Source organism: Pseudomonas gebzensis, from assembly GCF_034427815.1.
GTDB lineage: Bacteria > Pseudomonadota > Gammaproteobacteria > Pseudomonadales > Pseudomonadaceae > Aquipseudomonas.
The window spans coordinates 56,610-168,272 of record NZ_JAXQNS010000006.1 but is presented as its reverse complement, the minus strand read 5'-3'; the positions used below and the strand labels follow the sequence as shown (position 1 = coordinate 168,272).

At 64.6% G+C, this 111,663-nt stretch carries 104 protein-coding genes, 1 pseudogene and 2 riboswitches (2 of these 107 running past the window's edge); of the genes and pseudogenes, 52 read left to right on the top strand and 53 right to left on the bottom strand.

Annotated features, from left to right (window positions below):
- From SJI00_RS13445 to mrdA, 3 genes are all read right to left on the bottom strand, one after another.
- On the bottom strand, positions 1-83 hold the 5' end (the start) of the coding sequence (locus tag SJI00_RS13445; protein ID WP_322462205.1) for an HWE histidine kinase domain-containing protein. The gene continues 1,051 nt to the left of window position 1, outside the view; only the first 83 of its 1,134 coding nucleotides appear in the window; its start codon is at positions 81-83; its stop codon lies off the left edge, out of view.
- 123 nt (positions 84-206) lie between these two features.
- Positions 207-1,220 carry an XdhC family protein gene (locus SJI00_RS13440; RefSeq protein WP_322462204.1) on the bottom strand — a complete coding sequence of 338 codons (1,014 nt, stop codon included), beginning with the start codon at positions 1,218-1,220 and terminating at the stop codon, positions 207-209.
- Positions 1,221-1,476: 256 nt separating this feature from the next.
- Complete coding sequence (mrdA, locus tag SJI00_RS13435; protein ID WP_322462365.1) at positions 1,477-3,369, bottom strand: penicillin-binding protein 2; 1,893 nt, start codon at positions 3,367-3,369, stop codon at positions 1,477-1,479.
- Positions 3,370-3,642: 273 nt separating this feature from the next.
- Between mrdA and SJI00_RS13430 the strand changes: the two genes are divergently transcribed.
- Entirely contained in the window at positions 3,643-4,128 is a 486-nt protein-coding gene (locus SJI00_RS13430) for a cysteine hydrolase family protein (RefSeq protein WP_322462203.1), read from the top strand.
- Positions 4,129-4,206: 78 nt separating this feature from the next.
- Here the strand turns inward: SJI00_RS13430 and SJI00_RS13425 are convergent, their stop codons facing one another.
- Positions 4,207-5,631 (bottom strand): aminotransferase-like domain-containing protein, encoded by a 1,425-nt coding sequence (locus tag SJI00_RS13425; RefSeq protein WP_322462202.1) that lies wholly within the window; start codon positions 5,629-5,631, stop codon positions 4,207-4,209.
- A gap of 508 nt (positions 5,632-6,139) precedes the next feature.
- On the opposite strand from SJI00_RS13425, the gene SJI00_RS13420 reads away from it, so the two are divergent.
- Together SJI00_RS13420 and arfB are read left to right on the top strand one after the other, a co-directional pair.
- A complete protein-coding gene (locus SJI00_RS13420; RefSeq protein ID WP_322462201.1) occupies positions 6,140-7,552 on the top strand; it encodes an amino acid permease in 1,413 nt (470 codons plus the stop codon).
- Between the two features lie 105 nt (positions 7,553-7,657).
- Positions 7,658-8,071 (top strand): alternative ribosome rescue aminoacyl-tRNA hydrolase ArfB, encoded by a 414-nt coding sequence (gene arfB, locus SJI00_RS13415; protein WP_322462200.1) that lies wholly within the window; start codon positions 7,658-7,660, stop codon positions 8,069-8,071.
- 89 nt (positions 8,072-8,160) lie between these two features.
- Here arfB and pncB read toward each other — a convergent pair whose 3' ends face one another.
- A complete protein-coding gene (gene pncB, locus SJI00_RS13410; RefSeq protein WP_322462199.1) occupies positions 8,161-9,360 on the bottom strand; it encodes a nicotinate phosphoribosyltransferase in 1,200 nt (399 codons plus the stop codon).
- Positions 9,357-10,007, bottom strand: a complete 651-nt coding sequence (locus tag SJI00_RS13405) for a nicotinamidase (RefSeq protein WP_322462198.1) — start codon at positions 10,005-10,007, stop codon at positions 9,357-9,359. Before SJI00_RS13405 ends, pncB begins: the two co-directional genes overlap by 4 nt.
- Before the next feature lie 145 nt (positions 10,008-10,152).
- Between SJI00_RS13405 and SJI00_RS13400 the strand changes: the two genes are divergently transcribed.
- From SJI00_RS13400 to SJI00_RS13375, 6 genes are all read left to right on the top strand, one after another.
- Positions 10,153-10,863 (top strand): NUDIX hydrolase, encoded by a 711-nt coding sequence (locus SJI00_RS13400; protein WP_322462197.1) that lies wholly within the window; start codon positions 10,153-10,155, stop codon positions 10,861-10,863.
- Between the two features lie 139 nt (positions 10,864-11,002).
- Complete coding sequence (locus SJI00_RS13395) at positions 11,003-11,404, top strand: hypothetical protein (protein ID WP_322462196.1); 402 nt, start codon at positions 11,003-11,005, stop codon at positions 11,402-11,404.
- Between the two features lie 121 nt (positions 11,405-11,525).
- Complete coding sequence (locus SJI00_RS13390) at positions 11,526-11,747, top strand: MbtH family protein (RefSeq protein WP_322462195.1); 222 nt, start codon at positions 11,526-11,528, stop codon at positions 11,745-11,747.
- Positions 11,748-11,750: 3 nt separating this feature from the next.
- Positions 11,751-12,470 carry a thioesterase II family protein gene (locus tag SJI00_RS13385; RefSeq protein ID WP_322462194.1) on the top strand — a complete coding sequence of 240 codons (720 nt, stop codon included), beginning with the start codon at positions 11,751-11,753 and terminating at the stop codon, positions 12,468-12,470.
- Between the two features lie 58 nt (positions 12,471-12,528).
- Positions 12,529-13,080: a hydrolase gene (locus SJI00_RS13380; protein WP_322462193.1), complete on the top strand. Its 552-nt coding sequence runs from the start codon at positions 12,529-12,531 to the stop codon at positions 13,078-13,080.
- Between the two features lie 125 nt (positions 13,081-13,205).
- Entirely contained in the window at positions 13,206-14,291 is a 1,086-nt protein-coding gene (locus SJI00_RS13375; protein WP_416221039.1) for a DUF1615 domain-containing protein, read from the top strand.
- A 285-nt stretch (positions 14,292-14,576) separates the two neighbouring features.
- Here the strand turns inward: SJI00_RS13375 and SJI00_RS13370 are convergent, their stop codons facing one another.
- Both SJI00_RS13370 and SJI00_RS13365 read right to left on the bottom strand, forming a co-directional pair.
- Positions 14,577-14,936, bottom strand: a complete 360-nt coding sequence (locus tag SJI00_RS13370) for a hypothetical protein (RefSeq protein ID WP_322462192.1) — start codon at positions 14,934-14,936, stop codon at positions 14,577-14,579.
- Positions 14,937-15,041: 105 nt separating this feature from the next.
- Positions 15,042-16,361: an MFS transporter gene (locus tag SJI00_RS13365; protein WP_322462191.1), complete on the bottom strand. Its 1,320-nt coding sequence runs from the start codon at positions 16,359-16,361 to the stop codon at positions 15,042-15,044.
- 457 nt (positions 16,362-16,818) lie between these two features.
- Here SJI00_RS13365 and SJI00_RS13360 point away from each other — a divergent pair, with 457 nt between their 5' ends.
- Positions 16,819-17,016, top strand: a complete 198-nt coding sequence (locus SJI00_RS13360; RefSeq protein WP_416221038.1) for a hypothetical protein — start codon at positions 16,819-16,821, stop codon at positions 17,014-17,016.
- A 295-nt stretch (positions 17,017-17,311) separates the two neighbouring features.
- On the opposite strand, the gene SJI00_RS13355 is transcribed toward SJI00_RS13360, so the two are convergent.
- From SJI00_RS13355 to SJI00_RS13295, 13 genes are all read right to left on the bottom strand, one after another.
- The gene (locus SJI00_RS13355) at positions 17,312-18,643 is read right to left on the bottom strand and encodes a DUF7256 domain-containing protein (RefSeq protein WP_322462190.1); all 1,332 of its coding nucleotides are present in this window, start codon (positions 18,641-18,643) and stop codon (positions 17,312-17,314) included.
- Between the two features lie 157 nt (positions 18,644-18,800).
- Positions 18,801-19,367, bottom strand: a complete 567-nt coding sequence (locus SJI00_RS13350; protein WP_322462189.1) for a GNAT family N-acetyltransferase — start codon at positions 19,365-19,367, stop codon at positions 18,801-18,803.
- A gap of 149 nt (positions 19,368-19,516) precedes the next feature.
- Positions 19,517-19,855, bottom strand: coding sequence for a carboxymuconolactone decarboxylase family protein (locus SJI00_RS13345; RefSeq protein WP_322462188.1), 339 nt, complete (start codon positions 19,853-19,855; stop codon positions 19,517-19,519).
- A gap of 112 nt (positions 19,856-19,967) precedes the next feature.
- Complete coding sequence (gene lpxO, locus SJI00_RS13340) at positions 19,968-20,867, bottom strand: lipid A hydroxylase LpxO (RefSeq protein ID WP_322462187.1); 900 nt, start codon at positions 20,865-20,867, stop codon at positions 19,968-19,970.
- A gap of 457 nt (positions 20,868-21,324) precedes the next feature.
- Positions 21,325-22,257: a metal ABC transporter solute-binding protein, Zn/Mn family gene (locus SJI00_RS13335; protein WP_322462186.1), complete on the bottom strand. Its 933-nt coding sequence runs from the start codon at positions 22,255-22,257 to the stop codon at positions 21,325-21,327.
- A 70-nt stretch (positions 22,258-22,327) separates the two neighbouring features.
- Positions 22,328-23,227 carry a metal ABC transporter permease gene (locus tag SJI00_RS13330; RefSeq protein ID WP_322462185.1) on the bottom strand — a complete coding sequence of 300 codons (900 nt, stop codon included), beginning with the start codon at positions 23,225-23,227 and terminating at the stop codon, positions 22,328-22,330.
- A complete protein-coding gene (locus tag SJI00_RS13325) occupies positions 23,227-23,973 on the bottom strand; it encodes a metal ABC transporter ATP-binding protein (RefSeq protein WP_322462184.1) in 747 nt (248 codons plus the stop codon). Before SJI00_RS13325 ends, SJI00_RS13330 begins: the two co-directional genes overlap by 1 nt.
- Positions 23,970-24,887 carry a metal ABC transporter substrate-binding protein gene (locus SJI00_RS13320; RefSeq protein WP_416221035.1) on the bottom strand — a complete coding sequence of 306 codons (918 nt, stop codon included), beginning with the start codon at positions 24,885-24,887 and terminating at the stop codon, positions 23,970-23,972. Before SJI00_RS13320 ends, SJI00_RS13325 begins: the two co-directional genes overlap by 4 nt.
- Positions 24,888-24,903: 16 nt before the next feature.
- Positions 24,904-25,473, bottom strand: a complete 570-nt coding sequence (locus SJI00_RS13315) for a DUF6162 family protein (RefSeq protein ID WP_322462183.1) — start codon at positions 25,471-25,473, stop codon at positions 24,904-24,906.
- Positions 25,470-25,790, bottom strand: a complete 321-nt coding sequence (locus tag SJI00_RS13310) for a hypothetical protein (protein ID WP_322462182.1) — start codon at positions 25,788-25,790, stop codon at positions 25,470-25,472. The genes SJI00_RS13315 and SJI00_RS13310 overlap by 4 nt, the downstream gene beginning before the upstream one ends.
- A complete protein-coding gene (locus SJI00_RS13305) occupies positions 25,787-26,326 on the bottom strand; it encodes a PA2404 family protein (protein ID WP_322462181.1) in 540 nt (179 codons plus the stop codon). The genes SJI00_RS13310 and SJI00_RS13305 overlap by 4 nt, the downstream gene beginning before the upstream one ends.
- Complete coding sequence (locus tag SJI00_RS13300) at positions 26,323-27,525, bottom strand: PepSY-associated TM helix domain-containing protein (protein WP_322462180.1); 1,203 nt, start codon at positions 27,523-27,525, stop codon at positions 26,323-26,325. The genes SJI00_RS13305 and SJI00_RS13300 overlap by 4 nt, the downstream gene beginning before the upstream one ends.
- A 187-nt stretch (positions 27,526-27,712) precedes the next feature.
- The gene (locus SJI00_RS13295) at positions 27,713-29,047 is read right to left on the bottom strand and encodes a lysine N(6)-hydroxylase/L-ornithine N(5)-oxygenase family protein (protein WP_322462179.1); all 1,335 of its coding nucleotides are present in this window, start codon (positions 29,045-29,047) and stop codon (positions 27,713-27,715) included.
- A 213-nt stretch (positions 29,048-29,260) separates the two neighbouring features.
- Between SJI00_RS13295 and SJI00_RS13290 the strand changes: the two genes are divergently transcribed.
- From SJI00_RS13290 to SJI00_RS13270, 5 genes are all read left to right on the top strand, one after another.
- Positions 29,261-29,683: a hypothetical protein gene (locus SJI00_RS13290; RefSeq protein WP_322462178.1), complete on the top strand. Its 423-nt coding sequence runs from the start codon at positions 29,261-29,263 to the stop codon at positions 29,681-29,683.
- 288 nt (positions 29,684-29,971) lie between these two features.
- A complete protein-coding gene (locus SJI00_RS13285; protein WP_322462177.1) occupies positions 29,972-30,445 on the top strand; it encodes a MarR family winged helix-turn-helix transcriptional regulator in 474 nt (157 codons plus the stop codon).
- 28 nt (positions 30,446-30,473) lie between these two features.
- Positions 30,474-31,721 (top strand): HlyD family secretion protein, encoded by a 1,248-nt coding sequence (locus SJI00_RS13280; protein ID WP_322462176.1) that lies wholly within the window; start codon positions 30,474-30,476, stop codon positions 31,719-31,721.
- The gene (locus SJI00_RS13275) at positions 31,718-33,253 is read left to right on the top strand and encodes a DHA2 family efflux MFS transporter permease subunit (RefSeq protein WP_322462175.1); all 1,536 of its coding nucleotides are present in this window, start codon (positions 31,718-31,720) and stop codon (positions 33,251-33,253) included. The genes SJI00_RS13280 and SJI00_RS13275 overlap by 4 nt, the downstream gene beginning before the upstream one ends.
- 66 nt (positions 33,254-33,319) lie before the next feature.
- A complete protein-coding gene (locus SJI00_RS13270; protein WP_322462174.1) occupies positions 33,320-33,655 on the top strand; it encodes an SDR family NAD(P)-dependent oxidoreductase in 336 nt (111 codons plus the stop codon).
- 136 nt (positions 33,656-33,791) lie between these two features.
- On the opposite strand, the gene mapR is transcribed toward SJI00_RS13270, so the two are convergent.
- Entirely contained in the window at positions 33,792-35,201 is a 1,410-nt protein-coding gene (mapR, locus tag SJI00_RS13265) for a GntR family transcriptional regulator MpaR (RefSeq protein ID WP_322462173.1), read from the bottom strand.
- Between the two features lie 128 nt (positions 35,202-35,329).
- The gene (locus SJI00_RS13260; protein ID WP_322462172.1) at positions 35,330-35,569 is read right to left on the bottom strand and encodes a DUF3203 family protein; all 240 of its coding nucleotides are present in this window, start codon (positions 35,567-35,569) and stop codon (positions 35,330-35,332) included.
- A 141-nt stretch (positions 35,570-35,710) separates the two neighbouring features.
- On the opposite strand from SJI00_RS13260, the gene SJI00_RS13255 reads away from it, so the two are divergent.
- Complete coding sequence (locus SJI00_RS13255; RefSeq protein WP_322462171.1) at positions 35,711-36,238, top strand: MgtC/SapB family protein; 528 nt, start codon at positions 35,711-35,713, stop codon at positions 36,236-36,238.
- A gap of 571 nt (positions 36,239-36,809) precedes the next feature.
- On the opposite strand, the gene SJI00_RS13250 is transcribed toward SJI00_RS13255, so the two are convergent.
- Together SJI00_RS13250 and SJI00_RS13245 are read right to left on the bottom strand one after the other, a co-directional pair.
- Entirely contained in the window at positions 36,810-37,709 is a 900-nt protein-coding gene (locus tag SJI00_RS13250; RefSeq protein WP_322462170.1) for a hydroxymethylglutaryl-CoA lyase, read from the bottom strand.
- 31 nt (positions 37,710-37,740) lie between these two features.
- Positions 37,741-38,136, bottom strand: a complete 396-nt coding sequence (locus SJI00_RS13245) for a MerR family transcriptional regulator (RefSeq protein ID WP_322462169.1) — start codon at positions 38,134-38,136, stop codon at positions 37,741-37,743.
- 181 nt (positions 38,137-38,317) lie between these two features.
- On the opposite strand from SJI00_RS13245, the gene SJI00_RS13240 reads away from it, so the two are divergent.
- Complete coding sequence (locus tag SJI00_RS13240) at positions 38,318-40,489, top strand: response regulator (RefSeq protein ID WP_322462168.1); 2,172 nt, start codon at positions 38,318-38,320, stop codon at positions 40,487-40,489.
- Positions 40,490-40,499: 10 nt separating this feature from the next.
- Here SJI00_RS13240 and SJI00_RS13235 read toward each other — a convergent pair whose 3' ends face one another.
- Positions 40,500-41,162, bottom strand: coding sequence for an HAD family hydrolase (locus SJI00_RS13235; RefSeq protein WP_322462167.1), 663 nt, complete (start codon positions 41,160-41,162; stop codon positions 40,500-40,502).
- 92 nt (positions 41,163-41,254) lie between these two features.
- Between SJI00_RS13235 and lexA the strand changes: the two genes are divergently transcribed.
- From lexA to SJI00_RS13215, 4 genes are read left to right on the top strand one after another with little or no spacing between them, the layout of a single operon-like run.
- Positions 41,255-41,872, top strand: a complete 618-nt coding sequence (gene lexA, locus SJI00_RS13230) for a transcriptional repressor LexA (RefSeq protein WP_322462166.1) — start codon at positions 41,255-41,257, stop codon at positions 41,870-41,872.
- A complete protein-coding gene (gene imuA, locus SJI00_RS13225) occupies positions 41,872-42,492 on the top strand; it encodes a translesion DNA synthesis-associated protein ImuA (protein ID WP_322462165.1) in 621 nt (206 codons plus the stop codon). The genes lexA and imuA overlap by 1 nt, the downstream gene beginning before the upstream one ends.
- Positions 42,493-42,498: 6 nt before the next feature.
- Positions 42,499-43,917 (top strand): Y-family DNA polymerase, encoded by a 1,419-nt coding sequence (locus tag SJI00_RS13220; RefSeq protein WP_322462164.1) that lies wholly within the window; start codon positions 42,499-42,501, stop codon positions 43,915-43,917.
- Entirely contained in the window at positions 43,914-46,994 is a 3,081-nt protein-coding gene (locus SJI00_RS13215; RefSeq protein ID WP_322462163.1) for an error-prone DNA polymerase, read from the top strand. The genes SJI00_RS13220 and SJI00_RS13215 overlap by 4 nt, the downstream gene beginning before the upstream one ends.
- Before the next feature lie 138 nt (positions 46,995-47,132).
- On the opposite strand, the gene SJI00_RS13210 is transcribed toward SJI00_RS13215, so the two are convergent.
- Both SJI00_RS13210 and SJI00_RS13205 read right to left on the bottom strand, forming a co-directional pair.
- Positions 47,133-47,954 (bottom strand): aldo/keto reductase, encoded by an 822-nt coding sequence (locus SJI00_RS13210; protein ID WP_322462162.1) that lies wholly within the window; start codon positions 47,952-47,954, stop codon positions 47,133-47,135.
- Positions 47,942-48,847: a LysR family transcriptional regulator gene (locus SJI00_RS13205; RefSeq protein ID WP_322462161.1), complete on the bottom strand. Its 906-nt coding sequence runs from the start codon at positions 48,845-48,847 to the stop codon at positions 47,942-47,944. The genes SJI00_RS13210 and SJI00_RS13205 overlap by 13 nt, the downstream gene beginning before the upstream one ends.
- 115 nt (positions 48,848-48,962) lie before the next feature.
- Between SJI00_RS13205 and SJI00_RS13200 the strand changes: the two genes are divergently transcribed.
- Both SJI00_RS13200 and SJI00_RS13195 read left to right on the top strand, forming a co-directional pair.
- Positions 48,963-49,661 (top strand): CoA transferase subunit A, encoded by a 699-nt coding sequence (locus tag SJI00_RS13200; protein WP_322462160.1) that lies wholly within the window; start codon positions 48,963-48,965, stop codon positions 49,659-49,661.
- Positions 49,662-49,694: 33 nt separating this feature from the next.
- Positions 49,695-50,351, top strand: a complete 657-nt coding sequence (locus SJI00_RS13195) for a CoA transferase subunit B (protein ID WP_322462159.1) — start codon at positions 49,695-49,697, stop codon at positions 50,349-50,351.
- Positions 50,352-50,409: 58 nt separating this feature from the next.
- Here SJI00_RS13195 and pbpG read toward each other — a convergent pair whose 3' ends face one another.
- A complete protein-coding gene (pbpG, locus tag SJI00_RS13190) occupies positions 50,410-51,336 on the bottom strand; it encodes a D-alanyl-D-alanine endopeptidase (protein ID WP_322462158.1) in 927 nt (308 codons plus the stop codon).
- A 235-nt stretch (positions 51,337-51,571) separates the two neighbouring features.
- Complete coding sequence (locus SJI00_RS13185) at positions 51,572-51,925, bottom strand: hypothetical protein (protein WP_322462157.1); 354 nt, start codon at positions 51,923-51,925, stop codon at positions 51,572-51,574.
- Between the two features lie 227 nt (positions 51,926-52,152).
- Here SJI00_RS13185 and SJI00_RS13180 point away from each other — a divergent pair, with 227 nt between their 5' ends.
- Complete coding sequence (locus tag SJI00_RS13180) at positions 52,153-52,974, top strand: shikimate 5-dehydrogenase (protein ID WP_322462156.1); 822 nt, start codon at positions 52,153-52,155, stop codon at positions 52,972-52,974.
- Between the two features lie 478 nt (positions 52,975-53,452).
- On the opposite strand, the gene gloA is transcribed toward SJI00_RS13180, so the two are convergent.
- Both gloA and SJI00_RS13170 read right to left on the bottom strand, forming a co-directional pair.
- Positions 53,453-53,974: a lactoylglutathione lyase gene (gloA, locus tag SJI00_RS13175; RefSeq protein ID WP_322462155.1), complete on the bottom strand. Its 522-nt coding sequence runs from the start codon at positions 53,972-53,974 to the stop codon at positions 53,453-53,455.
- A gap of 224 nt (positions 53,975-54,198) precedes the next feature.
- Positions 54,199-54,561 carry a histone-like nucleoid-structuring protein, MvaT/MvaU family gene (locus tag SJI00_RS13170; protein WP_322462154.1) on the bottom strand — a complete coding sequence of 121 codons (363 nt, stop codon included), beginning with the start codon at positions 54,559-54,561 and terminating at the stop codon, positions 54,199-54,201.
- A 274-nt stretch (positions 54,562-54,835) separates the two neighbouring features.
- Here SJI00_RS13170 and cobF point away from each other — a divergent pair, with 274 nt between their 5' ends.
- Positions 54,836-55,588, top strand: a complete 753-nt coding sequence (gene cobF, locus SJI00_RS13165) for a precorrin-6A synthase (deacetylating) (protein WP_322462153.1) — start codon at positions 54,836-54,838, stop codon at positions 55,586-55,588.
- Positions 55,589-55,594: 6 nt separating this feature from the next.
- Here cobF and SJI00_RS13160 read toward each other — a convergent pair whose 3' ends face one another.
- Entirely contained in the window at positions 55,595-55,945 is a 351-nt protein-coding gene (locus SJI00_RS13160; protein ID WP_322462152.1) for a response regulator, read from the bottom strand.
- A gap of 251 nt (positions 55,946-56,196) precedes the next feature.
- On the opposite strand from SJI00_RS13160, the gene SJI00_RS13155 reads away from it, so the two are divergent.
- From SJI00_RS13155 to SJI00_RS13130, 6 genes are all read left to right on the top strand, one after another.
- Positions 56,197-59,670, top strand: a complete 3,474-nt coding sequence (locus tag SJI00_RS13155; protein ID WP_322462151.1) for a response regulator — start codon at positions 56,197-56,199, stop codon at positions 59,668-59,670.
- Positions 59,667-60,488, top strand: coding sequence for a CheR family methyltransferase (locus tag SJI00_RS13150; protein WP_322462150.1), 822 nt, complete (start codon positions 59,667-59,669; stop codon positions 60,486-60,488). Before SJI00_RS13155 ends, SJI00_RS13150 begins: the two co-directional genes overlap by 4 nt.
- A complete protein-coding gene (locus SJI00_RS13145; RefSeq protein WP_322462149.1) occupies positions 60,485-61,060 on the top strand; it encodes a chemotaxis protein CheB in 576 nt (191 codons plus the stop codon). Before SJI00_RS13150 ends, SJI00_RS13145 begins: the two co-directional genes overlap by 4 nt.
- The gene (locus tag SJI00_RS13140) at positions 61,054-62,280 is read left to right on the top strand and encodes a hybrid sensor histidine kinase/response regulator (protein WP_322462148.1); all 1,227 of its coding nucleotides are present in this window, start codon (positions 61,054-61,056) and stop codon (positions 62,278-62,280) included. The genes SJI00_RS13145 and SJI00_RS13140 overlap by 7 nt, the downstream gene beginning before the upstream one ends.
- A 44-nt stretch (positions 62,281-62,324) precedes the next feature.
- Entirely contained in the window at positions 62,325-62,702 is a 378-nt protein-coding gene (locus tag SJI00_RS13135) for a response regulator (RefSeq protein ID WP_322462147.1), read from the top strand.
- 378 nt (positions 62,703-63,080) lie between these two features.
- A complete protein-coding gene (locus tag SJI00_RS13130) occupies positions 63,081-64,649 on the top strand; it encodes a TerC family protein (protein WP_322462146.1) in 1,569 nt (522 codons plus the stop codon).
- Here SJI00_RS13130 and rarD read toward each other — a convergent pair.
- Complete coding sequence (rarD, locus tag SJI00_RS13125; RefSeq protein WP_322462145.1) at positions 64,615-65,499, bottom strand: EamA family transporter RarD; 885 nt, start codon at positions 65,497-65,499, stop codon at positions 64,615-64,617. The genes SJI00_RS13130 and rarD overlap by 35 nt on opposite strands.
- A 30-nt stretch (positions 65,500-65,529) precedes the next feature.
- A complete protein-coding gene (locus SJI00_RS13120; protein ID WP_322462144.1) occupies positions 65,530-67,116 on the bottom strand; it encodes an EAL domain-containing protein in 1,587 nt (528 codons plus the stop codon).
- Between the two features lie 144 nt (positions 67,117-67,260).
- Here SJI00_RS13120 and SJI00_RS13115 point away from each other — a divergent pair, with 144 nt between their 5' ends.
- Positions 67,261-67,395 (top strand): hypothetical protein, encoded by a 135-nt coding sequence (locus SJI00_RS13115; RefSeq protein ID WP_322462143.1) that lies wholly within the window; start codon positions 67,261-67,263, stop codon positions 67,393-67,395.
- Positions 67,396-67,422: 27 nt separating this feature from the next.
- Positions 67,423-68,499, top strand: a complete 1,077-nt coding sequence (gene hppD / locus SJI00_RS13110) for a 4-hydroxyphenylpyruvate dioxygenase (RefSeq protein ID WP_322462142.1) — start codon at positions 67,423-67,425, stop codon at positions 68,497-68,499.
- A gap of 18 nt (positions 68,500-68,517) precedes the next feature.
- On the opposite strand, the gene SJI00_RS13105 is transcribed toward hppD, so the two are convergent.
- Entirely contained in the window at positions 68,518-69,321 is an 804-nt protein-coding gene (locus SJI00_RS13105; protein ID WP_322462141.1) for a CSS-motif domain-containing protein, read from the bottom strand.
- A 215-nt stretch (positions 69,322-69,536) separates the two neighbouring features.
- On the opposite strand from SJI00_RS13105, the gene SJI00_RS13100 reads away from it, so the two are divergent.
- The gene (locus SJI00_RS13100; RefSeq protein WP_322462140.1) at positions 69,537-69,998 is read left to right on the top strand and encodes a nucleoside deaminase; all 462 of its coding nucleotides are present in this window, start codon (positions 69,537-69,539) and stop codon (positions 69,996-69,998) included.
- Between the two features lie 24 nt (positions 69,999-70,022).
- Here SJI00_RS13100 and SJI00_RS13095 read toward each other — a convergent pair whose 3' ends face one another.
- The 3 genes from SJI00_RS13095 to alkB form a co-directional block, all read right to left on the bottom strand.
- Positions 70,023-71,639: an ATP-binding protein gene (locus tag SJI00_RS13095; RefSeq protein WP_322462139.1), complete on the bottom strand. Its 1,617-nt coding sequence runs from the start codon at positions 71,637-71,639 to the stop codon at positions 70,023-70,025.
- Positions 71,640-71,740: 101 nt separating this feature from the next.
- On the bottom strand, positions 71,741-72,796 hold the full coding sequence (locus SJI00_RS13090; RefSeq protein WP_322462138.1) for a tetratricopeptide repeat protein: 1,056 nt from the start codon (positions 72,794-72,796) through the stop codon (positions 71,741-71,743).
- Positions 72,797-73,044: 248 nt separating this feature from the next.
- Entirely contained in the window at positions 73,045-73,689 is a 645-nt protein-coding gene (alkB, locus tag SJI00_RS13085) for a DNA oxidative demethylase AlkB (protein WP_322462137.1), read from the bottom strand.
- Positions 73,690-74,092: 403 nt separating this feature from the next.
- On the opposite strand from alkB, the gene SJI00_RS13080 reads away from it, so the two are divergent.
- From SJI00_RS13080 to SJI00_RS13055, 6 genes are all read left to right on the top strand, one after another.
- Positions 74,093-75,367 (top strand): aromatic amino acid transport family protein, encoded by a 1,275-nt coding sequence (locus SJI00_RS13080; protein ID WP_322462136.1) that lies wholly within the window; start codon positions 74,093-74,095, stop codon positions 75,365-75,367.
- 157 nt (positions 75,368-75,524) lie between these two features.
- Positions 75,525-76,025: a thiol peroxidase gene (gene tpx, locus SJI00_RS13075; protein ID WP_322462135.1), complete on the top strand. Its 501-nt coding sequence runs from the start codon at positions 75,525-75,527 to the stop codon at positions 76,023-76,025.
- Between the two features lie 214 nt (positions 76,026-76,239).
- Positions 76,240-77,496, top strand: a complete 1,257-nt coding sequence (locus SJI00_RS13070) for an MdtA/MuxA family multidrug efflux RND transporter periplasmic adaptor subunit (RefSeq protein WP_322462134.1) — start codon at positions 76,240-76,242, stop codon at positions 77,494-77,496.
- Positions 77,493-80,591, top strand: coding sequence for an MdtB/MuxB family multidrug efflux RND transporter permease subunit (locus SJI00_RS13065; RefSeq protein WP_322462133.1), 3,099 nt, complete (start codon positions 77,493-77,495; stop codon positions 80,589-80,591). Before SJI00_RS13070 ends, SJI00_RS13065 begins: the two co-directional genes overlap by 4 nt.
- A complete protein-coding gene (locus SJI00_RS13060) occupies positions 80,588-83,695 on the top strand; it encodes an efflux RND transporter permease subunit (RefSeq protein WP_322462132.1) in 3,108 nt (1,035 codons plus the stop codon). The genes SJI00_RS13065 and SJI00_RS13060 overlap by 4 nt, the downstream gene beginning before the upstream one ends.
- Positions 83,692-85,194, top strand: a complete 1,503-nt coding sequence (locus SJI00_RS13055; RefSeq protein ID WP_322462131.1) for an efflux transporter outer membrane subunit — start codon at positions 83,692-83,694, stop codon at positions 85,192-85,194. The genes SJI00_RS13060 and SJI00_RS13055 overlap by 4 nt, the downstream gene beginning before the upstream one ends.
- A 69-nt stretch (positions 85,195-85,263) precedes the next feature.
- Here SJI00_RS13055 and SJI00_RS13050 read toward each other — a convergent pair whose 3' ends face one another.
- Both SJI00_RS13050 and SJI00_RS13045 read right to left on the bottom strand, forming a co-directional pair.
- The gene (locus tag SJI00_RS13050; RefSeq protein WP_322462130.1) at positions 85,264-85,524 is read right to left on the bottom strand and encodes a DUF1652 domain-containing protein; all 261 of its coding nucleotides are present in this window, start codon (positions 85,522-85,524) and stop codon (positions 85,264-85,266) included.
- 235 nt (positions 85,525-85,759) lie between these two features.
- On the bottom strand, positions 85,760-86,407 hold the full coding sequence (locus SJI00_RS13045; protein ID WP_322462129.1) for a DUF1345 domain-containing protein: 648 nt from the start codon (positions 86,405-86,407) through the stop codon (positions 85,760-85,762).
- Between the two features lie 246 nt (positions 86,408-86,653).
- Between SJI00_RS13045 and SJI00_RS13040 the strand changes: the two genes are divergently transcribed.
- The gene (locus SJI00_RS13040) at positions 86,654-87,568 is read left to right on the top strand and encodes a site-specific integrase (RefSeq protein ID WP_322462128.1); all 915 of its coding nucleotides are present in this window, start codon (positions 86,654-86,656) and stop codon (positions 87,566-87,568) included.
- 16 nt (positions 87,569-87,584) lie between these two features.
- Here the strand turns inward: SJI00_RS13040 and SJI00_RS13035 are convergent, their stop codons facing one another.
- The 3 genes from SJI00_RS13035 to SJI00_RS13025 all read right to left on the bottom strand — a co-directional run bounded on the left by SJI00_RS13035 (position 87,585) and on the right by SJI00_RS13025 (position 90,057).
- On the bottom strand, positions 87,585-87,911 hold the full coding sequence (locus SJI00_RS13035) for a hypothetical protein (protein WP_322462127.1): 327 nt from the start codon (positions 87,909-87,911) through the stop codon (positions 87,585-87,587).
- Between the two features lie 138 nt (positions 87,912-88,049).
- Positions 88,050-89,402: a GntP family permease gene (locus SJI00_RS13030; protein WP_312933405.1), complete on the bottom strand. Its 1,353-nt coding sequence runs from the start codon at positions 89,400-89,402 to the stop codon at positions 88,050-88,052.
- A gap of 115 nt (positions 89,403-89,517) precedes the next feature.
- Positions 89,518-90,057 (bottom strand): gluconokinase, encoded by a 540-nt coding sequence (locus tag SJI00_RS13025; protein ID WP_322462126.1) that lies wholly within the window; start codon positions 90,055-90,057, stop codon positions 89,518-89,520.
- Positions 90,058-90,264: 207 nt separating this feature from the next.
- On the opposite strand from SJI00_RS13025, the gene gntR reads away from it, so the two are divergent.
- From gntR to SJI00_RS22585, 3 genes and pseudogenes are all read left to right on the top strand, one after another.
- The gene (gene gntR, locus SJI00_RS13020; RefSeq protein ID WP_322462125.1) at positions 90,265-91,284 is read left to right on the top strand and encodes an HTH-type transcriptional regulator GntR; all 1,020 of its coding nucleotides are present in this window, start codon (positions 90,265-90,267) and stop codon (positions 91,282-91,284) included.
- Positions 91,285-91,334: 50 nt separating this feature from the next.
- Positions 91,335-92,153, top strand: a pseudogene (locus SJI00_RS22590) (PAS domain-containing protein); the annotation flags it as partial.
- Positions 92,154-92,195: 42 nt separating this feature from the next.
- Positions 92,196-92,690, top strand: coding sequence for a methyl-accepting chemotaxis protein (locus tag SJI00_RS22585; protein ID WP_416221037.1), 495 nt, complete (start codon positions 92,196-92,198; stop codon positions 92,688-92,690).
- Here SJI00_RS22585 and SJI00_RS13010 read toward each other — a convergent pair.
- The 6 genes from SJI00_RS13010 to SJI00_RS12985 form a co-directional block, all read right to left on the bottom strand.
- Complete coding sequence (locus SJI00_RS13010; protein WP_416221034.1) at positions 92,665-95,931, bottom strand: transporter substrate-binding domain-containing protein; 3,267 nt, start codon at positions 95,929-95,931, stop codon at positions 92,665-92,667. The genes SJI00_RS22585 and SJI00_RS13010 overlap by 26 nt on opposite strands.
- A 16-nt stretch (positions 95,932-95,947) precedes the next feature.
- Positions 95,948-96,562, bottom strand: coding sequence for a response regulator transcription factor (locus SJI00_RS13005; RefSeq protein WP_322462123.1), 615 nt, complete (start codon positions 96,560-96,562; stop codon positions 95,948-95,950).
- A 235-nt stretch (positions 96,563-96,797) separates the two neighbouring features.
- Positions 96,798-97,544 (bottom strand): precorrin-4 C(11)-methyltransferase, encoded by a 747-nt coding sequence (gene cobM / locus SJI00_RS13000; protein WP_322462122.1) that lies wholly within the window; start codon positions 97,542-97,544, stop codon positions 96,798-96,800.
- 32 nt (positions 97,545-97,576) lie between these two features.
- Positions 97,577-97,996 (bottom strand): cobalamin biosynthesis protein, encoded by a 420-nt coding sequence (locus SJI00_RS12995; RefSeq protein WP_322462121.1) that lies wholly within the window; start codon positions 97,994-97,996, stop codon positions 97,577-97,579.
- Complete coding sequence (locus SJI00_RS12990; RefSeq protein ID WP_322462120.1) at positions 97,980-98,663, bottom strand: CbtA family protein; 684 nt, start codon at positions 98,661-98,663, stop codon at positions 97,980-97,982. The genes SJI00_RS12995 and SJI00_RS12990 overlap by 17 nt, the downstream gene beginning before the upstream one ends.
- A 23-nt stretch (positions 98,664-98,686) precedes the next feature.
- On the bottom strand, positions 98,687-98,872 hold the full coding sequence (locus SJI00_RS12985; RefSeq protein WP_322462119.1) for a CbtB domain-containing protein: 186 nt from the start codon (positions 98,870-98,872) through the stop codon (positions 98,687-98,689).
- Between the two features lie 94 nt (positions 98,873-98,966).
- Positions 98,967-99,203, bottom strand: a riboswitch (cobalamin riboswitch).
- 238 nt (positions 99,204-99,441) lie between these two features.
- Positions 99,442-99,624: riboswitch (cobalamin riboswitch) on the top strand.
- Positions 99,625-99,723: 99 nt separating this feature from the next.
- Between SJI00_RS12985 and cobW the strand changes: the two genes are divergently transcribed.
- The 7 genes from cobW (at position 99,724) to ilvA (ending at position 109,158) form a co-directional block, all read left to right on the top strand.
- Positions 99,724-100,794: a cobalamin biosynthesis protein CobW gene (gene cobW / locus SJI00_RS12980; RefSeq protein WP_322462118.1), complete on the top strand. Its 1,071-nt coding sequence runs from the start codon at positions 99,724-99,726 to the stop codon at positions 100,792-100,794.
- Positions 100,795-100,797: 3 nt separating this feature from the next.
- Positions 100,798-104,559 carry a cobaltochelatase subunit CobN gene (gene cobN / locus SJI00_RS12975; protein ID WP_322462117.1) on the top strand — a complete coding sequence of 1,254 codons (3,762 nt, stop codon included), beginning with the start codon at positions 100,798-100,800 and terminating at the stop codon, positions 104,557-104,559.
- A gap of 1 nt (position 104,560) precedes the next feature.
- Positions 104,561-104,728 (top strand): hypothetical protein, encoded by a 168-nt coding sequence (locus SJI00_RS12970; RefSeq protein WP_322462116.1) that lies wholly within the window; start codon positions 104,561-104,563, stop codon positions 104,726-104,728.
- A gap of 1 nt (position 104,729) precedes the next feature.
- Positions 104,730-105,731, top strand: a complete 1,002-nt coding sequence (locus tag SJI00_RS12965) for a magnesium chelatase ATPase subunit I (protein ID WP_322462115.1) — start codon at positions 104,730-104,732, stop codon at positions 105,729-105,731.
- A 62-nt stretch (positions 105,732-105,793) separates the two neighbouring features.
- The gene (locus SJI00_RS12960; protein ID WP_416221033.1) at positions 105,794-106,399 is read left to right on the top strand and encodes a vWA domain-containing protein; all 606 of its coding nucleotides are present in this window, start codon (positions 105,794-105,796) and stop codon (positions 106,397-106,399) included.
- A gap of 583 nt (positions 106,400-106,982) precedes the next feature.
- Positions 106,983-107,414, top strand: coding sequence for a PACE efflux transporter (locus SJI00_RS12955; RefSeq protein ID WP_322462114.1), 432 nt, complete (start codon positions 106,983-106,985; stop codon positions 107,412-107,414).
- Between the two features lie 181 nt (positions 107,415-107,595).
- Positions 107,596-109,158 carry a threonine ammonia-lyase, biosynthetic gene (gene ilvA, locus SJI00_RS12950; protein ID WP_322462113.1) on the top strand — a complete coding sequence of 521 codons (1,563 nt, stop codon included), beginning with the start codon at positions 107,596-107,598 and terminating at the stop codon, positions 109,156-109,158.
- A 162-nt stretch (positions 109,159-109,320) separates the two neighbouring features.
- Here the strand turns inward: ilvA and SJI00_RS12945 are convergent, their stop codons facing one another.
- Positions 109,321-109,830, bottom strand: coding sequence for a GNAT family N-acetyltransferase (locus tag SJI00_RS12945; protein ID WP_416221032.1), 510 nt, complete (start codon positions 109,828-109,830; stop codon positions 109,321-109,323).
- A gap of 273 nt (positions 109,831-110,103) precedes the next feature.
- Here SJI00_RS12945 and SJI00_RS12940 point away from each other — a divergent pair, with 273 nt between their 5' ends.
- Positions 110,104-110,553: an HhH-GDP family DNA glycosylase gene (locus tag SJI00_RS12940; RefSeq protein WP_322462112.1), complete on the top strand. Its 450-nt coding sequence runs from the start codon at positions 110,104-110,106 to the stop codon at positions 110,551-110,553.
- 72 nt (positions 110,554-110,625) lie between these two features.
- Here the strand turns inward: SJI00_RS12940 and SJI00_RS12935 are convergent, their stop codons facing one another.
- Positions 110,626-111,129, bottom strand: a complete 504-nt coding sequence (locus tag SJI00_RS12935; protein ID WP_322462111.1) for a CinA family protein — start codon at positions 111,127-111,129, stop codon at positions 110,626-110,628.
- 307 nt (positions 111,130-111,436) lie between these two features.
- A protein-coding gene (locus SJI00_RS12930) for an SDR family oxidoreductase (RefSeq protein ID WP_322462110.1) crosses the window boundary here: on the bottom strand, positions 111,437-111,663 show its 3' portion. Its footprint extends 631 nt past the window's final position; only the last 227 of its 858 coding nucleotides appear in the window; the start codon falls outside the window, past its right edge; its stop codon occupies positions 111,437-111,439.

The window sequence follows — 111,663 nt, the reverse complement described above, 5'->3', positions numbered from 1 at the left end:
TGCGCAAGCAGCGCGTGCACAGGCGCCCCCGTTGCCATCATTTCCAGCGCTTTATCGCGAAAATGACTGAGGAATACACGCATCGAGGAGGTCTCTGACGATCTAGGTGCGGATTATCGCACCCTAAATAAGACTGTTCCACTTGCCATCACGCCAACTAACGAATTTTTCCAACGACTGAATCCGTCCACTGGCCATGGTGCCGTTCAGGCCGCGCATTCAGCAATTTGCTTGCCCACCGCCACGCGCACCGCCCCCGGCAGGGCCACGCCGTTTTTCTCGGCCAGCAGCTCGGCCATGACGCTGACCGCGATTTCCGCCGGGGTCTTGCTGCCGATGTGCAGGCCGATGGGGCCGTGCAGACGCTGCAATGAGGCCTCGGTCTGGGCGAAATGCTCGATCAGCCGCTCGCGGCGGCTTTGCGAGTTGCGCCGCGAACCAATGGCGCCGATATAAAACGCCGGGCCCTGTAAGGCTTCGAGCAGGGCGAGGTCGTCCAGCCGTGGGTCATGGCTGAGGGCCACCACGGCGCTGCGCTGGTCCGGAGCGAACGCGCGCACCACGTCATCGGGCATGCCGTCCAGGTGCTCGACGCCGGCCACCGACCAGCTGCTGCGGTACTCGCTGCGCGGGTCGCAGATCGATACCTTGAAGCCGTTGAACAACGCCATCACGGCCAAGTATTCGGCCAGGGCACCGGCGCCAATGAGCAGCAGCCGATAGCCCGGCCCCAAGGTGGTGTGCATGACCTGGCCTTGCAGCCCGGCAGCGGCGGGCTGATCGGTCACGTTCAGTTGTACGGCACCGGTGTCGAGGTCCAGGCGCCGCTGCACCAGGTGGCCGGCGTCCAGTTCCGTGAGCAGCAGGCGCAGCGCCTCCAGCGCGGGGCGAAACTCTAGGACCAGCTCCAGCGTGCCGCCGCAAGGCAGGCCGAAACGGTGCGCTTCATCGGCGCTGACGCCATAGCGCACGACCTCGCTGACCCCCTCGGGCATGCCCGGGCCGCCGTGAGCCTGGGTGTAACGCTGAATCAGGTCGTCCTCGATGCAGCCGCCCGAGACGCTGCCAACCACCCGGCCATCGCCACGCAGGGCCATCATCGAACCCACTGGCCGTGGTGATGAGCCCCAGGTCCCCGCCACAGTGGCCAGCAATACCCGCTCGCCACTGGCCAGCCAGTCACAGGCAGTGCGCAGAACCAGCAGATCGATGCTTTCCATAAAATCCTTCACGCAGTGAACGCCAGAGCGCGGGCGACAGTGCCCTATGGCGGTTCGACCGCACGGGCGTGCCGGCGATTCCTTTTTATTGTGCGGGCGGCAGCGGGGGCGGTTGTGAAGCGCCTTGAGTCCCAAAGGGCGACACCGTGGCTTGAGCGGGCCGGCCTGGGCCTTGCGTGGAGCGGGGCGGTCCTTGACCGCAGCGCAGGAGCAGATCGCGTGGCTCACAGCCTGTTCGCACGCGAGCCGCCAGCCTTCAGGCGTGCGGTGCGTGGCCTGGCGGTGCTGCACTGGCATCCGGTGCTTTCAGATGCCCCTGTTCATCCAGCAACCAGGCGTCCATCACCTCACGCACTACCGGCCCGGCGACGCGGCCGCCGGCCTCACCGTTCTCGATCATCACTGCGACCACGATGCGCGGCGCCTCAGCCGGGGCGAAGCCGACGAACAGGGCATTGTCACGGTGGCGTTCGAGGGTCTTGTTACGGTTGTAGCGCTCCCCTTGGCGAATCGCTACTACCTGCGCAGTGCCGCTCTTGCCGGCGATGCGGTACTGCGCCCCGGCGGCCGCAGCGCGTGCGATGCCGCGCGGGTCGTGCATCACCCGCTGCATGCCCTGGTTGACCTGCTCCCAGGCGTTGCGGTCGTGCAGCACGATGTCGGGCATAGGGTTGGGGTCGACCGGGGCCTGGCCGCCCACGCTCATGGCCAGGTGCGGCCGGTGCCATGCGCCCTTGCTGGCCAGCAGGCTGGTGGCCTGGGCCAGTTGCAGCGGGGTGACTTGCATGTAGCCCTGGCCGATTCCGAGGATCAGCGTTTCACCCGGGAACCACGGTTGGCGGCGGGTAGCGCGCTTCCATTGGGCCGAGGGCATCAAGCCTGCGGCCTCCTCGAACAGGTCGAGCGAGACCTTCTGGCCCAGGCCGAAGTCGGCCAGGTAATCATGCAGGCGCTCGATGCCGAGCTTGTGTGCCAGGTCATAGAAGTAGGTGTCGTTGGACCGCATGATGGCGGCAGACAAGTCCACCCAGCCGTCGCCGCTGCGGTTCCAGTTGCGGTACTTGTGGTCGTAGTTGGGCAACTCGTAATAGCCGGGGTCGAACACCCGGCTCGAGGGGGTGATCACACCACTGTCGAGGCCGGCGATGGCCACTTCGGGCTTGATCGTCGAGCCCGGCGCATACAGGCCGCGCAGCACGCGGTTGAACAGCGGCCGGTCGATGGAATCGCGCAGGGCGGCGTACTGCTTGAAGCTGATGCCCTTGACGAACAGGTTGGGGTCAAAGCTCGGGTTGCTGACCATGGCCAGAATGTCGCCGGTGCCCGGGTCAAGCGCCACCAGTGCGCCACGGCGCTCACCCAGGGCCTTCTCGGCGGCCTGCTGCAGGTGTGCGTCCAGGCTCAGCACGATGTCTTCGCCCGGGGTCGGGTCGCGGTGGTCGAGCACCCGCATGACCCGACCCTGGGCGTTGGTTTCGACTTCCTCGTAGCCGACGTGCCCATGCAAACGGTCTTCATAGAACCGTTCGATGCCGGTCTTGCCGATCGACTGGGTGCCGCGGTATTCGGTGGCGTCGAGCGTCTTGGCTTCACGCTCGTTGATGCGTCCCACATAGCCCACCGAGTGGGCGAAATGCTCGGCCAGCGGGTATTCGCGGATGAACTGCGGCTCCACCTCCAGCCCTGGCAGGCGGAACTGATTCACCGCCAGATGAGCGATCTGTTCTTCGCTCAAGCCGACCATCAAGGTCACCGGCTCGAAGGGTTTGCGGCCGCGGCGCAGGTCCTTGTCGAACTCCTGGCGCTGGTCCGTATCGAGCCCCAGCACCTGGGTCAGCTCATCGAGTACCTGGGCCACATTGCCGGCGCGCTCGCGGGTCATGGTCAGGTTGAAACTGGGGCGGTTGGCGGCCAGCACGACACCGTTGCGGTCGTAGATCAGCCCGCGTTCGGGGGCGATCGGCAGCATGTGCACGCGATTGTTTTCCGACACAGCGCTTTGCTGATCGTGCTGTACCACCTGCAACACGTAAAGCCGGCCCACCAGCGCGGCCACCAGTACCAAGGTAATGCCGGCGCAGACCAGCAGGCGACGATTGACCAGCGATTTTTCGCGCGCTTGGTCCTTGAGGGGAATGGGCTGGGGCATGGCGGGCTCTGGCTGAACGGGCTCGGTGTGGCGGGGTAGCGCCAGCGAGGCGAGCGTGCGGATGCTACGCAAGCGCGGCAAGCGGCTCAAGGCACGGACCGGATGCGCGCTGGGTACATCGCTATCGGCCCCGGCCGCTGGGCACCGTGGGCGCATGAACAATGTTTCATGGGTCAGCGAGGAGGCTGGCGTGCAGGCGTCGGCGCGGGGTGCGGGGAGGGGCCGCGCTGTTTATACTGCGCGCTTTTTTGCCGTTGCCCGAGGAGGGCGTCGATGCGCCAGGTGCTGCTGATCAATCAGGTCCAATCCACCTTCGAGCCGCCAGAATGGCTGGTGGACGGCGTGCGGGCCCTGTCGGCGCAGATCCTCACCTTCGGTGCGCTGACCCTGCACGATGAAGCGCACACCCCGTTTCAACAGCAAGCCGGCTGGCACCCGGCGGCCAGCGACCATTGCATGCACGAAGCGGATCGGGTGTTCGTCAAGCATGGCTACGGGCTGGGCCGTGAAGCGCTCGACCACCTGCGCGAGCTGAACCCGGGGCGCGTGCTGGTGTGTGGCGTTGGCGCGGACAGTGGCCTGTTGGCAGTGGGCTTTTCCCTGTTCGATGCCGGACTGACTCCGACCCTGGTGACCGACCTGACCATCGGCTCATGGCTGGACCGCTCGGGGCAGACGGGGATGGCATTGTGGGCCGAGCATCTGCAAAGGGTCACCACGCGCGACGAGGTGCTGGCCTCGCTGCAGGCGGCGGGTTAGCGATCGATGGCGTGGGCGCGGACCCTTGCAGGCAAATAGGCTGAGGTTTGAAACGCCCCCGCCAACACGGCCTCGACGCTACGCCCCCACCACTCGCACATGCTTGGCCAGCAGCCGCTCGAACAGTGCCCACAGTTCAGGCGCGGTGCTGAACGCGACGTTGAAGCGCATCCAGCCGGTGGCTTGGGCATCTACCATGAACAGCTGCCCTGGGCCGAGCATCATGCCGTGGCTCAGGGCTTCATCGAGCAGCACGGCGCTGTCGGGCAGGGCAGGGTGGCGGGTCCAGATGTACATCCCTTCGTGCGATTCCACGAACAGCTCGAAACCCAGGCGTTGCAAGTGCGCGCCCACCTCTTGATGCGCTTGGGCCAGACGCTGGCGCAGGCGTTTGAGGTGCTTGCGCCAACGCCCGTCGATGACGGCTGAGTACACCACCCGCTCCATCACCTGCGAAGTGGTCAGGCCCGAGCGCATCTTCAACGTCAGCAACTGCTGGATCAGGTCCGGATTGGCCAGCAGGTAGCCGACCCGCACGTTGGGCGAGATGCTTTTCGAGTAGCTGCCCACATACACCACCTGCTGCAGGTGATCGAGGCTGGTCAGGCACGGCTGCGGCTCGGCGATCATGTCGGCGTACAGGTTGTTCTCGATCAGGCGGAAACCGTGCTGGCTGGCCAGCTGCAGCAGCCGGTGCAGCTGCGCCAGCGGCGTGCGCGAGCAGGTGGGGCTGTGCAGATGCGGCTGGGTGAAGAAGGCCGTGGGCCGGTGCACGGTCAGCAGGCGCTCAAGGTGGTCGAGGTCATAACCGTTGGGCGTGCGCGGTACGCCCACCAGGGTCGCGCCTTGAAAGCGCAGAATGCTCATCAGGTTGGGGTAGCCGGGATCATCCACCAGCACCACGTCGCCCGGGCGCACCAGGGTCCGCACGGCCAGGTCCAGCGCCTGGCTGGCGCCGTGGGTGAGCATCAGCTGCGCAGGATTGGCGACGATCGACAGCTCTTGTTGCAGGTTCTGCGCGGTCAGCGTACGCAGCTCGGGCAAGCCCAGCGGATCGCCATAACCCGACAGCTCCAGCGGGCTGCCGGCCACCTGGCGCAGGCCGCGGCGCAGGCCGTCTTCGTACATCCAGTCATTGGGCAGCCAGCCGCAGCCGGGTTTGAACGGCAGTTGCCGGGTTTCGAAGATCTGCTGCAGGTACCACTCGGCATTGAACGAGGGCGGCGCGCTGTCGCGGCCGCGCACGGTGTCTTCCAGGCGTTCGGTGGTTGCACGGCTGACGAAGAAGCCAGCGTTGCCCCGGCTGGTCAGCACACCTTGGGCGACCAGTCGGTCATAGGCCTCGACCACGGTGAAGGTGCTGACCGAATAGGTGGCAGCAAACGCTCGGATCGAAGGCACCTTGGCGCCGGGTTTCAGGGTGTGCGAGTCGATCAGCTCACGTAGCCCGTCGATGATCTGGTTCACCAGCGGGGTCGGGGAGTCTGGGCGTAGTTCAAGCATGTCGGGGCCTTGGAGGCGCGCGGAAGACCGGGCGAGGAGCGGTGTACTGCATGGACGGCCTGTACAGTGCAGTGCAGATTTCACTGCGCTGTGCATGGCTCTCTGAGTCAGACATTTTTACATTAGGTATCAGATATCGCCACACAAAGCGCCGAGGATTGCTTTTGGACTACAGACAGCCCGCGCTGAATGTCGACCGGGCAGGCGCTGAAACGTGGCGATGTGCAGGTCGGGTGCACCACCGGACCTGCGAATGTTTCAACACAGGATCAACGGGTGACGGCTGCAACGCCGCTGCCTGTGAAGGCCGAACGTGCTGCAGTCTAGCCGGCGTTCGGCCTTTTTACGTGTTCAGTTGGTCGGCTGGCTGACGCCTTCGACCCGCAAGCAGGCCGCCAGGGAGGGTGCGAGGTTCTGCGTGCAGTGGCACGGCTGTACAGGTGAGGCCGGTTCCCATCGGGGCCTCACTCAATTCCTTGGATAAGAAGAAACACGGGGTACACCACTGATGGACGCAACATCCACCTCCACCACTTCCGCCCGCGCGGAGCCTGAAAGCCAGCTCAACGCTGCGCTCAAGCCGCGTCACCTGACAATGATGTCGATCGCCGGTGTCATCGGCGGCGCACTGTTCGTCGGCTCCGGCAGCGTGATCCACAGCGCCGGCCCGGCCTCGGTACTGGCCTATCTTGCCGGCGGCATCCTGGTGGTGCTGATCATGCGCATGCTGGGCGAAATGGCCACCTCATCGCCCGACACCGGCTCGTTCTCGACCTACGCGGACCGCGCCATTGGCCGTTGGGCCGGCTTCACCATCGGCTGGTTGTACTGGTGGTACTGGGTGATTCTCATGGCCTGGGAAGCCTATGTCGCCGGCAAAATTCTGCACGGCTTCTTCCCCAGCGTCAGCGTCAACGTATTCGTGCTGGTCACCACGCTGTCGCTGATCACCGTGAACTTCTTCAACGTCAAGCACTACGGGGAATTCGAGTTCTGGTTCGCCTTGATCAAGGTGATCGCCATCGTCTGCTTCCTGATCGTGTGCGGCGCTGCGGTCATGAACATCTGGCAGTTCGGTGAAGTGCGCGGCATGACCCACCTGACCGCCGAAGGCTTCATGCCCAACGGCATCACCACGGTCGTGGGCGCCTTGCTCGGGGTGATGTTCGCCTTCCTCGGTGCAGAAATCGTCACCATTGCCGCCTCCGAAGCCAAGGACCCGGCCGGGCAGATCGTCAAGGCCACCAACTCGGTGGTGTGGCGCGTGTGCCTGTTCTACGTGGGTTCGATCTTCCTGATCGTCTGCCTGGTGCCGTGGAACGATCCGCACCTGGGTGAATCGGGCTATGGCGCCTACCGCCGCACCCTGGAGCTGCTGGGCGTACCCTATGCCGAGCTGCTGATGAACTTCGTGGTGCTGACCTCGGTGAGCAGCTGCCTGATTTCCGGGCATTACACCGCCTCGCGCATGCTCTTCTCCCTGGCCAAGCGCGGCGATGCGCCGCGGCTGTTCAAGATCACCCGCACCGGTACCGGCGTGCCGATGTTCGCCATCATCGGTTCGTGCGCCGTGGCGGTGGTCTGCGCGCTGATCAACTTCAGCGAAACCCTGCGCCCGAAAGACGTGCTCGACCTGCTGATGAACACCACGGGCATGATCGCGTTGCTGGTGTACCTGGTGATCGCCTTCTCGCAACTGCGCATGCGGCGCAAGCTGCTGGCCGAGGGGCGTGAGATCCGCCTGAAGATGTGGCTGTTCCCATGGCTGACCTACCTGGTCATCGCCTTCATCGTTGCCGCGTTGGTGACCATGGCGTTCATGGAGGACTACCAGACGATCGTGGTGTCGACCGGGCTGGCGGCGCTGATCGTGGTGATCATGGGTGTGATCCACCAGAAGCGATGCGCCAAGCGGGTTTAACCTTGGTTGCATGAAAAGACCGCGGTCGCTCTGAGAGCCACCGCGGTTTTTTTCATCAGGCCGCGGCAAGGCTGTGATAATGCCGGCACTCATCAGGATCTCCCCATGCTTAGCATTTCCAACAACGTGCATCTGCCGGATGCCGACATCGAACTCACCTACATCCGCGCACAAGGTGCGGGTGGGCAGAACGTCAACAAGGTGTCCAGTGCCGTGCACCTGCGCTTCGACATCCGCGCCTCGTCGCTACCCGACTTCTACAAGGAGCGGCTGCTGGCGCTGCGTGACAGTCGCATCACCGGCGACGGCGTGTTGATCATCAAGGCTCAGCAGTACCGCACCCAGGAGCAGAACCGCACTGACGCGCTGGCGCGGCTTGCCGAGTTGATTCTTGCTGCGGGCAAGATCGAGAAGAAACGCCGGCCTACCAAGCCGACCCTCGGCTCGAAGACCCGCCGCCTTGACGGGAAGGCCAAGAGGGGCACCATCAAGGCCGGGCGGGGGAAGGTGGATTTCTAATGCGGGCGGTGGAGCGTTGCGGGCACGTCTGGAATGGCCAGCCGTATAGGTCTGCTGCTAGTTGCAACGGATGACTGTCTGATCTTCGTTCACACCACGTTGAACACATGCCGCAAATAACTCACAAAGTTCTCATCCCGACACTGCGTCTTCCCTGGGCTGTCCGAAATCTTCGCCACCGGCGCCCCATTGCAGGCGGTCATCTTGATCACCATGTTCATCGGCTGCACGCCGGGGATGTCGCAGGTGAGTTGAGTGCCGATGCCAAAGCTGACGTTGATGCGGCCGTGCAGGGCGCGGTAGAGCTGCAGGGATTTGGCGAAGTCCAGGCCGTCGGAGAAGATCAGCGTCTTGCTCGCCGGGTCGATGCCTAAGCGTTGGTAGTGGGCGATGGCTTTTTCGGCCCAGACCAGCGGATCACCGGAGTCGTGGCGCAAGCCGTCGAAGAGCTTGGCGAAGTACAGGTCGAAGTCGCCCATGAAGGCGTCCATGGTGATGCAGTCGGTCAGGGCGATGCCGAGCAGGCCGCGGTATTCGCGGACCCAGCACTCCAGCGCGGCGGCCTGGCTGTCGACCAGGCGTGGGCCCAGTTGCTGGTGGGCCATGAACCACTCGTGGGCCATGGTGCCGATGGGCTTGAGTTCAAGCTCGCGGGCCAGGTGCACGTTGCTGGTGCCGACGAAGCGGCCAGGAAAATCGCGCTTGAGGATGTGTACGACCTCTTCCTGCACAGGGTAGGAAAAACGCCGGCGGGTGCCGAAGTCGGCCAGTTGCAGGCCGGCCAGTTCCGCGTCGCTGGCCTGCTGGCGCAGCCAGTCGAGCTTTTCGTACAGCCGCTCGCCGACCTGCTCCAGGCGCACCTCGCGGTAGCGCTGACGGTTGCGCACCTCGGAGACGATTGCCAGCAGCGGGATCTCGTAGAGGATCACGTGCAACCACGGCCCGCGAATGCGGATGGCCAGTTGGCCGCTGTCATCCAGGCCGACATGCACATAGCGCAGGTTGAAGCGGAACAAGCTGAGGAAGCGAATGAAGTCTGGCTTGATGAACGGAATCTTTTCCAGGTAGGCGAGCTGGTCCTGGGTCACCGACAGCTCGGCCAGTTGCTCGATCTGATGACGGATCTCGGCCAGGTAGGGCGAGAGATCCTCGTTGTTGCGGCAGCGAAACTCCCACTCCACCTCGGTGTTGGGGTAGTTGTGCAGCACCGCCTGCATCATGGTGATCTTGTAGAAGTCGGTGTCCAGCAGGTTCTGGACGATACGGTCGCCGAAGATGTGCTCGCTCATTGCTGGGTCTCCCGCAGATCGGTAAGGGCTTGGTCAAGGCTGGCCTGGTCGGCGCACAACTGGATGCCGCTGCCGGCCATGGTGGTGCAGGCGTGCTCGCTGCCCTCGCTGCTCAGGCCACGGCAGGCCGGCAGGTACAGCAGCACCTCGAAGCCTGCGCTGCGCAGCTGCCGGGCGGTGGTGGCGACGCAGTAGTCCAACGCCAGGCCGCCCACGATGACGGTCTGCACGCCGTGCACCTTGAGAAACTCGATCACGCCAGTGGAGCGCCGTTCGGCCAGGTCGTGGTAGCAGGCGCCATAGGGATGCAGGTCGGGCTCCACGCCCTTCCAGACGAAATAGTCGTAGTCGATCGGCGCCGGCAGGCCGGGCAGCAGCTCGAAACCGGGGGTGCCCGGCACGCAGTGGCTGACCCACGTGAGGTCGGCGTTCGCCAGGTCCAGCGGCTGGAGCATGAGCGCGCGGTCTGCCACGGCCCAGACGGCATTGCGCGGATGGGCGTCCTTGCTGCCCAGGCGCAGGCTGGCGCGGCGGGCCATGGCGTTCAGGGCCGGGACGATCTCGTGGCCACCGGGGACAGGCAGCTCATCCGGCGCATGGCAGGTAAAGCCATTCTGCGCATCGACATCGAAACTGGCGATCTTCATGGTGCTGACTCCTGTGCGGGAATGGCTACATAATCCATCTGGTGCATTAAGTGTGTCAAGTACGGATTCAATATAGCCATGAGGGTTGCGGTTGATTGCATTCGTAGTGGAATATGTCGCCAGCAATTTTCAATGGAGTAGATCAGTGAGCAGTGCCGAAGTTCTGGCCAGCGTCGACATCATCGCCCTGCGCATGGCGCCCGACACCGCGAGCCTGGAGGTGTTGTTGCTGCGTCGCGAGCGTGCGCCGCACCAGGGCGATTGGGCGCTGCCCGGGGTGATCGTCAATGGCCGTACCGCCGACAACAGCCTCACGGCTGCCGCCGAGCGGGCGCTGCAGGAAAAGGCTCGGGTCACGCCGCGCTACCTGGAGCAGGTGGGCACCGAGGGCAACGCCTTTCGCGACCCGCGCGGCTGGTCCTTGAGCACCTACTACCTGGCGTTGCTCGCCCCCGATAACGCCCCGCAGGCAGACGACCTGGCCTTCTTCGACCTGAACAGCGTGCTGCAGCGCAAGGTGCTGCTGCCGTTCGACCACACCTTGCTGGTAAGCCTGGCCCGCGAGCGGCTGGCGGCCAAGACCGTGTACAGCAACCTGCCGCTGTACCTGCTGCCCGAGCGCTTCACGGTGCTCGATGCCCTGCAGGCCACCCAGGCCTGCCTGGGCGCGCCGGTGAACAACACCTCGCTGCGCAAGCGCCTGGAGCGGATGAAGGCAGTGGACTGGGTGCGCGACACCGGGGAGCGCCATCAGCCCAGGCTCGGGCGGCCGCAGCAGCTCTACCTGCATACGCCTCAGGCGCCAGGGTTGTTTACCTTCGAGCGCAGCCTGTTGCCCGAAGGGCTGGGCGGGTGAGGGTGGGCGCGGGGTGGGGTCGGTGGTCCACCCGTTATGCGCCGTCTGCGCGGGCCCAGCACAGGCGCCTGTCGGGCAGGGCAATCGGCCCATCCACGTGAGTCCATCAAAGACGGGCACTTGAAGCTATGCTGATGCCATGACCAGCCCCCCTTCGTTGCGCCAACCCTGCCCACCCGGCGCCTGCGATTGCGGGCGCGAGCAACTGGCCAACTGCCCGCCCCCGGCCCAGCGCATCCTGATGCTGACGCGCCAGGAAGAGCAAAAGCTCCTTCAGCGGCTGGAAAACCTCAAGGACCTGGCCGACCTCTACCACCTGCAACAGCGCCTGCTCGACAACCTCGGCATCCGCCTGAACATCAGCCCCAGCCACAACGAGGTCCGCACCCGGCTCGGCATCGTCATCGAGCTGGATGCGCAGCCCGGACTGTGCCGCAAGACTCGTCGGGAAATCCCCGCCGCCATCCGCCGCGGCCTGGAGCGCAACCCTGAGGTGCTGTACCGCTTGCTGGATGCGCACGACCTGCTGGGCGGCGCCTGAGGGCGTTGTCCCTCGCAGCGGCTTGCCCAGCACCCCGCTGACTAATTTTGCCGAAGGCTCTTACGTTCTTTGAGGACCTGCCCTGCGCTTGCGCAGTGGCTCACCCTCAAGGAGACAGGCAATGACTTCCGTATTCGACCGCGACGACATCGTGTTCCAGGTAGTGGTCAACCACGAAGAGCAATACTCCATCTGGCCCGACTACAAAGCGATCCCTGCCGGTTGGCGCACCGTGGGCAAGAGCGGCTTCAAGAAGGAGTGCCTGGCCTATATCGACGAGGTGTGGACCGACATGCGCCCACTGAGCCTGCGCCAGAAGATGGCCGAAACCGCGGCGCAGTAAGCTGTGACAGCCCTGAATCTGCTGTGCTTGCCGTACTCCGGTGCGAGCGCGATGGTCTATGCGCGCTGGCGGCGCAAGCTGCCGGCCTGGCTGCAGGTGCGGCCGGTGGAGCTGCCAGGGCGTGGCGCGCGCTACGGCGAAGCGCTGCACACCGATTTGCAGGCCCTGGCCCGGCAGCTGGCCAGTGAGCAACGTCTGGCGGCCAGCGGGCCCTATGCGCTGCTGGGCCACAGCCTGGGCGCCTTGCTGGCGTTCGAGCTGGCCCATGAGCTGCAAGCCCTCGGTTGTCCGGCGCCGGTCGCGCTGTTCGCCTGCGGTACTGCGGCGCCCACGCGCCGTGAAGACTACGGCGACAAGCACTGGCGCGACCCCAAAAGCGATGCCGAGCTGATCGATGAGCTGCGCGAGCTGCAGGGCACCCCCGAAGAAGTGCTGGCCAATCAGGAGCTGATGAGCCTGACCTTGCCGATCCTGCGCGCCGATTTCCTCCTGTGCGGCCACTACACCTACCGTCAACGCCCGCCGCTGCGCTGCCCCGTGTATGTGCTAGCCGGCGAGGCGGATCGTGCCAATGAGGAACAATTGCTCGCCTGGGGCACGGAAAGCCTGGGGCCGTTTGACCTGCAGATGTTTGCCGGTGGGCATTTCTTCATCCATGAGCAAGAAGACCCTGTACTGGACGCGCTGACTCGCCGGCTCGCGCCGCATCGACTTTCGGCCTGATTGACGTAGTCCTTTACCTAGGGGAGGCTAGGTCGATCTCCAGGTTAAGGACGCCCACATGCTCATCGATCCACGCCAGACCACACTGCTGGTGGTCGACATCCAGGAAAAGCTCATCGATGCCATGACCGAGCCGGCGGGTACGCGTGCCCGCGCGCGCTGGTTGCTGGGCGTGTGTGCGGCGTTGGAGGTCCCCACTGTGATCTCCGAGCAATACCCCAAGGGCCTCGGCCACACCTTGGCTGAACTGCTGGCGGTAGCACCGGCAGCCGAGGTGGTAGAGAAACAGCACTTTTCCTGTGTTGCGGCGGGCTGCCTGCCGGCCACGGCACTGGCGCGCGAGCAGTTCATCGTGTGCGGCATGGAAACCCACGTGTGTGTGCTGCAGACCGTGCTCGGCCTGCGCGCGCTGGGCAAGCAGGTGTTTGTGGTCGAAGACGTCTGTGACAGCCGCAGCGCGGCGAACAAGGCCGCAGGGCTGGCGCGCATGCGCGATGCCGGCGCGCAGATCGTGACCCGCGAGATGGTGCTGTTCGAGCTGCTGGGCAGCGCCAGCCACCCGCAGTTTCGGCACTTGAGCAAGACCTACCTGGTGGGGGACCAGCCCTGAACGGCGCGGGTGGGGCAAGCGCGGCGGGTCATGCGGTTCGGGGCCTGTCGATAACCACTGGCCATGCTGCAGGCAGGCTCGCCCTCAAGGCGGATCTACCGGGCGTGCCGAACGCCTTGAGCGGTCTGTGGCGCCGCCGCTACGCCACGGGCCTGTTGCTTGTGGCCCTGCTGCAAGGCTGCGCAGGTCACAAGACCCCGGCCGAACCTGAAGCCGACCCTGCTGCCGTACGCGCACAGCTGCTACGCCTGCTGCCGGCCCAGGTCAAGGACCGCCAGGGCTGGGCCGAAGACATCCAGACCGCCTTCAGCGCCCAGCGCCTGCGCGCCGATCGAAGCAACCTGTGCGCCGTGCTGGCGATCACCGAGCAGGAATCCACCTTCACGGCCGATCCGCAGGTGCCTGGGCTGGGCCGCATCGCCCGCGAGGAAATCGACCGCCGCGCTGGCCGCTTGCACATCCCGCGCGTGCTGGTCGATCGCGCGTTGAACAGCACCTCGGCCAATGGCAAGACCTACCAGCAACGCCTGCTGGCCGTGCGCAGCGAGCGCGAGCTGAGCGAGCTGTATGACGCTGTGATCGCCGGCCTGCCGCTGGGCCGCACGCTGTTCGCCGGGCTCAATCCCGTGCACACCGGCGGGCCGATGCAGGTCAGCATCGATTTCGCCCACAAGCACGCGCAGCACTACCCCTACACCTACAGCGGCACCCTGCGCGATGAAGTCTTCACCCGCCGTGGCGGTCTGTACTTCGGCATCGCGCACCTGCTGGACTACCCGACGCACTACTCGACGCCGCTGTACCGTTTCGCCGATTTCAACGCTGGTCGCTACGCCAGTCGCAATGCCGCCTTCCAAGCCGCCCTGAGCCGTGTCACCGGTGCCAGGCTGGCGCTCGACGGTGACCTGATCAACCCCGGCGCGCTGCTGCCCGGCAAGACCGAACAGGCCGCGCGCACCCTGGGCGGCAAGCTTGGTCTGCGCAACCCGCAGATTCGGCGTCAGCTGGAACAGGAAGATCAGCTGGCCTTCGAGGAAACGGCGATCTACAGCGGCGTCTTCGGCCTGGCTGACGCCAATGCCGGCAAACCGCTGCCGCGCGCGGTGCTGCCGGGGATCGTGCTGGAAAGTCCGAAGATCACCCGCACGCTGACCACCGCATGGTTTGCAGAGCGTGTGCAGGGCCGTTATCAGCGCTGCATGCAGCGTTAAGTGGCCTGGGCAACCCAAGCGTCTTGAGGTTTCGAGGAATCAACAGCACAGGAAAAGCGCGACCGCTGAGAAGCGTCGCGCAGTGGCTTTGCTGAGCGTCAGCGGCCGAGCACGGCAAACGGCTGTTTTGGTGGCCTGTGAGCGATCGCGTTGCTGAGGAGCGGCCATGGGATCGGGTGCGCATCCACCGGGGAGGGCCTTGAGGCGAGTCGGATAAGTGCGGCGGGGGAGCGCGCGGCCTGGCAACGACGTGACCCGCTTACACGGGTCACCACCGATCACGCCTTACTGCTTGGGCGCGGTGTTGTCAGTACCGGGCACGGAATTGGTGCTGCCATCATTGTTTTTCGGCTTCGGCATGCCGGTGGCCGAGTCGGAATTGGTGCCAGAACCTGTACCCGAGTGGTTTTTCATGCCGCTGGCGTTGGAATTGACGCTGCTGCCATCCCCTGCAGTGGTGCCAGGGGTGGTGCTGCCGGGTGTGCTCATGCCGCTGCTGGTGTCAGCCCCAGTACCGTGAGTGGTCGAGGTGCCGGTGTGCGGCTTGCTGGCGTCATGGTTCATGTCAGTCGCAGCGAAGCTGGCCGTGGAGGCCAGGCCGAAGCTCAGGGCGAGGGCAATGGAAAGCGGGCGAATGCTGATCATGTGAATCTCCTGATGGCAAGGGATCTTACATGCTGTTCGGCTGCGCCAACCGGGGTGGGGTGCCCGGCCGGCGACAGACGGTCGCCGGCGCGAGGTTACTGGATGTTACGTCGCCGCCGGCTTATCGGCCTCCTGCGCCGCATCAGCGGGATCGGCATGGGAGTGCGTATCCGCCATGGTCGGGTGCTCGTGCGCTGCGTGAATCAACGCCTCGGTCACACGCAGCTCGGCACCGGTCGGCGAGAAGGTGGCCGAGGGTGCAAACGGCGCCGGGTGCTCGGGCGCCGGGCGCTTGCCGCGGCGCCACAGGAAGAAGCTCACCATGCCCAGGTTGACCACGGCAAAGGCCCAGAACAGCCCGGCTTCGCCGTAAGCGGTCATGGCCGGCGAGATCATCAGCGGCGCAATCGCCGAGCCTAGCGAGTTGATCAGCAACATGCCCTGGATCATCGGCACGATGGCATCGGCCGGTGCCCGGTCGGCAGCGTGGCTCACGGCCACCGGGTAGATCGCAAAGACCCCACCGCCGAGCAGAAACAGCAGCGCCGGCAGCAGTTCCGAACTGGACGGCAGCAGCAGAATACCCACCGACAGCAGCACACAGAGCGTGCCGAGCACGATCAGCACATCCTGGCGGTCGGTGCGGTCCGACCAGCGCCCGACCGGATACTGCAGCAGCATGGCGCCGAGAATCACCCAGGCCATCATGCTGCCCACCTCGCCGGTGTCCAGGCCGATGCGCTGCAGGTACAGCGGCAGCAGCGAATACACCGCCGCAATCGCCACACCCGAGCCGAAGCAGCCGACCAGACCACTGGGCGTCACGCTGAGCAACTGGCGCGGCTTGAGCGGTTCGACCTGATCGAGCAAGGGCGACACGCGCGGCAGCACGCCAATGGGCAGAATCGACAACGACGCCAGCATGCCCGCGACCATGAACGGCGCAGTAGCGCCCCAGCCCGCCAGCTCGCCGAGAAAGGCCTGGCCGAGCACGCCGGCGCCATACAACGCGATCATGTACAGCGCCAGCAAGCGCCCGCGGATCTTCGCGTCACCGGCCAGCAGCATCCAGCTTTCGATCACCAGGAACACGCCCACGGTGGCCCAGCCGTTGATCAGGCGCAGCACCATCCAGCCCCAGGTGTCGACGAACAGGCCTTGCAGCAGGATGGTCGCGGCGATCAACGAGGCGAAGCAGGTGTAGGCACGGATGTGGCCGATGCGCAGGATCAACCGGTCGTTGAACAATGCGCCGAGGGTGAGGCCGAGGAAATAGGCCGAGGCGACGACCCCGATCATCGTCGCTGACTCGCCCGCTTCGCCCAGGCGCAAGGTGGTCAGGGAAGACAGGAAACCGTTGCCTAACGCAACGATGAACAACCCGAGCAATGGCGCCAGCGCCATGCCCAGCAAACGCACGGACATACGTACCTCAAACAGGAAAGATCGATGAGTGCCTCGTTCGCGATGCAGCACGGCGCTGCCCCGAAAGGGCCAGCGTTGCAACGAAGTGCCAGGGAAAGTCTGCGACCAGGCATGACGCGACCGCAGGCCCACGGGGGCAGCGGACGGGTTCGGTGGCTCCTGGTCCGGAGGCGGCGCAGGAGGACGGGGTCATGGCGACGGGTTGCCAGTGTTCATGGCGACTGGACGAAAAGGCCGAGCGGATTCTACGGGCGCAGGCGGCATTGAGCAGAAGATTCTGCTGCGACAGGATGACGCACGCAGGCGACCGGCTGCGCTGTCCGATCGGTCAGGCGTCGACTAGCGTGTGTGGTGTAGCAACAAGGACCACGTTCTCACTCGATGGAGGTTCACCCTGAAGTACCTGTTGCCCACTGCTGCGCTGGCACTGGCAGCCGTTCTGTGCTCGCCGGTGTCCATGGCCGAAGGCGATGTCGCGGACGGCGTGCGTCACGATGTGCGTGAAGTCGACAAGGGCGTCGACCACGATGCCAAGGAAATCGACAAAGGGGTCAAGCACGATGACCAGGAAATCGACAAGGGTGCCCAGCATCTGGACAAAGAGCGGCACAAGGCCGACAAGCCTGTCGACAAGGCTATGAAGAAAGACCTGTGAACAGACCCGACGACCACGGCTTAGGCTCTGTCGGAAACGTCTTGGGCGAAGGTTGGGCAAGGCCGATGGCGGCCCCGCACAAACCGCCGAGGAACGGCCGGGGTCGCGCTCGGCTTTACTGGAGTCAATGAGCATTACGGTGGGGACGCCTAGTCGGGGACGCCTGGTCAGGGCCGGCCCCGCGGGCTGTTTTTAACGCAGCATCACCGAGTCTCAAGGCTTTTCAGACAGAGCCTCGGTCCGGGCAAGCGTTTGACCGGGACCCAGGTTGACGTCCTGCGGGCAGCCTTGCCGCTCAACCGCACGCCCAGTCCACCTGCATCGACGCCAGGTCGAACTGAGCCGTGCCGCCGCCGAAGTTGAAACCGCCGAAATCCTCCTCACAGCCCAGGTAGCGCGGCCCGAAATCAGGGTAGCCCTGCTCGGGCATCATCGTGCCGCCCAGGTGGTTGCGGCCGAAGAAACGCTCCAGGTCCAAGCCCTCAGCCTGCTCGCTGAAGGCCGGCACATAGCCGCTGTCCACGCATTCGTGTTCCCACTCGCGCGGCGGCTTGCCGACATTCGGGTCGCCCTCGCGCACCTGGGCACGGATGGGCAGCGCCGTTTCCAGCCCGGCATCGGCGAGCAGCGCGACCGGTGGCTGGCCGGGCTCGCGCACGCGCATGTCGTAGAAATAGGTCGGGTACGGTTGCGTCAGCCACGCCGGTTCCGGCCCCAGCAGGCTGCTGGCCGGCAAGCGTGGTGGCGCGCAGAGCGCGCCATCGAACTCGGCCTGGGTCAGCCACAGGACCGCGTAGCGGGTGCCGAGGATGTCTTGCATGTCGAAGCGGCCAGGGTGGCGGTCACGGGCGTGTTGCCACAGGACCCGCAAGGCAGGGTCGCCAGGTGGCGTTTCGCTCAAGGGGGCGGTGAAGAACGCCTCAACGGCGTCGCAACTGGGCAACTCTTCGAACTGGTCGTCGACGAACACGCTCAGCGCCACCAAGGCTTCACCCTGGGTGCGGTACTGCGGCGGAACGTGCAGGGTGAATGCGTGGCGCAACGGGTGGCCAAGGCTCTCGCTCATGGGCCATTGGCTGGCGCGCAGGCCGGGCGGCAGGCCCAGGCTCCAGCCGCCGGCCCATTCAGTGCCGCGCTGGGCGTTGGGCTGCATGCGCTGCGCATCACGCAACAGGTCGTAGGCGACGGTCAGGCTCGGGTCGGCCAGCAGCTTGGGCGGGGCGGGGTACACGGCGTTGGGCAGGCTGATCTGCAGGGCCTGGATCAGGTCATCACGAAAGGTCACCCGCAGCTCATGGCCCTCATCGGTGACCATCTGGCATTGGCGTTCCTCGGGGCGGTGCTCATCGCTGGGTGGCAGTGGCTCAAGCCGCGGCTGCGCGGCGATCGCCGCCGTGTAGGGCATCGACAGGTGCAGCCTTTCGATCGTCTGCTCGCAGGCGAACGGGCTGAAAAAGCGCACCGAGCCCACCGTCCCGCCACGCTCCAGGCGGATGCGTACGCCTTGTTTGTAGGTGTCAGGCAGGTAGCCATCGGCATCCGCCTGGGCAGCGAGCGTGCGCAGTGAACCGGGCAGCCCGTCGATGGGCAATGATGGGCGCAGGGTGGCAAGGGTCGAGGGCTTCACGAGGGCTCCATGGCTGGCGAGGAAACGCTGCACAGCGTAGCGCAACAGGCGCGGTACGGGGCTGATCAGTGCTTGAGGGTGGCCGCCCGCGCGGCGAAAACACGCGAGTGACGACGCGTTTTCGAGCGTCGGCGCCACCCTGCGCGGGTGGCCGCGGTCAGCGCCCCCGGCGGCGTGATACCTGGGCTTCGATGTTCTTGCGACCGATGAGCAGGGGCGGGGTCTGCGTGACCGGCTCGTCGGCCAGCCACTTGTACATCACCAGGCAATCGACCAGCCCCAGGCGGGCATGCCGATAGGCCTTGGGCAGCCGCCCGACCGTCTCGAAGCCCAAGGCGTGCCACAAGGCCACCGCCACTTCATTGGTCGCCACCACCGAATTGAACTGCAGCGCCAGCAGGCCGCTCTGGCGAGCGAGTTTCTGCGAGTGCTCGCACATCGCCCGCGCCACGCCACGCCCGCGCGCTGCCTCACACACCATGTAGCCACAGTTGCCGACGTGCGAACCGGGTCCGACGGCGTTGGCCTTGAGGTAGTATGAGCCGAGCAATTGCCCATCGTCCTCGGCGACCAGTGTGTGCATCGGCAGCTCCAGCCACAGGTGGCGCGCCTGCTCGAAGCTCAGTTCGGGGTCGTAGGCGTAGGTTTCGCGGGCCTGGGCCACGGCCTGGAAGGTGGGCCAGAAACGCGTGAAGTCGTCCGGCGTCATGGGGCGAATGTGCATGAGCAACCTTTCCTGTGCGATCGAGCCGCGCAGTGTGTGATGACCCAGGCCGCGGTGCAAGCCTGGTGGCGTCGAGCGCGGTCGCTCGTGACATCAGGGTTCATGCAGCGCTGGCTCGGCCGCCGGGCGCGGCAGGGTCTCTGGCCGGTTCAGGCTTCGCCCAGCGCATCGAGTGCCCTGGCTGAATACACCAGCGCAGCACCGGCGTTCATGGCCACCGCCACGCCGAGCGCCTCGGCGATTTCTTCGCGGCGAGCGCCGTGTTCCAGGGCTGCCTTGGCATGCACGCTGATGCAGCCGTCGCAGCGGGTGGTGACCGCCACGGCGAGGGAAATCAGTTCACGGGTCTTGGCGTCCAGGTGTTGCGTCTTGGCCCCCGCGCCGCTGGCGGTCAGGTAGCCCGCAACCGTGTCGGGAGACAGCTCGTGGAGCTCGCCAATGCCCGCCATCAGTTGTGTGCGGTAGCCATCCCAGTCGAGCATGCTCATGGTCTTCACCTCAGTCGGTTCTGTGCAGGAACCGTGAGGCTAACCGAGCGGGGTACGGCGCGCGGCGGGCCTTGAGGCGTAAACGCTTGCTACTTTCGGCCTGCTACCGGCCTCAGAGGTAGATGAAGAGCAACACCAGCGCCGCGACCACTAACCACTTTTCCAGGTAGTAACGGGTGCGGTTGCGCTTTTTCAGCGCCTTGCCGCGCTCGCGAATCCGGTAGATGCGGGTGAACAGGCGATTGATGGCGCCGGTCTTGTCATTGGCATCATTCGGCGCGGCGGCCGCCGCCATGACATTGCGGCTGAACCAGCGGTTGAACGCTGTGGCCCAGCGGTACTTGAGCGGGCGTTCGACGTCACAGAACAGAATGATGCGGTTGTGCTCGGTGGTGTTGGCGGCGTAGTGGATGTAGGTCTCGTCGAACATCACCGCCTCGCCATCGCGCCACGCATATTTTTCGCCATCGACGTTGATGTAGCAGCCGTCGTCGTTAGGGGTATCCAGGCCCAGATGGTAGCGGTAGGAGCCGGCGTACGGGTCGCGGTGGCGAACCAGCTTGGCGCCCGGCGGCAGCGTGGCGAACATGGCCGCCTTGACCGTGCCGATGCCTTGCAGCAGCTCGGTGGTGCGCGGGCACAGGCTTACCGCCGACGGGTGGCTTTCGCCGTACCACTTGAGGTAGAAGCGCTTCCAGCCAGTCTTGAAGAACGAGTTGAAGCCTACGTCATCGTAGTTTTCGGACTTCTTGATCTCACCGCCGTGCAGCAGTTGCAGGGCTTCTTCGCGGATTTCCTGCCAATGGGCCTGCAGCGGAGCGAGCTCGGGGAAGGCCTCGACCGGCAGGTAGGGTTTGGCGGGGTGGCGCGAGAACAGGTAGAGAAAGCTGTTGATCGGCGCCAGGAAGCTGGAGTGATCGCCCAGTTGTCGCGTCAGCTTGTGACGCACGCGGCCGCGCAAGTGCACGTAGCTGATGGACAGGACGAAGATCAGGACAAGGGCGATTTTCATGGACGGTACTTATCGACAGATGTGGCCAGAATGATGGCGCAAGCCCATCAGCATACCAACGGGGATTGAACTTTGTACATTCTGTTACATCAGGTCGCACGGTAATCGGCCCATCGGCCAGGGCCTGTTGGCCTGCCGGGCTCAGGTGCCACGCGCCTGGATGCGCCGCGTTCTTGCGCCGAAAACGGCTGTCGGAACGTAGGGTCGCTGGGTCGCAGCAAACGGGCGCTCACCCGGCCCCGACAACAGTTTGAGTTGCGGAGCCTGGCAAGCTTGATCCTTGTTGAAGCGGCTTCAGCCGCGATGGGCGGCGCAGCCGACCCAAAGCTGCAACCTCCCTATACCGGCTTTTTCGCGACGCCTGAATCGGACCGGCTCTGTCGGCCGTCGCGGCAGTGGCCGCTCTCACAGGGCCCGGCCAAACCACCCATTCAACGTAGGTCCATCGAGGCGACGGCTAGCCGCGCAGTGCCTTCACTACCTGTTCGACACTGGCTTTGAGCCCCGCCACGGTGTCATCAGCATCGCTGTCGACCACCACCAGCTGCGCGCCGCCTGCCTTGATCGCCTCAAACAGGGCCGCATCAGGCTGGCGATGGTGCAGCACCAGCGCCACGTCCTGGGCCTTGAGCGTGTCGGTCAGTGCCTTGAGTGCACTGGGCTCCCAGCGGTCGTCTTGGGGCAGGGGTTGCTCGACCACGTCCAGGTTCAGGCCACTGACCAGGTAACTCAGGCGTTCTGACAGGTTGACCACGGTGAGGTTGTCCACCTCGGCCAGTTGCGTCTGGCTGCTCGAGAGCAGTTCCAGCATCTGCCGCTTGATACCGGCCAGGTTGCTTTGAATGCGCGCCTTGTCGGCCGGCGCCAGGCGTTCGAGGTCATTGGCCAGCACATCGGCCATGCGCCCCAGGTTGGTCGGGCTCAGCCAGGGGTACGCTGCGAAGGCGTTATCGCCCTGCACCGCAATGCCCGGCAGGGCGCCGTCCACGGGCCGTGCGGCGTCGATCTCGACAATGCGGATGTTGCTGCGCCGGGCCATGGGATACAGCGGGTCGTCGCGCCAGATCGAGCGCAGGCCGATCACCGCGTCTGCCTTGCGCGCGGCCTTGTCCAGGCTGGCGCCACCACGGCCACTGAAGAACGACGGCTGACGGCTGGCCGGCAAGTTGGCAGGGGCGGCGCGGTTGAGCTGCACCGAGGTGCCGTCGAGCAAGGCGGCGGCCAGACTGTGGGTGACCGGCACGGTGGTGAGCACGGTCACCGCGGCTGCTGCCTGCTTGCCTGCTGCCTGCGTGACCGTAGGCGCGCTGGAGGCTGGCGCGGCCAGCGCGAGGGCCGGCAGGCCAGCCAGGGCCAAGGCCAGAGAGAGCTGCTTGAGCGAGAACGTCATGCCGGGCTTCCTTGCAGAAAGAGGGCGAGGGTACAGGCCAGGGTGACGGCCCGGTGCTGGAGGCAGAGGGTCATGCCGGATTTCCTTGCAGGCGTGGAACGAGGGCGCGGGCGAGGGCGGCGAAGGCGAAACACAGGCCGGCCATGAGGATGATCGCGGCACCTGACGGAATGGGCAGGTCGTACACGATCGGCAGCAAAATGCCGGTCAGCGTACTGAAGGTGGCAATCAGCACCGCGATGAAGAAAAAGCCCTTCAGCGACTGGCTGACCAGGCGCGCAGCGGCTGCCGGTATCACCAGCAACGCACCCACCAGAATCGCGCCGATGACCTTTACCGCAGCCACGGTGACCAGGGTCACCAGCACCACGAACAGGTAGTCGAGGGTCTTCACCGCCACACCGCGTACGGCCGCCAGCTGCGGGTTGAAGCTGGCCAGCATGATGCGGTTGTACAGCGGCACCGCCAGGCCCACCACCAGCAGCGCGACAATGCCCAGCACCAGCAGGTCTTGGCCGCTGACGGTGAGCACCGAGCCGAACAGTACGTTTTCCAGGATGTGCACGTTGATCTTGCCGGCCAGCATCAGCAGCAGGCTCGCGCCGAGTGCCAGCGACACAGAGAGGAACACGCCGATCAGCGTATCCGGCGACAGCCCGGTGCGGTTGCGCAGGAAATTCAACAGGATACCGAACAGCAGGCAGTAGCCGAACAGGCTGCCGTAAGGCCCGGTATAGGGCTCGCCGAGCAGGATGCCGATGGCCACGCCGGTCAGTGCCGCGTGGCCGACCGCCTCGGAAAAGAACGCAAAGCGCTTGACCACCACCAGGGTGCCCAGCCCACCCAGCACCGGGCCGATCATCAGGCCCGCGAGCAAGGCGTTGATGACGAAACCATAGGCCAGCGCTTCGGGCAGGTAGCCGGCGTTGGCCCAGTCCTGCACCAGTTGTCGGAACACTTCAAAGCTCATCAGGCCTGCTCCTCGCGGCGCGGGTGGACGGAGAACAGGCTGAGCAGCCGCTCCGGGGTCAGCGCCTCTGCGGGCGCGGCGTCGAACAGTACCTGGCGGCTCAGCCCGGTGACGCGGTCGGCCAGGCGCAGCACCGCCTGCAAGTCGTGCTCGATCCACAGCACTGTGGTCCCGGCGGCGCGCCAGGCGTGCAGCAGGTGTTCGAATACCTGGATGCCCGCTTCATCGAGCGCTGACATCGGCTCGTCCAGCACCAGCAACTGAGGCGCTGGAATCAGCCCCTGCGCAAGCAAGACCCGCTGACGCTCACCACCCGACAACGCACCCATGCGGCGAGCGCGTTTATCCAGCATGCCGACCCGTGCCAAGGCCTGGTCGATGTCCGGACGCACGCGCCGCGACAGCCCGAGAAACGCCGGGCGGCGCTGGCACATGGCGGCCATGAAGTCATCCACGGTCATCGGCAGACCACGGTCGAACTCCAGCGCCTGCGGCACATAGCCGATCACTTCAGCCGGGCTCGGCCAGTGCAGGGTCAGCCGGCCCAGGTGCGGCATCTGCCCCAGCAAGGTCTTGATCAGCGAGCTTTTGCCGCCGCCGTTGGGCCCGACGATGGCGTGAATGCTGCCGGCCGCCACCGTGAAGCTGACCTGTTCGAGGATGCGCGTGCGGCCCAGGGTCAGGTCGATGCCGGCAAACTCGATGCGCGGGCCACCCGGCGCGGCGAGCTTGGCCGCGGCCGTCATGTACGGTTCTCCTCGATGGCGCGGACCACCGTGTCGAGGTTCTGCTTCATCTCGATTTCGTACTTGTCTTTGGTGTATTCGCCGTAGGAAATGTGCGTCAGCGGGTACAGGCGCACGCCCGATTCACGCTGGATGGTTTCCACGTAGGCCGAGGGGAAATCCATTTCCGAGAAGATCACCTTCACGTCCAGCGCCTTGAGCTGGTCGATGGTCTTCTTCAACTGCGCTGGGCTCGGCTCGATGCCGTGAGCCGGTTCCACGACCGCCGTGACTTCCAGGCCGAAGTCGCGCACCAGGTAGTCGTAGGCGGCGTGGATAGTGGCCACGCGGAAGGTGGCGTTGGGCGCCTCGGTGACCTTGGCCAGGGCCGCGGCGCGCAGGCTGCGCAAACGCTTGGCGTAGGCACGGGCGTTCTGTGTGTAGAACGTTGCGTTATCGGGGTCGAGCTTGCCCAGGTCGCGGGCGATGTTGTTGACCTGGGCGATGGTGGTGCTGATCGACAGGAAGGTGTGCGGGTTGACCACCTTGCCGGCGCCACGCGCGGCGATGCCGGTGGCGGCCAGCAACGGCACGTTGCGGTTGGCCTCGATGGTGGCGATGTCGGGCTTTTCGCTGGCGGCGATCATGCGGTCGGCAAAGTCATCGTGGCCCACGCCATTGAGCACGATCACGTCCAGGGTGCCGATCCGTTTGATGTCTTCGGCACGTGGTTCGTAGGCATGCGGGTTGAAACCGGCTGGAATCAGCGGCACCACCTCGGCCCGGTCACCGACGATATTGCTCACGTAGCTGTAGTAGGGATGCAGGGTGATGCCGATGCGCAGGGGTTTACCGGCATCGGCCAGGGCCAGGGCGGGCAGGGCGCAGGCGATCAGCAGGGCAAGGGCGCGGCGCGCCAGAGTGGAGCGAAGCATGGGTAAAGTCCTTGATTCAGTGACGGTGCTGGCGGGTAACCCCAGCGTCGAAATGGCTGACGACCTGTTGCCAGCCGGCGCCGATCAGCGCGCTGGGCGTGCGCTGCACCGGCGGGTTGCCGTCGCCTGTGCGTTGCAGCCAGACCACCGGCTCTGCGCCGTCGTCGGCCGGCAGCAGCACCAGCAGGCTACCGGCCACCTCAGGCGCCTGGCTCTGACCCAGGTAGGCATCCTCGGCCAGGCGCTGCCAGTGGTGGCTGCCGCGGCTCTGGCTGCTGGCATCGACCACGAACGGCGGCAGGCCGTCTTCGGCCAGCCGCTCGACCGTCGGGCTGCTGCCGATGTCTTCGCGCAGCAGGCGGATCTCGTCGACGGCCACCCGCAGGTCGGTATAAAGGCCTTGCTCGGCGGGGGTCAGGTCACGGCGGGCGTCGATTTCATGGGCGGCGATGCTGGCTTCGTCTTCCCGCTCGCCGCGTACGCCCACCACCGTTGCAGCCAGCAACACGATCACCAGCGCGGTCAGCAGCACATAGAGGGTTTCATGCCCGGCACCGGCCGGGCGTACCACCTGGGCGCGGCTCATGGCGCAGCGATATCGGCGTGGTCGACTTCCACCACGTGGCCGGGACCGGCGTCGAACAACACGTAGAACTCACCGTCCGGGCGCTTGAAGGTCAGCGTCGAATCATCGCCCAGCTTGCCGCCGACCAGCACCTGCTCGTCGTAGCCGATCACATCGAGGGTCACCCCCGCGGCGCCGCTGCCATCGGAGAAGCCGCCCTTGCAGGTGATCTCGCCGGTGGCTTTTTCGTCGCATTCGCACATCGGGTTGTGCGCCAGGGCAGGGCCGGCGCACAGGGCCAGCACGGGCAGGGCGAGCCTGCGCATCAGGTGTTTCATGGTTTGCCTCCTTGTTTGGCGAGCCAGGCTGCAGTCGCGGGCGACGCCTCGGCGAGGGGAACGGACGCCTGATACATCTGGCCATCCCACCCTTCGAGGGTGATCCAGATGTGCGCGTCGGGTTGGGTGCGCTGTGGAATGGGCAGCGAGGTGAGCATGCGATACGGCGAGCCGAAGCCGATGCTGCCGGCCGCCCGCAGGCTGCGCGGCTTGCCGATGCGCAGGTAGATGGCCTTGACGCCTTCTTGGCACTCGGCGCACAGGGCCAGGTTGAAGATCTTGAAATAGCCCGCCGGGCCGTCCTGTTCGGGGGCGGCGTCGCGCATCTCGGCCAGGCTCACGCTCCAGCGGCCAACCGGGATGTCGGCCTGAAGATGCTCGCCGAGGCCGCCTTCACCGCGGAACAGGCGCATGTCGGCGAAATACTTGGGCATGAACGCCAGCGGAATGAGGATCAGCAGAATGTTCAGGTGGAAGCGCCATTTCAGCCACCAGTGCTTGAAGCCGCGTGGCGGCAGGGTCTGAGCCTGGTTCATGAGTGCACCTGCGTGGTTTCTTTCGCGCGGCGTGGCGCTCGCAGCCGTGCCGGACGCTCGCTGCGCTTGAGCGCCGCGGCAGTGGCCTGGGCGGTGCGCTTGGTCCAGATCAGCAGGCCGCTGAGCACCATCAGGGTCAGCACCAGGCCGAAGAAGAACCACACCAGCTTGATCGCCAGGCCGCCGAAGTCACCGGTGTGCAACGGGCGCATCGACTCGATGACGAATTCCAGTGCGCTGCGGTCGGCCAGCAGGAACTGGCTGTCCACCGCGCGGGTATAGGGGTTGACCGACGCTGTCTGGAACATCAGCGGGTACCAGCCGCGTCCGCCCATGCCGAAGTGGCTGTAGGCCGTGGCGGGCAAGGTAATGAAACTGATGTCCAGGCCAGGGATGCTGGTTTCGGCAATGCGCGCGGCTTCATCCAGGCCGATGCGCGGGGCGGGGCTGCCATCGGGCATCTGCGGCACCTGCTCACGGGCAATCACCGGCACGATGGGCTCGCTCGAGGTGGTGATGTGGTTGTCGCCCAGGATCGCCTGGATCAGGAACCAGGTACCGGTGATGGAAATCACCGCGATGAACCAGATCGACCAGACCCCGGCCAGGCGGTGCACGTCGCCCCAGAAAATCCGCGAACCATGGCCGGTGCGCACCGGTTTGAAGAAACCACGCCAGAACTTCTTGTAGACCACCAGCCCGGTCACCAGCGATGCCAGCATCGGCAGGCCGAGCAGCGAAACCAGGTACCAGCCCCAGCTGTAGCCGTTGGTGAAAGGCACCAGCCACCAGCCGTGCAGGGCGCGGGTGAAGGCTTCGAAGTTGAAATCCGGGGTCTTGCCCTGAATGGCTCCCGTGTACGGATTGACGTACAACGTGGCCCGTGAGCCGTCGGGGCGGGTCACCCCCAGGTTGAGGGCGAAGTGCGAGCCGTCGGGCTGGCGGATCGAGTCAACGGCCGTGTCCGGTTCAGCGCGTTTCACGGCATTGAGCACTTGCTGGAAATTCAGGCGCTGAGCGTCTGCCGTGGGCTTGCTGGCACGCACATCCGGGTTTGCCAGCCAGACGATTTCCTGGCTGACCACGGCGAGCATGCCCGTGAAGCAGACGATCAGTACAAAGAACCAGATCGGCAGTGCGAGCCAGCTGTGAACCAGGAACCACAGCCTGGATTTGGATTTTTTCGGGGATTGAGCCATCAGTCGATCTTCTAGAAGGGGGTCGAGCAAACGCTCGACTTTATAGGGGCTGCACTAGTAAGGACGAATGAGAATCGAAATACTGCGTGTTTAATTGAAAGCAAATGTTTCGGCGCCAGTGCAAACGGCCCGCGCGATGATCGCGCAGGCCGATGGCTGAGGCGTTGACCTGGGTGCGCTGGTTAATTCATGCGCTGTCGCGGAGCATCGCCGGCGCGGGGCGGCCGTGCTGGCGTGCGATGTCCTGAAACAGGGCTTCACCGATTTCGGCAGCCCGCGCCGGCAGCACCGACAGCAGGGTGTCGCTCAGGCCATGGCTGCTCTCGCAGAAGCCTTGCAGGTACACCGAGGCATGCAGGTCGGGGCCGGTGAGCAGACGGTAGTTGCGATCGACGCTGTAGTCCTTGAGGTAGCCGGCCAATGGCGCCAACAGTTCACGGTGCGAGCTGCGCGCATAGCCGGTGGCCAGGATCACGGCGTCGTAGCGGTGGGTCTGCTGGCCGCCGGTGGCCAGGTCGGCGATGGTCAGCTCGATACCCTCGGCACTGGCGCTGACCGCTTCGATCTGCCGCCGGCAGAGCACGTTGTGGCGGAACTGATGGGCGACTTTCTGCCGGTAGAGGATGCCGTAGATGCGTTCGAGCAGGTTCAGGTCGACCACCGAGTAGTTGGTGTTGTGGAACTGGTCGATCAGCTTGCTGCGTTCGGCGGCCGGCTGGTTGAACACAAGGTCCGTGTAGTCGGGGGCGAATATCTCGTTGACGAACGGGCTGTCGTCGGCCGGTTTGAGGCTGGCGGCGCGCAGGATCATGTCGACCTTGACCGACGGGTAGCTGTCGTTCAGGTCGATGAAGGCTTCAGCCGCGCTCTGCCCCGAACCGATCACCGCAATGCGCATGGGCTTGCCCTGGGCGCAGGGCAGGTTGGCCACGCTGCTCAGGTACTGGGAATGGTGGAACACGCGCGGATCATCCTTGAAGCCGCGGAAGATCTCCGGGACCTTCGGTGTGCCGCCGGTGCCGACCACCACGCTGCGGGCGCGGCGCACCTTTTCCCGGCCCTGGGCATCCTGGGACACCACCCGCAGGTGCTCGACGCGGCCCGCGTGCAGCTCAGGCTCGATGCGCAGCACCTGCTCGCCGTACTGCGCCTGGGTGGCGAAGTGCTCGGCGGCCCAGCGCAGGTAGTCGTTGTACTCCAGTCGGCACGGATAGAAGGTGCCCAGGTTGATGAAGTCGGCCAGGCGCTGTTTCTGGTGCAGGTAGTTGACGAAACTGTAGGGGCTGGTGGGGTTGCGCAGCGAGACCAGGTCTTTGAGGAAGGAGATCTGCAGCTCGCTCTGGCTGGCAAGCGTCTCGCCATGCCAGCGGTAGTCGCTCTGCTTGTCGATGAACAGCGCATCGAGGGCGTGACCGTGGGTCTGGGCGAGTTCTTCCAGGGCAATGGCCAAGGCCAGGTTGGAAGGGCCGAAACCGACGCCGATCAGATCTTTGGGTGTGTCCGAGGTTGAGGTCTGGCTCATGGCGGTGTCCGTAGAAGTCGAGAGAGGCATGCCTGCCGTGTGGTGCAGCGCCTGCGCAGGTACTTCAAGGGAACGAGCTGCTGTGGGGGGAATTTAGCGCCGCCATCGACAGGTCGAGCAGGGCGCCCAGGCCGTTCAGGCCGCTCAAGATCCTGCGCGGCTAGCCGATAGAACGGTCATCCCTTGTTACGCCCTACCGGAGGTGACCCTGTGGTGAGCTTTTCCACTATCGTCGTTCCCGCTGCGACCAGCGCTGTCGCGACGCCCACCAGCACCAGCGAGAGCGTGCAGCCCTCGACACCGCGCCTCGATGGCAAGGCCTTCAACCAGGGCCTGCAGGCGCAAGGCGGGGTGTCTTCTGGCGCCAGCAGCGCAGACAGCGATTCAGAAGCGGTCAAGCAGCTGAAAGAACTGATCAAGGATCTGCAGAAACGCCTGGCTGAAGAGCAGCGCCAGCTGTCGCAGATCATGTCCCAGCGCATGAGCGAGCAGGCCAAGGCCGCTGCCATCGCAGGCAAGCAGACCAGTATCAGCTCGCTCAGCGCCGCGTTGATGACTGCTACCAGCCAACTGCTCGAGGCGCTCACCGCCTCTGGCGGCGCCAGCGCGGGAAGCATGGTCAGCACCGAGGCCTGAGGTGTCCCAGCACTGAGAGCCGACCCGGCGTGCAACGCCCGCGGCATCCATGCGCTGGCGCCGCAGATCGGCAGCAACCCTGCATGCCTCTGTATTCAGGCCTCGGAGAGCAACCGGGTGCTGGCCTGGCAAGCGCTCGAAATCGCGGTGCCGGGCTTTCTTGTGCTCGCGGCTGCGCCGCGGACCCGTTGAGACGCTGCGGCGATTTACTTAGCAGCCTAATAAATATTTTGACATTCACTGCCTAAGCAGTAACATTTGCACACACTTACCCCGGCGTCGTGTGCCATGCCGCATTTCACTCCCGACAATTTCTCGCACTGCGCCATCGGCATGCTTCTCGGCCGGGCCGCGCTCCTCAAAGACCGCATCCTCGACTCGCACCTGGAAAGCGAAGGCGTCACTGCCGCGCAGTTCAAGGTGCTGATCATCGCCACGCAGTATCAGGTCGATACCCCGGCCGAGCTGTGCCGCTGCCTGGGCCTGGACAGTGGTTCGATGACGCGCATGCTCGACCGCCTCGAACAGAAGGCGCTGATCCAGCGCCAGCGCTGCCCGCAAGACCGCCGCCAGGTGCGCCTGACGCTGACAGCCGATGGCCAGCGCCTGGCCGACCGCCTGCCCGAGGTAGGCGCCAAGGCCATGAACGAACTGGTCGGCGTGCTCCAGGCCGATGAGCTCAAGACCCTCGAAGGCTTGCTGGCCAAGGTCCTGCTCAACGCCGGTGATCCGATGACCGTTCGCCGCTTCGGCGAACGTTGAACCCCTACGAATTTCTCAAGGTAACGCCATGGCCACTTCCCCTGACGCCCAAGCTCCCGATGCTAAAGCCGCCGATGCCAACCCTGGCACTGGCGCGCAAGGCAGCGAGACCGCCGAGCAGCCTGTCAAGTCGCGCAAGCGCAAGCTCTGGCTGCTCGGTCTGTTGTTGCTGGTGATCCTCGGCGCCGCCGCTGGCTGGGCCTGGTATACCCTGATAGGGCGCTGGGAAGAGAACACCGACGACGCCTACGTGAACGGCAATGTGGTGGAAATCACCCCCCTGGTGACCGGCACCGTCACCAGCATCGGTGCGGACGACGGCGACCTGGTCCACGCCGGTCAGGTGCTGCTGCGCTTTGACCCTTCGGACACCGAGGTGGCCTTGCAGTCCAGCCGTGCCAAGCTGGCCCGCACCGTGCGCGAAGTGCGCGGGTTGTACAGCAATGTCGATGCCCTCAAGGCGCAGGTGCAGTCGCGCCAGGCCGCGCTGAAAACCGCACGCGACAACTTCAACCGGCGCAAGGCCCTGGCCCAGGGCGGGGCGATTTCCGCTGAAGAGCTGTCCCACGCCCAAGATGACGTGACCACCGCACAAAGCGCCGTCGACAGCGCCCGCCAGCAACTCAACACCAGCACCGCTCTGGTCGACGACACCCAAGTGGCCTCTCACCCGGACGTCATGGCCGCCGCCGCCGAGCTGCGCCAGGCCTACCTCGACAACGCCCGCACCACCCTCGTAGCGCCGGTGACCGGCTACGTGGCCAAGCGCACCGTACAGCTGGGCCAGCGGCTGCAACCGGGCGCCGCAACCATGGCGGTGATCCCCTTGGACGAGGTGTGGATCGACGCCAACTTCAAGGAAACCCAGCTGCGCAAGATGCGCATCGGCCAGCCGGTGCACGTCACCGCTGACCTGTACGGGGATGACATCGAGTACCGCGGCACCGTGCAGAGCCTTGGCGCCGGCACCGGCAGTGCGTTTGCGCTGCTGCCTGCGCAGAACGCCACCGGCAACTGGATCAAGATCGTCCAGCGCGTGCCGGTGCGCATCCAGCTCGACCGCGAGCAGTTGCAGCGCCATCCGCTGCGCATCGGTTTGTCGACCGTGGTCGAAGTCGACCTGCACGATCAGGATGGCCCGGTGCTGGCGCAACAGCCGCCGCAGCAGGCGACCTATTCCACCCAGGTGTATGACCAGCAGCTGGGCGAGGCGGACGCGCTGATCAGCCGCCTGATTCGCGACAACAGCGCCGCCGGCAAGACGGCCGCGCCATGAGCCAGGCGGGTGCTGCGCAGTTCACCCCGCCGAGCCTGCTGCTGACCACCATCGGCCTGTCGCTGGCGACGTTCATGCAGGTGCTAGACACCACGATTGCCAACGTGGCCTTGCCGACCATCTCCGGTAACCTGGGGGTGAGTTACGAGCAGGGTACCTGGGTCATCACCTCGTTCGCCGTGAGCAATGCCATCGCCTTGCCACTGACCGGCTGGCTGAGCCGGCGCTTCGGTGAGGTGAAGCTGTTCATCTGGGCCACCTTACTGTTCGTGATGGCCTCGTTCCTCTGCGGGATCGCTCAGTCGATGCCCGAGCTGGTCGGCTTTCGTGTGTTGCAGGGGGTGGTCGCAGGCCCCCTCTACCCGATGACCCAGACGCTGTTGATTGCGGTGTATCCCCCGGCCAAACGGGGGATGGCCCTGGCCTTGCTGGCCATGGTCACGGTGGTGGCGCCGATTGCCGGGCCGATCCTCGGCGGTTGGATCACCGACAGCTACAGCTGGCCGTGGATCTTCTTCATCAACATTCCCATCGGCCTGTTTGCCGCCGCCGTGGTGCGCCAGCAGATGCGCGCGAGACCGGTGCACACCCGTCGCCAGCCGATGGACTACATCGGCCTGTTGACCCTGATCGTCGGCGTCGGGGCCTTGCAGGTGGTGCTCGACAAGGGCAATGACCTGGACTGGTTCGAGTCGCCGTTCATCATCGGCGGTAGCCTGATTTCGGTGATTTTCCTGGCGATCTTCATCATCTGGGAGCTGACCGATCGCCATCCGGTGGTCAACCTGCGGCTGTTTGCATACCGCAACTTCCGCGTCGGCACGATTGTGCTGGTCGGGGGCTACGCCGGTTTCTTCGGCATCAACCTGATCCTGCCGCAATGGTTGCAGACGCAGATGGGCTACACGCCCACCTGGGCAGGCCTGGCCGTGGCGCCCATTGGTTTGCTGCCGGTGATCATGTCGCCGTTCGTGGGCAAGTACGCCCATCGCTTCGACCTGCGGGTACTGGCCGGGCTGGCGTTTCTGGCCATTGGCGCCAGTTGCTACATGCGCGCGGGCTTCACCAGCCAGGTGGACTTCCAGCACATCGCCCTGGTGCAGTTGTTCATGGGCATCGGCGTGGCGCTGTTCTTCATGCCGACCTTGAGCATCCTGCTGTCGGACCTGCCGCCGCACCAGATTGCCGATGGCTCGGGGCTGGCCACCTTCCTGCGCACCCTGGGCGGCAGCTTTGCCGCGTCGCTGACGACGTGGATCTGGATTCGCCGTGCCGACCAGCACCACGCCTACCTGACCGAGCACATCAGCCAGTACGACCCGGTCACCCGCCACACGATCGAGCAGATGGGCGGCGCCAGCCAGCAGACCTACGCGCAGCTGGAACAGATCGTCAACGCCCAGGCCTACATGATGTCGACGGTGGACTACTTCATGCTGATGACCTGGATCTTCGCTGGCCTGATCGTGCTGGTGTGGTTCGCCAAGCCGCCGTTCACCGCCAAGGCTGCGGCGAGCTCGGGCGGGCACTGATCGCTCGGCAGCGTGGGGTGGTTTGATCTACCGCAGGGGTCTTCCCCTCAGGCAAAGAAGCCGCCCATGCAGCCGGTCATGATCGTCACGGGTGCCACACGGGGCATCGGCGCTGCGCGCGCACGCTCGGCCGCCCGCGCAGGCTACCGGGTGTGCTTGAACTACCACCGCGATGAAGCGGCCGCCGCGCAGGTGCTGGCCGAGGTGCAGGGGCTGGGCGCCGAGGCGGTGGCGATTCGAGCCGCAGTCCAGGTTGGGCTCGAGCCGCAGCAATTTGCAGGAGCGAGCTTGCTCGCTGCGCCCCGCTTTGTGGGCATGAGTCGCGAACCGCGGCAGCGCCGTCTTGATAAAAGCGACGCCTATCCAACGATCCACATCAGACACCCCAGAACGGCCGAATGATCAGCCCCAAGGTTTCCATAGCTCGTTCAGAACTGTCATGCCAGGGCCTGCCGTCGTTCAGGCAGGTGCAGTTGCCAAAGCGCCGCGCCGTCTCAATAAACGCGACGCCTATTGAGCTGCCCGGCTAAAACACCCTTCAAAACGAGCGGATGATCCGCCCCAAGGTTTCCATGGCGCGCTCTGAACTGTCAGTCCAGGGGCTGCCGTAGTTCAGGCGGATGCAATTGCCGAAGCGCCGCGTCGGCGAAAAGATCGGCCCTGGCGCAATGCTGATGCCCTGCGCCAGCGCCATGTGAAACAGCTTCAGCGCGTCGATCTGTTCGGGCAGTTCAAGCCACAGGAAATAGCCCCCGCTCGGCTGGCTGACCCGGGTTTGTGCCGGGAAATACTTGGCGATGGCCGCGAGCATGTTGGCCTGCTGGCCCTCCAGGGCGTAACGCAGCTTGCGCAGGTGACGGTCGTAGCCGCCATGCTGCAGGTAGTCGGCAATCGCCGCCTGCGCCGGCATCGAGGCGCAGAGCGAGGTCATCAGCTTGAGCCGCTCGATCTTCTGCGCAAAGCGCCCGGCCGCTACCCAGCCGATGCGGTAGCCCGGCGCCAGGCTCTTGGCAAACGAACTGCAGTGCATCACCAGGCCCTCGGTATCGAAGGCCTTGGCCGGTTTTGGTGCCTGCTGGGCGTAATACAGCTCGGCGTACACATCGTCTTCGATCAGCGGCACCTGGTGCACACGCAGCAGCTCCACCAGCGCCTGCTTCTTGGCCTCCGGCATGCTGGCGCCGACCGGGTTCTGGAAATTGCTCATGCACCACACCACCTTGACCGGGTGCTTGGCCAGGGTCTGCGCCAGCACCTCAAGGTCCATGCCTTCGCGCGGGTGGACCGGAATTTCCACCGCCTTGAGCTTGAGCCGCTCCAGCACTTGCAGGCAGGCATAGAACGCCGGCGCTTCGATGGCCACCAAGTCACCGGGCTCGGTCACCGCCTGCAGGCACAGGTTCAGCGCTTCCAGGGCACCGTTGGTGATCAGCAGTTCCTCCATCGGCAACATCAACCCGGTGACCATGTAGCGCAGGGCAATTTGCCGGCGCAATTGCGGGTTGCCGGGCGACAAGTCGGTGACCGCGACCCGCGGGTCCATGCTGCGCGCCGCGCTGGCGAGCGAACGGGCCAGGCGTTGCAACGGAAACAGCATCGGGCTGGGGAAGGCCGAGCCGAACGGCACGGTGGCAGGGTCTTTGATCGAGTCGAGAATGGAAAACACCAGGCCGCTGACGTCGACCTCGGTGGACTCGCTGACCGGGGCGAGGGCCTGCGGCTCGACAAACGCGCGTGGCGCATGGCTGTTGACGAAATAGCCCGATCGCGCACGCGCGCGAATCAGACCGCGGCGCTCGAGCAGGTAGTACGCCTGGAACACCGTGGAGGGGCTGACCCCGTGGGTTTGGCTGGCATAGCGCACCGAGGGAATCCGCTCGCCAGGGCCCAGCACCCCGCTGCGGATCAGTTCGGCAATGTCGTCGGCGAAGCGTTCATAGCGTTTCATAGCGGCTCGGCAGGCGGATCAAGGTGGCAAGGCGGTTGACTCAACCGCCTGCCACTATGGCCGGCACGCTGTTTTCAGTACAGCCTCAGTCAGCCTGAAAAAAACCATACCAGTGAGGCTGGGCGTGCTCAGATCACTGAGCCTGGCACGCTGGCCTTGAGGTGTCTGCGGCTATCCTGGGCACCGGCCACGGTCAATGCATCGGCTTCGGCTTCGGTGATGGGCACGCGTTTGCCCTGGAGCACGGCCATCGACATGCGCAAGGTGTCGTCGGTGATGATCTCGATGTCCGAGCCCTGGGCTTGGAGGGTGTCGTTGGCGCCCAGCAGGGTGCAACGGTGGGTGGTTTCGTCGATCTGGACAGGCATGGCGAGTTCCTCTCGGTGAATGACTCAAGGCTGTGACTGCGCCTGTGGCCAGGTTGCTCACCCGGATGGGCGAACGGTCCCGGGGCACTCCAGGTTTCGGCCACGGTCCACCGTTGACTGAAGGCAAGGGAGCGGACATCGATGGACGATTGGTTAGCCAACGTATGGGAGGCGGTTGCGGCCGAATTTGCCGACGTCACCGACGAGCAAGAGGTGGCGCGCATTCTGGTGCGTTTGCTGATGGCAGCGATTCTGGGGGCAGTGCTGGGGTTCGAGCGCGAGCACCGTGGCAAGTCAGCCGGGGTGCGCACGCACATGCTGGTGTCGATGGGAGCGGCGCTGTTCGTGCTGGCGCCGAGCATGGCTGGAGCTGACGAACAGGCCATGAGCCGGGTGATCCAGGGCATCGTTGCGGGCATCGGTTTTCTGGGCGCCGGCACCATCCTGAAAGGCAATGGCAGCGACCCGAGCCACGTGAAAGGGCTGACCACGGCAGCGGGCCTGTGGATGACGGCGGCAATCGGCACGGCGGCGGGCATGGGACGTGAGGCAACGGCCTTGATCAGTACCGTGCTGGCCTTGCTGGTGCTGGGCAGCATGCCGGCGCTGGTCGAACGTATCGAGGGTGAGCACGAGGACAAGAAAAAGGAGGAGGGCACCAAGCGCTGAGGCGGGAGCACCATTGGCGATACCCCAGACAGCACTAAGGGGAGCCGAAGCTCCCCTTGAGGTGTGTTGCGTGCTCTTTTCTTATTGTTCGTGACGGGCCGATTGTTGTTTTTGTTGGCCTGTCCGGGTGGTGCGGTGGCCCCTAACCGGGGCTCAAGAGCAAACGTATTTTTTTGAGCGCTGATCGATGTTCATCATTGCTGATCCAGCCTGACCGTCGCTACCTGAGGGTAGTTTTGTTGTTCTGTGCCAGGTGCGGGGCACTGACCCCGGAAAACCCATCGACTCCAAAAAGATCTGCTTGCTACGCTTCTGCCGTGTTGTTCTTGTTATGTCAGAACCGTTGTCTGTTGTTTTTATTGGGTGGTGCGCTTTGTTGTTCTTGTTGTACGAAAGATATAGCAGGTGCCGTGCCAACTTTTCAAAAACCCCGTAATCCGGGGGGTTGGGCCATCTGCTGACGGTTCCATCGCCGGGAATATCTGTCGAATTGTTTCCGTGTTACCCGATTTTTCGCTGTAAATGGGGCCGCGGTAACACTTCGCCTGTGGCAATGTGTCACCTCAGCCGCTTAGCCCGCCATGCGCGCCCGTGCCACCCGCGAGCCGCTCGCACGCCCCAAAACAGTGCTGATGCGCTGGCCTGCGGCGATCAATCGGTCCAGGTCGATGCCCGTCTCGATGCCCAGCCCCTGCATCAGATACACCACATCCTCTGTGGCGATGTTACCGGTCGCGCCCTTGGCGTAGGGGCAGCCGCCGAGCCCAGCCACGGAGCTGTCGAACACGCTGATCCCTTCAAGGAGGCTGGCGTACACGTTGGCCAGCGCCTGGCCGTAGGTGTCGTGGAAATGGCCGGCCAGTTGCGCGCGCGGCACCTCATTGCCGACCACCTCGAACAGCCGCCGCGTGTCGCCTGCGGTGCCGGTGCCCAGCGTGTCACCCAACGAGACTTCATAGCAGCCCAGCTCGAACAGGGCGCGGGCCACAGGCGCGACCTGTTCGGCGCGCACCGTGCCCTCATACGGGCAACCCAGCACACACGAAACATAGCCACGTACCCGCACATCATGCTGGCGGGCCAGCGCCATGAGCGGCTCGAAGCGCTTGAGGCTGTCGCTGATCGAGCAGTTGATGTTGCGCTGCGAGAACGCTTCGGAGGCCGCGGCGAAGACCGCCACTTCCTTCACTCCGGCCGCCAGGGCGTCTTCCAGGCCTCGCAGATTGGGCGCCAGGGCTGCGTAGGTGACGCCAGCGCGGGGGGTGATGCCGGCGAAGACTTCAGCCGAGCCGGCCATCTGTGGCACCCACTTGGGCGAGACGAAGCTGCCCACTTCGATATACCCAAGCCCGGCGGCGCTGAGGTCGTCGACCAGCCGCACCTTGTCGGCCACGCTGATCGGCTGGGCTTCGTTCTGCAGGCCATCGCGTGGGCCGACATCGACCAGGCGTACGTGGGAGGGCAAGGACATGTGGGATTTCCTGTGCGTAAGAGGGTGAGCGTCAGAGGGGGCGGTGTTCGCGGGTGCAAGCCAGGGCCTGTTCGCAGCGTTCCTGAGCGGTGTCCAGTTCCAGATGCATCTGCTCGATGTCGAGCATCTGCTGCTCCAGTTGGGCGCGGCGCTCGGCTATCTTGGCCAACATGCTGTTCAACTGCCGCGCGTTGCCGCCGCTGGGGTCGTACAGGCTGATCAGCTCGCGGCACTCGGCCAGGGAAAAGCCGATACGTTTGCCGCGCAGGATCAGCTTCAATGTCACTTTGTCGCGGGCTGAATAGATGCGTTCCAGGCCGCGGCGCTGGGGGGTCAACAGGCCTTGTTCTTCATAGAAGCGAATGGCCCGGGTGGTGATGTCCAGCTCGCGGGACAAATCGGAGATGCTGTAGGTCTGGCTGCTCATAGTGGGCTCTGCGGCAATGTGGCACTAGGCTATAACCCACTTTACGTAAACGTCAAGGTGCCCGACTGCGTGCGCCCGCCGAACACATTCATCCGAGTGGCAGGGAACGTCTGCGCCAGATTGATCTCATAGGTTTCAGACTCGGGCACCTGGCCCCGCTCATGAAGATGGCCTGTATGAGATGAACCTTTACCTGGACGGCGACGCAGAGCGCCGGAATGCCATGCCACCGGGCTTCTTGCAAGAAGGCGGAACGGTGGCGACCTTGCTGCAGACCCTTGACCCGTGCAACTCGCCCCTCGGCGCGCCGGACACCTGGCCGCTGAGCCTGCAGACGCTGATGGCGACCATTCTTCCGGCCAAGGCGCAGATCGTGCTGTTCTGGGGGCCTGACTACGTGGCGCTCTACAACGACGCCTATGCGCCCACCATCGGTGCCAAGCACCCCAGGGCACTGGGCCGACCGGCGCAGGAGAACTGGAGCGAGATGTGGGATGACCTCGAACCCTTGCTGCGTGGCGTGCGCGAGACCGGCGAGACGTTCTCGGCCACCGATCGGCCTTTCTATATAGAACGTCGCGGGCTGGGGGAAACGGCCTGGTTCGATGTGTCGTATTCGCCGGTGCGTGAAGTCGACGGCAGCGTCGGCGGCATTCTGTGCATCGTCACCGAGACCACCGAGCGCGTGCAGTTCGAGCGGCGCCAGGCGTTTCTGCTGGAGCTGGGCCGGATCCTCCCCGACATCAAGGATGCCGCGCAGATCGAAGCCTTCGTGACCCGTCGCCTGGGCGAGCAGTTAGGCGCCTCGCGGGTATTCTTTGCCCATGATGCCGGCGACGAGCAGCATTTTTCCATCGAGCATCAGTGGCTCAACGGCGCCCCGGCGCTGGTCCGCGAGCATGCCTACGCCACCTACGGCGAGCACCTGCAGACCACGCTGGCCGAGGGCCAGAGCATTGCCGGCGATTTTGCCGCAGGCGACTGTCGCGAGCTCTGCGCCAGCCTGTTGATGCCGGTACGCACCGGCACTCACCTGGATGCCACCCTGGCGGTGCATTTCCAGACTCGGCATGTGTTCATCGAGGCCGAACGCCTGCTGATCGATGAAACCGCCAAGCTGGCCTGGGCGGCCATCCTTCGTGCCCGCGCTGAAGCCAGTCTGGTGGCGCTGAACATCAGCCTCGAAGAGCGCGTGGCGACCATGCTGGCCCAGCGCGAGACGTCCATGCTGCAGTTGCATGAAGCGCGCAAGATGGAAATGATCGGCCAGCTCACCGGCGGCATCGCCCACGATTTCAACAACATGCTGACGCCCATCATCGCTTCGCTGGAGCTGATCCAGCGTCGTTTGCCTGAGCCGCGTTCCCAGCGTCTGATCGACAGCGCGCTACTGGCAGCCGATCGCGCCCGAACGGTGGTCGGGCGATTGCTCACCTTCGCCCGGCGGCAGACCCTCAAGCCGCAAGTGGTAGCGCTGGCCGGTTTGATCGAGGACATGCGCGAACTGATCGCCCGCTCACTGGGGCCGACCATTGCGGTGCACGTGGAGGTCGATGCCGACCTGCCGGGCGTGGTGATCGACCCCGGGCAACTGGAACTGGCCCTGCTCAACCTGGTGGTCAACGCCCGCGATGCCATGTCCCAGGGTGGGCGCCTGGCGATCCGCGCAGGGCTGGTGGACGACAGCACGGCCCGGCCCACGGGCATCGTGGCCGGGCAGGTGATCTGGCTACAGGTCTGCGACAACGGCTGCGGCATGTCAGACGAGGTGCTGGCGCGCTGCTTCGAACCGTTCTATTCGACCAAGAATGTCGGCCAGGGCATCGGTCTTGGCCTGCCGATGGTGCAGGGCCTTGCGCTGCAATCGGGCGGCGGCTTTACCCTGTGCTCGCAGGAGCGCAACGGCACCCAGGCCACCTTGTGGTTGCCCGCCAGCGAAACGCCGGTTGAAGGGCGCGAAACAGACCATCAGGAACCGTTGACGAACCCTTGCGGCGGCCATGTTCTGGTGGTCGATGATGAAGAGATCGTGCGCCAGGCCACCGCCTTGCAACTGCGCGACCTCGGCTATCAGGTGACCGAGGCGCAGAGCGCGGCGCAGGCCATGGAATTGCTTGCCGCAGGCCTGGTGCCCGACATGCTGCTGACCGATCAGGTCATGCCTGACATGACCGGCGCCGAGTTCGCCCAGCATGCCCGCGCGCGCCTGCCACAGTTGCCGGTGTTGATCATCACCGGCTATGCCAACCTCTCGCCCAGCGAGCTGAACGGCTTTGAAGTGCTGCGCAAGCCGTTTCGCCGCGCCGAGCTGGCTCGGGGCCTGGCGCGGCTGATCGAGCGCAAGACCAGCTGACTGCGCCTGCTCAGGGCTGGCGGTGAGCCTCGATCAAGGCCCACAGGCGTGGGTCGTTGAAATCGTCGATCACCAATTGCGCGCCGGCCGCCAGCAGGCGCTCGGGCGATTGCGTCGTGCTCAGGGCCACCGTGTAGATACCCGCCGCGCTGGCCGCGGTCACGCCCGGAACCGAATCCTCGAACGCCAGAGCTTGGCCAGCCGCAGCGCCCAAGCGCTCAAGGCCGGTGAGGTAGGGCAGTGGATCGGGCTTTGGCCGCTGTAGCTCGTCTGCGACCAGCACATGCGCGAACGCCTGCTCCAAGCCCAAGGCCCGCAGCATGTGTTCGGCATTCAGGCGCGGGGCATTGGTGACCACGCACAGGCCCATCTCGACCCGGCGTGCGTGCTCCAGCAGGCGCAGTAGGCCGGGCAGGGGTTTGAGCGTGGGCGAGCGGTCTCGGAACAGCGCTTCTTTTCGCTCGGCCATGGCCTGACGGTCAGCGAGCGAGAGCTCGGGAAACAACTGGGCAAACAGATGTGCATTGGCCTGGCCGCTGATTGTTTCCTCGAACGCTTCCTGGCTCAAGGCGCGCCCGTCGTATTCGTGAAGCAGGTCGCGGAAGGCTTGCAGGTGCAAGGTATCGGTGTCGGTGAGGGTTCCATCGAGGTCGAACAGCAGCGCGGTAAGCATGGGCGATCCAGATCATTTGCAGCGAAGAGAAACGAATGATACCCATCTGAGCGACAAAGGGGGCTGTTCAGATTTTACGGAAAAGAGTACAAATGTGCTCCATGGATACCTTGACCCCCAAGCGCCGCGCCATTCTCGATTTCATCCGCGAGCGCATTCTCGAACACGGCCAGCCGCCCAGCCTGGCCGACATCGCCACGCGCTTCGGCTTTGCCTCGCGCAGTGTGGCCCGCAAGCACATCACAGCCCTGTGCCAGGCCGGTTACATAGACGTCACGCCCAATCAGGCGCGCAGCATTCGCCTGGCCGATGCACCACGTCGGCCGGAGCTGCTCGAGTTACCGGTGTTGGGCCGGGTGGCCGCCGGTGCACCCATCGGCCCGGATATCGACATCCACGAACGCCTGCTGATCGACCCGAGCCTGTTCCGCCGGACCCCGGATTACCTGCTGAAGGTGCGCGGAGACTCGATGATCGGTGACGGGATCCTTGACGGTGACCTGGTCGGCATCCGCCAGCAGGGCGAGGCCCACGAGGGCCAGGTAGTGGTCGCGCGTCTGGACGGCGAAGTGACCATCAAGCGTCTGCAACGCCTGCCCGGCGGTTACCGGCTGATGCCGCGCAACCCCGCCTACGCGCCGATCGACGTCGGGCCCGAGCACGACCTGGTGATCGAAGGGGTGTTCTGCGGCCTGGTGAGGCGCGATTGATGAGCGCGGTGGTCGACCTCGAGCGTCTGCTCGAACAACGCCAGGTCTGGCGTGGCCGGCAACCGCAGGTACGCACCGCCGGGCAACAGCCTACCGGCCACCCGGCGCTGGATGAGCGCTTGCCCGAAGGGGGCTGGCCGGCCGCCGCACTCAGTGAGCTGTTGCTCGCCAGCCCCGGTTGCGGGGAATTGCAGCTGCTCTGGCCATCCCTGGCGCGCCTGACCCGCGAGCAGGGGCGGGTGGTGCTGGTGGCGCCCCCGTTCATTCCCTATGCCCCTGCCTGGCTCGCGGCGGGTGTCGACCTGCGCTGGTTGGCCCAGGTCGATGCCGAGCCCGATGAGGTGCTTTGGGCGGCCGAACAATGTCTGCGCTCGGGCAGTTGTGCGGCGGTGCTGTGCTGGCCGCAGCGCGCCGACGATCGCGCCTTGCGCCGCTTGCACGTGGCGGCCGAAACCGGCCAGGCCCTGGCGATCGCCTGTCGCGGGCAACAGGCCGCGCTGAATGCCTCGCCCGCGGCGCTGCGCATCGCCATCGACACGCGCCCGGCTCAGTGGCGAGTGCTCAAGTGCCGGGGTGGGCAGGCACCGGCCAGGCCCATTGCCTGCACCGGTCGGGGTTGATGGCGCATGCTCTGGGCCTGCATCGTCCTGCCGCAATTGGCACTGGACACCGTTCTGCGCGACCGCGATGACGCGCACGCCCCCCTGGTGCTGATCACCGGCCCGCTGCAGCGCCGCGTGTTGCAGGCGGTCAATCCGGCCGCGGCCCGCCTGGGCCTGCGGGCCGGGCAGAGCCTGACCGCCGCGCGTGCCCTGGCCGAAGGCTTCACCTGCGTCGAGGCCGACCCTGCGCGCATCGAGCAGGTCCAGCAACTGCTCGCCGCCTGGGCCTACGGCTACAGCGCTCAGGTGAGCCTGCACTATCCGCGCGCGTTACTGCTGGAAGTGGGCTCGAGCCTGCAGTTGTTCGGACCTTGGTCGGTGTTGCAGGCGCGCATGCGCGAGCAACTGGATGCCATGGGCTTGAGGCAGCGTATCGTCCTGGCCAGCAGCCCTGCCGCGGCGCGGATGCTGGCCAATGTCCATGATGGCCTGGCGCTGACCTGCCAGGAGCACACTCGCGCGGCCCTTGCGCTGCTGCCCATCGACCGCATCGGCTTGCCCCAAGACGCCGTACAGGCCTTCAGCCGCATGGGCCTGCGTCGCCTCGACCAGGTCCTGGCGCTGCCTCGATCTGCGCTGGCGCGCCGCTTCGCAGCCAGCGTGCAGCTGCATCTGGATCAATTACTCGGGTTACGCAGTGTGCCGCTGGCGTTCTATCAGCCGCCGGAGCGCTTCGAATCGCGCCTGGAACTGAATTTCGACGTCGAGTCGCATCAGGCGCTGCTGTTCCCCGTGCGCCGCTTGATCAACGACCTGGCGGTATTCCTGGCTGCGCGTGACAGTGGCGTGCAGCGCCTGGACCTGCATCTGGAGCATGCAGACGGTGCAAGCACACTGCTCAAGGTCGGGCTGCTCAGCGCCGAGCGAGAGGCCGCGCTGCTGTTCGAGCTGACCCGTGGGCGCCTGGAAGCGCTGCAGCTGCCTGCGCCGGTGCGCACCCTGCGCCTGCGGGTGGATGACCTGCCGGCCTTCGTGCCGACCCACCACAGCCTGTTCGATGCACGCCCGGCGCAGAGCCACTCCTGGGATCAGTTGCGCGAGCGCTTGCGGGCGCGGCTGGGCGATGCGGCGGTCAAGGGCCTCAGCGCCCAGGCCGACCACCGCCCGGAACAGGCCTGGCGTGCGCTGGCCAGCCCCGTTGGCGGGCCTGTGGCGGGCGCCGTGGCGATGCGCCCCGGCTGGCTGTTGGCCGAACCCCAGGCATTACCGCCCAGCACTTTCACCTTGCTCGGCCAGGCTGAACGCATCGAGTCTGGCTGGTGGGACGGCGGCGACGTGCGCCGCGATTATTTTCGCATTGAAACCCGCGACGGCTTGCGCGGCTGGGCCTACCAGGACCTCGGCCAGCCGGGGCCGGTGTGGCTGCAAGGCTGGTTCGCATGAGCCACTTCGAGTACGCCGAGCTGCATTGCCTGTCCAATTTCAGCTTCCAGCGCGGTGCCTCCAGTGCCGACGAGCTGATGCGCCGTGCGCGGCAACAGGGGTATCGCGCGCTGGCCATCACCGATGAGTGCACCCTGGCCGGCATCGTGCGCGCCTGGCAGGCGGCGAAAAACCATGAGGTCGCACTGATCGTCGGCAGCGAAGTGCGAGTGCACGGCGGCCCCAAGCTGGTGCTACTGGTCGAGAACCTGCAGGGCTACCAGAACCTCTGCGCACTGATCACCCTGGCCCGGCGCCGGGCGGGCAAAGGCCACTACCGTGTGCTGGCCGAAGACCTGCCGGCGCATGTGCAAGGGCTGATCGCGCTGTGGCTGCCGGAGCCTGTGCCAGAGCCCGCCACGGGCCATGCCCTGCGGGCCTTGTTCGGCAGCCAGCTATGGCTCGGCGTGCACCTGCACCGCGGCAGCGACGACGCCGGGCGCACCGCCCAGTTGCGCCGCCTCGCCCAGGAGGTCGGCATCCCGGCGTTGGCCTGTGGCGATGTGCACATGCATGTGCGGGGCCGGCGTGCCTTGCAAGATTGCCTCACCGCCATCGGCCAGCGCTGTACCGTGGCCGAGGCCGGGGCGTCCCTGTTCGCCAACGGTGAGCGGCACTTGCGCAGCCAGGCGCAACTGAGCGAGCTGTACCCCGCACAGTGGCTGCGCGAAACCGTGGCGGTCGCCGAGCGCTGCCGCTTCGACCTGAGCGAGCTGAGTTACCAGTACCCGCGCGAGCTGGTGCCCGCAGGCCAGACCCCGGCCAGCTGGCTGCGCAGCCTGTGCGAGGCGCGCCTGCCCCGGCGCTGGCCGCAGGGGCCCAGCCAGGCTGTGCTTGAGGCGCTGCAGCGGGAGCTGGCGCTGATCGAAGAGCTGGGCTACGACAGCTATTTTCTCACCGTGCACGACATCGTCGCCTTTGCCCGCAGCCAGCACATCCTTTGCCAGGGGCGCGGCTCTGCGGCCAACTCGGTGGTGTGTTTCGTGCTCGGCATCACCGAACTCGATCCCATGCAGCACCGCTTGCTGTTCGAGCGGTTTCTGTCGCGCGAGCGTAACGAGCCGCCCGACATCGACGTGGATTTCGAGCACCACCGCCGCGAAGAGGTCATTCAGTACGTGTTCCGCCGCTATGGCCGCCAGCGCGCGGCGCTCACGGCGGTGGTCAGCACCTACCATGCCGCCGGCGCGGTGCGCGATGTCGCCCGGGTGCTGGGCTTGCCGGGCGAGCAGATCGACGCGCTGGCCAAATGCTGTGGCCGCTGGAGTGACCGCATTCCCGATGCTCAGCGTCTGGCCGAAGCGGGTTTCCAGGCAGACAGCCCCTGGCTGCGGCGCATTCTGGTACTGGCTGGCGAACTGATCGGCTTCCCTCGCCACCTGTCGCAGCACCCCGGAGGTTTCGTCATCAGCGAGCAGCCGTTGCATCAGCTCGTGCCGGTGGAAAATGCCGCAATGGCCGAGCGCACGGTCATCCAGTGGGACAAGGACGACCTCGACATGGTCGGCCTGCTCAAGGTCGATATTCTTGCCCTGGGCATGCTCAGCGCCTTGCGCCGCTGTTTCGACCTGCTGCACCTGCACCGTGGTCGGCACCTGACCCTGGCAACCATTCCGCCGGAAGACCCGGCCACCTACGCCATGATCAGCCGCGCCGAAACCATGGGCGTGTTCCAGATCGAATCACGTGCGCAGATGGCCATGCTGCCGCGGCTCAAACCCAGCACCTTCTATGACCTGGTGATCGAGGTCGCCATCGTCCGTCCCGGACCGATCCAGGGCGACATGGTGCATCCGTTTCTGCGCAGGCGCATGGGCGAAGAGCCCATCAGCTACCCATCGCCGGCGCTCAAGGAGGTGTTCGCCCGCACCTTGGGCGTGCCGTTGTTTCAGGAGCAGGTCATGGAGCTGGCCATGGTCGCCGCCGACTACACCCCCGGTGAAGCTGACCAGCTGCGCCGCAGCATGGCCGCCTGGAAGCGCCATGGCGGGCTGGAGCCACACCGCCAGCGGCTGCTGCAGGGCATGCTGCGCAACGGCTATGAAGCGGCCTTTGCCGAGCGCGTGTTCGAGCAGATCAAGGGCTTTGGCAGTTATGGCTTCCCAGAGTCGCACGCGGCCAGTTTCGCGTTGCTCTGCTATGCCAGCAGTTGGCTGAAATGCCACGAGCCGGCGATTTTCACCTGCGCGCTCATCAACAGCTGGCCAATGGGCTTCTACAGCCCCGACCAGCTGCTACAGGAAGCGCGGCGCCAAGGCATCGAAGTGCGCCCTGTGGACGTGCAGCACAGCCAGTGGGATTGCACGCTGGAACCGCTGCACGGGCAGGCGCTGGCCATTCGCCTGGGGTTACGGCAGATCCGCGGCTTCGTCGAGGCCGATGCCCAGCGCCTGGTGCAGGCGCGCCTGCAACGGCCCTGGCGGGATGTCGCAGACCTGTGCCTGCGCAGTGGTCTGGACGCCCGCGCGCGTGCTCAGCTGGCCGATGCCGGCGCATTGCAGGCGTTGGTCAGTCATCGGCATCAGGCGCGTTGGGCAGTGGCGGCGGTGCAGGCCCAGTTGCCGTTGTTCGCAGACGTGGAGCCGCAGACGGAGGTACCGGTCGAGTTGCCGGCGCCCACCGTGGACGAGGATGTGGCGGCAGACTACCAGTCGCTGGGCACGACGCTGGGTCCACACCCACTGGCGCTGCTCAGACCCCGCCTGCGTGCCCTGGGCTGTCGCAGCGCCGCCGAGCTCGGCAGCCTGGCGCACGGCGACACCTTGGCCATGGCCGGCATCGTGGTCGGCCGGCAACGCCCACAGACTGCCAGTGGGGTGACGTTCGTTACCCTGGAAGACGAGTTCGGCCTGGTCAATGTCGTGGTCTGGAAGGCGCTGGCCGAACGTCAGCGCCAAGCCCTGGTGGGCTCACGTTTGCTCAAGGTGAGCGGGCGCTTGGAGCAGCAGGGCGAGGTCAGGCATCTGATTGCCAAGCGTCTGGATGACATCAGCCCGATGCTGCATGGGCTGGAGGTGCGCAGTCGCGACTTCCATTAGGGCGCCGGTGGAGGTCTGCCGGGGCGTTGGCTGCAAGGCCTCTGACACACGGTGTGCAATCTCTGGATCAGGGCGGTGTTGCCGCCCTGAGCGAGTGGATGAGGGGTGGGGCTTAGCTATACCGCCGGCCCCGCAGCCTCAGACCATCGCCAATCTGTGCTTGTGCGTCGGTGGCGCAAAAGCCTCGTCGATGGCTTGCAGGTCCTGGTCGGTCAAGCGCAAGGCGCCAGCCGCTGCGTTGAGCTGCACATGCTCGGGCTTCACGGCCTTGGGAATCGCGATCACGCCGCCGCCATGGGTCACCCAGGCCAGGCTGACCTGGGCCGGTGTCGCCCCATGCTGTTCAGCGATGTCGGCCAAAACCCCGTGATCGAGAAAACGCCCGCCTTGCGCCAGCGGGCAGTAGGCCATGACCGGCATGCCTTTGGCCCGACTCCACGGCAACAGGTCGAATTCGATACCGCGCTGGTCAGGATTGTACAGCACCTGGTTGGCTGCACAGGCCGAGGAGGGCAGGCCTTGAATGTCGGCCAAGTCGAAATTGGACACCCCCCAGGCGCCGATCTTGCCTTGTTCACGCAGGCGCTCGAAGGCCTCGAGGGTCTCCTCCAACGGGTGCTGGCCCTGCCAGTGCAGCAGGTACAGGTCGAGATGATCGGTGCCCAGCCGCTTGAGGCTGCGTTCGCACGCCTCAGGCACGCCACGCCGGCTGGCGTTGTGCGGGTAGACCTTGCTGACCAGGCAGACCTTGTCGCGGCGCCCGGCGATGGCCTTGCCCACCACCTGCTCGGCGCCGCCTTCGGCATACATTTCAGCGGTGTCGATCAGGGTCAAGCCAAGGTCGATACCTTGTTGCAAGGCCGCGACTTCCGCCGCCTGCTGATCGCTGCGTTCCCCCATGTACCACGTTCCTTGGCCAATGACTGGAACCTCGCAACCTGCCAATTTCATGTAGTGCATGTCACCTCCGGGATCTGTGTATGGGCCAGCACGACATCGAGCAACGCCTGGGCAGCGGTAGAAAGTTTCTGGTCACGCAGCGCAATGACGCCGATGCGCCGCTCTACGCAGGGCTCGACCAATGTCACGCAGCGTGCGCCCAGCTCCTGCATCTGCTGGATGCACAGCGCCGGCACCGCGCTCACGCCAAGGCCACTGGCGACCATGCGCCCGATCGTCGACAACTGGTGGCTTTCGAACGCAACCGCCAGTGGGCCGGCCGCCACCGGGGCGTGCTCTTCGAGCAGCAGACGCACGGCAGAGGGGCGCTGCAAGGCGATGAAATCTTCACCGAGCAGGTCGCTCCAGGCCACCTGCGAGCGCGTTGCCAGGTGCGAATCGGCCGGTACCACGGCCACGAATCGGTCCAGGTAGAGCGGATGGAAATGCAAACCTTCACCACTGTCAGGTTCAAAGCCGATGCCCAATTCGACGCGCCGATGGCGTACCAGTTCCAGGACTTGCTCGTTGATCACGTCATGCACGGTGACATTGACCTTCGGGTAACGCTGACGAAACACCTTCAACGCCGGCGGCAGCAGGTTGCCTGCAAACGACGGCATGGCCGCCACCGACACCCGCCCCAACTGCAAGGTGAAGCGCTGCCGCAGCTGTTGTTCGGTGTCATCCCACTCGGCCAGCAGCCGCCGCGCCAGCGGCAGTAGCACCTCGCCCTCGGCGGTCAGGCTGACGCTCCGCGTGGTGCGGGTGAACAGTGCGCCACCGAGGTTTTCCTCCAGCGCCTTGATGGTCAGGCTCAGGGCTGGCTGTGAAATATGCAGGTGCTCCCCGGCCTGGGCGAAGCTCTGGAACTTGGCCACGCTGGCGAAGGCGCGGAGCTGCTTGACGTTCACGGTAGGACCCTCATTTGCAAAGGTTATCAATTAATCACGAAAACAAAATTAACAAATCAGTCGCCAAGCGTGAACATGCCAGTACTCCCCATTTCCTACAAGGCGACAGAGCACCATGGCCGGACTCGACAAGCGCGTCACCAGCTACGAACAAGCCCTCGACGGGCTCACCGATGACATGACCGTACTGGCCGGCGGCTTTGGCTTGTGCGGCATCCCGGAAAACCTCATTGCCGAGGTCAAGCGCCGCGGCGTGAAAGGCCTGACGGTGGTGTCCAACAACTGCGGCGTCGACGGTTTTGGCTTGGGCGTGCTGCTTGAGAATCGCCAGATCCGCAAGATGATCGCGTCCTATGTGGGTGAAAACGCCGAGTTCGAACGGCAATTGCTCAGTGGCGAGCTGGAAGTGGTGCTGACGCCCCAGGGCACCCTGGCGGAAAAGATGCGTGCGGGCGGTGCTGGCATTCCGGCGTTCTACACCGCCACCGGCTACGGCACGCCCGTTGCCGAAGGCAAGGAAGTGCGCGAGTTCAATGGCCGCGCTTACATCCTCGAAGAAGCCATTACCGGTGATTTCGCCATCGTCAAAGGTTGGAAGGCCGACCATTACGGCAATGTCGTCTATCGCAACACCGCGCAGAATTTCAATCCGTTGGCCGCTACGGCCGGCCGCATCACGGTGGTGGAGGTCGAGGAGTTGGTCGAGCCCGGCGTGCTGTTGCCCAGCGAGATACATACCCCTGGCATCTTCGTCGACCGGGTGATCGTCGGCCAGTTCGAGAAACGCATCGAAAAACGTACCGTCAAGGCCTGAGCCCTGGCCTCATTCCAACAAGAGAACCTGACCATGGCCCTGACCCGCGAACAAATGGCGCAACGCGTCGCCCGTGAACTCAAAGACGGTTACTACGTGAACCTCGGCATCGGCATCCCGACCCTGGTGGCCAACTACGTACCGGCCGACATGGACGTGATGCTGCAATCGGAAAACGGCCTGCTCGGCATGGGCGAGTTCCCCACCGAAAGCCAACTCGACGCGGACATGATCAATGCCGGCAAACAGACCGTGACCGCCCGGCGCGGCGCCTCGATCTTCGATTCGGCGCAGTCGTTCGCAATGATCCGTGGCGGCCACGTCGACCTCACCGTGCTCGGCGCCTTTGAGGTCGATGTGCAGGGCAACATCGCCTCGTGGATGATTCCAGGCAAGCTGGTCAAGGGCATGGGTGGCGCCATGGACCTGGTGGCCGGCGCGGAAAACATCATCGTCACCATGACCCACGCCTCCAAGGACGGTGAATCCAAACTGCTCGACCGCTGCAGCCTGCCGTTGACCGGCGCCGGCTGCATTCGCAAGGTGCTGACCGACCTCGCCTATCTGGAAATCGAGAACGGCGCGTTCATCTTGCGGGAGACCGCGCCGGGGGTCACCGTGCAGGAGGTGGTCGAGAAGACCGCTGGCAAGCTGATCGTGGCCGATGACGTGAAGGAAATGACGTTCTGACGTCAGGCCTCATTCCGTGGCGTGCACTGCGAAAAGGCACGCCTGAATCACTCCAGACCTACTCTGCCGCCAATCGCGTGCGCGGATGGCGCTCGGCCTTGTACTGCATTGCCACCGCCGGGGCCGGTTTGGTGGCCCCGGTTTCCAGCCATTGACGCATGCGGCTGGCATCGGCGAAATGGGTGTACTTGCCAAACGCGTCAAGGATCACCATGGCTACAGGACGGTTATCCATCTTGGTCAGCAGCACCAGGCAGTGCCCGGCTTCGTTGGTGAAGCCGGTCTTGGTCAGGTTGATGTCCCAGTTGCTCTTGTTGACCAGGTGGTCGGTGTTGCGAAAGCCCAGGGTGTAGTTGGGCTTGCGGAAGGCCACGGTCTTTTCCCGGGTGGTCGACAGTTGGCTGAGCATCGGATAGCTGCGCGAAGCGATCAGCAGCTTGGCCAGGTCGCGAGCGGTAGACACATTCTGCGTCGACAACCCGGTGGGCTCGACGTAACGCGTATGGCTCATCCCCAGGCTGCGGGCCTTGGCGTTCATGGCCTTGATAAAGGCGCCGTAACCGCCGGGATAGTGATTGGCCAGGCTGGTGGCGGCGCGGTTTTCCGACGACATCAGGGTGATCAGCAGGGTTTCGCGGCGGTTCAGCTCGCTACCCAGGCGCACGCGCGAATAGATGCCCTTCATGTCAGGATTGTTGGCGATGGTCATGGTGAGCATTTCATCCATCGGCAACTTGGCGTCCAGCACCACCATGGCGGTCATCAGCTTGGTCACCGAGGCGATGGGCAGCACGCGCTCGGCGTGGCTGGAATACAACTCCTGCCGGGTGTTGAGGTCAATCAACAAGGCGCTGCCGGAGGCCAGATGCAGTTTGGCCGGGTCACGCTGTGTCTGGGCCGGGGTTTGCGCGGCCACCGGAGTGGGGAGCATTGCAGCGCCTGTGAGCAACAACAGCAGGCTGAGAATGGACAGGGAAGATTTCACGTCGAGACTCACTAAGTGTGGGTATGTCATTGGCTGTAAAGGGCTTTTGCCCCTCAAAAACCGGCGCATTGTGGAGTATGGGCCAAGCGCTGTCGATTGCTTGTTCAGGCGGCTGAACGGTATGAAAAAAACTTCATCGACCGCGCGCGTGACGCCCCACTGAGAATGAAAAAAACCCGCCAGAGCGGCGGGCAAGGGGACACGGCACAACACACGACAACGATGTCTGGACAGGCTACCAGCGCGGCGGCGGGCCATAGTAATAACCCGGCGGCGGGCCGTAGTAACGCCGGTACTGCGGCGGCGGTGGCGGCGGCACCGGCACGTAGCGTTCTACCACGTAGGGTTGTTCGTAATAGACCGGCTGAGGGGGCGCCTGGACGTAGACCGGTGGCGGGGCGTAGTAGGTCGGTTCGCGCTCCACGTACACCGGGCGCTTATGGCCGCCCGACACGGCCGCACCCACCACTGCACCCACCACCGCCGCGCCCAGTACCGGCCCTGCGCCACGCCAGCCATGGGCGGCGGCCGGGCCACTCACGGCCAGGGCACCGATCAGCAACGCGATCACGGGCATGTGACGCTTCATACAAACTCCTCCCAAGACACCCCACGTTTGGGGCGTATCACTATGACCGTCGTTTCTCCAAGTTGCGCAGGGTGACTGGGTAAAGGTTATGTAAGGTCGGACAAACGGCTCAGGCTAGTAGGAATCTTAGGTGAATCGCTTCTGCATCCGCCCTCAGGTTTGTAGGATACGTTCTGCAGCCTGATGCAGGCACCTGGCGATGCCAGCTACCCTTCCAAGGAAATACCATGACCCTCACACCCAGCGCAGACACCGTCTTGTGCATCTCCCTGGCCGGACGCCCAGGCACCTTCGGCGTGCGCTTTCATAATCATCTCTATCAACAGCTGGGCCTGAACTACTACTACAAGGCCATGACCACACACGACCTGCCCGCCGCCGTAGCGGGCATCCGCGCCCTGGGTATCCGGGGTTGCGGCGTGTCGATGCCGTTCAAGGAAGCGTGCATGGCCTTGGTCGACGAGATAGACCCTTCGGCGGCGGCCATCGACTCCATCAACACCGTGGTGAACGACGCCGGCCACCTCAAGGCCTATAACACCGATTACCTGGCCGTACGCCAGCTGCTCGAAGGCCGTCAGGTCGATCCGAGTACCGCTTTCGCCCTGCGTGGCAGCGGCGGGATGGCCAAGGCGGTAGCCTGTGCCCTGCGCGACAGCGGCTTTACCGACGGCACGCTGGTGGCGCGCAACGAACAAGCGGGCCGCGAGCTGGCCGATGCCTGCGGCTACCGCTGGGTGCGTGAGCTGGGCGAGCTCAGCCCGCCGATGCTCATCAATGTGACGCCGATCGGCATGGCCGCAGGCCCTGAGGCCGAGCACTTGGCATTTACCGAAGCTGCGATTGCAGCCGCGCACTGGGTGTTCGATGTGGTGGCGATGCCTGAGCGCACGCCGTTGATCAAGCAGGCCGAGGCTGCTGGCAAGTCGGTGATCACCGGGTTGGAGGTCATTGCCTTGCAGGCGCTTGAGCAGTTCGTGCTGTACACCGGCGTACGCCCGAGCGATGCCCAGGTACAGCAAGCTATCGCTTTTGCTCGTCAGGCTTGAGTAGCAGCGAGCTGGCTTGGAGAGACCCCAACGCTGACCTGAGCAGCTGATACGGCGCGGGGCCTGGGCATTTTTCGCGAGCACGCTCGCGCCTGCAAACTGCCGCAGCTCCAGCGCGGGCACTCGCTCAAAGGTGCCCGCGCCGCGCGTTGACAGCACCAGGGCTGTGCCTCGAGCTGCTGGCCCAACAGCCAACGCCCGCGCGCTGCGCATGCTGCAGCCATGAACTTCAGGTCCCGGGGCAGGCACAACCGTCGACTCACAGGCCCCGTGGGGGTCACTGATCAGGCCGCCGGTGGCGTAGGGCAGGGCAGAATCGGGATGCGCCATCGCCCTGGCGGTGAGGGTGCTTGCGGTGCTGGCAGCGGAGGATTTGCAGGGTGCCTCCCTCGCTGGGGTCAGGAAGGTGATACCTGCGGGACACCACAGCGAGGCTGGAGGCGGGGGCGCCCGACGAACGTGTGGCGCCCTGAGGAGGTTACATCGGTGCAGGCTGGATGATTTCAACCCAGTAGCCATCGGGGTCCTTGATGAAAGCCAGGTGCTTCATGCGGCCATCGGTCAGGCGTTTCTGGAAGGGCACGTTCAGGGCCTCGAAGCGGGCGCAGGCCGTGGTCACGTCGGGCACGGAGATGCAGATGTGGCCAAAACCACGCGGGTCGCTGTTGCCATCGTGATAGGCGAAGTCAGCGTCGTTCTCGGTGCCGTGGTTGTGGGTCAGTTCCAGCACACCCGGGATCGACTTCATCCACTGATGACGCGCATCGTCGTCGGCGGGAATGCTGTTTTTGTCGGCCAGGGCCAGGAAGTACAGACTGAAACCTGCTTCTTGGAAGTCGCGTTTGTCGACCAGGGTGAAGCCCAACACCCGGGTGTAGAAGTCCAACGACTTCTCGATGTCTTTGACCCGCAACATGGTGTGGTTGAACACGAAGTTGCGAGTGGCGGCGTCGGGTTGCGCGGTGATGCCGGGCAAGGTGTGCAGATCGTTCAGGCTCATGGGGTCTCCAGAAAACAAGGCCGGGCCTGTGGCGCCAGCGAAACAGACAGATCAGCATGATACGGAAGAAATGCGATCATACAAATGAAAGCGCCCCGCACGAGGTGCGGGGCGCTGGAATTAGAGGCCCGCATGTGCGGGCGCGTGATGGGGTCGCTAGTCCTTTAGCTGGATTGATGATGCTCGCGGCGCTGTGAAAAATCTGTGAAGCGTTTGTTGATGTTTCATGAGCGCAGCCAAGTTTCTACCGTATCGCCGCCATATTGCTCTTTCCAGGCCTTCAGGCCGCGGTGATTGCCGCCTTTGGTCTCGATCATTTCACCGTTGTGCGGGTTCTCGTAGACTTTCATCACGCGGGGACGGCGGTGCTGCTTGGCGGCCGCTGCAGGCGCCTTGCCAGTGACTTTGGGATCGAGGATGGCGATGATTTCACGCAGCCCTTTGTCATAGCCCTTCATCAGGTCGAGCAGTTTCTTCTCGAATTCGATTTCGCGCTTGAGGCCGGAGTCTTGTTTCATGGATTCGAGTTGCGCAAGTTGTTCTTTCAAGGCTTTTTCCGCGGCGCGGAACTCGGCGAGTCTGGACATTGGCATCACTCCTGTAAAACAGCCGTGGCCGGGCGCACGAACATGACTTTGGCTACTGCCGCCTGCCACATGAAGGTGGGTGAAACTGTTCGTTGAAGGGCAGTGTAGTTGCCGGTATCTAAGGGGTAAACCTAAACTTTCCAGAAAAATGGTGTAACTAGTTGTTCGATCACACCCAATATTTTGTACAACAGATTTTGTGTGTGCGGGAAATTAAACAGCGCTATGCCTGGTGATGCGCGTGCACCTTTTGATTGAAGATGGAGAACATTCGATGAAACAGCTGTTACTGATCGGCATCGGTCCCGGCGACCCGCAACAGATCACCTTGCAGGCCGTGGATGCACTTCGCCGGGGCCAGGTGTTCTTTCTGCTGAACAAAGGCGCGCCCACACGTGAACTGCTCGATGCCCGTCTTCAGTTGTTGCAGCGCCATGTGCCAGAGGGCGGTTATCGCGTGGTGGAAGTTACCGACGCGGCGCGCGACGGCCAGGCGCGCGACTATGTTGGCGCAGTCCAGGCCTGGCACCTACAGCGCGCCGCGTTGTACCAGCGTCTGCTCGAAGAACAACTGCAGGATGGGGAAACAGGCGCGTTTCTGTTATGGGGCGACCCCGGTTTGTATGACAGCACATTGCGCATGCTGGCACTTGTACGCGAACGCGGCATGGATATAACGGTAGAAGTCATTCCCGGTATCAGCAGCGTGCAGGCGCTGGCCGCGCGCCATGCGATTGCGCTCAACCGCATTGGCGAACCGCTGACGGTACTGCCCGGGCGGCAACTGGCCAGGCACGGCCACATCGATAATGTCGTCGTGATGCTCGATGGGCAGTGCACGTTCACTCAGGTCGACGCCGAGGCGCTGTTCATCTATTGGGGGGCTTACCTGGGTACGCCCGATGAGCTGCTGATCGCCGGGCCGCTGAGTGAAGTGAGAGACAGGATAGTGCAAGTACGCGAAGCGGCTCGCATCCGCAAAGGCTGGATCATGGACACGTACTTACTACGAAGGATGCCGTGCTGAGCGTATTCAGTGCTTGCCCAGGATCGCTTCGACCTTGAGCCGCAGTTGGTCAATGCTGAACGGTTTGCCAATCATGTGCATGCCTGCTGGCACGTTGAGGCTTTCTGCATAGCCACTGGCAAAGAGCACCGGCAGGAGCGGGCGTATTTCCCGTGCCAGTTGCGCAAGCTCCTGGCCACTGAGGTCGGGCAAGCCAATATCGGTCATGAGCAGATCCAGGGGCTGGTTCGCATCCTTGAGGATGCTCAGCGCTTGGGCAGCGTCCGCCGCTTCAAGCACTGTGTAGTCCAGTTCTTCAAGCACTTCGACCGTCAGCATCCGGACAATGTCGTCGTCTTCGACAACCAGTAAAGGCATGGATAGATCCTGTTCAATAGGTGTGTCTACTCAGTGCCTGGCAACGGGTAGAAGTTCCGCAGAATACCAGTGTCGTGCACGGGTATGGAACGATTGGCACCTCGCGGTCATCCAACACTGGCTAAAGGCCTGCCTGCGACGGCAAAGCCCGGTAGACTGATGCCCTTTTCCAGAGTGGCGCAGCACGCCAGCACAGGCCAGGCCGTTTTCCTGCACCGTTCAACAGACCTCATTCGCTCGGGCGTTACCTGATGATTCAAGCAGCTTCGATGGACCAACGCAGTTTTCGCAAACTGCTCAGCCGCAACGTTGGCTTGCCCCTGGGCGTGGGCCTGCTGGGGGCCGTGGCCTTCGTGGCGATCGTCAGCTACCTGCTGGCGGCCATGAGGTGGGTGGAACACACCGACCGCGTGATCGGCAACGCCAATGAGACCGTCAAGTTGTCGATCGACATGGAAACCGGCATGCGCGGCTTCCTTATTACGGGCGACGAACGTTTCCTTGACCCCTACGAGGTGGCCAAGCCGCAGATCTTCGGCAGCCTCAATGCGCTGCGGGAAATGGTCAGCGACAACCCGCAGCAGGTCGATCGCATCGAGCGCTTGAAATCGCTTCAGAGCGCGTGGAACGACTTTGGCGCCGAAATCATCAATCAGCGTCGCACCAACGGTAATTTCCGCGAGTCGATCGGCAGTGGTCGGGGCAAGCGGATCACCGATGAAATGCGCAAAGAGTTTGCTACCTTCATCGGTCAGGAACAGCAGTTGCGCATGACCCGTACCGATACGGTAAGCACGACCACCACCCTGGCCATCAGCGGCTTCGTCTTGTTCATCGTTGCGCTGACCGCGTTGCTGGCCTACCTGGGGCGCCGCGACCTCCTGGCCCTGTCCGCCAGCTACGATGAAAACCTCTGGGCCCAGCAACGCGCGGCCGAACGCCTGGAGCACCAGGCCTGGCTGCGCAGCGGCCAGACCCAGCTATCGGGCGAAGTGCTGGGTCAACTGACCTTGCCGCTACTGGGCAACAGCATCCTGCGATTCTTTGCCAGCTACCTGGGCAGTGTGGTTGGAGCTGTCTACGCGCGTGATGAACACGGCCAACTGATCCGCGTGGCCAGCTACGGGCTGGACGCCGAGCAACAGGCGCGTGAGCAGCGGCTGTCTGTCCATGACGGTCTGCTCGCCCAGGCGGTCAAACAGTCGCGCCTGGTGCGTCTGGACGACCTGCCCGACGGCTTCCACCGTTTGAGCTCCGGCCTTGGCAGCGGCTTGCCGCGCAGCGCCATGCTGGTGCCCGCCAGCCATGACGGCGAGGTCAATGGGGTGATCGAACTGGGCTTTCTGCGCCCGCTGCAACCTCGCGATGAAGAGTTGCTCGAACTGCTGGCCGGCAGCCTCGGTACCTCCATCGAAAGCGCGCGCTACCGCCAGCGTCTGCAGGAAGTGCTGGCCGAAACCCAGCAGCTCAACGAGGAGCTGCAGGTCCAGCAGGAAGAATTGAAAACCGCCAACGAAGAGCTCGAAGAGCAATCGCGGGTGCTCAAGGAGTCCCAGGCGCACCTGGAGACCCAGCAGGCCGAACTCGAGCAGACCAACGAGCAGTTGGCCGAGCGTACCGACGCGCTCGATCGCAAGAACAGCGAGCTCAACATGGCGCAGAAGGAGCTGCAGGCGCGCGCCGATGACCTGCAGCGCTCCAGCCAGTACAAGTCCGAATTCCTCGCCAACATGTCCCATGAGTTGCGTACGCCGCTCAACAGTTCGCTGATCCTGGCCAAGCTGCTGGGTGAGAACGCCGGCGGCAATCTCACCGCCGAACAGGTCAAGTTCGCCGACTCCATCTATTCCGCCGGCAACGACCTGCTCAACCTGATCAACGACATCCTCGACATCGCCAAGGTCGAAGCCGGCAAGCTGGAAATGCGCCCCGAAAACACGCCTATAGAGCGTCTGGTCGATGGCCTGCGCGGGATGTTCCAGCCCTTGGCGGCCGACAAGGGCCTGACCCTTGAGGTGCAGATCCAGGGGCAGGTGCCGGCCAGCCTCTACACCGACCGCCAGCGCCTGGAACAGATCCTCAAGAACCTGCTGTCCAACGCCATCAAGTTCACCGAGCAGGGCAAGGTCAGCCTGACCATCAGCCATGCGCCGGAACACGGCATCGTCTTCGCCGTGCAGGACAGCGGCATCGGCATCGCCGCCGACCAGCAGCAGGCGATCTTTGGTGCGTTCCACCAGGTCGATGGCACCAGCAACCGTCGCTACGGCGGCACCGGCCTGGGCCTGTCGATTTCGCGCGACCTCGCGCAGCTGCTCGGCGGGCAGATCACCGTGCGCAGCCAGCCGGGGCAGGGCAGCCTGTTCAGCCTGGCGCTGCCAGAACGCTACGAGGCCGAAGAGCTGCCTGAGCAGGCTCCAAACCTGCGACCCATGCTCGAGCGCATGCAGGCGGCGCCTGTACCGGTGGTCAGTGTGCCAGCCGCCAGGCCGGCTCAGCCCGCGGCGTTTGTCGACGACCGTGACCTGGCCCCGTTCAGCAATCGCTGCATCCTGGTCATCGAAGACGAGCCGAACTTTGCGCGCATCCTGTATGACCTCGCCCGTGAGCTGGGCTACAACTGCCTGCACGCCCAAGGCGCCGATGAGGGCTTCGAGCTGGCTTCGCGTTACTTGCCCGATGCGGTGCTGCTGGACATGCGCCTTCCCGATCATTCCGGGCTGACCGTGCTGCAACGTTTGAAGGAGCAGGCCGAGACCCGGCACATCCCTGTGCACGTGATTTCGGTCGAAGACCGAGTCGAGGCTGCCCTGCACATGGGCGCCATCGGTTACGCGGTCAAGCCCGCCACCCGCGACGAGCTCAAGGAGGTGTTCGGTCGCCTCGAAGCCAAGCTGACGCAAAAGCTCAAACGCATCCTGCTGGTAGAGGACGACGACCTGCAGCGCGAGAGCATCGCCCGGCTGATCGGCGACGACGACATCGAGATCACCGACGTGGCCACGGCCCACGAGGCCTTGGACCTGCTGCGCGAGAACATCTATGACTGCATGATCATCGACCTCAAGCTGCCTGACATGCTCGGCAACGAGCTGCTCAAGCGCATGACCGCCGAAGACATCCGCGCCTTCCCGCCGGTGATCGTCTACACCGGGCGCAACCTGACCCGCGAAGAAGAAGCCGAGCTGCTCAAGTATTCCCGCTCGATCATCATCAAGGGTGCGCGCTCGCCCGAGCGCCTGCTCGACGAGGTGACGCTGTTCCTGCACCAGGTCGAATCGCAGCTGTCCCACGAGCGTCAGCGCATGCTCAAGACTGCACGCAGCCGCGACAAGGTGTTCGAGGGGCGGCGCATCCTGCTGGTCGATGACGATGTGCGCAACATCTTCGCCCTCACCAGTGCGCTGGAGCACAAGGGGGCCGTGGTGGTGATCGGCCGCAACGGGCGCGAAGCCATCGAGCGTCTGGAACAGCACGATGACATCGACCTGGTGCTGATGGATGTGATGATGCCGGAAATGGACGGCTACGAGGCCACCCGCCTGATCCGCCAGCAGCCGCGCTGGCGCAAACTGCCGATCATCTCGGTCACGGCCAAGGCGATGAAGGACGATCAGCAGCGGTGTCTGCAGGCCGGCGCCAACGATTACCTGGCCAAGCCCATCGACCTCGATCGACTGTTCTCGCTGATTCGCGTGTGGCTGCCGCAACTGGAGCGAATTTGACTATCGACCGCGATACCGAGATCGAAATCAGGCTGCTCATCGAGGCGATCTACCTCAAGTACAGCTATGACTTTCGCGACTACTCCGGCGCTTCGATCAAGCGTCGGATCCTTCACGCTGTGAACCAGTTCGAGTGCCGCACGGTGTCGGCCTTGCAGGAACGCGTGCTGCACGACCCGAGCATGTTCATGGAGCTGCTGCAATACCTGACGATTCCGGTCAGCGAGATGTTTCGCGACCCCAGCCATTTCCTGGCCTTGCGCAAGGAGGTGGTGCCGCTGTTGCGCACCTGGCCTTCGATCAAGGTCTGGATTGCCGGCTGCAGCACGGGGGAGGAGGTCTACTCCATGGCCATCCTGTTGCGCGAAGAGGGCCTGCTCGAGCGCAGCATCCTCTATGCCACCGACATCAATCCGTACTCGCTCGAGCGGGCCAAGCAGGGCATCTACTCGCTGCAGAACATCGAAACCTACGCGCGCAACTACCGCGAGGCAGGCGGGCGACGGGACTTCTCCGAGTACTACACCGCCGCCTACGGCAACGCCATCATGGACAGCAGCCTGCGCGACAACGTGACCTTTGCCGACCACAGCCTGGCCACCGACAGCGTGTTCTCCGAAACCCAGCTGGTGTCGTGCCGCAACGTGATGATCTATTTCAACAAGGCCCTGCAAGACCGGGCGTTCGGCTTGTTTCACGAGTCGTTGTGCCACCGGGGTTTCCTGGTGCTGGGCAGCAAGGAATCGGTCGACTTTTCGGCCTATGCCGATCGTTTCAAGGCGCTGGTGCGCCCTGAGCGGATCTTTCGCAAATCATGACCACGCCGCATGCCATCGTCATCGGTGCCTCGGCCGGCGGAGTCGCAGCGTTGTTCGAGGTGCTCGGGCAACTGCCGATGGCCTTCAACCTGCCGATCCTGTGTGTGCTGCACCTGCCGCAGGACCGACCCAGCCACCTGGCGACCGTCTTGCAACAGCGCCTGGGGCGGCCGGTGCATGAAGCGCGTGACAAGGAACGTATCATGCTAGGAATGATCTACGTCGCAGGCCCGGGGTATCACCTGTCGGTGGAGCGCGATTTGAGCCTGTCGCTGAGTCAGGAAGAGCCGGTGCATTTTTCCCGGCCGGCCATCGACTTTCTTTTCGAGTCTGCCGCCGATGCCTATGGCGCGAACGTGATGGGGATCGTTCTGACCGGCGCCAACCAGGATGGCGCCAAGGGCCTTGCCAGCATCAAACAACAGGGCGGCCGGACCGTGGTCCAGGACCCCCATGAAGCACAGGTCGGGCTGATGCCGCAGGCGGCATTGGCGTTGCATGCCCCTGACCACATTCTTTCTTTAAGCGGTATCGGGCAGTTGCTCGCCACCTTGGAACCCCGCGCATGTTAAGCCACCTCACCGCGAAACTGCTGATCGTCGACGACCTGCCGGAAAACCTGCTGGCCCTCCAGGCCCTGATCCAGGGCGAGGACCGGGAGGTGCACCAGGCGTTGTCGGCCGACCAGGCGCTGTCGTTGCTGCTCGAACATGACTTCGCCCTGGCCATCCTCGATGTGCAGATGCCCGGCATGAATGGCTTCGAGCTGGCCGAACTGATGCGCGGCATGGAAAAGACCAAGCACATTCCGATCGTGTTCGTCAGCGCTGCAGGGCGCGAGATGGACTACGCCTTCAAGGGCTATGAAAGCGGCGCCGTCGATTTTCTGCACAAGCCGCTCGACACCCTGGCGGTGAAGAGCAAGGTAACGGTGTTCGTTGACCTGTTTCGCCAGCGCCAGGTGCTCGATCGTCAGCTAGAGGCACTGGAGCGCGGTCGTCAGGAGCAGGCGTTGTTGCTGGCCAAGCTGCAGTCGACCCAGGCCGACCTGGAGCATGCGGTGCGCATGCGCGATGACTTCATGTCGATCGTCTCGCACGAGGTGCGTACGCCGCTCAATGGCCTGATTCTGGAGACCCAGCTGCGCAAGATGAACCTGGCCCGCGACAACATGGCCGCGTTCACCCCCGACAAGCTGCACTTGATGGTCGAACGCGACGAACGGCAGATCAACAGCCTGATCCGACTGGTCGAAGACATGCTGGACGTGTCGCGGATCCGCACGGGCAAATTGTCGATTCGGCCCAAGGCGTTTGACTTGTGTGCGCTGCTGCACAACCTGGTCGAACGGTTCAGTGCCCAGGCCGAATCGCTGGAGACGCAGATCGAGCTCAGCGCCAGTTGTCCGATGCTGGGCGAGTGGGATGAGTTCCGGATCGAGCAGGTGCTGGCCAATCTGCTGTCCAATGCGCTGCGTTATGGCGACCGCAAGACGGTGCGAGTACGGATGCACCAGGACGGCAACGCGGCCTGCGTGCAGGTGCAGGACCAGGGCATCGGCATCAGTCAGTTGAACCAGAAGCGCATTTTCCAGCAGTTCGAGCGGGTCTCGGCGCAGCATGCGCGCAGCGGTTTGGGCCTGGGGCTGTATATCTCCGAGCAGATCGTACTGGCCCATGGCGGGCGGATCGAGGTCGACAGCGAAGAAGGCCAGGGCTCGACATTCAGCGTTTATCTGCCGCTTTGCGCGGCACCGGCACAAAGCGATCAGGCGCAGGCAACCTCTGCGTGAGCCTGGGGTCATAGAGGCAGCTTGTTGAATTTGAAGGCGTTGCCATGAGTGAAGATGCACAAGATGTCGTGCTGATCGTCGAAGACGAGGAAGCCATACGGATCATTTTGCAGGACTACCTGTCCGGCGAGGGTTACCACGTGCTGGTGGCTGAAGACGGCGCGCAGGCTTTCGCGATTCTGGCCAGCAAACCGCACCTGGACCTGATCGTCACCGACTATCGGCTGCCGGGGGGGATTTCCGGGGTGCAGATTGCCGAGCCTGCCGTGAAACTGCGGCCAGACCTGAAGGTGATCTTCATCAGCGGCTACCCGGCAGAAATCCGTGAGTCCGACAGCCCGATCGCGCACAAGGCGCCGATCCTGGCCAAGCCGTTCGATCTGGTCACTTTGCACGAGCAGATCCAGAACCAGCTCAGATAACCCCTGCGCTTGCTGCGCAGCATGCTTTGGCTATGCCTCGACGTGTCGGGGCGGGGGTAGCGCGCTGCGGCTACCGCAAGCGGCGCTCGCCTTTGCACGTCGCACAGGCGAGGCATGGCTGGCGCTGTCGAGGCGTGAAAACGTGGCGCGACTGTCCCCAGGTCGGCTTCGCAACCTTCGAAGCTGTGAACCGCCTGCTGGCCACTACAGTTTTTGTAATAATTTCTCGCTGTGAGATTTGTCGAACTGGGTTGTAGGATTATTTTCCGTATTTTCCAGCAAGGTCCCTATGAGCGCTTTCTCCGAGCCTCCCTGTCTGTGGTCGCTTCGACCGTCCCCCCTGTCTCTCTTCCTTGACTCTGCCGCGAGTATCCGTTGATGGAATGGCTAGCTGACCCCACGGCCTGGCTAGGCCTGCTCACACTCATCGTGCTCGAACTGGTACTGGGTATCGACAACCTGGTATTCATCGCCATCCTCGCCGACAAGCTACCGCCGCATCAGCGCGACCGTGCGCGAATCATCGGCCTGAGCCTGGCGCTGATCATGCGCCTGGGCCTGCTGGCGAGCATTTCCTGGATGGTCACCCTCACCGAGCCGCTGTTCGAGGTGTTCGGCAAGAGCTTCTCGGGGCGCGACCTGATCATGCTGTTCGGCGGTGTGTTCCTGTTGTTCAAGGCGACCATGGAACTGCATGAGCGCTTGGAAGGGCACGAGCCGCAGAGCCAGGGCACGCTGCGTTATGCGGCATTCTGGCCAATCGTGGCGCAGATCGTGGTGCTCGATGCGGTGTTCTCGCTCGATGCGGTGATCACGGCCGTGGGCATGGTCGAGCACCTGTCGGTGATGATGATCGCAGTGATTTTCTCCATCGGCATCATGATCGTGGCCAGCAAGCCGCTGACCCGCTTCGTCAACGCCCACCCTACGGTGATCATGCTGTGCCTGGGCTTTTTGATGATGATCGGCTTCAGCCTGACCGCCGAAGGCTTGGGCTTCCACATCCCCAAAGGCTATCTGTATGCGGCCATTGGCTTTTCGTTGCTGATCGAGCTGTTCAATCAGTTGGCCCGTGCGCGCCGCAAGCGCAGCGTGCAGAGCCATCGCCCACTGCGCGAGCGTACGGCCCATGCCGTGCTGCGCCTGCTGGGCGGTCGCCGGGTAAACAGTGACGAGGTCGGTGACGAGATCGCCGACATGGTCGAGGGCGGCGACAGCGAAGTGCTGTTCGATCGCCGCGAGCGGGTGATGATCAGCGGCGTGCTGCACCTGGCCGAGCGGCCGATCCGTACGGTGATGACCGCGCGCGCCGAGGTCGATGCCATTGACCTGGCGCTCGACCCGCAGGGCAACGCGCTGAACCTGGCCCACTCGCCTTATTCACGCCTGCCGGTGATCCGCGCCGGGCGCATCGAGGAACCGCTGGGGTACGTGCACAAGAAGGAGTTGCTCAAGGCCGTGTTGTCTGGCGAACAGCCGGACCTGGAAAGCATGGTCCAGGTGCCGTTGAACCTGCTGGAGAGCTTCAGCATTCTCAACGCGCTGGAGCAGATGCGCAGCCAGTCGACGCACATCGCCTTCGTGGTCAACGAGTTCGGTGACTTCACAGGCCTGCTGACCATGACCGACATTCTCGAGTCGATTGCCGGCGAATTGCCTGACGCCAGCGAGATTGGCGGCCCAGAGATCGTCGAGGACACCCTCGGCTTCGTCGCCAGCGGCGCCTTGAACCTGAGTCAGGTGCAGGCGCGTACCGGCTTCGCTGCCCGCGCCACTGACGACTACCAGACCCTCGCGGGGCTGGTGATGAGCCTGCTCGACCGTTTACCGGTGATCGGCGATCGCCTGAGCTGCAATGGCTGGACCCTGACCGTGGTCGCGGTTGAAGAGCGGCGCGTGCGCCAGGTGCACCTCAGCCGCGGCGACGCTGGCGCAGCAGATGCCTGACGCCTTCAAGCACCAGGACCAGTACGGCGGCCCAGATCGGCAAGTAGGTCAGCCACTGGTCGGGGCCAATGGTCTCGCCCAGCAATAACGCCACGCCCACCAGCAGGACCGGCTCGACGTAGCTGAGCAGGCCGAACAGCGTGAAGGGCAGCAGACGGCTGGCCAGCACATAGGCGATCAGCGCCCCGGCGCTGATCGCCCCCAACACTGGAATCAGCAGGTAAAGCCGTGAGTGCGCGGCCAGGTCGGTCACTGACAGTGGTCCCTGTACGACAAAGTAGATCGCCCACGGCAGCAGCAGGAACATGTCCCACCACAACCCGCCCAGGTGGTCGCTCTGGCAGCGTTTGCGCAGCACGAAATACACCGGGTAGCCGAGCATCACCACCAGGGTTTCCCAGGCAAAGCTGCCGTGCTGGTACAGCTCGTGCACAACCCCAAGCGCAGCGCAGGCCACTGCCACGCGCTGCAGCCGTGACAGGCGCTCGCCATAGACCAGTCGGCCTGTTGTGACCATTGCCAGGGGCAGCAGGAAATAGCCCATCGACACTTCCAGGCTGCGCCCATGCAACGGCGCCCAGAGGAACAGCCACAATTGAATGCCCATCAGCCACGAGGTGCCGAGCATGCCCAGCAGCAGCACGGGCGTGCGCCGCACCCGGGCAAACAGCTCGCCGACGCGCTGCCAGTCCTGGGAGGCGAGCATGAACAGGGTCAGGCAGGGGAGGGTCAGCAGGGTGCGCCAACCGAAGATTTCCTCGCCGTCCAAGGGCGCGAGCAGGGAGGTATAGAAGTACATCACGGCGAACAGACACGACGCCAAGACCGAAATTACGATGCCCTTAGACACGACTGCCTCTTCTGAACGTTGAACCCATGGTCAATCGGGAATGATCTCAGGGGGTGGTGCCTTGGACAAGGCCGGCGTGCTCGGACGTGCGGCCAGAGACTTGAGGAAGTCGGCCACGGGCATGGGCCGGGCAAACAGGTAGCCCTGCTGGTAGTCCACCGTGTAGCGGTCGAGGTAGTCGCGCTGCTCGGCAGTCTCCACCCCTTCGGCGACGATGCCCAGGCCGAGCTTGCCGCACAGCTCGATGATGCTTTCGAGAATGTGCAGCGACAGCGCGTCACCGCCGATCATGGCCACGAAGCTCTGGTCGATTTTCAGGTAGTCGATGCGGAACTGGCGCAGGTAGTTGAGGCTGGACTGGCCGGTGCCGAAGTCATCGAGCGCGATCATCACGCCCATGTCATGCAGCTTGTCGAACAGCTCCAGGGTGGTGGGGCTCGGTTCGATCAGCTTGCGTTCAGTCAGCTCCAGGGTCAGGGCGACGCGACCGGGCGGGAACTGCGCGAGAAAGCGTGCGCAGTCGTCCAGCAGGCTCAGGTCGCGGCAGTGGTCGGCGGTGATGTTGAAGGCGATGTGGAAGTGATCGTCGAGCAAGGGTGCAAAGGGCGCCAGACTGTGTGCGGTGTGCGCCATCAAGGCGCGGGTCATGGGCACGATCTGGCCGCTGTGTTCGGCGTAGGGAATGAACAGGTCAGGGCGCACCAGACCATCCTTGGGGTGCTGCCAGCGCATCAGTACCTCCACACCGGACCACTTGTAGTCGCCGCGGCGCACCACCGGTTGCAGGTAGGCCACGAACTCATTGGCCTGCAACGCCCGTTCGATTTCGGCGCGCGGTGAGGTGGCGCGGCGGATCTGCCAGCGGCAGACGCCGCCGGCCAGCAGCCCGAGCATCACCAGCAGCCCGAACAGGGCAGGATAGTGGCCGAGCATGTAAGCCAGGGTGCGGTCTTCACGGAAACCGGCCTGTACGCTGAGCGGGAAACGCGTCGAGGCCATCCGCACCGGGGCCTTGATTGCGCTGGGTGGGCTGCCGTTGCGCACCTGGCCCTCGGCTCCGATCCAGTGCTCGCCCACGCGGATCTGCACGGGCAGCCCGGGGTCGCTCAGGCGCAGGAACGTCAGCACGTGCTCGCTGTCCACGGTCACCAGTACGCCGCGCCCGGCGCTGCCGAGGCGGTAGACCAGCAGCGGGTGGCCAGGGGTCACCGAGTTGCCATTCATCAACCACAGCGTGCCTTCGGTGTAGTCATTGAGGTCGACCGCCTCGTCGTAACCGCCCAGCAGGGAGGTGCAGTAGACGCGGTCGTGGTTGAACAATACGGTGGAGCGGACGAATGCGTTGCGGGTGACCTCGGCACGCAATGGCAAGCTGGCGACTTCGCACGGCTGGCCCGCCAGGGGCAGCAGTGCCTGCGCCGAGCGCGACAGCTGATCGAGAATCAGCTCGCTTTGCCGAAGCACCTGGATGGCCGCCGCCTGGCTTTGTTCGAGCAGTTCGCGTTCGGCCTGCCAGCGCATGACCGCCATGCCCCCTAACAGCGGAAGCAGGCCGACGGCCCAGGGCAGAAGGGTACGCCAGCTCCAGCGAGCAGGACGAAGGGCCGTGAGGGGCATACTGATCTAACCTTGTTGCAGAGGGAAATCCTGCCCACAGGATAGCCGTTTGTCGGGCTCAGACAATAACGACCACGCGACAAATTCTTTTACGCTCTATAGAATCGGATTACGAATAAAACAATAAGCTCTCCGCCGGAGAGTATGTCCTCAGAGACCCTGCGTATGGCGCGCTATGGCTTCAAGCTGATCATCGGTGGTTTCCTCGCCCGCAGTGTGCGCGGCGTACCGTGTTCGCCGCCTGTCTGGCAGAAAAAACCAGGTGTTACCCACAACTGATTTTTCGCTGCTGACAAGGACACTTCCATGACCGACCTCTTCGACAACCCCATGGGCCTGATGGGCTTTGAGTTCATCGAGCTGGCATCCCCCACGCCCGGCGTGCTGGAACCCGTATTCCAGGCGCTTGGCTTCACGCATGTCGCGACCCACCGCTCCAAGGCCGTGCACTTGTACCGCCAGGGCGGCATCAACCTGATCCTCAACAACGAGCCCAAGAGCGTCGCATCGTATTTTGCGGCCGAGCATGGCCCCTCGGTGTGTGGCATGGCGTTCCGCGTGCGTAACGCGCATCAGGCCTATGCCCGGGCGCTGGAGCTTGGCGCCCAGCCGGTGGAGATCGAAACCGGGCCGATGGAGCTGCGCTTGCCGGCGATCAAAGGCATCGGCGGCGCGCCGCTGTACCTGATCGACCGCTTCGAGGAGGGGAGCTCGATCTATGACATCGACTTCACCTTCCTCGAAGGTGTCGACCGCCATCCGCAAGGCGCGGGCTTGAAGATCATCGACCACCTCACCCACAACGTTTACCGCGGGCGCATGGCGTACTGGGCAGGCTTTTATGAAAAGCTGTTCAATTTCCGCGAAATTCGCTACTTCGACATCAAAGGCGAATACACCGGCCTGACCTCCAAAGCCATGACCGCGCCCGACGGCATGATCCGCATTCCGCTCAACGAAGAATCCTCAAAGGGCGCCGGGCAGATCGAGGAGTTTCTCATGCAGTTCAACGGCGAGGGCATCCAGCATGTGGCGTTCCTCACCGACGACCTGATCAAGACCTGGGATACCCTCAAGGGCATGGGCACAGTGTTCATGACGCCCCCACCGCAGACCTACTACGAGATGCTCGAAGAACGCCTGCCCAACCACGGAGAACCGGTGCAGGCGCTGCAGTCGCGGGGCATTCTGCTCGATGGCGCCTCCGAGGCCGGCGATCGCCGGCTGCTGCTGCAGATCTTCTCCGGCACACTGCTGGGGCCGGTGTTCTTCGAGTTCATCCAGCGCAAGGGTGACGACGGTTTCGGCGAGGGCAATTTCAAAGCGTTGTTCGAATCGATCGAGCGCGATCAGGTCCGACGTGGTGTGCTACAGGGCGACTGATGCCTGCGGCAGGTGTCGTCACGACGGCACCTGCTGCACACCACGGTGACCCCTGAGCAGCACCAGGTACACACCTGCCCCTGTCAGCAAGCCAATCAGCATCAGCAGGGGCAGGGCACGGGCGCTATAGGCCCAGAACATGTGCTGAAATGTCCCAGCGCCATAGCCTGCGTAAACCGTGTAGTCATAGTCGGGGGAACGCTTGCTGAATCGGTTGGAGGGTCTCGGCCCTGTGCGCGTCTGGGCGTACCCGTCTTTGCTCATCCAGATCGAATGATCGCCCATATCCAGCTGCAGCACTTCACCCTCGGCGAATTTGGACAGCTGGCGGTGCAGCCGCTGGCCATCGATGCCTGCCAGAAGCGTCTGGTTGTCGTGTTCCCAGGCGAACACCAGCGCGCCGTCCCTGGCAGAGGTCGAGCCTTGAGCGGTCAGGCTGATCCGCTGGTAGGCGAACTGATCGAACGAAGCTTTGCTGGCAAGCTCCCACGCGCTGGAGCTGCATACGCTGTCGTCCGCTTGTTTGAGAACCAACGATCGCACCAACTGGCTACTGTCGATGCTGCCAAGCAGCCGTGGCGCCAGTTCGGCGCAATTGCGCAGGGGCGCTTGGGCGATATGGCTGCTCGCTTCGCGCAGCGTGTCGAACACCCGATCCACGACATAGAGCGCGCGTACGGCGCTGTTGCGTGCACCGGCGTCCAACGTGCGATCGATCTGTTGCACGATCACCAGCGCGCCACACAAAACCGGAAGCAGGCTGATGCCAAAGATCATCAAGAGCGTACAGGGGCGGCGGCGAGGCAGACGAGTCAGTTTCATGGGCAAAGGGTCCTCAGGCGGCAGGCAGACCACGCGCAAGACCTGCGCGTAGGGAATCAGCGCAGGTTAGGGGAAAAGCTCCCGTACTCCGGGTGAGCGGATTCTTCACGATGTGCAGGCACTGAAGACGGCGGCTGTGGGACTTGTCGCTGGGCGAGCCAAGCCGGCTGGGGCAATGTGCTAGCCTTGCGCGCTTAACCAGCCCTGGAGGCAGTATGCCTAACCCTAATAGCACAACAGACGACCAATTCCTGCAGGCCGCGATCGAGCAAGCGCGCCTCGGAGTCGAGGAGGGTGGCATCCCGATTGGCTCGGTGCTGGTCCATCGCGGCCAGATCATCGGTCGCGGTCACAACCGTCGTGTGCAGAGCGCCAGCGCAATCTTGCACGGCGAGATGGACGCCCTGGAAAATGCCGGTCGGCAAAGCGCTGCGGTTTACCGTGAATCCACCCTGTACACCACGCTCTCGCCCTGCCCAATGTGCAGCGGCGCGATTCTGCTGTATGGCATTCGCCGCGTTGTGGTGGGGGAGAACCAGACGTTCATGGGCGAAGAAGCCCTGCTACGCAGCCGGGGTGTGGAGGTTGAGGTGGTCGACGATCCGCAATGCCAGCACTTGATGAAAACCTTCATCGAACAGCACCCGGCATTGTGGAACGAAGACATCGGGCGTTGATCGCACGGCCGCCCACGCCGCTGATCAGCTGCCGTCGTGGCCTTGCAGAATCAGGCCGACCTGTTCGCGCAGGCGCTGCATCGTGAATGGCTTGCACATCAATTCCATGCCTGGATCGAGGAACTGATCGCGTGCCATGGCCGTTTCTGCATAACCGGTGACGAACAGCACCTTGAGGGACGGCTGCAGCATGCGGGCAAGTTCTGCCAGCTGTCGCCCGTTCATGCCCGGCAGCCCGACGTCAGTGACCAGCAACTCGATCCGCGGCACCGAGCGCAGCAGCGCCAGGGCTTGCTCGGCATCGCCAGCGCAGTGGCACGTCAGGCCGTCTTCGGCCAGTGACTGCTGCAACAGGCCGCGAATCTGCTCGTCGTCCTCGACGATCAACACGTTGCCGTTTGCCCGCTGCGCGTTGCGCTGCTCCAGACCGGCGCTAACACCGTCTTCGGGCTGTTCAGCCCGTTCATGGTGACGCGGCAGATACAGCTGTACCTGCGTGCCCTGGCCGATCGCGCTGGTCAAGACCACGTGGCCGCGCGACTGTTTGCTGAAGCCGTACACCATCGATAGCCCCAGCCCGATGCCCTGGCCCGTGGGCTTGGTGCTGAAGAACGGCTCGAAGGCATGTTCCACAGTGCTGGCAGACATGCCCTGGCCGGTGTCGGTCAGGCTCAGGCAGACATAATCCCCCGCCGGCAGGCTGGCCGCGAACTGCGCCTCCACAATCTGCCGATTGTGCGCCTCGACAAGCAAGGTGCCGCCACAGGGCATGGCTTCGCAGGCGTTGAGGACCAGGTTGTCGAACGATTCACTCAACTGCGCGGCATCGGTCTGGGCCCACCACAGTCCGTCGTCCAGCACGCAGTTCACGGTGATCGTTGGAGGGATCGAACGCTGCCAGGTGTCGGCCTGCAGCAGTTCGGCAACGTCGACGCGCCGGCTTTGTAAAGACTGGCGTGAAGAAAACGCCAGCAGACGGTGCGTCAGGCGCGCTGCCCGGCCTACGGCCTGGCGACCGATGTCCAGGGCAGTGTCGACAGCCTCGGCCTGGCCGCGCTGCAAGCGCCGACCGGCCAGTTCCAGGCTGCCGCCGATGCTGGTCAGCAGGTTGTTGAAGTCGTGCGCCACGCCGCCAGCCAGTTGACCGATGGCGTCCATCTTGCGGGCGTGGTGAAAGGTTTCCTGATGCCGGCGGGTGAGCTCGAGTTGCAGGTGCAAGGCCTGGTCTGACGCGTGCAGTTGATCACGCGACTGGTACTGGCGATGGCGGGCGCGCAGCGCAGCCTGCACCATGCCCAGCAGTTGCTGGTCCTGACAAGGGTGCGACAGCGTGAACAAGTTACCGAACTGCGACCAGGACGAGGCCGACTCGGGTGCGCGCAGCAACAGCACTGGCAAGTCCGACCACGACGGCTGGCGCTCGACGAAGACCTGCAGGGCTGACTCGCCCACGCTCGCCAGGCAGTGCTCATCGACAATGGCCATGGCCGCGCCGTCGCCCAGCCATTCACCCAGGTGCGCCATGTCGTGGGTGACGGCACAGCCAAATCCTGCGCCGCTCAACAGTTCGAGGGTGCGGTTGGCGCGCGGGGAGGGCGCCAGGATCAGTGCGCGTTCCTCCAGGGAAAACGAACAGGCCAAGAGAAACTCCTGAAAATGGGCAGTCTTGAACTACTTGACTGCCCTTCGATGCCGCCGGTTCAACACAGTTGGTCACGTGTTCAAGGTACCCGCTGGACGGTTCAAAGACCCTGTTGTAGAGCGGGGTCGTCCGGGTTCTGCCGCTCCAGTTCGGCCGACAGCACCTGCACATTCTGCAACTGCCCGGTTTCTTTCCAGTAGGCGATCAGCCGCAGGCGTGCGCGGCGATCGTTGGGGTGCTGATCGAGCAGGGTTTGCAGTTGGGTCTGGGCGGCGTCGATCTGATCGAGCTGGTGCAGCGTGGTCGCCAGGGTGTAACGGTAGTCGGCGTGATCGGGCTCCAGCTCCACGGCCTTGGAGAAGGCCAGCAAGGCGTATTCGGTCTGTGCGTGACGGGTCAGCCACAAGCCCAGTTCGTGCTGCAAAAACGCCGAGTCAGGATTTTGCAGCAGGGCCTTGGCCAGGACTTCACGTGAGGCGTCGTGCTCCCCTTCGCGCTCGAGCAGGCGCACCTGCGTGGCCAGGGCGTCGGTGCTGTGTGGGTTCAACGCCAGGCACCGGCGCAGAGCGCTGGCAGCGCCGGTGTAGTCGGCTTCATGCAGGTACAGGCGCGCCAGGTGCAATTGCGCGTCGGCATCGTCCGGCTGGCTGGCGAGCACCGCTTGATACGCCTCCAGCGCCTCCTGCAAGGGAGAGAAATACAGGCCGATGGCGTCGGGTGAAAGCCCCAGCAACGCATCGACCACGGCATGACGCACGGTGTCATCGTCGTCATCGAGCAGCGGCCCCAAGGCCATGCTGCGTTGCGCTGGCGGCAGCAGGCGCTGAATGCCCATCACGGCAGCGCGGCGCACGTAGGCATCCGGGTTGGCCAGGTCCTGCTTGGCCAGCTTCAACGCGATGGACGAGGGATAGTTGGGCAGTTCGGCATACAACGCGGCGCGGCGCATCGGCGACAGATCCGTGCGCTGCAACTGTTGATAGAGCAGGCGAGCTGCGCCCGGTTGGCCATCGTGCGCCAGGCGCAAGGCCTTGGCGTAGCTCGCCGGCGGCGCGCTGACCGGGGCCGGTGCGGGGGTGCGCCAGAGGTAGCTGAGCGTGCCCACGCCGATGATCGCCAGCAGCGCGGCGAGCAGGAAGCGGTTGCGTCGAGGCATCGTCTGGTCCTTGGCAAAAGGAGGAGGCAGAGCTTGGGACAGACGCCCGGCAAATGCAACGGGCCTGGCCGGGGAGCTCTGGCGCGTGTCGGGTTCCAGGGGCAGGGTGCGCACGTTCAGGATGAGGCGCAACGCTAGCGCTTGAGGGTAGGCGCATGGCGCCAGGTCGGCGCGCAGGCGCGCAAGGCCTGGTCCATGCCCATGCAGGCGCCCCAGGCCGCGCTGCAATCAGGCTGTGAAAGGCAGACTCAGCCGGCGCGGCGCAGGGTCAGGTTGATGCGTCGGCTGCCCATGCGTTCATGCTCGCCGGGCTTGATCGGCAGCACGCCGTGAAAGCGCAAACGATCCTCGCCACCCCAGACCAGGACGTCGCCATGATTGAGCGGCACCTTTTGCGTGGGGTCGCTACGCGCCAGACCGCCCAGCTGGAACACGGCCGGCAGGCCCAGTGAAATGGACACGATCGGCTGGCTGAAGTCGCGCTCGTTACGGTCCTGATGCAGTGACAGCTTCATGCCGGGCAGGTAGTGGTTGATCAGGCAGGTATCGGCGACGAAATCCGCGAAGCCCGCCGCTTGCGCCGCTTCCCGGGCAAGGTGCGCCAGTAGCGGGGGCAGGGCCGGCCAAGGTTCACCGCTGAGCGGATCATGGCTGGTGTAGCGGTAGCCGCGCCGGTCACTGACCCAACCCAGGCTGCCGCAGTTGCTGAGGGCGACCGCGATGGCCTGGCCACCCGGTGTGCTCATCTGCCGAAACGGTGCGGCGCGCAGCACCGGGCGCAATGCGTCGAGCAGTGTTTCCAGATGCGCCAGGGCAAAGCCTGGAAACAGCACGGTATGGGCGGCCAGGCGCTGGGATTTTTCACCGAACAGGTCGAGATCGGACTGGATCATGGCGTGGGTACAACCGTCGAAGAGACCGTCATTCTAGGCTCTGTCTGAAAAGTCTTGAGCGAAGGTTAGGCAAGGCAAAAACAGCCGAGGAAGCGGAGTTTACTGGAGTAAATGAGCATTCCGACCGGGCTGGCGTTCCAGGCTGTTTTTAACGCAGCATAACCGAGTCTCAAGGCTTTTCAGACAGAGCCTAGCGTCCCGGCGCCAGCCGACCAATGCCCTGACACGCCATTGGGCGATAGCGCTGTGGGTGGCTCTTGGTGCAACCGCTGCTCGCAGAGGGCTTCGCAACTGCCCACAATGGGTGCACAATCGCGCCCCTCTTTTTCCGTTGAGGTGGCGAGACCCACGTGTTTCGCTGCTTTCAGCCTATTGCAGTCTTGCAAGTGGAGTTGCACCTGGAATGAATGAGCAGGCCCCAAGCGTTGAACAACAATACCAATCGACACCGACAGCCATGGCCACCTGGTCACGTGAAGACACCACCTGGATGCTCGGCCTGTTCGGCACCGCCATCGGCGCGGGCACCTTGTTCCTACCCATCAATGCCGGCCTTGGCGGCTTCTGGCCGCTGCTGATCCTGGCACTGCTGGCGCTGCCCATGACCTACTTCGCCCACCGCGGACTGACCCGCTTCGTGCTTTCGGGCAAGGGCGGCGACATCACTGAGGTGGTCGAGGAACACTTCGGTCTGACCGCTGGCGCGGTGATCACCGTGCTGTATTTCTGTGCGATTTTTCCGATTCTGCTGATCTACAGTGTGGCGCTGACCAACACCGTCACCAGCTTCATGGAGCACCAACTGCACCTCGAGGCCCCCCCTCGGCAGTGGTTGTCTCTTGGCCTGCTGCTCGGCTTGATGGCCATCGTGCGCTGCGGTGAAGCAGCCACGGTCAAGGTCATGAGCCTGCTGGTCTACCCCTTCATCGTTGCCCTGGCCCTGCTGGGCCTGTACCTGATCCCGCACTGGACCGGCGGCATCCTGGAAACGGCGCGTGAAGTCCCCGCAGGTTCGGCCTTGCTGCACACTGTGTGGCTGGCGATTCCGGTGATGGTGTTCTCGTTCAACCATTCGCCGATCATCTCGGCGTTTGCCGTCGACCAGAAACGCCGCCATGGCGACAATGCCGATGCACTCAGCGGCAAAGTGCTGATGCGCGCGCACCTGCTGATGGTGGCCATGGTGCTGTTCTTCGTCTTCAGCTGCGTGCTGACCCTCGACACCGCGCAACTGGCCGAGGCCAAGGCACAGAACCTGTCGATCCTCTCGTACCTGGCCAACCACCTGGGCAACCCGATCATCGCCTTCGTGGCGCCGATGATTGCCTTCGTGGCGATCGCCAAGTCGTTCCTGGGGCACTACATCGGTGCCAGCGAAGGCCTCAAGGGCATGCTCAGCAAGGCGGGTGCTCGCCGCACGTCCAAGCCCCTCGACCTCATGGTTGCGGTGGTGATGCTGTTCGTGTGCTGGAGAGTCGCCACCGCCAACCCGAGCATCCTGGGCATGATCGAGTCGATGGGCGGGCCGATCATTGCGGTGCTGCTGTTCCTGATGCCGATGTACGCTATCCGCCGTGTGCCGGCAATGCGCAAGTACCGCGGGGCGATGTCCAACGTGTTCGTCACCCTGGTCGGGCTGGTAGCGCTGACCTCGGTGGTGTACGGCTTGCTCAGCTGAGCGCGTTTGGCAGGCTGAAGCCCGGGCACTGTCCCGGGCTTTTTCATGAGCCGGATAAATCCGGCAATCCAATAATTTGCGCGCCACCGTAGGCACTTACTGCGCTTCATGCTTAACTCGGAGTCCTTTTTCCACGCGTTAACGAGGAACCCTTCCCATGGCTCAAGTCACGCTCAAAGGCAATCCGGTCCAGGTCAACGGCGAACTGCCTCAGGTCGGTGCGCAAGCGCCTGCATTCAAGCTGGTCGGTGAAGGCCTGGCGGACAATTCGCTCACCGACTTCGCCGGCAAGCGCAAAGTGCTGAACATCTTCCCCAGTGTCGACACCCCCACCTGCGCGACCTCGGTGCGCAAATTCAACGCCCAGGCCAACGACATCGCCAACACCGTGATCCTGTGCATCTCGGCTGACCTGCCGTTCGCCCAGGCGCGCTTCTGCGGCGCCGAAGGCCTGGCCAACGTGAAGAACCTGTCGACCCTGCGCGGCGCCGAGTTCCTGCACAACTACGGTGTCGCCATTGCCGAAGGCCCGCTGGCCGGCCTGGCCGCGCGTGCCGTGGTGGTGCTGGACGAAAATGACCGCGTCCTGCACAGCGAACTGGTCAGCGAAGTCGCCGATGAGCCGAACTACGAGGCAGCCCTGGCAGTCTTGAAGTAAGGCCGCCATGCCGGCCCTGGTGGCCGGCAGGTCACTGCGTCACCCCCGAAAACGGCCTGGAAACCTCTCCAGGCCGTTTTTCATTTAAAGTGCTCTGCGCCGCAGGTGTCAGGCCAGGGTAAAGCCCGGGTAAAGGCACTTTGCTTCTGCCGACCAAATGCTTATCGTTCACATCATTTCTTACGCCGTCTTCCGAACAAGGTCTGTTCAACCCATGCAAGCTTCCGTCTCTCGTTCTCCTCGTCGCTGGCTGATCGGCCTGCTGATCCTGCTGCTGCTGGCCGCTCTGGCCTGGTGGCTGTGGCCTGGGGCCTCGACCGAGAAGGCCGACAAAGCCGGCGGCCGCCCAGGCTTCGGCGGTTCGGACCAGGCCGTGCCCGTGCGCGTCGAGCCTGCGCAGGTCGGAGACTTCCCGCTGTACTACAAGGCCCTCGGCACCGTCACCGCCACCAATACGGTCAACGTGCGCAGCCGCGTCTCCGGTGAGCTGGTGAAGATCCATTTCCAGGAAGGCCAGCAAGTCAAGGCGGGTGACCTGCTTGCCGACATCGACCCGCGCAGCTACCGCATCGCTTTGCAGCAGGCTGAAGGCACCCTGGCGCAGAACCAGGCGCAGTTGAAAAACGCCCAGGTCGATGTTGCCCGCTATAAAGGGCTGTACGCCGAAGACAGCATCGCCAAGCAGACCCTCGACACCGCCCAAGCCCAGGCCGCGCAGTTCCAGGGCCTGATCAAGACCAATCAGGCCGCGGTGGCCGACGCCAGGCTCAACCTCGAATTCACTCAGATTCGCGCGCCGATCAGCGGCCGTGTGGGCCTGCGCCAGCTCGACCTCGGCAATCTGGTGGCAGCCAACGACACCACCGCCCTGGCCGTGATCACCCAGACCCAACCGATCAACATCACCTTCACCTTGCCGGAAACCGAGCTGGCCACCGTGCTTGAACGCTACCGCACTGGCGCCAGCCTGCCCGTCGAAGCCTGGGACCGTGGCGACAGCAAGCTGCAGGCCACCGGCGTGCTGGCAAGCCCGGACAACCAGATCGACACCGCCACCGGCACGCTGAAATTCAAGTCGCGCTTTGAGAACAAGGACCAGGCACTGTTCCCTAATCAGTTCGTCAACGTTCGCGTGCTTGCTGACACCCTCAAGCAGGTGGTCCTGGCGCCGGCCGCGGCGATTCAGTTCGGCAACGACGGCACATTCGCTTATGTGGTCAACGCCGATAACAAGGTCAGTGTGCGCAAGCTCAAGGTCGGCGCCAGCGATGGCGAGCGCAGTGTGATTCTCGAAGGCCTGGCAGCAGGTGATCGCCTGGTGCTCGAAGGCACCGACCGCCTGCGTGAAGGCAGCCTGGTGGAAGTCGTGCAAGACAGCGCCGAAGTACCGACCTTGCCCGGCCAGCAGTTGCAGGGTCAGGAAAAAGACAGCGATGCCCAACCCAGCGCCCCTGCCAAGGCGGGTGCATGAACCTGTCACGCCTGTTCATCCTGCGGCCGGTCGCCACCACGCTGAGCATGCTGGCGATCGTCCTGGCCGGCCTGATCGCCTATACGCTGATGCCGGTCTCGGCCTTGCCCCAGGTCGACTACCCGACCATTCGCGTCATGACCCTCTACCCAGGTGCCAGTCCGCAGGTGATGACCAGCGCCGTCACCGCGCCACTGGAACGGCAGTTCGGGCAGATGCCGGGCCTCACGCAAATGGCCTCGACCAGCTCTGGCGGTGCCTCGGTACTGACCCTGCGTTTCAGCCTGGACGTGAACATGGACGTGGCCGAGCAGCAGGTGCAGGCTGCCATCAATGCCGCCAGCAACCTGCTACCCAGCGACCTGCCGGCACCCCCTGTGTACAACAAGGTCAACCCCGCCGATACCCCGGTGCTGACCCTGGCAATCTCCTCCAAGACCCTGCCACTGCCCAAACTCAATGACTTGGTCGACACCCGCGTGGCGCAGAAAATCGCGCAGATCAGCGGTGTGGGCATGGTCAGCATCGCCGGCGGTCAGCGCCAGGCGGTGCGGATCAAGGTCAATGTGGAGGCGCTGGCCGCCGCCGGGCTGAACCTGGAAGACGTGCGCACCCTGGTCGGTGCCTCCAACGTCAACCAGCCCAAAGGCAATTTCGATGGCCCCACGCGGGTGTCGATGCTCGATGCCAACGACCAGCTGCGCTCGCCCGAGGACTACGCCAACCTCATTCTCACCTACAAGGACGGCGCGCCGCTGCGCCTGAAGGATGTTGCCGAGATCGTCGATGGCGCCGAGAACGAGCGCCTGGCAGCCTGGGCCAACCAGAACCAGGCGGTGCTGCTCAATATCCAGCGCCAGCCCGGCGCCAACGTGATCGAGGTGGTGGACCGGATCAAGGACCTGCTGCCCTCGATCACCGACAACCTGCCCGCCGGCCTGGATGTCAGCGTGCTCACCGACCGCACCCAGACCATCCGCGCCGCCGTGACCGACGTGCAGCACGAGCTGTTGCTGGCCATCGTCCTGGTGGTGATGGTCACCTTCGTGTTCCTGCGCCGCTTCAGCGCCACGCTGATTCCCTCGATCGCGGTGCCGTTGTCATTGATCGGCACCTTCGGTGTGATGTACCTGGCGGGTTTCTCGATCAACAACCTCACGCTCATGGCGCTGACCATCGCCACAGGTTTTGTGGTGGACGATGCCATCGTCATGCTGGAAAACATCGCCCGGCACATCGAGGAGGGCGAAACGCCGATGCAGGCAGCGCTCAAGGGGGCGCGGCAGATCGGCTTTACCCTGGTGTCGCTGACCCTGTCGCTGATTGCGGTCCTCATTCCCTTGCTGTTCATGGCCGATGTAGTCGGCCGACTGTTCCGCGAATTCGCCATCACCCTGGCGGTGGCGATCCTGATTTCCCTGGTGGTCTCACTGACCCTGACGCCGATGATGTGCGCTCGCTTGCTCAAGGCCGAACCCAACGAGCATGAGCAAGGGCGTTTCTATCGCGCCAGCGGGGCGTGGATCGATTGGCTGATCAAGCATTACTCCAGTGCCTTGACCTGGGTGCTGCGCCATCAGCCGCTGACTCTGCTGGTGGCCGTCGCTACCCTGGCGTTGACCGTGGTGCTGTACCTGATCGTGCCCAAGGGCTTCTTTCCGGTGCAGGACACCGGCGTGATCCAGGGCATTTCCGAAGCGCCGCAAGCCACCTCGTTCACCGCCATGAGCGAGCGGCAGCAGGCGCTGAGCCGTATCGTCCTGCAGGATCCAGCGGTGCAGAGCCTGTCCTCGTACATTGGCGTCGATGGCGACAACGCCACGCTCAACAGCGGGCGCATGCTGATCAACCTCAAGCCCCATGGCGATCGTGACGACAATGCCGGTGCGGTGATCAGCCGCTTGCAGCCGCAACTCGACAAACTGGCGGGCATTCGCCTGTACCTGCAACCGGTGCAGGACCTGTCCATCGAAGATCGGGTCAGCCGCACACAGTACCAATTCAGCCTGTCATCGCCCGATGCCGAGCTGCTGTCGCAGTGGAGCGGCAAGCTGGTACGTGCCTTGCAAGAACGGCCCGAGCTCACTGACGTGGCCAGCGACCTGCAAGACCAAGGCCTGCAGGTGTACCTGACCATCGACCGCGACAAGGCCAGCCGCCTGGGAATCACTGCCGCGCAGATCACCAGCGCGTTGTACGACGCGTTCGGCCAGCGGCAGATTTCGACCATCTATACCCAGGCCAGTCAGTACCGCGTGGTCCTGCAGTCGCAGAATGCCAGCAGCGCGGGCATCAGCGCGCTGGACTCGATCCATGTGAAATCCGCAGACGGTGGCCAGGTGCGCCTGTCGGCGTTGGCCACGGTGGAGCAGCGTCAGGCGGCGCTGGCGATTTCCCACATCGGTCAGTTCCCGGCGGTGATGATGTCGTTCAACCTGGCCAGCGGCGTGGCGCTGGGCGAGGCGGTCAAGGTGATCGAGCAGGTGGAGCAGCAGATCGGTCTGCCGCTGGGCGTGCAGACCCGCTTCCAGGGCGCCGCCGAGGCGTTCCAGGCGTCGCTGTCGAGCACTTTGCTACTGATCCTGGCCGCCGTGGTGACCATGTACATCGTGCTCGGTGTGCTCTACGAGAGCTACGTGCACCCGGTGACCATTCTGTCGACCTTGCCCTCGGCCGCGGTCGGCGCCTTGCTGGCGTTGCTGCTCAGCGGCAACGACCTGGGGATGATTGCCATCATCGGCATCATCCTGCTGATCGGCATCGTCAAGAAGAACGCGATCATGATGATCGACTTTGCCCTGGAGGCCGAACGCAACCAGGGCATGGCCCCGCACGATGCCATCTACCAGGCGGCGCTGTTGCGCTTTCGGCCGATCCTGATGACCACTCTGGCGGCGCTGTTCGGCGCCGTTCCCTTGATGCTTGCCAGCGGTTCGGGCGCCGAGCTGCGCCAGCCCCTGGGCCTGGTGATGGTCGGCGGGCTGTTGGTCAGCCAGGTGCTGACCCTGTTCACCACGCCGGTGATCTACCTGTACTTCGACCGTCTGGCCCGGCGCTGGCGACCCAAGGCGGATGAGCAGCAGGTCAAGGCATGAACCTCTCGGCACCGTTCATTGCCCGCCCGGTCGCCACTTGGCTGCTGAGCCTGGCGATCATACTGCTGGGTGGCGTCAGCTTCGGCCTGTTGCCCGTCTCGCCGCTGCCGCAGATCGACTTCCCGGTGATCGTGGTCCAGGCCAACTTGCCCGGCGCGAGCCCCGAGGTCATGGCGTCCACCGTGGCCACGCCGCTGGAACGCAAGCTGGGCAGCATCGCCGGGGTCACCACGCTGACCAGCAATTCCAACCAGGGCGCCACCCGGGTGATCATCGGCTTCGAGCAGGGGCGTGACATCAATGCCGCTGCCCGCGAAGTGCAGGCGGCCATCAATGCGGCGCGCAACCTGCTGCCCAGCGGCATGCGCAGCATGCCCACCTACAAGAAGATCAACCCGTCGCAGGCACCGATCATGGTCCTGTCGCTGACCTCCGAGGTGTTGCAGAAAGGCCAGCTGTACGACTTGGCCGACACCATCCTCTCGCAGAGTCTGGCGCAGGTCAGCGGCGTCGGCGAGGTGCAGATCGGCGGCAGTTCGCTGCCCGCTGTGCGCATTACGCTGGAGCCGCAGTTGCTGAATCAGTACGGCCTGGCCCTGGACGAGGTGCGTACTGCCGTGTCCAACGCCAACCAGCGCCGGCCCATGGGGTTCGTCGAAGACGCCGAGCGCAACTGGCAAGTGCGCGCCAATGACCAGTTGGAACGGGCCAAGGACTACGAGTCACTGGTGATCCGGCAGAAGGACGGCGCGATTCTGCGCCTGTCGGACGTGGCCACGGTCAGCGATGGGGTGGAGAACCGCTACAACAACGGCTTCTTCAACGACCAGGCGGCCGTGCTGCTGGTGGTCAATCGGCAGACCGGCGCCAACATCATCGAGACCGTCGAGCAGATCAAGGCGCAACTGCCTGCTCTGCAATCGCTGCTGCCCGCGAGCGTGCAACTGAACATCGCCATGGACCGCTCACCGGTGATCAAGGCCACCTTGCAGGAAGCTGAGCACACGCTGTTGATCGCGGTCTTCCTGGTGATCCTGGTGGTCTACCTGTTCCTTGGCAACCTGCGCGCCTCGCTGATCCCGAGCCTGGCGGTGCCCGTCTCCCTGGTCGGCACCTTTGCGGTGATGTACCTGTGCGGGTTCTCGCTGAACAACCTGTCGCTGATGGCCCTGATCCTGGCCACGGGGCTTGTGGTGGACGATGCCATCGTGGTGCTGGAGAACATCTCGCGGCACATCGAGAAGGGTGTGAGGCCGCTTGAAGCCGCCTACCTGGGTGCGAAAGAGGTCGGTTTCACGCTGCTGTCGATGAACGTCTCGCTGGTGGCGGTGTTCGTCTCGATTCTGTTCATGGGTGGCTTCGTGCGCGGGTTGTTCCTTGAGTTCTCGGTGACCCTGGCTGCGGCGATCATGGTGTCGCTGCTGGTGTCGTTGACCCTGACGCCGATGCTCTGCGCGCGCTGGCTCAAACCGCACCAGGCCGAGCGCAACCGCTTGCAGCGCTGGAGTGATCGCCAGCATGTGCGCATGGTGGCCGTGTATGACCGCAGTCTCGGCTGGGCATTGCGCCATCGGCGCCTGACGTTGCTCAGTCTGTTGGCCACCATCGTGCTCAACGTGGCCTTGTACGTGATCGTGCCCAAGACCCTGATGCCGCAGCAGGACACCGGCCAACTGATCGGTTTCGTCCGCGGTGACGACGGCCTGTCGTTCTCAGTGATGCAGCCGAAAATGGAAATCTACCGCCGGGCGTTGCTGGCTGACCCTGCCGTGGAGAGCGTGGCCGGCTTCATCGGCGGCAACAGCGGCACCAACAATGCCATGGTGCTGGTGCGTCTGAAGCCCATCGCCGAGCGCAAGATCGACGCGCAGAAGGTCATCGAGCGGCTGCGCCGCGACCTGCCCAAGGTGCCGGGTGGACGCCTGTTCCTGATGGCCGACCAGGACCTGCAGCTGGGCGGCGGCGGGCGTGACCAGAGCTCCTCGCAGTACCTCTACACCTTGCAGAGCGGCGATCTGCTGGCGCTGCGCCAGTGGTACCCGAAGGTGACTGCGGCCCTGCGCGCATTGCCCGAACTGACCGCCATCGATGCCAACGATGGCGCCGGCACTCAGCAGGTCACGCTGGTGGTCGACCGTGATCAGGCCAAGCGCCTGGGCATCGACATGGACATGGTCACCACGGTGTTGAACAACGCCTACAGCCAGCGGCAGATCTCGACCATCTATGACAGCCTCAACCAGTACCAGGTGGTGCTGGAGATCAACCCCCGCTATGCCTGGGACCCGAGCACCCTGGAGCAGGTGCAGGTGATTACCGCCGACGGGGCGCGGGTGCCGCTGTCCACCATCGCACGTTACGAAAACACCCTGGCCAACGACCGCGTCAGCCATGAAGACCAGTTCGCCTCCGACGATATCGCCTTCGACATTGCCGAAGGCTACAGCCCCGACCAGGCCCTGGCCGCCGTAGAGCGCGCAGTCGCCAGGGTGGGTTTGCCGGAAAGCGTGATTGCCAAGCTGGGCGGCACCGGGGATGCCTTTGCCAAGACCCAGCAAGGGCAACCGTTCATGATCCTCGGAGCGCTGGTGCTGGTGTACCTGGTCCTGGGCATTCTCTACGAAAGCTACATCCATCCGCTGACCATCCTGTCCACGCTGCCGTCGGCAGGCGTGGGTGCGTTGCTGGCGCTGTACCTGACCGGCGGCGAGTTCAGTCTGATCTCGCTGCTCGGGCTGTTCTTGTTGATCGGCGTGGTGAAGAAGAACGCCATCCTGATGATCGACCTGGCCCTGCAGTTCGAGCGCAACGAGGGGATGAGCCCGGAAGATTCGATCCGCCAGGCGTGCCTGCTACGCCTGCGGCCGATCCTGATGACCACCCTGGCGGCGATGCTTGGCGCCTTGCCGCTGCTGCTGAGCAGCGCTGCTGGCGCCGAAATGCGCCGGCCGCTGGGCCTGACCATTCTTGGCGGGCTGGTGTTCAGCCAGGTCCTGACGCTGTACACCACGCCGGTGGTCTATCTCTACCTCGACCGCCTGCGCCACCGCTTCAACCGTTGGCGCGGCGTGCGCACCGACGCTGCCCTGGAAACCCCGATATGACGTTCGCCCACACCTCCCTTCACCGCGCGCTGCAGCGGCTCGGCAACGGCCGCGGCTCGCGCCTGCTTGGCAGCGGCCTGTGCCTGGTGCTGCTCAGCGCCTGCAGCCTGAGCCCCGACTACCACCGCCCCGAGCTGTCGGCCCCGGCGCAGTTCAAGCACGCCGCTGGCTGGACCCAGGCCAAGCCCGCTGACACCCAAGCCCGTGGCCCCTGGTGGACGCTGTATGGCGATGCCGAGCTGAATGCGCTGGTCGAGGCGCTCAACGCCGATAACCAGACCGTGGCGCAGTATGCAGCGCAGTACCGGCAGGCCACCGCACTGGTGCGCAGCAGCCGTGGTGCGCTGTTTCCGAGCCTGGACCTCAGCGTGGGCAAGACCCGCGCCTCGCAAGGCGCCGGCAGCAGCAGTTCGGGCCTGGCCAATAACAGCAGCGGCATTCGCAACACCTACAACGCGCAATTGGGCGTGAGCTGGGAAGTCGATCTGTGGGGCAAGCTGCGCAACACCCTCGATGCCAACCAGGCCGGCGTCGAGGCAAGCATCGCGGACCTGGCGGCCATGCGCCTGAGCCTGCAGTCGGAGCTGGTGCAGAACTACCTGCAACTGCGCGTCATCGACGAGCAGAAGCGTCTGCTCGAAGCGACCGTGGCAGCCTACCAGCGCTCGCTGCGCCTGACCGAGAACCAGTACCGCGCTGGCGTCTCCGGCCCCGATGCGGTGGCCCAGGCGCGCACCCAGCTGAAAAGCACCGAGGCCGACCTGATCGACCTCGCCTGGCAGCGCGCGCAGTACGAAAACGCCATTGCCGTGCTGATGGGCAAGGCACCCGCGGACTTCGCCCTGGCCGCCCGTGACTCAATTCCCGCGCTGCCAGCGATCCCCGTGCAACTGCCCTCGCAACTGCTTGAGCGCCGGCCCGACATCGCCGCTGCCGAGCGCCGCGTGATGGCAGCCAACGCCAACATCGGCGTGGCCCGTGCGGCGTACTTTCCGGACCTCAGCCTGAGCATGAGCGGCGGTTACTCCAGCAGCAGCTTCAACAACTGGATCGAGCTGCCCAACCGGTTCTGGTCGGTCGGCCCGTCGCTGGCCATGACGCTGTTCGATGCCGGCCGGCGCAGCGCCGAGGTCGACCGCACCGAAGCGGTGTACGACCAGACCGCCGCGCAGTACCGCCAGACCGTGCTCGACGGGTTCCGCGAGGTGGAAAATTATCTGGTGCAGTTGCGCGTCTACGAAGACGAAGCCGTGGTGCGCCAGGAGGCGCTGGAGGCCGCCCGTGAATCGCTGCGCCTGACCCAGAACCAGTACAAGGCGGGGCTGATTGGTTACCTGGATGTGGTCAACGTGCAGGCCACGGCGCTGAGCAACGAGCGCAGTGCGCTGTCGCTGCTGCAAGGGCGACTGGTGGCCAGCGTGCAGTTGATTGCCGCCTTGGGCGGTGGCTGGGATCAGACGCAGGCGGCAGCGGATGCCGAGGCCATCGAGCCTGATTGAAGCTTGGCGCGTGGCCTTCAACGCGCTGACAGCCAACCCGGCCTTTCCAATGCAGCCCTGGCGACGCCGTCAGCCGGCGTCGCGCAGCGTGCAATACGGCACGAAAGCATCCATCTCGGCCTCGACCGCTTCGATGATCCGCTCGACATCAGCCGGTGCCAGGATCGCCGAGCATGGAATGCCGGCGATGGCCATCACGGTTTCGCCGCTGGCGCGGTCGAACAGGCGCGCGATCATGCTGCGCGGTGCATCCATGCTCGCTTCAAAGCCCAAGGGATGAAAATGCCAACGCATCATCTGGCAGGCGTTGGGAAACGTCATAGTGTTCATGCCAGCCTCCGTGTTCGTCCTGAACAGGTGATCGGGCAACCACGAGCGCGCCCGGGTGGGAATCATTACCATAGCAGCCCTACCCGGAAAGGCTCCCATGGGCGCATGACCAACGCATGACGCCGTGAACCCCATCACACACCCACCTTGCGGTTAATTTGCCCGCAGCCCCACGCTAGAGCGGGAATAGGGCGGGCAAAGGGGCGGACGAGCACGGCGACGGGCAGACCAGCGGTCAGTTCAGCAGACCGGCGGCGATGTTGATGGTGAAGCCCAGGATCGCCGTGTTGAACACGAACCCCACCAGCGAGTGGGCCAGCACCACACGGCGCAGGGGGCGGCCGGCCACGCCGATGTCGGAGGTCTGCACCGCCACGCTGATGGTGAACGAGAAGTAGTGGAAGTCCCAGTAGTCGGGCGTGCGCTCGCCATCGGCAAAGCGCAGCGGCAGGTCTTTGCCCTCATGGGTGTAGAACAGCCGTGCGTAATGAAGGCTGAAGATGGTGCCGATCAACAGCCATGAACCGGCGATGGTGAACCCGGTATACAGGTAATGAAGCAGCAGGGCGCTACCGTGCAGGCCCTTGCTCGACACCAGTTGCAGGGTTACCGCCGCTAGGCTGGCGATGGCCGCCACGCTGACGGTGAGCAACACCAGCACGGCGTTCTCGTCTTCTACGCGCGCCACCTGGCGCACCTTGGCCGCGCCCGAGCGGCAAGTCAGCGCCAGCACCAGCGCCAGGTACAGCCACACACCGAGGTTCCAGCCGCCAAGGATGCGCTGCACGGTGTCTTCAGCCGGGATCAGCCAGGCGCCCAGCAGGCCCATCAGGGTGGCCAGGCTCAAGCGCGGGTGGGAATAGGTAAGGCGGTGCAGGGCCATGGGCGCTCGTGTCGGTCAGGGTGTGCCAGACTCTAGACCACGTTCGCCCAGTCAGCGTGCCGGCGGTTCGATGCGCCTGCATGAATCGGGTACCATGGACACTCTGCAGCGCCGGCAAATTCGTTCTGGATCAAGGCTCTGGCGATGACGCTTGATAAAACCTGCGAACCTGGCCGGCATGAATCACATACGCTTGGCGTCGGGCACCCACCCCACGTTCGAGCACCGCAACAAGGTGCCTCCACTGTGTCTGACCTCCTGCACAACCCACTGCTGCAATACCTGGCTCGTCTAGCGCCGTCCAGCCAGCAGACCATGCGCTATGTGCTGCAGGACGCCGCCGACCGGCTAGGGTTCGAAGACCTGGATATCACCGAGGTGCCCTGGCACCGCCTGGAGCCTGGACACATCATCGCACTGGTGGCCGCGCTGCGCACTGACGGCTATGCGCCCAACTCCTCGTCGTTGTACGTCAACGCCATTCGCGGCGTGATGAACGAAGCCTGGCGCCAGGGCATCATCGAGCATGAACACCTGCTGCGCATCCGCGAGGTCAAGCCTGACAGCGGCACTCGCTTGCCGCCAGGGCGCAACCTGCGCCGCAGCCTGATCCGTGAGCTGATGGACGTCTGCGCGGCCGACCCACGGCCACAGGGGGTGCGCGACGCGGCCATCATCGCCTTGCTCTATGGCACAGGCATGCGCAAGTCGGAGTCGGTGGACATCGACCTCGCCCATGTCGATTTCAAGGAGCGCAGCCTGCGCGTGCGCGGCAAGGGCAATCGCCAGTTGCTCAAATACGCACCGCCCTGGGCGTTCGAGAAGCTTCAGGCCTGGCTGGACCTGCGCCGGTCACAGTTACCAGCCGGTGGCGAGGACGACGCTTTCCTGTTCAACCGCATCCGCCGCGGCAACCACATCACGCGAGCGCGCATCACCAAGCACGCGATCTACTACATCGCGCGGCAGCGCGGCACTCAGGTGGGGATCAAGATCATGCCGCATGATTTTCGCCGGGCGTTCATCACGCGGGTCATCGAGGAGCACGACCTGTCGATTGCGCAGAAACTGGCGCACCACGCCAATATCCAGACCACGGCCAGCTATGACCGACGTGACGACAACGAGCGGCGCAGGGCAGTGGACCGATTCGATTACTGACCTGCGCGGCAGTGGCTCAAGGCTGGGTAGTGGTGGCTGGCGCCGTAGCGGGTTTGGGTTCGCCCAGGCCCGGCAGGCTCTGGTCGGTGGCCGGGTTGCCCGGCAAGCGCTGATTGCCGGCTGGCAAGCGCTGGTCCTCGTCGACTCGGCGAGGGTCCGTGCCGGGCAAGTCCGCACCAGTGGTGCGCGGCATCGGCTTTTCAATGGGGTTCTGGGTGCTCTCCACGCCCGGGGCAGGGGCAGGGTTATGCGGATCGTCCGGGAAGCTCGTGCCAGGGCCCGCGCCAGCGGCAAATGCCAGGGGCGAGGCGAGCAGGGCAGCCAACAGCAGGGTACGTTTCATCAGACAGACTCCATCGATTGACCGAGGGGACGGCACTGCCTGTAGAACATGTGCTTGGACACGCTCTACAGGCAGTGGCCACCGTTAGGGCCTTTGGCCATCAGCACGGCCGAATGGTGCCGCGCTCCCGATCAACGGTCAGACCACCGTCGACAGCGCCATGATGAAGATGATGCCTACCACCGACAGCAGCGTTTCCATCAGCGTCCAGGTTTTCAGCGTCTCGGCCACCGTCATGTTGAAGTACTGCTTGACCAGCCAGAACCCGGCGTCGTTGACGTGCGACAGAATCAGCGAGCCCGCGCCGGTGGCCAGCACCAGCAACTCACGGTTGACGCCTGGGATCAGGTCAACCACCGGGGCCACGATGCCTGCACCGGTAATGGTCGCCACGGTGGCGGAGCCTGTGGCCACGCGGATGACCGCGGCCACCAGCCAGGCCAGCAGGATCGGCGAGATTTCCGCCTGTACTGCCATCTGCCCAATCACGTTACCGACGCCGGTATCCACCAGCATCTGCTTGAAGCCGCCACCGGCACCGACGATGAGCACGATGGCCGCAGTGGGCGCCAGGCTCTGATCGAGCATCTTCATGATCTGCTGGCGCGAAAAGCCGCGGGCCGAACCGAAGGTGTAGAACGCCAGCAGCAAGGCGGCGAGCAGGGCGGTGATGGGGTGGCCGATCAGGTCGAGCCACTGGCGCACGATGTGTTCAGCCGGCAGCACTACGTCGGCGAAGGTTTTCAGCAGCATCAGTGCTACGGGCAGCAGTACCGTCAACAGTGTGATGCCAAAGCTTGGCAGCTCGCGGGTCTGCGACTCGCGGGCGATCTGGTCCATCAGCTCCTGCGACGGCGTACCGGGGATGTAGCGCGAAATGAAGCTGCCGAACAACGGGCCGGCGATCACGGCGGTGGGCAGGGCGATCAACAGGCCATAGAAGATGGTCTTGCCGATGTCGGCCTTGAAGATGCCGATGGCCAGCAGCGGCCCCGGGTGTGGCGGCACCAGGCCGTGCACCACCGACAAGCCGGCCAGTAGCGGAATGCCGATCTTCACCAGCGACACCCCGGTACGCCGCGCGACGATGAACACCAACGGGATCAACAGCACGAAGCCGATCTCGAAGAACAGTGGAATGCCTACAAGGAACGCCGAGAACATCATGGCCCAGTGCACATTGCGTTTGCCGAAGGCGCGGATCAGGGTCTGCGCGATCTGATCGGCACCCCCCGAGTCGGCCATCAGCTTGCCCAGCATGGTGCCCAGCGCCAGCACGATGCCGACGAAGCCCAGCACGCCACCAAAGCCGTCCTGGAAGGATTTCATGACCTTGGCCACCTCCATGCCGGAGGTCAGGCCGAGGAAGCCGGCAGCCAGGGTAAGGGCGACGAAAGGGTGGACCTTGAAGTGGGTGATCAGCACGATCAGCCCAATAATGGTGACCAGTGCGTCCAGCAGCAGAAAGGTGTCAGTAGCCAGTCCGAACATTGGAGTAAGCCTCGGTTTTATCGTTGTTGTGTCGGGGTGCAGCGTTTTTCGGAATCACACGCCGATGCGTCAGGGGCAAGACAGCGCTGTCTTCGGTGAGCCGGGTCACCGCCGTTCAGGCGGTGCGGGCCAGGCCCGGCTCACCCTGTGGCTTTAACCAGGCGTCGACCTGTTCGGTCAGGGTGAGCACGGGGCGGGTGGCATCGAGGGTAAGCGTCAAGGTTTCGCCGTCGGGCGATTCCAGCGCGGCGAACTGGCTGGCGATCAAGCTGGCAGGCATGAAGTGACCGGGGCGGGCCAGCACACGCTTTTCGGCTTCGGCAGGGCTCAGTTCGAGGAACACGAAGCCCAGGCCCGGCACGGCATCGCGCAGGGTGTCCCGGTAGCGGCGCTTGAGCGCGGAGCAGGTCAGCACCGGCCGCTCGCCGGCAGCGATGGCCGCTTGCAGTTCCTCGCCCAGGCGCACCAGCCAACCGGCACGGTCGGTGTCATCCAGGGCAATCCCGGCGCTCATCTTGCGAATGTTTTCGGCAGGGTGGAAGGCATCGCCTTCAATCAGGCGGCCGCCGCTCTTCTCGACAATGGCAGAGCCGATGCAGCTTTTGCCGCAACCGGCCACGCCCATGACGACGAGGGCGGACAGGGAAGGATTCATCAGTACCTCCTGCGGGGTAAGACAGCGCTGTCTGTGAACTGGCGCGAGCCAAGGCGCATGGCTTTCCCGGGTTTTATTGGTTTTGTGCTGAACGCAGTATGGACGCTCAGGCAATGTCGGCCAGCAAGGATGCATTGCCTGGGTCGTGAGACAGCGCTACCTTAGTGACCGTTCCCACCCTGCGCAAGTAGTAAAATTACAACGCCTATGACTCGCACTGGTTCACGTACCACTGGTCGTCCCACCCTGGCCGAAGTGGCCCGGCTCTCCGGCGTCTCGCCGATTACCGCCTCCCGTGCACTGCGCGGGGTCGCCACGGTGGCCCCGGCGCTGGCAGAAAAGGTTCGCGCCGCTGCCGCGACGCTGGGCTACATTGCCAACCCCGCCGCCCGTGCGCTGGCATCGGCGCGCAGCCATTCGGTGGTGGTGCTGATCCCCTCGCTGTCCAACCAGCTGTTCATCGACACCCTCGAAGCGATTCACGAAGTCATGCGCCCGCGCGGCCTGGAAGTGCTGATCGGCAACTACCACTACGACACTGCCGAAGAAGAGAACCTGATCCGCAACTACCTGGCCTATCAGCCGTGCGGCATCTTGCTGACCGGCTTCGAGCGCACCGAGGCCTCGCTGCAGATGCTTGCCGCCAGTGGCGTGCCGTGTGTGCACATGATGGAGCTGGGGGGCGAGACGGCCGCGCTGTCGGTGGGCTTTTCCCAGTTCGAGGCCGGGCGCGCGGCGGCTCGCCACCTGATCGAGCGCGGTCGCCGGCGGCTGGGCTTCATCGCCGCTCAGCTCGACCCCCGGGTGATGCAGCGCGCCGCAGGTTTTCGTCAAGGGCTGGCAGACGCCGGCTTGGCGGCGCCGGAGCTTGAACGGCTGGCACCGGAGCCTTCATCCATTGCCTTGGGGGGTGCGCTGTTCAGCCAGGTACTGGCCTACGATGGCACGCTCGATGGGTTGTTCTTTTGCAACGACGACCTTGCCCACGGGGCGATCTTCCAGGCACTGCGTCAGGGCGTAGCGGTGCCGGAGCAGGTGGCGATGGTCGGGTTCAACGACCTGCCGGCCTCGGCGCACACGGTCCCGCGGCTGACCTCTATCCGCACGCCACGGGCCGCCGTCGGCCGCGCGGCGGCCCAGGCGCTGCTGGCGCAGTTGGACGGCAAGCGGGTGTCTGTCGCCCAGCAAGATCTGGGCTTTGAGCTGATGGTCCGCGAAAGCAGCTGATACCCGACGAACGTGCTGGCAAATGGCTTGCCAGTTGAGGGCGTCGAGATATGCTTGCATCACCGTGCATAAAGGAGGCCGGCGTCATGTTCGATTACCATCGCAAGTCCGATCTGATCGAGATTCAGCGCTGCCACCAGGCACTGGGCGAACGTGAAGCCAGGCAGGCGGCCCTCGATCGCGCCATGGCGATCATCGAATTCGCGCCCGATGGCACCATCCTCGATGCCAACGCACGTTTTTGCGAGGCCACCGGGTATTGCGTCGAGGAGCTGCGCGGCCAGCATCATCAGTTGTTCTGCGACCCCGCCTATGTGAACAGCGAGGCCTACCGCCAGTTATGGCAGGACTTGGGCCGGGGTACGCCGCTCAGCGGCACCTTCGAGCGGCGCGACAAGCACGGCCACGAGGTGTGGTTGGAGGCCAGCTACATGCCGGTGCTCGATGATCACGCGCAGGTGGTACGGGTGATCAAGGTCGCAGCCGACATCACCGGTCGCGTGCGCCACGCGCACGAGCAGGACAGCCTGCTCAACGCCATCGGCCGTTCCATGGCCGTGGTCGAGTTCTCGCCCCAGGGCGAGGTGCTCAGCGCCAACGACAACTTCCTCAAGACCCTCGGCTATACGCTCGATGAAGTGGTCGGTCGCCATCACAGCCTGTTCTGCCTGCCCAAAGAACGCGAGTCGGCCGAGTACCGCGAATTCTGGGCATCGCTCAACCGTGGCGAGTACCATTCCCATCGCTTCGAGCGCGTCGACAAGCACGGCCGTACCGTCTACCTCGAGGCCTCGTACAATCCGATCTTCGACAACAAGGGCCGCCTGCTGAAGGTGGTCAAGTTCGCCAGTGACATCACTTGCCAGGTCAACACCCAGCAGACCGCGGCCGACGCCGCCCACGCCAGCTCGGTGCAGACCGATGCCTGCGCGCGCAAAGGCACTGAAGTGGTGCAGCAGACCGTGGCGGTGATCGAGGAAATTTCCCAGGAGCTGAACGATGCTGCGCGCAGCCTGGATGCGGTGAGCCGGCAGTCGGAGGTGATCGGCCAGATCGTTTCGACCATTCGTGGCATCGCCGAGCAGACCAACTTGCTGGCGCTTAATGCGGCCATCGAAGCGGCCCGCGCTGGCGAGCACGGGCGCGGGTTTGCGGTGGTGGCCGATGAGGTGCGCAACCTGGCGGCGCGTACCAGCAAGGCGACCCTGGACATCGTCGATGTGGTGCGCCAGAACCATGACCTTTCGCTCACCGCGGTGGCCAGCATGCAGTCGAGCCTGACCCGCACCGGCCGTGGCGTGGCGCTGGCCAACGAGGCAGGCACGGTGATCATGGAAATCCAGCAGGGCTCACGCCACGTGGTCGACGCCATCAGCCAGATCAGCTCGACCCTGCAGTTGCACTGAGGCCATCGTTGAGCTCACGCGCCAGCGTCTGCAGGCTGGCTTCCAGCGTGCGCCGCGCCGCCTCGGTCGGCTGCCCGGTGGTACAGGCAGTTTCCAGCACCTCGCAATGCGCCACCACCGTTCTGACCTTGAGCATTTTCGCCCCGCCCTTGATCCGATGAACCAGCGCCTGCACCGCGTCGGTCGACGGCGCGCTGCCGAGGGTCTGCAAAGCCTTGAGGTCTTCGTCATTGCTCTGGGCGAGCTGCTCGAGCAAGCGCCGCACCAGTTTGGCGTCGCCCTGGGTGAGGTGCAGCAGGTTGTTCAGGTCGAAGCCGCTGGCGGGTGTGGCGACAGGCAGCGGCGGCGGTGCTGCGCTGGGCAGGTGCGCCTTGAGGGTCTGCAGGCCGACCGGTTTGAACAGGCAGTCATCCATGCCGCTGAGCAGGCAGCGCTCGCGCTCTTCGGCCTGGGCATTGGCAGTGATACCGAGAATCCGACAGCGCGGCCGGCCCATGTGTTGCTCAAGCTCGCGAATGCGTCGGGTCAGGGCATGGCCGTCCATCACGGGCATGCTGCAGTCGGTGATCACCAGGTCGAACGCCTGCTCCTGCCACAAGGCCAAGGCGACGGCGCCCTGTTCGGCCAGCACCACACGGTGGCCCAGCGCGGCAAGCTGCTTGTCCATCAGCAGCAGGTTGGCGGGGTAGTCATCGACCACCAGAATGCTCAGCGCGCTGGCCGTCGCGGGGGCAGCCTCAGGCGCAGGCGCTTGCACCGGCAGGGGCGCCGTGCAGGCCAGGTTCAGTTGCACGATGACCCGGGTGCCCACACCTTCGACGCTTTGCAACTCCAGCTGGCCGCCCATCAGTTCGCACAGGGTGCGGCTGATGATCAGCCCGAGGCCCGCGCCCTGGCGGGCGCGGCCGCTGTCGAGCTGGGTGAAGGCGCTGAACAGTCGGGTCTGATCCGCCACGCTGATACCCACGCCGCTGTCCTGCACCTGCAACTCGATGGCCACACGCTCGCCCCCTGGCTGCTCGCTGAGCTGCAGCGACACCATCACCTTGCCGTGCTCGGTGAACTTGATCGCGTTGCTCAGCAGGTTTGACAGGACTTGGCGAAAACGCACCGCGTCGACCATCACCCACGGCGCGTGCTGCGGGACGTGCAGCTGCAGCGCCAAGCCTTTGATCCGCGCGTTGCCCTCGAACACGCGCACAGTGGCACGGACGATGTCCAGCAGGTCGGCAGGGGCCGGGTGCAGGGTCAGGTGGCCGGCTTCGACACGGGAGATGTCGAGGATGTCACCGATCAACTCCAGCAGGCCGATGGCCGAATCATGCGCGGTCTTCAACGACACCATGTCGCAGTGCCCGCGCCGGCCATCGACCACGGCCAGTTCCAGCAGGCCGATCACCGCATTCATTGGCGTGCGGATCTCATGGCTCATGGTGGCGAGGAAAGTGCTCTTGGCCTGGCTGGCCTGTTCGGCGTCGTTCTTGGCCTGGCGCAACTGCTCCAGCAGGCTGCGGCTCAGCGCCAGCTGGGCCTGCAAGGCCTGTTGCGCTTCGGTGCGCTGGTGGATCAGCTTGCGCAGGTAGGTGTTCCAGAACACCACGCCGGCCAGCAGCACCAGCGCGAAACCGCCCAGCTGCAGCATCAGTGTGCGGTAGTTGCGCCATGGGCTGTCGCTGGCCACGGCGTTGACCCGCCAGCGATTGATCAGTTGTTCGAGCTCGTCGGGCGGGATGCTGACGAGTGCCTTGTCCAGGATGTTCTGCAGCAGCGGCAATTGCGGGGCAACGCCAAAGGCCGCCACTGCCGGTTCATCGTCCACCACCGAGGCGATCTTCAATGCGCCTTTGAACACATGGTTGATGTAGTAGGCCGCGTTGATCTGCGTGCTGAATGCGACGTCCGCCTGACCATTGGCCACCGCCTCCATCATGCGCAGCGGGTTCTGCACCTCGACAAAGGTCAGGAGCGGGTAGCGCTCGCCGAGGATGGCGCGCAGCGGCGAGCCCTTGAGCAGCGCCACGCGCTGGTGGTCGAGCTGGCCGGTGGTGACGGCGGGCAAGTCGCGGCGGGTGATCAGTACCCGAGGGCTGACCAGGTAGGGCCGGGTGTAGCGCAGTCGCTCCGCGCGCTCGGCGCCATAGCCCAGCGCACCCACGATCTCGGCGTCGCCGCGCGCGACCTGATCGACCATCTCCTGCACCGAATGACGCTGCACGATCTGAAAGCGCAGGCCCGTGCGCAGGCTGATCTGCTCGAGCAGATCGAAGGTGGCGCCGCGTGGCTGCTGATTGGCGTCATTGAAGGTCAAGGGCGCCAGGCTGTCGGTCACCAATACCCGCACCGTCGGGTGTTGGTCGATCCAGCGCTGCTCCTCGGCGGTCAGTGCGCTGAGGTGGTGCTCCAGCAGGATGCTGGTGTTGCCGCTGGTCCAGCGACGCAGGATGTTCAGCCGTTCGCTATTGAAGATGCGGGCCAGCGCTTGGTCCGTCAGGCGTTTGAGTGGCGTGTTGTCGTGCCTCATGGCGAAGGCGAACACACCCACCGGTTCGTTGACGAAGTGATCGATCTTCAATTGACCCGGGTAGCTCATGCCGATCAGGTAGTCAGTGCTGATCGCATCGCCCAGGTAGACATCTGCCTGGTTCAGCGCCACCGCTGCCAGCCCGGCCAGGGTCGAGCGGTAGAGGGTCAGCTGGGCATTGGGGTACAGGCGCCGCACGGTGTCGGTGGGCAGGTAATGATCGACGGTGGCCAGGCGCAGGCCGGTGAGGTCGTCGCTCTTGCGCAGGCTGCGTCCGGGCTGGGCGACGATGACCGGCAGGTCGTCGGTGTAGGGTTGGCTGAGCGTGAGGTTGGCGTCGGCGGCCTCGAAGGCGTTGGAGCTGCCGAGCAGGTCGATCTGCCCGGCGTGCAGCGCTTCGATGGCGTCCTGGCGGGTGGCGAAGCGCTGTACCTCGATAGGCACGCCCAGTTGCTCGCCGATCAGCCCGGCATAGTCGGCGCTCAGGCCTTCGAAGTCTTTCAGGCTGGTGTTGATTTCAAAGGGTGGGTAGTCCGGGGTCGAACTGCCCAGCACCAGTGCTTTGCGCTGTGTCAGCCACTGGCGGTCGGCAGGGGCGAGCACCAAGGGCGGTGCGGCGCTTTGCGAGCGCGCCAACAGTTGCCGCGGCTCGCTGTCGACCTGGGCCTGGGCGTAAGCCGATACGGCCAACAGCCCGGTCAGTAACAGCGCTGGCAGCATCGATTCGATTCCTCACTCAGTTGACGTTGTTGCGTTTGGCCAGATCGACCATTTCCACCAGTGACTCGGTTTTGAGCTTGTCCATGATGCGACCGCGGTAGGTGCTGATGGTCTTGGCACTGAGGTTCATTTTCTCGCCGATGTACTTGTTGCTTTCGCCTCGGGTGAGGCGGCGCAACACTTCGACTTCGCGGTTCGACAGGCTGCCCAGTCGGTTCGCTTCGCTCTCCAGGGAGCTGCTGTTGACTGACATCTGCGGAAACGTCGAATAACCCTTGATCATGGCTTTGAGGGCAAAAAGCAGAGAGTCGAGGTCTTCATCCTTGTTCACGAACGCCGAAATGCCAGCATCCAGGCAACGCCGCACGTAAAGGTCTGCCGGCTGACCGGTGAGGACCATGATCTTCGGCGCCTGCTCCATCAACTGCAAGCGCTTGATCACCTCCATGCCGTCCAGGCGGGGCAAGGCGATGTCCAGGATTACCACGTCGGGTTGCAACTTGCGCGCCATCTCGACTGCCTGAATGCCATCATTGGCCGTGCCGAGCAATTGGAAATTGTGGTTCTCAAGCAACATGCTCACAGCGAAGCGGATGGCAGCGTGGTCATCAACTACCAGGACGCTGGTCATAGGGAAACTCCTATCGGAAATGTGGTCCGTTTCCTGAAATCACCCAGGAACACGCCGCTGCCTCAGCGGGGAGGCGCACCATACGTCGAATCGGAATGCTTGGTAACGGCGTCGGAGGAAGCGTTGAAAAGTCAGGATAATCTGAGGAAAATTCCTACAAACTCAGCGGCTAAATCTAGTCTAGGCGATGCGCCAGCGTCTGTGGAACATGTTGAAGACAATGGCGACGCGCGCGTCAGGGCCTGAACAGGTGTGCATGGCTGGCACGGTATAGCGCTGACTCGCTAAACGGCGTGTCCCCTAGCACGTGGCCTACCAGAATCAGCGCAGTGCGCCGAAAACCCTTTTGCGCGACCTGCGCGCTGATGCTCTCCAGGGTGCCGAGCACCCAATCCTGATCGGGCCAGCTGGCGCGGTGCACGACCGCGACCGGGCAGTGCGCACCGTAATGCGGCAGCAGCTCGGCGACGATGTGTGTCAGATGCTTGACACCCAAGTGAATCGCCAGGGTACAGCCATGCCGGGCGAGGTCGGCCAGGCGCTCGCCCTCAGGCATCGGCGAGCGGTCGCCGTAGCGGGTAAGGATCACCGTCTGCGCCACCCCCGGCAGGGTCAGCTCGCAGCCGAGCAGGGCAGCGCTGGCGGCCGTGGCGGTCACGCCTGGGATGATCTGATACGGGATGCCATGCCTGCGCAGATGGGCGATCTGCTCGCCGATGGCGCCGTACAGACTGGGGTCGCCACTGTGTACTCGCGCCACGTCCTGGCCCTGGCGATGAGCCTCGCGCATGGCATCGACGATCTGCTCAAGGTGCAGTTCGGCGCTGTTGAGCAGTGTGACGGCCTGATGCCCGGCCAGCACTGCTGCGGGCACCAGCGAGCCGGCGTAGATGATCACCGGGCACTGACGAATCAGCCGCTGGCCTTTGACCGTGATCAACTCGGGATCGCCGGGGCCGGCACCGATGAAATAGACCGTCATGGAACGTCCTTGCAGGAAAGTGAAGGCCGCGATTATCCCCGCCAGGCCAGCGCAAGGGTAGCGGAGCCGTGAATCTGCCGGGTCACACGCAGCGCGCAGCGGCCTTCGACCTGCCGGGCGGCGGCCAGGGCAGTGCTTTCTGCCACGCCCCAGCAGCCGCTGTGGGCGAAGGCGGTAGGCGATCGATGGCTGAGCAGGGGTTGCAGGTCGGTAAGGCTTGCGATCGGAAACAGCTGCAAGGGCAGTTGCAGCTGCGCCGCCAGTGCCAGCAGGCCCGGCTCCTGGGCCTTGCTGGCAATGCTGGCAAGGCCGCGCACCGCAGTGATCGACAGCCTGTGCTGGCGCAGCGTCTGCAGCAACAGCGCCTCCAGGTGCTCGGCGGAACAGCCTTTGCGGCAGCCCAAGCCTACGTACAGCGCAGGCTGCGGATCGGCTTCAGGCACGAGCGGCACGGCGGTAGAGCCAGGTGCTCAACAACCCCAGGGCCACCCAGAACACTGCATTGGTCAGCCAGGAGGCGATCTGGAACTGCGCTTGCAGCGCCTGCGGGGCGAGGCTTTCATGCACCTCTGGCTGCGGCGCGCCGATCAGGTGCGGCAGCACCAGCAGCACCGCGCCCAGCCCCTTGAACAGCCACGAGCGGCCGAACACCAGCAACGCCAGCCCCGCAGCGGTGGCAGCGGCCGTGCCGATCCACCAGCTCTGGCGCTCGGCCAGGTCGGCGGCGGCCGTGCCCGGCAATTCCGGCGGCAGGCCAAGGGTCGGCGCCAGGCAGAACACCGCAAAGCCGGCCAGGCCCCAGAGGGCCCCGGTGGCCAGTCGATCGGGCTCGCGCAGGCTGTACAGCGCCGCCAGGATCAGCGCGAAGCCCACTGCGACCACCAGGTTGCCGCCGGTGGTAGACAGTACGCGCTGCCAGCCATCTTCCGGCTCCCACGCCTGGGCGGCGTGCTGGTGGGCCGTGGTCGTCTCGGCGTGAGCGTGAGCGGCGGGCGCGGCGTTTTCGTAGGTCTCGGCTTTGAGGATCAGCGGGCTGACCCACAGGCTTTGCAGCAAGGTCAGCAACAGCGCGGCAAGTAAGCCGCTGAACCCAGCGGTACGGGCGATGCGAGTGATCATGCGGGCGTACTCGAGGTGAGGGATCAATGGCAGGGGAAGGCGGCGCTGTGCCGTGTGTCATGGGCGGCGTTGTGCACCGCTTCGATGTGCGAGAAGCCGGCAAAGTACACCAGGCACAGGCCCAGCAGGCTGGCGCCGATGGCCAGGGTCAGGCGCTGGCTGAGGGTGGTTGGGGCAGTGATCGCAGGTTTGGCGCTGGTGACGGGCATGACGTAATCCTCGGCTGGGAAAACGGCAGGCCACGCGCGGCGGGCCCGGGCGCGAATGCGTCAGGTGCCTGCAACCGCGCCCGCCCACCGCGGGGGTTGATCGATGCGACAGGCCGGTCTCCGGGCTGGCGAGCAGGCGCCAGGCGCCTTGTACCACGCGTCCACCTTCCCACGCTTGAAGGGCACACCTTAGGCGCAGTGGCTACTTGGACGCTCAGCTCGCTTACCGTTGCGGGGGCAGCACCGGCCTTGTCTGGCCTGCTGTTGCAGACCGCGACGCACCGGTTTCCCGTTTCACCCCGTCAGGGGCACCTGAGGCACGTGCGCTTGGCACGCTCTGCACAGTCTTGGCACGCAGCCAGGCCGGCCGAAAACAGCACAGGCAAGATGCCCCAGAGCGTTTTCAACACCGCGTGAACAAGTAACAAGGCTTTACAGAGGCGCCAAGCAAATCATGCGGCGTATTTCCCCGTCAATCACCACCAGCGGTTGACCCCATGCAGGGCACTGCGTAGCCTTGCCGCTTTGAGGTTCCTGGGGAGTCATTTCCCTGGGCTAGGCACGGCCCCAGGGCGTCTGCGCGCAGCGCGCGAGCCTTTGGCCATGCCGAAGAGGGGAACGCGGTTCAAGCCGCGGCTGCCCCCGCAACTGTATGTACCGAAGCCGATCGGCATGGCCACTGCGCACGCGCAGCAGGCGCCGTTCAACGCTGCGGTGCGAGCCAGATGACCTGCCTCGACACGCATTCGACTATCAACCGGGCGGGGTGATCCGGTGGCGAGCACGTCCGGCCGTTCTGGTCGCGGGCGGTCGTCCTGCATGCCCGCGCCTTCTGCCAAGGGCACTGAGACATGAAAACACTGGCCAAGCTCCCCGTTACCATCGTCACCGGCTTCCTCGGCTCGGGCAAAACCACCTTGCTGCGGCACATGCTCGACAACGCCCAGGGCCGGCGCATCGCGGTCATCGTCAACGAGTTCGGCGAGCTGGGGATCGATGGCGATCTGCTCAAGCAATGCAGCATCGGCTGCAGTGAAGAAGAAGCTCAGGGCCGGGTGTACGAACTGGCCAATGGCTGCCTGTGCTGCACCGTGCAGGAAGAGTTCTTCCCGGTGATGCGTGAGCTGGTCGCGCGCCGTGGCGACCTCGACCACATCCTCATCGAAACCAGCGGCCTGGCCCTGCCCAAGCCATTGGTGCAGGCCTTCCAGTGGCCGGAAATCCGCAACGCCTGCACCGTCGATGCCGTCATTACCGTGGTCGACAGCCCGGCGGTAGCAGCGGGCACCTTTGCCGCCTTCCCCGATCAGGTCGACGCACAGCGCAAGCTCGACCCCAACCTCGACCACGAATCGCCCCTGCACGAACTGTTCGCCGACCAACTGGCCAGCGCCGACCTGGTGGTGCTGAACAAAGCCGACCTGATCGACGCCGCCGGCCTGGCGCGCGTGCGCGCCGAGGTGCAGGAAGAGCTGCCGGCGGCGGTCAAAGTGATCGAAGCGAGCAGCGGCCGCTTGCCGTTGGACGTGCTGCTGGGGCTGGGTGCCGAGTCCGAGGTGCACATCGATGGCCGCCGTACCCACCACGACTCGCATCACGATGACGACGGCGAGCACGATGACCACGACCACGACGCCTTTGACTCGATCTCGCTCGATCTGCCCGAAGCCGATGAGCGCCTGCTGCTCGATGCCCTGAGCACCCTGGTCGCCGAGTTCGGCATCCTGCGCGCCAAAGGCTTTGCGGCGATTCCGGGCAAGCCCATGCGCCTGCTGATCCAGGGCGTCGGCAGCCGCTTCGACAAGCATTTCGATCGTCCATGGCGCAGCGACGAGCCGCGCATCACGCGCCTGGTCCTGATCGGCCAGGACCTCGACGCCGAGCTGCTCGGTACGCGTCTGCGCCAGGCCCTGGGCGCCTGACCGATGCACCTGCTGCGGACCCAGCCCGGCGGCTTCGTGCCAGACGACAGCATTGCCGACCTCGGCCAGACCCCGGCCGAGCTGGTGATCCTGTGCAGCGGTGATTCGCACCTGGCGCTGCTGGCCGACGCTGCCGAGCAATTGCCGGCCGATTACCCCAGCGTGCGGCTGGCCAACCCCATGCAGGTGCAGAACCACGCATCGGTGGACCTGTATGTGGATGAGGTGTTGCGCCACGCCAAGGTCATCTTGCTGTCGCTGCATGGCGGCGTGGGCTACTGGCGTTATGGTATCGAACAGTTGGTGGCGCTGACCCAGCGGGGTGTACAGGTGATTCTGGTGCCGGGCGATGACCGCCCGGACCCCGAGCTGACCAGCCTGGGCAGCGTGCGTGATGCGCGCGCCGAACGGCTGTGGCATTACCTGCGTCAGGGCGGCAAGGCCAACGCGCTGAACCTGTTCCACTGTCTGGCCGGCACCTGGCTGGGCCGCGACTATGCCTGGGACGAGCCGCAGCCGCTGCCGCGCACCAGTGTCTACCACCCCCAGGTGGCCAATGCCACGCTGCAGGACTGGTACGGGCAGTGGCAGGTCGATCAGCCGGTCGCGCCCTTGCTGTTCTACCGCTCGCACCTGCAAGCGGCCAACACCGGCTTTATCGACGTGTTCTGCGAGCGCTTGCTGGCCGCCGGGCTCAACCCCTTGCCAATGGCGGTGGCCAGCCTCAAGGAGCCGGGCTGTCTGGAACAGGTGCAGGCCTGGATGGACGAGGTCGAGGCCGAGGTGATCATCAACACCACCGGCTTCGCCCTGTCGAGCCCCGAGCGGCCCAACCTGCGCCCGCTGCGCCGCGACGTACCGGTACTGCAGGCGATCTGCGCACAAGACAATCAGCCCGCCTGGGAAGCCAACGAGCAAGGCCTTGGCGCGCGGGACCTGGCGATGCACATCGTGTTGCCCGAGCTGGACGGGCGTGTGATCACCCGGCCGATCAGCTTCAAAGACCTGGCCTGGCGCAGCGAGCGCAGCCAGGCCGACGTGGTCTGCTACCGCGCGCACCCCGAGCGTATGGATTTTGTTGCCGAGCTGGCCCGCCGCTGGGTAGCCCTGGCACGTTTGCCCTCTGGGCAGAAGCGTATTGCCCTGGTGCTGGCCAACTACCCGACCCGCGATGGGCGCATCGGCAATGGCGTCGGCCTCGATACGCCGGGCGCGGCACTGAACATCCTGCGTGCGTTGAAAGAGCAAGGCTATCCGCTGGGCGAGCTGCCAGACAGCGGCACCTTGCTGATCCAGGCACTGCTGGGCGGCGTCACCAACGACCTTGACGCTCTCGACCAGCGACCCTGCGCGCAAAGCCTGAGCCTGGATGACTACCAGCGCGCCTTCGCCCTGTTGCCGGCGGCCAATCGCCAGGCCGTCCTCGAGCGCTGGGGCCCGCCCGAGCAAGACCCGATGTTCCGCAGCGGGCGGATGATGGTCGCCGGGCTGCGCTTTGGCCTGACCTTCGTGGGCATTCAGCCGGCCCGTGGCTACCAGGTCGACCCCAGCGCGGTCTATCACGACCCGGATCTGGTGCCGCCCCATGGCTACCTGGCGTTCTACTTCTGGCTGCGCCACGACTTTGGCAGCGATGCGCTGATTCATGTCGGCAAGCACGGCAACCTCGAATGGCTGCCGGGCAAGGGCGTGGGACTGTCGGCCGAGTGCTGGCCCGACGCGCTGCTCGGGCCGATGCCCAACATCTACCCGTTCATCGTCAACGACCCGGGCGAGGGCGCCCAGGCCAAGCGCCGTACCCAGGCGGTGATCATCGACCACCTGATGCCGCCGCTGACCCGCGCTGAAACCTACGGCCCGCTGCGCCACCTGGAACGCCTGGCTGACGAATACTATGACGCACAACTGCTCGACCCACGCCGGGCCCGAGAGCTGCAACGCGAGATTCTGGAGCTGGTCAAAGCCAACCACATCGATCGCGAGCTGCAGCTCGAAGGCCAGCTGGACGATGCTGCGCTGTGGTTGCCACGGCTCGACACGTACCTGTGCGACCTGAAGGAATCGCAGATTCGTGATGGCCTGCACGTGTTTGGTCAGTCGCCAGAAGGCCGTCTGCGCCGCGACACCTTGCTGGCCTTGCTGCGGGTGGCGCGCGGTGACGGGCAGGGCGCCAATGCCAGTCTGTTGCGCGCGTTGGCCAAAGCGCAGGCGCTGGGCTTCGACCCTCTGGATTGCGATCTCGGTGAAGCGTGGGCAGGCCCGCGACCGGCCTTGCTGCAAGCGGTCGACGACAGTCTCTGGCGCACCCACGGCGACACCCGTGAGCGGCTGGAACTGCAAGCGCTGGCCTTGATCGAGACGACCCTGGCCGGCCAGTCGCCGCTGCCCGATACGCTCGAATGGGCGCCTGTGCGGGCGGTGCTCGACGGTCTGCGCGACCACGTCGCCCCGTCGCTCGACCGCTGCGGCGATGCCGAGCTGCAGGGCTTGCTGGCGGCACTGGCGGGGCGTTTCGTGCCCGCCGGGCCCAGCGGCGCACCCAGCCGCGGTCGCCTCGACGTACTGCCGACCGGGCGCAATTTCTACACCGTCGATGTGCGCAACCTGCCCACTATCACGGCCTGGCGCCTGGGTTTCGCCTCGGCCAGCCTGATCCTTGAACGCCACCTGCAGGACCACGGCGATCACCTGCGCCAGCTCGGCCTCTCGGTGTGGGGCACGGCCACCATGCGCACCGGCGGCGACGACATCGCCCAGGCCATGGCGCTGATGGGCGTGCGCCCGGTATGGGCCAGTGGTTCGCAGCGCGTCGACGACTTCGAGATCCTGCCGGTCAGCGTGCTCGACCGCCCACGGGTCGACGTGACCCTGCGCGTCTCGGGCTTTTTCCGCGATGCCTTTGGCAACCTCATCCGCCTGTTCGACGCTGCCGTGCAAGCGGTGGCCGCGCTGGATGAGCCCGACGACCTCAACCCGCTGGCTGCCCGCGTACGCGCCGAGCGCAGCGCTTTGCTAGCGCAAGGCATGGACGCCGAGCAGGCCGCACGCCAGGCCGGTTGGCGGGTGTTCGGCGCCAAGCCGGGCGCTTATGGGGCGGGGGTGCAGAACGCGATCGATGGCCGTCTCTGGCAGAACCGCGAAGACCTCGCCGAGGTGTACCTCAACCACGGCAGCTACGCCTACGGCGGCGCTGATGAGGGCACGCCTGCCCGCGCCCAGTTCGCCCAGCGCCTGGGCCAGGTGCAGGCCGTGCTGCAAAACCAGGACAACCACGAGCACGACCTGCTCGATTCCAACGACTACTACCAGTTCCAGGGCGGCATGCTTGCGGCGGCCGAAACCCTCAAGGCTGCTACGGTGGCCAGTTACCACGGCGATCACAGCCAGGTCGACCGGCCGCGCATCCGCACCCTTAAAGAAGAGCTCAACCGCGTCATTCGTGCCCGCGCGCTCAACCCCAAATGGATCGATGGCGTAAAACGCCACGGCTACAAAGGTGCGTTCGAGATGGCTGCGACGGTGGATAACCTGTTTGCCTTCGATGCCACCACGCACCTGATCGACGATCATCACTACCAATCGCTAACCGATGCCTACGTGCTTGATCCTGCAACCCGTGACTTCATGCGCGAGCACAACCCAGAAGCCCTGCGCGACATCACCGAGCGCCTGCTCGAAGCCCAGCAGCGAGGCCTTTGGCAAGCGCCGGGCGAGTACCGTGAAGCCTTGGAGGCTCATTTGCTCGACGGTGAGGAAGATGCCTGAGATGAATGAACCTGAAAGCGTGCTCAACCCCAAAGCCCTGCGTGCTATCACCGAGCCGCTGCCAGCGGCGCCCCGACGCGGTCTACGGGGCGCGCCGGGCACGCAGTGCGAGGGCCTCGAATCCCATTTGCTCGACGCTGAGAACAATGACGCTGAGAACCCTGTCTGAAATGACCGAACCCGTGCAGTTCCCCTTGGCCGCCGTCGTCGGCGCTGACGATCTGAAACTGGCGCTCTGCTTGACTGCCATCGACCCACAGATCGGCGGCGTGCTGATCGAAGGCCCGCGCGGCATGGCCAAGAGTACCCTGGCGCGTGGCCTTGCGGCATTGCTCGATGACGCGCCGTTCGTGACCTTGCCCCTGGGCGCGAGCGAGGAGCGTGTGGTTGGCACCCTCGATCTGGACGCGGCACTGGGGCAGGGCAAGGCGCAGTTTTCACCGGGCGTGCTGGCTCAGGCCGATGGCGGCGTGCTCTATGTCGATGAAGTCAACCTGCTGCCGGACGGCTTGGTCGACCTGTTGCTGGACGTGGCTGCCAGCGGCGTCAACCGGGTCGAGCGTGACGGCATTTCGCACCGTCATTCAGCGCGCTTCGTGCTGATCGGCACCATGAATCCGGAAGAAGGCGAGTTGCGCCCGCAACTGCTTGACCGCTTCGGGCTCAACGTACTGCTCGACGGCCTGCCTGCGCCTGAGGCGCGGCAGCAGATCATTCGCCGGCGACTGGCCTTCGATGCCGATCCGCAGGGCTTCAGCGTGTCATGGCAGCACGCCCAGACACAGCTGCGTGAGCGCTGCCAGGCGGCACGCGCGGCGTTGGTGCAGATCGAGCTGGACGACGGGTCGCTGGCCAGTATCACCGCGCAGTGCTTTGCCGCAGGCGTCGATGGTTTGCGAGCTGACCTGGTCTGGCTCCGGGCAGCACGTGCGCATGCCGCGTGGCGCGGCGCTGAGCGCATCAGCGAGGAGGACATTGAAGCGGTGGCCGATTTTGCCTTGCGTCATCGCCGTCGGCAGGCAGCCCCCGAGCAGGCACCCAGCGCGCCGCCACCGACCGGCGGCCAGGCCGCAGACGCGCAAGGCGGGCGCAGTGACTGGGGCGCCTTGCCGCCGCAAGCGATCACCAGCGGTGCCCGGCGCGAGGTACCGAACTGGGCAAAAAAGCCCTGAGCATCCGTGCGCGCGCAGCCACCGCAGCGGATGCCCGAGCCCGGCCTGGCCGACAGGCTGGCATGCCCCGCGGGCGCGTGCATGCGGCCAGTGAGGGTCGCGTGGCATGGCTGCCGACCTTGCTCAACGGCCGTCCGTGCGCGCGGCGCGACCTGTGCTGGCAGCAGCGTCAGGCACAAGGCCCGCAGGTGTGGCTGGTGATCGTCGACGCCTCGGCCTCCACCCGCCGGCATGGCGCGCTGGCCGAGTGCAAGGGGCTGCTGGCGCAGGTGTTCGACCAGGCCTATCGACAACGCGCGCGCCTCACCTTGCTGACCGCCAGCGGTCGCGAACCACGCTGGCAGCGCCACGGCCTGAAGGCCTCGGCCGCCCTGCAGCCGTGGCTGCAAGCATTAGGCGCAGGGGGCGGTACACCGCTGCTGGCGGCGCTCGAACAAGCTCGCCAATGGCTGCTGTCACGTGCCCGCCAGCACCCGGATGAAGTCCAGCGCTGCCTGGTCTTCACCGATGGTCGTTTACAACGTTGGGAACCGTTGGCCCCACTGCCGTGCGCCAGCGTGCTGGTGGATATCGAACGGGCACCGGTCCGGTTGGGCAGAGCCCAGGCGTTGGCGACGCAACTGCAGGCCGAGTACTGGCACCTCGATGAGCTGCGACGGCTTGAATGACCCTGTGCATCGCGAAAGCGACTTCAGTCGTGAAGGCGGCGGAACGAGAGTGCGGGGTCTGTAGAAGCGACTTGCGTCGCGAAGGGCTGAAAAGCAGCCTCAGTGGCTGTAATCGCGCCTTATCGGTCGGTAGGCATCACGCGAACCAGGCCGGCTTTGCTGTGATTTACGAATGAAATCGATCTAAATTGGTATTAATAATCAATAAGTTATCGCTTGTTTTTCATGTAAGAATTTAATATCCCAACATGCAAGTGGATAATCCACCTCAGTCAGGCCGGCTTCGCCGTCCATCGCGAGCAAGCTCGCTTTTCCTCGATCGCATGTTTCTGCTGGAATGACCTCGCCCGGCATACCGCGGTCCGAGTAGGAGCGAGCTTGCTCGCGACGGGCTGCGAAGCAGCCCCAATGGCTGCAATCGCGCTTTATGGGTCGGTAGGCGTCGCTTCAATCAGGCCGGGTTCGCCGTCCTACGCGACTGCGGTTTATTCTTTAAAACCCATATTAATCAATAATTTAGCTTTTGTTGTTCAGGTAAAATCTCGGCATCTTGGTGCCCCAACCCGTTTTGTCAGGAGAGCCCATGCAAGGCAAGACCCGCAAGATCGTCCAGGCCATTCTTTACGAGACCATCGCCGTGGCCTGCGTCGCCCCTGCGCTGGCGCTCATGTTCGATGCGGGCATGGCGCATTCCACAGTGCTGTCAGTGTTGATGTCGGGCATCGCGCTGAGCTGGAACATGGCCTTCAACTGGGCTTTCGAGCGTTGGGAAGCGCGCCGCGCGCAACGGCGGCGCACGCTCTGGCGTCGTTTTCTGCATGCCTTGGGGTTCGAAGGCGGGCTGGTGGTATTGCTCCTGCCGCTGGTGGCGTTCTGGCTCGACATTACCCTGTGGCAGGCGTTGCTGACCAACCTGGCGCTGTTCGCGTTTTTCTTCGTCTACGCGTTCGCCTTCCAGTGGGCCTTCGACAAGGTCTTCGACGTGCCGCTGTCAGCGCAGCAACGTCAGTGTTGACGGTTCAGCGTTGCCCAGGCTAAGTTTCCTGTCCATGAACGCCTTCCTCGTTTCGCACGTCAGCCAGATTATTACCGCCATCATCAGATTGGCGGACTAGCGCTCACGTGCAGCAAACCCGCCCTGGAGGCGGGTTTTCACACCCTGGCTCCTCGGCACCCCACACCGCCAGGAGCTTTCGATGAACAGCTTGACCGTCAACCCGCCGTCATTGCCCCCACTGCGCCCGTGCCTGTCCGAGCACGTCCGGCGCATCCTTGCTGCGCCGGTCTACGACCTTGCCATCGAGACGCCGCTGCAAGCGGCCCCGGCGTTGTCTCAGCGTCTGCGCAACCAGGTGCTGCTCAAACGCGAAGACCTCCAGCCCACGTTCTCCTTCAAGATCCGCGGGGCCTACACGCGTCTCTCGCGCCTGACATCCCACCAGCGTGCTTGCGGCGTAGTGACCGCGTCGGCCGGCAATCACGCGCAGGGCGTGGCCCTGGCCGCCGCGCACCTGGGCGTGCGCGCGACCATCGTCATGCCCACCGCCACCCCCGCGTTGAAGGTCGACGGCGTGCGCTCGCGCGGCGGCGAGGTGGTGATGCACGGCGACAGCCTGGCCCACGCCATTGCCCATGCCCTGGACCTGGCCGAGCGTGACGGCGCCACGTTCATCCCCCCCTTCGATGACCTCGACGTGATGGCCGGGCAGGGCACCGTGGCCATGGAAATTCTGCGCCAGCACCCCGGTCGGCTGGATGCGATCTTCGTCCCCGTCGGCGGCGGCGGGCTGATCGCCGGCATTGCCGCGTACGTCAAATACGTGCGCCCGGAGATCAAAGTGATCGGTGTCGAGCCGCACGATGCCAATTGCCTGCAAGCAGCCATGGCCGCTGGCAAACCGGTGATCCTGCCGCAGGTAGGCACCTTTGCCGAAGGCGTTGCGGTGGCGCAGGTCGGCGCCCAGTGCTTTGACCTGTGCCGGCACTACGTCGACGAGGTGATCACCGTCAGCAGTGACGAACTGTGCGCTGCGATCAAGGACATCTACGACGACACCCGCGCCATCACCGAGCCCTCCGGTGCACTGGCGGTGGCCGGCATCAAGCGCTATGTCGCTCGCGAGCGGGCCAGCGGCCAGACCCTGGTGGCCATCGATTCAGGCGCCAACGTCAACTTCGACCGCCTGCGCCATGTGGCCGAACGCGCTGAGCTGGGCGAGCAGCGCGAAGCCTTGATCGGCGTCACCATCGCCGAGCGACCGGGCAGCTTTCGCGCGTTCTGCCAGGCGCTGGGCAAACGCCAGATCACCGAATTCAACTACCGCTGCCACCCCGGCCAGCCGGCACGGTTGTTTGTCGGCGTACAGACCCACCCGGTCGATGACCCACGGCCAGATCTGCTCGCCAGCTTGACGGCACAAGGCTTCGAAGCCGTCGACCTGACCGACAACGAACTGGCCAAGCTGCACATACGCCACACCGTCGGCGGCCATGCCGCACAGCCAGCACAGGAACGCGTACTGCGCTTTGAATTTCCCGAACGGCCCGGCGCCTTGCTGGGCTTTCTGCAACGGCTTGGCCAGCGCTGGAACATCAGCCTGTTCCACTACCGCAACCATGGCGCCGCCCAGGCGCGGGTGCTGGCAGCGCTGCACGTGACGGACGCAGAGTCCGCGCAGCTGCAACAGGCGCTGGACGGCATGGGCTATCGGTATTGGGATGAGACGGAAAATTCTGCGTATCAGCTGTTTCTTGGGTGAGCGAGGGCGGCTTCATGAACAGGCTGGAGAACAGGTCAGGCCAGGGGGAAACACCTTGACCGAGTCGCACGGCTTTTCAGGTACATCCTGAAATCTTGCAGATGCGCGACGGCGCCGGTCGCGCACCGCCGCCGTCGCGTTACCCTCGGGGGTGATCGAGCCTCAGCGCTGACGCAGCCTTGCCATCGTCAGCGCATCGACATAAGCCCCGTCGCGCACCGCGTAGTCACGCAGCCGGCCTTCGATTTCAAAGCCGAACTTGCGGTACAGCGCCAGCGCCGGCTCGTTGTCGGCAAACACCGTCAGTTCCACCCGGCGCAGGTTCATCCAGTCATCGGCAATCGACAGCACCGTCTGCATCAGCAGCGAGCCTACCCCCTTGCCGTGCCAGGCCGGCGCCACCCCCATGCCCAGCCCGCCGACATGGCTCTGCCGAATCCGCGCCGACTGTTCAAGGCTGATATTGCCGATCACCTCACCCTGGTGCAGCGCCACCAGCGGCACGCGTCGCTCCGTGCTCATGTCCAGCCGCTTGCGCCAGACCTCGGTGGACTGAAACGGCATTTGCAGCACCTGGCGGCACACGGCTGGGTGGTGATACAGCGCGGTGATCCCGTCGATGTGCGCGGCGCTCATGGGCACGATGTGGATATCGGGTGTGGCGGCCGGCATGTGAATCGTCCTTGTGTCGGTGAGGTACACGGATCACCCTAAGCGAAGTGCGTGGCGAAATGCCAGCGCTCCGGCGTTCAGCAGGGGGCGGACTGTGCGTGTGGGCAGATGGACAGGCAGGGGCCAGGTTCGCCAAGCCACCCTGCGATAGGGGGCTGAGGCGAGGTGGGCCCTCCATTGCGGCGCACCGGCGCGCGCAGTGCACCGCACATCCGCGTCGGGCCGCGATCTCACGTTACAGACGCCCACTCACGCCTGGTTCAGGACACACCCATGCCACCGATGACCGCACACGAGCTCGCCATCCACCTCACCCACCCCAGCGACCCTGGCCTGTTTCACTGGCTGGTGGCGGCCTTCCTCATGGGTAAGCGCATTCGTGCGGCGGCGGCAGTCGAGGCTTACCGCCAGTTGGTCGAGCAACAGGGCCTGGACACGCCGAACAAGCTCGCCGCTTGTGCGCATACGGTGCTGGTGCGGCGACTGGGGCAGGCGGGGTATGCCCGTTACGACGAGTCGACAGCGCGGCGCCTGCGCGCGCTGGCGACGGCATTCCAGGCGCAGATGCCGAAGCAGTTGGAGGCGCTTCGGGCCGGCGAGCTGACGCGCGCTGCGTTCGAGCGCTGGCTGTTGACCTTCGAGGGCATCGGTCCGAAGACCGTAGAGATTTTCATGCGTGAGGCGGCCAGGGTGTTCGTGTTCGCTGAAGACGCGCCTGCCTGATCCCTGCAGCGCTGCGTCCCATCACGCACGGGTCTCGCTCACGGTCCGCTCGGCGTCGCAGGTCTGTCGCGCTCAGGACCGCTCACCGCGCAGCCAGCGTTCGTGGTAATGCATCAACCGGGTCAGCCCGTGCAACGCGCTGTCCTGGATGACCTGTGCGCGTGCGCCGAAGAAGCGATGGGTGGCGGTGAATACCGCATCCGTCTCGCCGGCAAAGGCCCAGGCGAAGCACACGGTTCCGGGCAGCACGCCAGGGGCTGGGGCCGGCCCGGCAACGCCGGTGGTGGCGATGGCCACGTTGGCCTGGCTGTCGCGCAGGGCGCCGCGGGCCATCTCCCAGGCCACTGCTTCGCTGGTCAGGCCGAAACGTTCGATGGTGGCAGGATCGACGCCCAGCAGCCGCTGCTTGGCCTCGGGCGAATACACCACGTAGCCGCTTTCAAGCACTTCGCCAGCCCCCTCATGCTCGGCCAGCCTCGACACGATCCGCCCAGCCGTACACGACTCGGCAGTGGTCAGCAGCAGGTGATGGGCCTTGAGGTACTCGAGGACGGCTAGCGTAGGGTCGCGGGGCATGGGCGGATCGACTCGGTGGCAGTGTTGCGGTGGACGTGCTGGCGTCGAAAGGGTTCACCCGGAGTGATGGCCAACAACTGCAGCGCTCCGCCAGACCGTGCAGGCGCCGAGCCGTGTTGAGCGCACTGGCACCCCTTGTGATGAAGGACCCGCTGCGCGTGGTGCGGTGTAGGCCAGCGGCATCATGGCCGTTTCGCCGATCCGGTCTGATCAGTGCGCCAACTGAAACGCCGCGTTCCCTGTGGGGGATCGCGGCGTTTTTCTCAGGTGTGCATCGGACCGTCAGCGCGAGGCATGCGTCGGACAATCAGAGAATCGGCTTGCCACCGGTCACCGCGTACAGCGAGCCGGAAATGTAGCTGGCTTCATCCGAGCCCAGCAGCACGTAGATCGGCGCCACTTCCACCGGTTGCCCCGGGCGGCCCATGGGGTACGCCGCGCCGAAATTCTTTACCGCTTCATCGGGCATGGTCGCCGGAATCAGCGGCGTCCAGATCGGGCCAGGGGCCACGCTGTTCACGCGAATGCCCTTGT

What these genes read in the sequence shown, in the direction of transcription:
- SJI00_RS13440 (WP_322462204.1), bottom strand. Translation starts at nt 1,220, where the DNA reads ATGGAAAGCATCGATCTGCTGGTTCTGCGCACTGCCTGTGACTGGCTG.
- mrdA (WP_322462365.1), bottom strand. Translation starts at nt 3,369, where the DNA reads ATGCCCCAGCCCATTCCCCTCAAGGACCAAGCGCGCGAAAAATCGCTG.
- SJI00_RS13430 (WP_322462203.1), top strand. Translation starts at nt 3,643, where the DNA reads ATGCGCCAGGTGCTGCTGATCAATCAGGTCCAATCCACCTTCGAGCCG.
- SJI00_RS13425 (WP_322462202.1), bottom strand. Translation starts at nt 5,631, where the DNA reads ATGCTTGAACTACGCCCAGACTCCCCGACCCCGCTGGTGAACCAGATC.
- SJI00_RS13420 (WP_322462201.1), top strand. Translation starts at nt 6,140, where the DNA reads ATGGACGCAACATCCACCTCCACCACTTCCGCCCGCGCGGAGCCTGAA.
- arfB (WP_322462200.1), top strand. Translation starts at nt 7,658, where the DNA reads ATGCTTAGCATTTCCAACAACGTGCATCTGCCGGATGCCGACATCGAA.
- pncB (WP_322462199.1), bottom strand. Translation starts at nt 9,360, where the DNA reads ATGAGCGAGCACATCTTCGGCGACCGTATCGTCCAGAACCTGCTGGAC.
- SJI00_RS13405 (WP_322462198.1), bottom strand. Translation starts at nt 10,007, where the DNA reads ATGAAGATCGCCAGTTTCGATGTCGATGCGCAGAATGGCTTTACCTGC.
- SJI00_RS13395 (WP_322462196.1), top strand. Translation starts at nt 11,003, where the DNA reads ATGACCAGCCCCCCTTCGTTGCGCCAACCCTGCCCACCCGGCGCCTGC.
- SJI00_RS13390 (WP_322462195.1), top strand. Translation starts at nt 11,526, where the DNA reads ATGACTTCCGTATTCGACCGCGACGACATCGTGTTCCAGGTAGTGGTC.
- SJI00_RS13380 (WP_322462193.1), top strand. Translation starts at nt 12,529, where the DNA reads ATGCTCATCGATCCACGCCAGACCACACTGCTGGTGGTCGACATCCAG.
- SJI00_RS13370 (WP_322462192.1), bottom strand. Translation starts at nt 14,936, where the DNA reads ATGATCAGCATTCGCCCGCTTTCCATTGCCCTCGCCCTGAGCTTCGGC.
- SJI00_RS13365 (WP_322462191.1), bottom strand. Translation starts at nt 16,361, where the DNA reads ATGTCCGTGCGTTTGCTGGGCATGGCGCTGGCGCCATTGCTCGGGTTG.
- SJI00_RS13360 (WP_416221038.1), top strand. Translation starts at nt 16,819, where the DNA reads ATGGCCGAAGGCGATGTCGCGGACGGCGTGCGTCACGATGTGCGTGAA.
- SJI00_RS13350 (WP_322462189.1), bottom strand. Translation starts at nt 19,367, where the DNA reads ATGCACATTCGCCCCATGACGCCGGACGACTTCACGCGTTTCTGGCCC.
- SJI00_RS13345 (WP_322462188.1), bottom strand. Translation starts at nt 19,855, where the DNA reads ATGAGCATGCTCGACTGGGATGGCTACCGCACACAACTGATGGCGGGC.
- lpxO (WP_322462187.1), bottom strand. Translation starts at nt 20,867, where the DNA reads ATGAAAATCGCCCTTGTCCTGATCTTCGTCCTGTCCATCAGCTACGTG.
- SJI00_RS13335 (WP_322462186.1), bottom strand. Translation starts at nt 22,257, where the DNA reads ATGACGTTCTCGCTCAAGCAGCTCTCTCTGGCCTTGGCCCTGGCTGGC.
- SJI00_RS13330 (WP_322462185.1), bottom strand. Translation starts at nt 23,227, where the DNA reads ATGAGCTTTGAAGTGTTCCGACAACTGGTGCAGGACTGGGCCAACGCC.
- SJI00_RS13325 (WP_322462184.1), bottom strand. Translation starts at nt 23,973, where the DNA reads ATGACGGCCGCGGCCAAGCTCGCCGCGCCGGGTGGCCCGCGCATCGAG.
- SJI00_RS13320 (WP_416221035.1), bottom strand. Translation starts at nt 24,887, where the DNA reads ATGCTTCGCTCCACTCTGGCGCGCCGCGCCCTTGCCCTGCTGATCGCC.
- SJI00_RS13315 (WP_322462183.1), bottom strand. Translation starts at nt 25,473, where the DNA reads ATGAGCCGCGCCCAGGTGGTACGCCCGGCCGGTGCCGGGCATGAAACC.
- SJI00_RS13310 (WP_322462182.1), bottom strand. Translation starts at nt 25,790, where the DNA reads ATGAAACACCTGATGCGCAGGCTCGCCCTGCCCGTGCTGGCCCTGTGC.
- SJI00_RS13305 (WP_322462181.1), bottom strand. Translation starts at nt 26,326, where the DNA reads ATGAACCAGGCTCAGACCCTGCCGCCACGCGGCTTCAAGCACTGGTGG.
- SJI00_RS13300 (WP_322462180.1), bottom strand. Translation starts at nt 27,525, where the DNA reads ATGGCTCAATCCCCGAAAAAATCCAAATCCAGGCTGTGGTTCCTGGTT.
- SJI00_RS13295 (WP_322462179.1), bottom strand. Translation starts at nt 29,047, where the DNA reads ATGAGCCAGACCTCAACCTCGGACACACCCAAAGATCTGATCGGCGTC.
- SJI00_RS13285 (WP_322462177.1), top strand. Translation starts at nt 29,972, where the DNA reads ATGCCGCATTTCACTCCCGACAATTTCTCGCACTGCGCCATCGGCATG.
- SJI00_RS13280 (WP_322462176.1), top strand. Translation starts at nt 30,474, where the DNA reads ATGGCCACTTCCCCTGACGCCCAAGCTCCCGATGCTAAAGCCGCCGAT.
- SJI00_RS13275 (WP_322462175.1), top strand. Translation starts at nt 31,718, where the DNA reads ATGAGCCAGGCGGGTGCTGCGCAGTTCACCCCGCCGAGCCTGCTGCTG.
- SJI00_RS13270 (WP_322462174.1), top strand. Translation starts at nt 33,320, where the DNA reads ATGCAGCCGGTCATGATCGTCACGGGTGCCACACGGGGCATCGGCGCT.
- mapR (WP_322462173.1), bottom strand. Translation starts at nt 35,201, where the DNA reads ATGAAACGCTATGAACGCTTCGCCGACGACATTGCCGAACTGATCCGC.
- SJI00_RS13260 (WP_322462172.1), bottom strand. Translation starts at nt 35,569, where the DNA reads ATGCCTGTCCAGATCGACGAAACCACCCACCGTTGCACCCTGCTGGGC.
- SJI00_RS13255 (WP_322462171.1), top strand. Translation starts at nt 35,711, where the DNA reads ATGGACGATTGGTTAGCCAACGTATGGGAGGCGGTTGCGGCCGAATTT.
- SJI00_RS13250 (WP_322462170.1), bottom strand. Translation starts at nt 37,709, where the DNA reads ATGTCCTTGCCCTCCCACGTACGCCTGGTCGATGTCGGCCCACGCGAT.
- SJI00_RS13245 (WP_322462169.1), bottom strand. Translation starts at nt 38,136, where the DNA reads ATGAGCAGCCAGACCTACAGCATCTCCGATTTGTCCCGCGAGCTGGAC.
- SJI00_RS13240 (WP_322462168.1), top strand. Translation starts at nt 38,318, where the DNA reads ATGAACCTTTACCTGGACGGCGACGCAGAGCGCCGGAATGCCATGCCA.
- SJI00_RS13235 (WP_322462167.1), bottom strand. Translation starts at nt 41,162, where the DNA reads ATGCTTACCGCGCTGCTGTTCGACCTCGATGGAACCCTCACCGACACC.
- lexA (WP_322462166.1), top strand. Translation starts at nt 41,255, where the DNA reads ATGTGCTCCATGGATACCTTGACCCCCAAGCGCCGCGCCATTCTCGAT.
- imuA (WP_322462165.1), top strand. Translation starts at nt 41,872, where the DNA reads ATGAGCGCGGTGGTCGACCTCGAGCGTCTGCTCGAACAACGCCAGGTC.
- SJI00_RS13220 (WP_322462164.1), top strand. Translation starts at nt 42,499, where the DNA reads ATGCTCTGGGCCTGCATCGTCCTGCCGCAATTGGCACTGGACACCGTT.
- SJI00_RS13215 (WP_322462163.1), top strand. Translation starts at nt 43,914, where the DNA reads ATGAGCCACTTCGAGTACGCCGAGCTGCATTGCCTGTCCAATTTCAGC.
- SJI00_RS13210 (WP_322462162.1), bottom strand. Translation starts at nt 47,954, where the DNA reads ATGCACTACATGAAATTGGCAGGTTGCGAGGTTCCAGTCATTGGCCAA.
- SJI00_RS13200 (WP_322462160.1), top strand. Translation starts at nt 48,963, where the DNA reads ATGGCCGGACTCGACAAGCGCGTCACCAGCTACGAACAAGCCCTCGAC.
- SJI00_RS13195 (WP_322462159.1), top strand. Translation starts at nt 49,695, where the DNA reads ATGGCCCTGACCCGCGAACAAATGGCGCAACGCGTCGCCCGTGAACTC.
- SJI00_RS13185 (WP_322462157.1), bottom strand. Translation starts at nt 51,925, where the DNA reads ATGAAGCGTCACATGCCCGTGATCGCGTTGCTGATCGGTGCCCTGGCC.
- SJI00_RS13180 (WP_322462156.1), top strand. Translation starts at nt 52,153, where the DNA reads ATGACCCTCACACCCAGCGCAGACACCGTCTTGTGCATCTCCCTGGCC.
- gloA (WP_322462155.1), bottom strand. Translation starts at nt 53,974, where the DNA reads ATGAGCCTGAACGATCTGCACACCTTGCCCGGCATCACCGCGCAACCC.
- SJI00_RS13170 (WP_322462154.1), bottom strand. Translation starts at nt 54,561, where the DNA reads ATGTCCAGACTCGCCGAGTTCCGCGCCGCGGAAAAAGCCTTGAAAGAA.
- cobF (WP_322462153.1), top strand. Translation starts at nt 54,836, where the DNA reads ATGAAACAGCTGTTACTGATCGGCATCGGTCCCGGCGACCCGCAACAG.
- SJI00_RS13160 (WP_322462152.1), bottom strand. Translation starts at nt 55,945, where the DNA reads ATGCCTTTACTGGTTGTCGAAGACGACGACATTGTCCGGATGCTGACG.
- SJI00_RS13155 (WP_322462151.1), top strand. Translation starts at nt 56,197, where the DNA reads ATGATTCAAGCAGCTTCGATGGACCAACGCAGTTTTCGCAAACTGCTC.
- SJI00_RS13145 (WP_322462149.1), top strand. Translation starts at nt 60,485, where the DNA reads ATGACCACGCCGCATGCCATCGTCATCGGTGCCTCGGCCGGCGGAGTC.
- SJI00_RS13140 (WP_322462148.1), top strand. Translation starts at nt 61,054, where the DNA reads ATGTTAAGCCACCTCACCGCGAAACTGCTGATCGTCGACGACCTGCCG.
- SJI00_RS13135 (WP_322462147.1), top strand. Translation starts at nt 62,325, where the DNA reads ATGAGTGAAGATGCACAAGATGTCGTGCTGATCGTCGAAGACGAGGAA.
- SJI00_RS13130 (WP_322462146.1), top strand. Translation starts at nt 63,081, where the DNA reads ATGGAATGGCTAGCTGACCCCACGGCCTGGCTAGGCCTGCTCACACTC.
- SJI00_RS13120 (WP_322462144.1), bottom strand. Translation starts at nt 67,116, where the DNA reads ATGCCCCTCACGGCCCTTCGTCCTGCTCGCTGGAGCTGGCGTACCCTT.
- SJI00_RS13115 (WP_322462143.1), top strand. Translation starts at nt 67,261, where the DNA reads ATGTCCTCAGAGACCCTGCGTATGGCGCGCTATGGCTTCAAGCTGATC.
- hppD (WP_322462142.1), top strand. Translation starts at nt 67,423, where the DNA reads ATGACCGACCTCTTCGACAACCCCATGGGCCTGATGGGCTTTGAGTTC.
- SJI00_RS13105 (WP_322462141.1), bottom strand. Translation starts at nt 69,321, where the DNA reads ATGAAACTGACTCGTCTGCCTCGCCGCCGCCCCTGTACGCTCTTGATG.
- SJI00_RS13100 (WP_322462140.1), top strand. Translation starts at nt 69,537, where the DNA reads ATGCCTAACCCTAATAGCACAACAGACGACCAATTCCTGCAGGCCGCG.
- SJI00_RS13090 (WP_322462138.1), bottom strand. Translation starts at nt 72,796, where the DNA reads ATGCCTCGACGCAACCGCTTCCTGCTCGCCGCGCTGCTGGCGATCATC.
- alkB (WP_322462137.1), bottom strand. Translation starts at nt 73,689, where the DNA reads ATGATCCAGTCCGATCTCGACCTGTTCGGTGAAAAATCCCAGCGCCTG.
- SJI00_RS13080 (WP_322462136.1), top strand. Translation starts at nt 74,093, where the DNA reads ATGAATGAGCAGGCCCCAAGCGTTGAACAACAATACCAATCGACACCG.
- tpx (WP_322462135.1), top strand. Translation starts at nt 75,525, where the DNA reads ATGGCTCAAGTCACGCTCAAAGGCAATCCGGTCCAGGTCAACGGCGAA.
- SJI00_RS13070 (WP_322462134.1), top strand. Translation starts at nt 76,240, where the DNA reads ATGCAAGCTTCCGTCTCTCGTTCTCCTCGTCGCTGGCTGATCGGCCTG.
- SJI00_RS13065 (WP_322462133.1), top strand. Translation starts at nt 77,493, where the DNA reads ATGAACCTGTCACGCCTGTTCATCCTGCGGCCGGTCGCCACCACGCTG.
- SJI00_RS13060 (WP_322462132.1), top strand. Translation starts at nt 80,588, where the DNA reads ATGAACCTCTCGGCACCGTTCATTGCCCGCCCGGTCGCCACTTGGCTG.
- SJI00_RS13055 (WP_322462131.1), top strand. Translation starts at nt 83,692, where the DNA reads ATGACGTTCGCCCACACCTCCCTTCACCGCGCGCTGCAGCGGCTCGGC.
- SJI00_RS13050 (WP_322462130.1), bottom strand. Translation starts at nt 85,524, where the DNA reads ATGAACACTATGACGTTTCCCAACGCCTGCCAGATGATGCGTTGGCAT.
- SJI00_RS13045 (WP_322462129.1), bottom strand. Translation starts at nt 86,407, where the DNA reads ATGGCCCTGCACCGCCTTACCTATTCCCACCCGCGCTTGAGCCTGGCC.
- SJI00_RS13035 (WP_322462127.1), bottom strand. Translation starts at nt 87,911, where the DNA reads ATGAAACGTACCCTGCTGTTGGCTGCCCTGCTCGCCTCGCCCCTGGCA.
- SJI00_RS13030 (WP_312933405.1), bottom strand. Translation starts at nt 89,402, where the DNA reads ATGTTCGGACTGGCTACTGACACCTTTCTGCTGCTGGACGCACTGGTC.
- SJI00_RS13025 (WP_322462126.1), bottom strand. Translation starts at nt 90,057, where the DNA reads ATGAATCCTTCCCTGTCCGCCCTCGTCGTCATGGGCGTGGCCGGTTGC.
- gntR (WP_322462125.1), top strand. Translation starts at nt 90,265, where the DNA reads ATGACTCGCACTGGTTCACGTACCACTGGTCGTCCCACCCTGGCCGAA.
- SJI00_RS13010 (WP_416221034.1), bottom strand. Translation starts at nt 95,931, where the DNA reads ATGCTGCCAGCGCTGTTACTGACCGGGCTGTTGGCCGTATCGGCTTAC.
- SJI00_RS13005 (WP_322462123.1), bottom strand. Translation starts at nt 96,562, where the DNA reads ATGACCAGCGTCCTGGTAGTTGATGACCACGCTGCCATCCGCTTCGCT.
- cobM (WP_322462122.1), bottom strand. Translation starts at nt 97,544, where the DNA reads ATGACGGTCTATTTCATCGGTGCCGGCCCCGGCGATCCCGAGTTGATC.
- SJI00_RS12990 (WP_322462120.1), bottom strand. Translation starts at nt 98,663, where the DNA reads ATGATCACTCGCATCGCCCGTACCGCTGGGTTCAGCGGCTTACTTGCC.
- SJI00_RS12985 (WP_322462119.1), bottom strand. Translation starts at nt 98,872, where the DNA reads ATGCCCGTCACCAGCGCCAAACCTGCGATCACTGCCCCAACCACCCTC.
- cobW (WP_322462118.1), top strand. Translation starts at nt 99,724, where the DNA reads ATGAAAACACTGGCCAAGCTCCCCGTTACCATCGTCACCGGCTTCCTC.
- cobN (WP_322462117.1), top strand. Translation starts at nt 100,798, where the DNA reads ATGCACCTGCTGCGGACCCAGCCCGGCGGCTTCGTGCCAGACGACAGC.
- SJI00_RS12970 (WP_322462116.1), top strand. Translation starts at nt 104,561, where the DNA reads ATGAATGAACCTGAAAGCGTGCTCAACCCCAAAGCCCTGCGTGCTATC.
- SJI00_RS12965 (WP_322462115.1), top strand. Translation starts at nt 104,730, where the DNA reads ATGACCGAACCCGTGCAGTTCCCCTTGGCCGCCGTCGTCGGCGCTGAC.
- SJI00_RS12960 (WP_416221033.1), top strand. Translation starts at nt 105,794, where the DNA reads ATGCCCCGCGGGCGCGTGCATGCGGCCAGTGAGGGTCGCGTGGCATGG.
- SJI00_RS12955 (WP_322462114.1), top strand. Translation starts at nt 106,983, where the DNA reads ATGCAAGGCAAGACCCGCAAGATCGTCCAGGCCATTCTTTACGAGACC.
- ilvA (WP_322462113.1), top strand. Translation starts at nt 107,596, where the DNA reads ATGAACAGCTTGACCGTCAACCCGCCGTCATTGCCCCCACTGCGCCCG.
- SJI00_RS12945 (WP_416221032.1), bottom strand. Translation starts at nt 109,830, where the DNA reads ATGCCGGCCGCCACACCCGATATCCACATCGTGCCCATGAGCGCCGCG.
- SJI00_RS12940 (WP_322462112.1), top strand. Translation starts at nt 110,104, where the DNA reads ATGCCACCGATGACCGCACACGAGCTCGCCATCCACCTCACCCACCCC.
- SJI00_RS12935 (WP_322462111.1), bottom strand. Translation starts at nt 111,129, where the DNA reads ATGCCCCGCGACCCTACGCTAGCCGTCCTCGAGTACCTCAAGGCCCAT.